The 112,247-nt window shown below is 74.5% G+C and carries 99 protein-coding genes and 1 pseudogene (1 of these 100 running past the window's edge); 42 read left to right on the top strand and 58 right to left on the bottom strand.

All coding sequences use genetic code 11. From position 1 onward, the window contains the following. Positions 1 to 100 (bottom strand): annotated as a pseudogene (locus IF01_RS46600) (electron transfer flavoprotein subunit beta); the annotation flags it as partial. Positions 101 to 481: 381 nt separating this feature from the next. Here IF01_RS46600 and IF01_RS0100010 point away from each other — a divergent pair. Both IF01_RS0100010 and IF01_RS0100015 read left to right on the top strand, forming a co-directional pair. Then, entirely contained in the window at positions 482 to 1,813 is a 1,332-nt protein-coding gene (locus IF01_RS0100010) for a hypothetical protein (RefSeq protein WP_244215386.1), read from the top strand. After that, positions 1,810 to 2,400: a hypothetical protein gene (locus tag IF01_RS0100015; RefSeq protein ID WP_157855125.1), complete on the top strand. Its 591-nt coding sequence runs from the start codon at positions 1,810 to 1,812 to the stop codon at positions 2,398 to 2,400. The genes IF01_RS0100010 and IF01_RS0100015 overlap by 4 nt, the downstream gene beginning before the upstream one ends. Before the next feature lie 119 nt (positions 2,401 to 2,519). Here IF01_RS0100015 and IF01_RS48010 read toward each other — a convergent pair whose 3' ends face one another. Then, a complete protein-coding gene (locus IF01_RS48010; protein WP_051754766.1) occupies positions 2,520 to 4,691 on the bottom strand; it encodes an ATP-binding protein in 2,172 nt (723 codons plus the stop codon). Between the two features lie 327 nt (positions 4,692 to 5,018). Here IF01_RS48010 and IF01_RS0100025 point away from each other — a divergent pair, with 327 nt between their 5' ends. After that, positions 5,019 to 8,105 carry an AfsR/SARP family transcriptional regulator gene (locus tag IF01_RS0100025; protein ID WP_167349712.1) on the top strand — a complete coding sequence of 1,029 codons (3,087 nt, stop codon included), beginning with the start codon at positions 5,019 to 5,021 and terminating at the stop codon, positions 8,103 to 8,105. Positions 8,106 to 8,399: 294 nt separating this feature from the next. On the opposite strand, the gene IF01_RS0100035 is transcribed toward IF01_RS0100025, so the two are convergent. The 3 genes from IF01_RS0100035 to IF01_RS0100045 form a co-directional block, all read right to left on the bottom strand. Continuing rightward, positions 8,400 to 9,200 carry a family 1 encapsulin nanocompartment shell protein gene (locus IF01_RS0100035; RefSeq protein ID WP_030391076.1) on the bottom strand — a complete coding sequence of 267 codons (801 nt, stop codon included), beginning with the start codon at positions 9,198 to 9,200 and terminating at the stop codon, positions 8,400 to 8,402. Further along, positions 9,197 to 10,315 carry a Dyp-type peroxidase gene (locus IF01_RS0100040; protein ID WP_051741862.1) on the bottom strand — a complete coding sequence of 373 codons (1,119 nt, stop codon included), beginning with the start codon at positions 10,313 to 10,315 and terminating at the stop codon, positions 9,197 to 9,199. The genes IF01_RS0100035 and IF01_RS0100040 overlap by 4 nt, the downstream gene beginning before the upstream one ends. 146 nt (positions 10,316 to 10,461) lie before the next feature. After that, positions 10,462 to 11,898, bottom strand: coding sequence for an MFS transporter (locus IF01_RS0100045; RefSeq protein WP_375340959.1), 1,437 nt, complete (start codon positions 11,896 to 11,898; stop codon positions 10,462 to 10,464). Between the two features lie 114 nt (positions 11,899 to 12,012). On the opposite strand from IF01_RS0100045, the gene IF01_RS0100050 reads away from it, so the two are divergent. Further along, positions 12,013 to 12,432 (top strand): winged helix-turn-helix transcriptional regulator, encoded by a 420-nt coding sequence (locus tag IF01_RS0100050; protein ID WP_030391079.1) that lies wholly within the window; start codon positions 12,013 to 12,015, stop codon positions 12,430 to 12,432. Between the two features lie 73 nt (positions 12,433 to 12,505). Here IF01_RS0100050 and IF01_RS0100055 read toward each other — a convergent pair whose 3' ends face one another. The 6 genes from IF01_RS0100055 to IF01_RS0100080 all read right to left on the bottom strand — a co-directional run bounded on the left by IF01_RS0100055 (position 12,506) and on the right by IF01_RS0100080 (position 19,924). After that, complete coding sequence (locus IF01_RS0100055) at positions 12,506 to 13,144, bottom strand: FMN reductase (RefSeq protein WP_030391080.1); 639 nt, start codon at positions 13,142 to 13,144, stop codon at positions 12,506 to 12,508. After that, positions 13,141 to 14,277: an LLM class flavin-dependent oxidoreductase gene (locus IF01_RS0100060; protein WP_030391081.1), complete on the bottom strand. Its 1,137-nt coding sequence runs from the start codon at positions 14,275 to 14,277 to the stop codon at positions 13,141 to 13,143. The genes IF01_RS0100055 and IF01_RS0100060 overlap by 4 nt, the downstream gene beginning before the upstream one ends. A gap of 43 nt (positions 14,278 to 14,320) precedes the next feature. Continuing rightward, entirely contained in the window at positions 14,321 to 15,547 is a 1,227-nt protein-coding gene (locus IF01_RS0100065) for an MFS transporter (protein WP_051754768.1), read from the bottom strand. A gap of 141 nt (positions 15,548 to 15,688) precedes the next feature. After that, the gene (locus tag IF01_RS0100070; protein ID WP_030391083.1) at positions 15,689 to 16,285 is read right to left on the bottom strand and encodes a TetR/AcrR family transcriptional regulator; all 597 of its coding nucleotides are present in this window, start codon (positions 16,283 to 16,285) and stop codon (positions 15,689 to 15,691) included. Between the two features lie 188 nt (positions 16,286 to 16,473). After that, complete coding sequence (locus tag IF01_RS0100075; protein ID WP_244215387.1) at positions 16,474 to 19,065, bottom strand: collagenase; 2,592 nt, start codon at positions 19,063 to 19,065, stop codon at positions 16,474 to 16,476. A 286-nt stretch (positions 19,066 to 19,351) separates the two neighbouring features. Then, on the bottom strand, positions 19,352 to 19,924 hold the full coding sequence (locus tag IF01_RS0100080; RefSeq protein ID WP_030391085.1) for a DoxX family protein: 573 nt from the start codon (positions 19,922 to 19,924) through the stop codon (positions 19,352 to 19,354). 195 nt (positions 19,925 to 20,119) lie between these two features. On the opposite strand from IF01_RS0100080, the gene IF01_RS0100085 reads away from it, so the two are divergent. Both IF01_RS0100085 and IF01_RS0100090 read left to right on the top strand, forming a co-directional pair. After that, on the top strand, positions 20,120 to 20,716 hold the full coding sequence (locus tag IF01_RS0100085) for a TIGR03086 family metal-binding protein (RefSeq protein WP_030391086.1): 597 nt from the start codon (positions 20,120 to 20,122) through the stop codon (positions 20,714 to 20,716). 200 nt (positions 20,717 to 20,916) lie between these two features. Next, positions 20,917 to 21,372: a hemerythrin domain-containing protein gene (locus tag IF01_RS0100090; RefSeq protein WP_030391087.1), complete on the top strand. Its 456-nt coding sequence runs from the start codon at positions 20,917 to 20,919 to the stop codon at positions 21,370 to 21,372. Between the two features lie 21 nt (positions 21,373 to 21,393). Here the strand turns inward: IF01_RS0100090 and IF01_RS0100095 are convergent, their stop codons facing one another. The 12 genes from IF01_RS0100095 to IF01_RS0100150 all read right to left on the bottom strand — a co-directional run bounded on the left by IF01_RS0100095 (position 21,394) and on the right by IF01_RS0100150 (position 34,098). After that, positions 21,394 to 22,200 carry a VOC family protein gene (locus tag IF01_RS0100095; protein WP_094745434.1) on the bottom strand — a complete coding sequence of 269 codons (807 nt, stop codon included), beginning with the start codon at positions 22,198 to 22,200 and terminating at the stop codon, positions 21,394 to 21,396. A 262-nt stretch (positions 22,201 to 22,462) separates the two neighbouring features. Then, complete coding sequence (locus IF01_RS0100100; protein WP_244215388.1) at positions 22,463 to 23,935, bottom strand: ABC transporter ATP-binding protein; 1,473 nt, start codon at positions 23,933 to 23,935, stop codon at positions 22,463 to 22,465. Then, positions 23,932 to 24,753 carry an ABC transporter permease subunit gene (locus IF01_RS0100105; RefSeq protein WP_037778587.1) on the bottom strand — a complete coding sequence of 274 codons (822 nt, stop codon included), beginning with the start codon at positions 24,751 to 24,753 and terminating at the stop codon, positions 23,932 to 23,934. Before IF01_RS0100105 ends, IF01_RS0100100 begins: the two co-directional genes overlap by 4 nt. After that, positions 24,750 to 24,950 carry a hypothetical protein gene (locus IF01_RS0100110; protein ID WP_030391091.1) on the bottom strand — a complete coding sequence of 67 codons (201 nt, stop codon included), beginning with the start codon at positions 24,948 to 24,950 and terminating at the stop codon, positions 24,750 to 24,752. The genes IF01_RS0100105 and IF01_RS0100110 overlap by 4 nt, the downstream gene beginning before the upstream one ends. Then, entirely contained in the window at positions 24,947 to 25,894 is a 948-nt protein-coding gene (locus IF01_RS0100115) for an ABC transporter permease (RefSeq protein WP_244215389.1), read from the bottom strand. The genes IF01_RS0100110 and IF01_RS0100115 overlap by 4 nt, the downstream gene beginning before the upstream one ends. Further along, positions 25,891 to 27,453, bottom strand: coding sequence for an ABC transporter substrate-binding protein (locus IF01_RS0100120; RefSeq protein ID WP_030391093.1), 1,563 nt, complete (start codon positions 27,451 to 27,453; stop codon positions 25,891 to 25,893). The genes IF01_RS0100115 and IF01_RS0100120 overlap by 4 nt, the downstream gene beginning before the upstream one ends. Before the next feature lie 5 nt (positions 27,454 to 27,458). Next, positions 27,459 to 28,331 (bottom strand): class I SAM-dependent methyltransferase, encoded by an 873-nt coding sequence (locus IF01_RS0100125; RefSeq protein ID WP_051754769.1) that lies wholly within the window; start codon positions 28,329 to 28,331, stop codon positions 27,459 to 27,461. Further along, positions 28,328 to 29,533 carry an MFS transporter gene (locus tag IF01_RS0100130; protein ID WP_030391095.1) on the bottom strand — a complete coding sequence of 402 codons (1,206 nt, stop codon included), beginning with the start codon at positions 29,531 to 29,533 and terminating at the stop codon, positions 28,328 to 28,330. Before IF01_RS0100130 ends, IF01_RS0100125 begins: the two co-directional genes overlap by 4 nt. Beyond that, positions 29,530 to 30,675 (bottom strand): dipeptide epimerase, encoded by a 1,146-nt coding sequence (locus tag IF01_RS0100135; RefSeq protein ID WP_063764103.1) that lies wholly within the window; start codon positions 30,673 to 30,675, stop codon positions 29,530 to 29,532. The genes IF01_RS0100130 and IF01_RS0100135 overlap by 4 nt, the downstream gene beginning before the upstream one ends. Continuing rightward, complete coding sequence (locus tag IF01_RS0100140) at positions 30,672 to 31,823, bottom strand: PLP-dependent cysteine synthase family protein (protein WP_369826257.1); 1,152 nt, start codon at positions 31,821 to 31,823, stop codon at positions 30,672 to 30,674. Before IF01_RS0100140 ends, IF01_RS0100135 begins: the two co-directional genes overlap by 4 nt. Positions 31,824 to 31,828: 5 nt before the next feature. Next, the gene (locus IF01_RS0100145) at positions 31,829 to 32,725 is read right to left on the bottom strand and encodes a Rossmann-like domain-containing protein (protein ID WP_078879532.1); all 897 of its coding nucleotides are present in this window, start codon (positions 32,723 to 32,725) and stop codon (positions 31,829 to 31,831) included. Beyond that, positions 32,722 to 34,098: an ATP-grasp domain-containing protein gene (locus IF01_RS0100150; protein WP_078879533.1), complete on the bottom strand. Its 1,377-nt coding sequence runs from the start codon at positions 34,096 to 34,098 to the stop codon at positions 32,722 to 32,724. The genes IF01_RS0100145 and IF01_RS0100150 overlap by 4 nt, the downstream gene beginning before the upstream one ends. A gap of 168 nt (positions 34,099 to 34,266) precedes the next feature. Between IF01_RS0100150 and IF01_RS0100155 the strand changes: the two genes are divergently transcribed. The 4 genes from IF01_RS0100155 to IF01_RS0100170 all read left to right on the top strand — a co-directional run bounded on the left by IF01_RS0100155 (position 34,267) and on the right by IF01_RS0100170 (position 38,323). Then, positions 34,267 to 34,857 carry a GNAT family N-acetyltransferase gene (locus IF01_RS0100155; RefSeq protein ID WP_051754770.1) on the top strand — a complete coding sequence of 197 codons (591 nt, stop codon included), beginning with the start codon at positions 34,267 to 34,269 and terminating at the stop codon, positions 34,855 to 34,857. A 198-nt stretch (positions 34,858 to 35,055) separates the two neighbouring features. Then, a complete protein-coding gene (locus IF01_RS0100160; RefSeq protein WP_030391101.1) occupies positions 35,056 to 35,721 on the top strand; it encodes a TetR/AcrR family transcriptional regulator in 666 nt (221 codons plus the stop codon). 99 nt (positions 35,722 to 35,820) lie between these two features. After that, on the top strand, positions 35,821 to 37,353 hold the full coding sequence (locus IF01_RS0100165) for an MFS transporter (RefSeq protein ID WP_030391102.1): 1,533 nt from the start codon (positions 35,821 to 35,823) through the stop codon (positions 37,351 to 37,353). A 529-nt stretch (positions 37,354 to 37,882) separates the two neighbouring features. After that, positions 37,883 to 38,323, top strand: coding sequence for a PPOX class F420-dependent oxidoreductase (locus tag IF01_RS0100170; RefSeq protein ID WP_051741869.1), 441 nt, complete (start codon positions 37,883 to 37,885; stop codon positions 38,321 to 38,323). 266 nt (positions 38,324 to 38,589) lie between these two features. On the opposite strand, the gene IF01_RS0100180 is transcribed toward IF01_RS0100170, so the two are convergent. Continuing rightward, entirely contained in the window at positions 38,590 to 38,859 is a 270-nt protein-coding gene (locus IF01_RS0100180) for a DUF1876 domain-containing protein (RefSeq protein WP_030391104.1), read from the bottom strand. Positions 38,860 to 39,050: 191 nt separating this feature from the next. Between IF01_RS0100180 and IF01_RS0100185 the strand changes: the two genes are divergently transcribed. Together IF01_RS0100185 and IF01_RS0100190 are read left to right on the top strand one after the other, a co-directional pair. After that, a complete protein-coding gene (locus tag IF01_RS0100185; RefSeq protein WP_078879534.1) occupies positions 39,051 to 39,968 on the top strand; it encodes a YndJ family protein in 918 nt (305 codons plus the stop codon). Next, positions 39,965 to 40,510 carry a DUF1990 domain-containing protein gene (locus IF01_RS0100190; RefSeq protein ID WP_030391106.1) on the top strand — a complete coding sequence of 182 codons (546 nt, stop codon included), beginning with the start codon at positions 39,965 to 39,967 and terminating at the stop codon, positions 40,508 to 40,510. Before IF01_RS0100185 ends, IF01_RS0100190 begins: the two co-directional genes overlap by 4 nt. Positions 40,511 to 41,294: 784 nt before the next feature. Here the strand turns inward: IF01_RS0100190 and IF01_RS50800 are convergent. From IF01_RS50800 to IF01_RS51315, 3 genes are read right to left on the bottom strand one after another with little or no spacing between them, the layout of a single operon-like run. Further along, positions 41,295 to 42,005: an anti-sigma factor family protein gene (locus tag IF01_RS50800; RefSeq protein WP_051754771.1), complete on the bottom strand. Its 711-nt coding sequence runs from the start codon at positions 42,003 to 42,005 to the stop codon at positions 41,295 to 41,297. Then, the gene (locus tag IF01_RS0100200; protein ID WP_051754844.1) at positions 42,002 to 42,562 is read right to left on the bottom strand and encodes a sigma-70 family RNA polymerase sigma factor; all 561 of its coding nucleotides are present in this window, start codon (positions 42,560 to 42,562) and stop codon (positions 42,002 to 42,004) included. Before IF01_RS0100200 ends, IF01_RS50800 begins: the two co-directional genes overlap by 4 nt. 55 nt (positions 42,563 to 42,617) lie before the next feature. Then, positions 42,618 to 43,211 carry a hypothetical protein gene (locus tag IF01_RS51315; RefSeq protein WP_051754772.1) on the bottom strand — a complete coding sequence of 198 codons (594 nt, stop codon included), beginning with the start codon at positions 43,209 to 43,211 and terminating at the stop codon, positions 42,618 to 42,620. Positions 43,212 to 43,406: 195 nt separating this feature from the next. Between IF01_RS51315 and trxA the strand changes: the two genes are divergently transcribed. Then, positions 43,407 to 43,832 (top strand): thioredoxin, encoded by a 426-nt coding sequence (trxA, locus tag IF01_RS0100210; protein WP_255360267.1) that lies wholly within the window; start codon positions 43,407 to 43,409, stop codon positions 43,830 to 43,832. A 98-nt stretch (positions 43,833 to 43,930) separates the two neighbouring features. Here trxA and IF01_RS0100215 read toward each other — a convergent pair whose 3' ends face one another. After that, entirely contained in the window at positions 43,931 to 44,908 is a 978-nt protein-coding gene (locus IF01_RS0100215; protein ID WP_030391111.1) for a helix-turn-helix transcriptional regulator, read from the bottom strand. A 221-nt stretch (positions 44,909 to 45,129) separates the two neighbouring features. Between IF01_RS0100215 and IF01_RS0100220 the strand changes: the two genes are divergently transcribed. The 3 genes from IF01_RS0100220 (at position 45,130) to IF01_RS0100230 (ending at position 48,956) form a co-directional block, all read left to right on the top strand. Continuing rightward, on the top strand, positions 45,130 to 45,873 hold the full coding sequence (locus IF01_RS0100220; protein WP_030391112.1) for an alpha/beta fold hydrolase: 744 nt from the start codon (positions 45,130 to 45,132) through the stop codon (positions 45,871 to 45,873). Positions 45,874 to 46,139: 266 nt separating this feature from the next. After that, complete coding sequence (locus IF01_RS0100225; RefSeq protein ID WP_030391113.1) at positions 46,140 to 47,654, top strand: dihydrolipoyl dehydrogenase family protein; 1,515 nt, start codon at positions 46,140 to 46,142, stop codon at positions 47,652 to 47,654. A 204-nt stretch (positions 47,655 to 47,858) separates the two neighbouring features. Then, a complete protein-coding gene (locus tag IF01_RS0100230; protein ID WP_030391114.1) occupies positions 47,859 to 48,956 on the top strand; it encodes a WD40/YVTN/BNR-like repeat-containing protein in 1,098 nt (365 codons plus the stop codon). Positions 48,957 to 48,973: 17 nt separating this feature from the next. On the opposite strand, the gene IF01_RS0100235 is transcribed toward IF01_RS0100230, so the two are convergent. Further along, entirely contained in the window at positions 48,974 to 49,426 is a 453-nt protein-coding gene (locus IF01_RS0100235) for a hypothetical protein (protein WP_030391115.1), read from the bottom strand. Positions 49,427 to 49,614: 188 nt separating this feature from the next. Here IF01_RS0100235 and IF01_RS0100240 point away from each other — a divergent pair, with 188 nt between their 5' ends. Then, positions 49,615 to 50,391 (top strand): GNAT family N-acetyltransferase, encoded by a 777-nt coding sequence (locus tag IF01_RS0100240; RefSeq protein ID WP_051754773.1) that lies wholly within the window; start codon positions 49,615 to 49,617, stop codon positions 50,389 to 50,391. Between the two features lie 37 nt (positions 50,392 to 50,428). On the opposite strand, the gene IF01_RS0100245 is transcribed toward IF01_RS0100240, so the two are convergent. Beyond that, complete coding sequence (locus tag IF01_RS0100245) at positions 50,429 to 51,280, bottom strand: EamA family transporter (protein WP_030391117.1); 852 nt, start codon at positions 51,278 to 51,280, stop codon at positions 50,429 to 50,431. Positions 51,281 to 51,387: 107 nt separating this feature from the next. On the opposite strand from IF01_RS0100245, the gene IF01_RS50805 reads away from it, so the two are divergent. Together IF01_RS50805 and IF01_RS0100255 are read left to right on the top strand one after the other, a co-directional pair. After that, the gene (locus IF01_RS50805; protein WP_030391118.1) at positions 51,388 to 52,251 is read left to right on the top strand and encodes a MurR/RpiR family transcriptional regulator; all 864 of its coding nucleotides are present in this window, start codon (positions 51,388 to 51,390) and stop codon (positions 52,249 to 52,251) included. Positions 52,252 to 52,372: 121 nt separating this feature from the next. Further along, positions 52,373 to 53,401 (top strand): LacI family DNA-binding transcriptional regulator, encoded by a 1,029-nt coding sequence (locus IF01_RS0100255; protein ID WP_030391119.1) that lies wholly within the window; start codon positions 52,373 to 52,375, stop codon positions 53,399 to 53,401. 33 nt (positions 53,402 to 53,434) lie between these two features. On the opposite strand, the gene IF01_RS0100260 is transcribed toward IF01_RS0100255, so the two are convergent. The 5 genes from IF01_RS0100260 to IF01_RS41075 form a co-directional block, all read right to left on the bottom strand. Further along, positions 53,435 to 54,796: an FAD-dependent oxidoreductase gene (locus IF01_RS0100260; RefSeq protein WP_051754774.1), complete on the bottom strand. Its 1,362-nt coding sequence runs from the start codon at positions 54,794 to 54,796 to the stop codon at positions 53,435 to 53,437. A gap of 178 nt (positions 54,797 to 54,974) precedes the next feature. Continuing rightward, positions 54,975 to 56,027 carry an ABC transporter permease gene (locus tag IF01_RS0100265; protein WP_030391121.1) on the bottom strand — a complete coding sequence of 351 codons (1,053 nt, stop codon included), beginning with the start codon at positions 56,025 to 56,027 and terminating at the stop codon, positions 54,975 to 54,977. After that, positions 56,024 to 56,950, bottom strand: coding sequence for an ABC transporter ATP-binding protein (locus tag IF01_RS0100270; RefSeq protein ID WP_030391122.1), 927 nt, complete (start codon positions 56,948 to 56,950; stop codon positions 56,024 to 56,026). Before IF01_RS0100270 ends, IF01_RS0100265 begins: the two co-directional genes overlap by 4 nt. A 29-nt stretch (positions 56,951 to 56,979) precedes the next feature. Continuing rightward, positions 56,980 to 57,438, bottom strand: coding sequence for a GntR family transcriptional regulator (locus IF01_RS0100275; protein WP_030391123.1), 459 nt, complete (start codon positions 57,436 to 57,438; stop codon positions 56,980 to 56,982). Positions 57,439 to 57,535: 97 nt separating this feature from the next. Further along, on the bottom strand, positions 57,536 to 59,140 hold the full coding sequence (locus IF01_RS41075; protein ID WP_244215390.1) for a DUF2079 domain-containing protein: 1,605 nt from the start codon (positions 59,138 to 59,140) through the stop codon (positions 57,536 to 57,538). A gap of 185 nt (positions 59,141 to 59,325) precedes the next feature. Between IF01_RS41075 and IF01_RS0100285 the strand changes: the two genes are divergently transcribed. Next, a complete protein-coding gene (locus IF01_RS0100285; protein WP_051754776.1) occupies positions 59,326 to 60,402 on the top strand; it encodes a fatty acid desaturase family protein in 1,077 nt (358 codons plus the stop codon). A 75-nt stretch (positions 60,403 to 60,477) separates the two neighbouring features. On the opposite strand, the gene IF01_RS0100290 is transcribed toward IF01_RS0100285, so the two are convergent. Continuing rightward, positions 60,478 to 60,990, bottom strand: coding sequence for a GNAT family N-acetyltransferase (locus IF01_RS0100290; RefSeq protein WP_030391126.1), 513 nt, complete (start codon positions 60,988 to 60,990; stop codon positions 60,478 to 60,480). Between the two features lie 87 nt (positions 60,991 to 61,077). Here IF01_RS0100290 and IF01_RS0100295 point away from each other — a divergent pair, with 87 nt between their 5' ends. Then, a complete protein-coding gene (locus IF01_RS0100295) occupies positions 61,078 to 62,208 on the top strand; it encodes a hypothetical protein (RefSeq protein WP_051754777.1) in 1,131 nt (376 codons plus the stop codon). A gap of 239 nt (positions 62,209 to 62,447) precedes the next feature. Then, positions 62,448 to 63,839, top strand: coding sequence for an erythromycin esterase family protein (locus tag IF01_RS0100300; protein WP_030391128.1), 1,392 nt, complete (start codon positions 62,448 to 62,450; stop codon positions 63,837 to 63,839). 72 nt (positions 63,840 to 63,911) lie between these two features. Here the strand turns inward: IF01_RS0100300 and IF01_RS0100305 are convergent, their stop codons facing one another. Together IF01_RS0100305 and IF01_RS0100310 are read right to left on the bottom strand one after the other, a co-directional pair. Beyond that, complete coding sequence (locus IF01_RS0100305; protein ID WP_030391129.1) at positions 63,912 to 65,585, bottom strand: FAD-binding dehydrogenase; 1,674 nt, start codon at positions 65,583 to 65,585, stop codon at positions 63,912 to 63,914. A 95-nt stretch (positions 65,586 to 65,680) separates the two neighbouring features. Continuing rightward, positions 65,681 to 66,316, bottom strand: a complete 636-nt coding sequence (locus IF01_RS0100310) for a TetR/AcrR family transcriptional regulator (RefSeq protein WP_051754778.1) — start codon at positions 66,314 to 66,316, stop codon at positions 65,681 to 65,683. 257 nt (positions 66,317 to 66,573) lie between these two features. Between IF01_RS0100310 and IF01_RS0100315 the strand changes: the two genes are divergently transcribed. Both IF01_RS0100315 and IF01_RS0100320 read left to right on the top strand, forming a co-directional pair. Next, positions 66,574 to 66,948 carry a YciI family protein gene (locus IF01_RS0100315; protein ID WP_030391131.1) on the top strand — a complete coding sequence of 125 codons (375 nt, stop codon included), beginning with the start codon at positions 66,574 to 66,576 and terminating at the stop codon, positions 66,946 to 66,948. A 240-nt stretch (positions 66,949 to 67,188) separates the two neighbouring features. Then, positions 67,189 to 68,394: an RNA polymerase sigma factor gene (locus tag IF01_RS0100320; protein ID WP_030391132.1), complete on the top strand. Its 1,206-nt coding sequence runs from the start codon at positions 67,189 to 67,191 to the stop codon at positions 68,392 to 68,394. A gap of 140 nt (positions 68,395 to 68,534) precedes the next feature. Here the strand turns inward: IF01_RS0100320 and IF01_RS0100325 are convergent, their stop codons facing one another. Continuing rightward, positions 68,535 to 69,050, bottom strand: coding sequence for a MarR family winged helix-turn-helix transcriptional regulator (locus IF01_RS0100325; protein ID WP_051741889.1), 516 nt, complete (start codon positions 69,048 to 69,050; stop codon positions 68,535 to 68,537). Positions 69,051 to 69,193: 143 nt separating this feature from the next. On the opposite strand from IF01_RS0100325, the gene IF01_RS0100330 reads away from it, so the two are divergent. Beyond that, positions 69,194 to 69,976: a dioxygenase family protein gene (locus IF01_RS0100330; RefSeq protein ID WP_030391134.1), complete on the top strand. Its 783-nt coding sequence runs from the start codon at positions 69,194 to 69,196 to the stop codon at positions 69,974 to 69,976. Between the two features lie 75 nt (positions 69,977 to 70,051). Further along, a complete protein-coding gene (locus tag IF01_RS0100335) occupies positions 70,052 to 70,645 on the top strand; it encodes a maleylpyruvate isomerase N-terminal domain-containing protein (RefSeq protein WP_244215391.1) in 594 nt (197 codons plus the stop codon). Between the two features lie 17 nt (positions 70,646 to 70,662). On the opposite strand, the gene IF01_RS0100340 is transcribed toward IF01_RS0100335, so the two are convergent. Continuing rightward, the gene (locus IF01_RS0100340; protein WP_030391136.1) at positions 70,663 to 71,049 is read right to left on the bottom strand and encodes a VOC family protein; all 387 of its coding nucleotides are present in this window, start codon (positions 71,047 to 71,049) and stop codon (positions 70,663 to 70,665) included. Between the two features lie 94 nt (positions 71,050 to 71,143). Next, positions 71,144 to 71,620: a group II truncated hemoglobin gene (locus IF01_RS0100345; RefSeq protein ID WP_051741891.1), complete on the bottom strand. Its 477-nt coding sequence runs from the start codon at positions 71,618 to 71,620 to the stop codon at positions 71,144 to 71,146. A 218-nt stretch (positions 71,621 to 71,838) separates the two neighbouring features. Here IF01_RS0100345 and IF01_RS0100350 point away from each other — a divergent pair, with 218 nt between their 5' ends. Genes IF01_RS0100350 through IF01_RS0100360 form a run of 3 tightly spaced genes read left to right on the top strand, consistent with a single transcriptional unit; the run spans position 71,839 to position 74,614 of the window. Continuing rightward, complete coding sequence (locus IF01_RS0100350; RefSeq protein WP_037778593.1) at positions 71,839 to 72,624, top strand: SDR family NAD(P)-dependent oxidoreductase; 786 nt, start codon at positions 71,839 to 71,841, stop codon at positions 72,622 to 72,624. A gap of 28 nt (positions 72,625 to 72,652) precedes the next feature. Then, complete coding sequence (locus tag IF01_RS0100355) at positions 72,653 to 73,030, top strand: MerR family transcriptional regulator (protein WP_030391139.1); 378 nt, start codon at positions 72,653 to 72,655, stop codon at positions 73,028 to 73,030. A 51-nt stretch (positions 73,031 to 73,081) separates the two neighbouring features. Further along, positions 73,082 to 74,614: an AMP-binding protein gene (locus IF01_RS0100360; RefSeq protein WP_030391140.1), complete on the top strand. Its 1,533-nt coding sequence runs from the start codon at positions 73,082 to 73,084 to the stop codon at positions 74,612 to 74,614. 18 nt (positions 74,615 to 74,632) lie between these two features. Here IF01_RS0100360 and IF01_RS0100365 read toward each other — a convergent pair whose 3' ends face one another. Next, entirely contained in the window at positions 74,633 to 75,493 is an 861-nt protein-coding gene (locus IF01_RS0100365) for a helix-turn-helix transcriptional regulator (protein ID WP_078879536.1), read from the bottom strand. 178 nt (positions 75,494 to 75,671) lie between these two features. Here IF01_RS0100365 and IF01_RS0100370 point away from each other — a divergent pair, with 178 nt between their 5' ends. Both IF01_RS0100370 and IF01_RS43380 read left to right on the top strand, forming a co-directional pair. Next, positions 75,672 to 76,502: a TIGR03084 family metal-binding protein gene (locus IF01_RS0100370; protein WP_030391142.1), complete on the top strand. Its 831-nt coding sequence runs from the start codon at positions 75,672 to 75,674 to the stop codon at positions 76,500 to 76,502. 89 nt (positions 76,503 to 76,591) lie between these two features. Next, complete coding sequence (locus tag IF01_RS43380; protein WP_051754779.1) at positions 76,592 to 77,080, top strand: hypothetical protein; 489 nt, start codon at positions 76,592 to 76,594, stop codon at positions 77,078 to 77,080. 147 nt (positions 77,081 to 77,227) lie between these two features. On the opposite strand, the gene IF01_RS0100380 is transcribed toward IF01_RS43380, so the two are convergent. The 5 genes from IF01_RS0100380 to imuA' form a co-directional block, all read right to left on the bottom strand. Beyond that, a complete protein-coding gene (locus tag IF01_RS0100380; RefSeq protein WP_030391144.1) occupies positions 77,228 to 77,854 on the bottom strand; it encodes a DUF7691 family protein in 627 nt (208 codons plus the stop codon). A gap of 54 nt (positions 77,855 to 77,908) precedes the next feature. Continuing rightward, positions 77,909 to 78,667, bottom strand: a complete 759-nt coding sequence (locus tag IF01_RS45115; RefSeq protein ID WP_157855127.1) for a DUF4232 domain-containing protein — start codon at positions 78,665 to 78,667, stop codon at positions 77,909 to 77,911. 55 nt (positions 78,668 to 78,722) lie between these two features. Continuing rightward, on the bottom strand, positions 78,723 to 82,010 hold the full coding sequence (locus tag IF01_RS0100390) for an error-prone DNA polymerase (RefSeq protein WP_030391146.1): 3,288 nt from the start codon (positions 82,008 to 82,010) through the stop codon (positions 78,723 to 78,725). 84 nt (positions 82,011 to 82,094) lie between these two features. Then, positions 82,095 to 84,143: a DNA polymerase Y family protein gene (locus IF01_RS49180; protein ID WP_051754781.1), complete on the bottom strand. Its 2,049-nt coding sequence runs from the start codon at positions 84,141 to 84,143 to the stop codon at positions 82,095 to 82,097. A 15-nt stretch (positions 84,144 to 84,158) separates the two neighbouring features. Beyond that, positions 84,159 to 84,902, bottom strand: coding sequence for a DnaE2-dependent mutagenesis accessory factor ImuA' (gene imuA' / locus IF01_RS41085; protein ID WP_157855128.1), 744 nt, complete (start codon positions 84,900 to 84,902; stop codon positions 84,159 to 84,161). A 301-nt stretch (positions 84,903 to 85,203) separates the two neighbouring features. On the opposite strand from imuA', the gene IF01_RS0100405 reads away from it, so the two are divergent. Beyond that, on the top strand, positions 85,204 to 86,190 hold the full coding sequence (locus IF01_RS0100405; protein WP_030391149.1) for an aldo/keto reductase: 987 nt from the start codon (positions 85,204 to 85,206) through the stop codon (positions 86,188 to 86,190). A 7-nt stretch (positions 86,191 to 86,197) separates the two neighbouring features. Here IF01_RS0100405 and IF01_RS0100410 read toward each other — a convergent pair whose 3' ends face one another. Next, positions 86,198 to 86,653, bottom strand: coding sequence for an NUDIX domain-containing protein (locus IF01_RS0100410; protein ID WP_030391150.1), 456 nt, complete (start codon positions 86,651 to 86,653; stop codon positions 86,198 to 86,200). 71 nt (positions 86,654 to 86,724) lie between these two features. After that, positions 86,725 to 87,417, bottom strand: coding sequence for an HAD family hydrolase (locus IF01_RS0100415; protein WP_030391151.1), 693 nt, complete (start codon positions 87,415 to 87,417; stop codon positions 86,725 to 86,727). 244 nt (positions 87,418 to 87,661) lie between these two features. Here IF01_RS0100415 and IF01_RS43390 point away from each other — a divergent pair, with 244 nt between their 5' ends. After that, entirely contained in the window at positions 87,662 to 89,962 is a 2,301-nt protein-coding gene (locus tag IF01_RS43390; RefSeq protein ID WP_051754782.1) for a serine/threonine protein kinase, read from the top strand. 52 nt (positions 89,963 to 90,014) lie between these two features. On the opposite strand, the gene IF01_RS0100425 is transcribed toward IF01_RS43390, so the two are convergent. Then, positions 90,015 to 93,149 (bottom strand): AfsR/SARP family transcriptional regulator, encoded by a 3,135-nt coding sequence (locus tag IF01_RS0100425; protein WP_051754783.1) that lies wholly within the window; start codon positions 93,147 to 93,149, stop codon positions 90,015 to 90,017. 185 nt (positions 93,150 to 93,334) lie between these two features. On the opposite strand from IF01_RS0100425, the gene IF01_RS41095 reads away from it, so the two are divergent. Both IF01_RS41095 and IF01_RS0100435 read left to right on the top strand, forming a co-directional pair. Next, the gene (locus IF01_RS41095) at positions 93,335 to 93,799 is read left to right on the top strand and encodes a carboxymuconolactone decarboxylase family protein (RefSeq protein ID WP_030391154.1); all 465 of its coding nucleotides are present in this window, start codon (positions 93,335 to 93,337) and stop codon (positions 93,797 to 93,799) included. Positions 93,800 to 93,866: 67 nt separating this feature from the next. Then, a complete protein-coding gene (locus IF01_RS0100435; protein ID WP_078879594.1) occupies positions 93,867 to 94,541 on the top strand; it encodes a DinB family protein in 675 nt (224 codons plus the stop codon). Positions 94,542 to 94,639: 98 nt separating this feature from the next. On the opposite strand, the gene IF01_RS0100440 is transcribed toward IF01_RS0100435, so the two are convergent. The 3 genes from IF01_RS0100440 to IF01_RS50810 all read right to left on the bottom strand — a co-directional run bounded on the left by IF01_RS0100440 (position 94,640) and on the right by IF01_RS50810 (position 96,766). Then, positions 94,640 to 95,032, bottom strand: a complete 393-nt coding sequence (locus IF01_RS0100440; protein WP_037778695.1) for a YciI family protein — start codon at positions 95,030 to 95,032, stop codon at positions 94,640 to 94,642. A gap of 346 nt (positions 95,033 to 95,378) precedes the next feature. Further along, complete coding sequence (locus IF01_RS0100445; protein WP_030391157.1) at positions 95,379 to 96,161, bottom strand: hypothetical protein; 783 nt, start codon at positions 96,159 to 96,161, stop codon at positions 95,379 to 95,381. 131 nt (positions 96,162 to 96,292) lie between these two features. Beyond that, positions 96,293 to 96,766 (bottom strand): MarR family winged helix-turn-helix transcriptional regulator, encoded by a 474-nt coding sequence (locus IF01_RS50810; protein ID WP_051741908.1) that lies wholly within the window; start codon positions 96,764 to 96,766, stop codon positions 96,293 to 96,295. Between the two features lie 108 nt (positions 96,767 to 96,874). On the opposite strand from IF01_RS50810, the gene IF01_RS0100455 reads away from it, so the two are divergent. From IF01_RS0100455 to IF01_RS0100465, 3 genes are all read left to right on the top strand, one after another. Continuing rightward, complete coding sequence (locus IF01_RS0100455; RefSeq protein ID WP_030391159.1) at positions 96,875 to 97,990, top strand: substrate-binding domain-containing protein; 1,116 nt, start codon at positions 96,875 to 96,877, stop codon at positions 97,988 to 97,990. A gap of 106 nt (positions 97,991 to 98,096) precedes the next feature. Then, positions 98,097 to 99,629, top strand: coding sequence for an APC family permease (locus IF01_RS0100460; protein ID WP_078879539.1), 1,533 nt, complete (start codon positions 98,097 to 98,099; stop codon positions 99,627 to 99,629). Then, the gene (locus IF01_RS0100465; protein ID WP_030391161.1) at positions 99,626 to 100,645 is read left to right on the top strand and encodes an acetamidase/formamidase family protein; all 1,020 of its coding nucleotides are present in this window, start codon (positions 99,626 to 99,628) and stop codon (positions 100,643 to 100,645) included. Before IF01_RS0100460 ends, IF01_RS0100465 begins: the two co-directional genes overlap by 4 nt. A gap of 3 nt (positions 100,646 to 100,648) precedes the next feature. Here IF01_RS0100465 and IF01_RS0100470 read toward each other — a convergent pair whose 3' ends face one another. Continuing rightward, complete coding sequence (locus IF01_RS0100470; protein WP_030391162.1) at positions 100,649 to 101,077, bottom strand: SgcJ/EcaC family oxidoreductase; 429 nt, start codon at positions 101,075 to 101,077, stop codon at positions 100,649 to 100,651. Positions 101,078 to 101,543: 466 nt separating this feature from the next. On the opposite strand from IF01_RS0100470, the gene IF01_RS0100480 reads away from it, so the two are divergent. From IF01_RS0100480 to IF01_RS0100490, 3 genes are all read left to right on the top strand, one after another. Beyond that, the gene (locus IF01_RS0100480; RefSeq protein ID WP_030391163.1) at positions 101,544 to 102,587 is read left to right on the top strand and encodes an isopenicillin N synthase family dioxygenase; all 1,044 of its coding nucleotides are present in this window, start codon (positions 101,544 to 101,546) and stop codon (positions 102,585 to 102,587) included. Positions 102,588 to 102,798: 211 nt separating this feature from the next. After that, a complete protein-coding gene (locus tag IF01_RS0100485) occupies positions 102,799 to 104,346 on the top strand; it encodes a hypothetical protein (protein ID WP_030391164.1) in 1,548 nt (515 codons plus the stop codon). A gap of 96 nt (positions 104,347 to 104,442) precedes the next feature. After that, positions 104,443 to 105,189 carry a MerR family transcriptional regulator gene (locus IF01_RS0100490; RefSeq protein ID WP_030391165.1) on the top strand — a complete coding sequence of 249 codons (747 nt, stop codon included), beginning with the start codon at positions 104,443 to 104,445 and terminating at the stop codon, positions 105,187 to 105,189. A gap of 12 nt (positions 105,190 to 105,201) precedes the next feature. Here the strand turns inward: IF01_RS0100490 and IF01_RS0100495 are convergent, their stop codons facing one another. From IF01_RS0100495 to IF01_RS0100510, 4 genes are all read right to left on the bottom strand, one after another. Beyond that, a complete protein-coding gene (locus IF01_RS0100495; protein WP_030391166.1) occupies positions 105,202 to 107,388 on the bottom strand; it encodes a 3-hydroxyacyl-CoA dehydrogenase NAD-binding domain-containing protein in 2,187 nt (728 codons plus the stop codon). A gap of 54 nt (positions 107,389 to 107,442) precedes the next feature. After that, complete coding sequence (locus tag IF01_RS0100500) at positions 107,443 to 108,657, bottom strand: acetyl-CoA C-acetyltransferase (protein ID WP_030391167.1); 1,215 nt, start codon at positions 108,655 to 108,657, stop codon at positions 107,443 to 107,445. Between the two features lie 91 nt (positions 108,658 to 108,748). Then, positions 108,749 to 109,891 (bottom strand): acyl-CoA dehydrogenase family protein, encoded by a 1,143-nt coding sequence (locus IF01_RS0100505; protein WP_030391168.1) that lies wholly within the window; start codon positions 109,889 to 109,891, stop codon positions 108,749 to 108,751. 27 nt (positions 109,892 to 109,918) lie between these two features. Then, a complete protein-coding gene (locus IF01_RS0100510; RefSeq protein WP_244215392.1) occupies positions 109,919 to 111,235 on the bottom strand; it encodes a CaiB/BaiF CoA transferase family protein in 1,317 nt (438 codons plus the stop codon). A gap of 205 nt (positions 111,236 to 111,440) precedes the next feature. On the opposite strand from IF01_RS0100510, the gene IF01_RS0100515 reads away from it, so the two are divergent. After that, positions 111,441 to 112,247 carry the 5' portion of a hypothetical protein gene (locus tag IF01_RS0100515; RefSeq protein ID WP_051754784.1) on the top strand. Its footprint extends 345 nt past the window's final position, so only the first 807 of its 1,152 coding nucleotides appear in the window; it begins with the start codon at positions 111,441 to 111,443; the stop codon falls past the right edge of the window.

Genomic DNA, 112,247 nt, shown 5'->3' on the forward strand with positions numbered 1-112,247 from the left:
CGTCCACGCCCTCCCGGTCGGTGGTGTGGTCGTCCGCGAAACGACGGTCACCCGTCGCGTCCGGCACGTACTTCACACAGACAACGATCCTCAAGCTCATGAGCGGTTCTCCTGGTACGGGTGCACTGGTCGGATGCACTGGTCCACGGCCTCGCAGCCCGCCGAGGGTACTGAGTGCCAGACCAGGCCCGACCGTGCCCCGCGAGCGGTGTCGCACCACCCGGACCGGCCTGCCCTGTCGGCTCTCGTCAACAGCGTCAGAGGCTCTCCGAAGAGGATACGGCACTCAGTACCCCTCGTAAAGGAACTCAGTACCCTTCCCTTCTCCCCGGGCCCCGCGCGACCGGGGGCAAGGACGCCGCAAGCTTTGCGCAAGCAGCGGCCAGGGACCGTCATGGAATCCGCCAGAACACCCGGGCACACCCCCGTCGGGGCCACCGGGACCCGGGGCCCCGGTCCGGGATCAAGGAGGGGGAACGACATGACCTTGGTGCACGGGGAAGTCGACCACGGGGAGATCGAGCGCAGGGAGGCCGGTCGCCAGGAGGCCGGCCACGGGAAGGCCGGGAGCGAGAAGGCCGGGAGCGGTCGCCGCTGGGCCACGCTCACCGGCTGCAAGGAGGTGCTGGTGGTCGTGCACTCGACGGTCTACGGCCAGCGGCTCCACGACATCTATCCGCTGCTCGGCGCCGACCTGCGGGTGCACGTCCAGTTCACGGTGGCACCGCACGCGTTCAACGCCGGAGCGGCCGCCCACGTCCGGAGTGTCGGCGGCACGGTGCTGCCCTGGGAGGAGGCCGCCCGGCGGGAGTTCGACCTGGTGCTCGCGGCCGGTTCGCAGGGACTGGAGCAGTTGCGCGGGCCGCTGGTCCGGCTGCCGCACGGCGCCGGGCACATCAAGCTGTCGCCGGCCGGGTCCGGAACCGGTGGCGGCACCGGGACGGGCAGCACGCGGACCGTGTCCGGCCTCGGTCCCGAGTACCTCGTCCGGAACGGCCGGGTGATGCCCGCCGCCTTCGCCCTCGCGCACGAGGAGGAGCGCGCCGAAGTGGGCCGCGGCTGCCCCGAGGCGCTGCCGATCACCGAGGTGGTGGGGGACGGCTGCTACGACCGGATCGCCGCCGCCCTCCCCGCCCGCGAACGCTACCGGGCCGCGCTCGGGCTGCGGCCGGGCGAACGCCTGGTGCTGGTCTGCTCCACCTGGGGCAGCGGTTCGCTGTTCACCCGGCTCGACGCCGTCCTGCCGCGGCTGGCCGGCGAACTGCCCAGGCGCGGTTACCGCACCGCGCTGCTGGTCCACCCCAATGTGGCGGCCGCCCACAGCCCGTGGGCCGTCCGCTCCTGGGCGACGGCCACCGCGCGCGGGGCGGTCACCGTGCTCGGGCCCGAGGAGGACTGGCGCCCGCTGCTGGTCGCCGCCGACTTCGTCATCGGGGACCACGGCTCCGTCACCCTCTACGGCACCATGACCGGTGCGCCGATCCTGCTCGCCGAATACCCGCACCGTGACGTCAACCCGCGCTCGCCCGGCGCCCTGCTCGCCCGGACCGCGCTCGCGCTCAGCCCGGCCCATCCCCTGACCTCCCAGCTCGACTACGCCGCCCGGCACTACCGGCGGTCCGAGTACGCGGCGATCGCCGCCCGGATCAGCTCCGAGCCCGGCCGGTTCGACCGCCGGATGCGGCGGCTGCTCTACCGCGTCCTCGGCCTCGGCGAACCCGCCCATGTGCCGGAGCCCCCGGTCCTGCCGCTGCCGGCGCCGCTGTGGCCGCGGAACGGCGCGACCGGCCGGTCCGGGCAGGGCCGGCGGTGACTCCGCCGCGCACCGGGCCGCACACCGCGTTCCGCACCGTGCTGCTCACTCCGGTCGACGGCCCGCCGTCGGCCGGGGTGCCCGGCACCGGCGTCGAGGCGCGGATCCACTCCCCGGCCGGGGTCCGGTCCTGGCTGCTCACCACCGTCCGCCCCGTCGGGCCTGCCGCGCGCCGCTCCTTCGTCGACGAGCACCTGGCGCTCGACCTCACCGCGCCGGGCGCCGCCCGCTGGCGTCGCCAGGCCGATGTGCTCCACCTCGGCCGCACCGGCCCGGGCCGGGCCCGGGACCGGCTCTCCGCCGTCCTCCGGGCCTACCCCGGCTGCGCGGTCGCCACGGCCGACGACACGGACGGCACCCTGTTCGCCCTCGCCCGGACCGGCGGTCGGCTGGCACTCCGGACCTCCCCGCCCGTCCCGGGGATCGTCCTCGGCTCGCTCGCCCACGCGTGGCTGGCCACCGGCGGCACGCTCACCGAGCTCGTCGCGCTGGCCGAGCTCGTCGCGCCGACCGGGTTTCGCGCGCCGCGCGGGTTCCTCGCACCCGCCGCCCCGGCCCCGCGTCCAGGAGCCCGGCGCGGCGCCTGACGGACCGCGGCCGCCCGGCCGCCCGCGCACCGGAGTGGGTGCCGGTGCGCGGGTCGGGCGAGCGGCCGCGGCGGGACAGGGAGCCGGGCCGCGGTGACACGGCGGGTGGGTACGGCCGCTCAGCCGGCGGCGGGAGGCGGGCCGGGCGGGGCCGCCAGGGCGGCGAGGGCCGCCTCGACCCGGGCGGCGTCGGGAGCGACCAGGTCCTGATAGCGGGCCAGGGACTCGCCGTAGCGGGCGGCCGCCCCGACCAGGTCGCCGCGGGCGCGAGCCAGGTCGCCGACGAGTTCGAGGACGCGGGCCTCCCAGCGGCGGGCCCGGCCCGCGCGGAACTCGGCGAGCGCCTCCGCGTAGCAGCGGTCGGCCTCGTCGTGGGCGCCGAGCGCGACGTGCGCCTGGCCGAGGAAGGCGAGCGCCCGCGCGGCCTCGTAGGGATCGGGGACGGCGGCAAGGGCCCGGTGGGCGTCCATGACGACGGGCAGGGCCTCGGCCGGGCTGCCGCCCACGAGCAGCACCTCGCCGAGCGCCAACCGGGCGAGTGCCGTGCCCCGGGCGTAGCCCCGGGCCTCCCTCAGGATGGCCGTCCCGCGAAGGCAGTCGGCCGCCTCGGCGAGCCGGCCCGCCGTCCGGTGGGTCTGGCTCAAGCCGTAGAGCGCGTCCGCCTCGACGAGCGGTTCGCCGGCCTCGCGGGCCAGGTGCAGCGCCTCGGTGAACCACTCCGAAGCCTCCTCCCCCGCACCCGCGTTGCGCAGACCGTTGCCGCCGGAGGTGAGCATCCGCAGCTCGCCCTCCCGGTCGCCGGCGGCCCGGGCGGCCTCCCGCCCGATCCGGTGCGCCTCGACCCACAGCCGGGCCGGGCGCAATCGCAGGAACAGCGGCCACATGGCATCGACCAGTTGCCAGGCGGTGGCCGCCCTGCCGATGGCGGCGGCCCAGCGGACGGTGTCGGCGAGCCGACCGGTCTCGGCGTCGAGCCAGCCGACGGCGGCCGTCTCGTCCGCGAACTCCCGTGCGCGGGGGCCCGGTTCGACCGTGTAGTCGCGACGCAGGGTGCGGTGGCTCGGGCTCAGCAGCGCCTCGGCCGCAGTGGTGCGGGCGAGGTACCAGTCGAGCACCCGGTCGACCGCGGCCGCGCCCTCGGCCAGCTCGCGCACCTCCTCGGCACGCGCCCGGGCATGCAGCTTGACCAGGTCGTGAAAGCGGAAGCCGCCCTCCATCTCCTCCAGCAGGTGGACGTCGATCAGCCCGTCCAGCAGCCGGTCGGCCTCGTCCGGGGTCAGGCCGCCGACGGCGCAGACGACATCCAGCGTGAACACGGGGAACGGCAGCAGACCGAGCAGCCCGTACAGCCGGACGGTGTCCGCCCCCAGGACTTCGAAGGACGCGTCCAGCGCGTGTCGCACAGCTTCTCCCTCTACATCGAGCGCGGCGAGCCCCTGGAACTCCTGTCCGAGGGCTTCGGCGGTGGCGGCCAGCGGCTGCACCGGACGGGCGGCGATCCGGGCCGCCGCCAGACAGACCGCGAGCGGGAGCCGGCCGCAGCGCTGCACCACCTGGGCGGCGGCGGTCCGCTCACGGGCCACCCGTTCCGCACCGACCCGCTGGGCCAGCAGTTGGAAGGACGCGTCGTCCGAGAGCAGTCCGACCGGCCGGAACACGGCACCGTCTATGCCCAGCCCGGTGAGCCGGCGGCGGCTGGTCACCACGACCACGGCGTGCTCCGAGCCGGGCAGCAGCGGCCGGACCTGGGCGGCGGTGGAGGCGTTGTCGAGCAGGACGGCGATCCGGCGTTCGGCGGCGAGGGAGCGCCAGAGCGCCGCGCCCTCGGCGAGGCTGCCCGGCACGGGCGCGATGCCGAAGGCGCGCAGGAACCCGCCGAGCGCCTCGGCGGGGTCGGCGGGCCCGCCCGGGGCGTGGCCGCGCAGGTCGGCGTAGAGCTGGCCGTCCGGGAACCGGCCCGACAGCCGGCGCAGCCACTGGGCGGCGAGCGCAGTCTTGCCCACCCCGGCGGGGCCCGTGACGACCACCGTGACATCGACGGCACCCGGCGGGTCGCCCAACTCGCGGTCCAGGGCGGCGAGGTCGGCTTCCCGTCCGACCAAACGGCGTGGTGTCGGCGGCAGTTGGCGCGGCACCGGGAGCGCCGGGGCGGCGGGCGCTTCGGCGGGACCGCCGTAGACCGTCAGATGGTGGATCGCCCCCGCCTGGACGACGGAGCCTTCGACCCTCCCGCCGGACAGGGAGTTCCGCGTCTCGAGGTGCGGTTCGCGCGCTCCGTCCGCCGAGCTCATCGGCGACTCCCGACCCGCGGCCGACCTCGGACCCCTGTTGCTCCGAACTCCTCCGGCTCCACTGGCTCCCCCTACCCGTAGAACGATGGACTGAAGTGAAGGGAGCGAATCGATGTGACCCGTGTGGATAGGCGATCGACAACTCCCGCATAGCACATGAGTCTCAGTCGGACGCCGAATTGTCAATAACGCCTGACCCGTACAGCGGAAGGCGGTATGGCCTCGCCCCTGCACACGTGGGATGCTCCGCTCCGACACAGCAGGCTGGTGGCCACCGGCGGGGGGCGTCGAATGGAGTTCCACCTTCTCGGTTCGGTTGAACTTTCGGTGAACGGCGAGTTGTCGGCAATTCGCTCGGACAAGGGGCGCCGACTGCTGGCCGCCCTGGCCCTGGACGTCGGGCGGCAGCTCAGCCATGAGCTGCTGGCCAGCCGGCTGTGGGACGAGGAACCCCCGCCCAGTGCGGTCGCCAGCATCTACAGCCATGTCTCCCGCATTCGGAGCCAGTTGCGATTGGCCGCCGCCGCCGAGAGCCCCGGTTCGCCGCGCGACATCCCCACCATCGAGAGCCGATCGCACACATATTCGCTGCGCGCCGACAGCCATTTGATCGACTGGCATCGTTTTGTCGACTTGTCCAAGAATGCTCGCCGACTCGCCGACAACGGCGACGACATCCAGGCCAGGACCGTTCTCGGCCGGGCCGAGGAAATCTGGCGCGGTGAACCGCTCGCCGGACTGCCCGGCGGCTGGGCCCAGTCCACCCGCGCCACCATGGCCGACCAGCGCCTCGCCACCACGCTGCTGCGGATCGAGATCGACCTTCGACTGGGCCGCTTCGGGGAACTCGTCCCCGAACTCACCGCCCTCCGCGAGGAACGCCCCACCGACGAACGGGTCGCCGCGCACCTCCTGGTCGCACTGCACGGCGCCGGCCGGCAGGCCGAGGCGCTCGCCGTCTACCCCGCCGTGGTCCGCCGACTGCACGCGGACCTCGGCACCGGCCCCGGCGAGGCCCTCACCCGCCTGCACGAGCGGATGCTCACCGGCGCCCCGCTGACCGGGCCCGCCGTCCGGACTCCAGCCGGCGGGAGTCCAGCGGGCCGGACTCCCGCGGGCCCGAGTCCGGCACCCGTCCCACGTGGTGGCGCCGTACCGTCCCCGCCGCCGGGGCGGCACATGATCGGCCGTCGGGACGACCTGCGCCGACTGCTCGGCGGCACCGGGGACGCGGTCGATCAGGGCGGAGTGGTGACGGTCTCGGCGATCCTGGGCATGGCGGGCGTCGGCAAGACCACCCTGGCGCTGCACGCCGCCCATCTGATGCGGCACCGGTTCCCCGAGGGGTACGCCCACCTCAACCTGGGGGCCCACATCGTCAATCGGCGCCCGCTCACACCCTCGGCGGTGGCCACCGCCCTGCTGCGGCGACTCGGCGTACCGGCCGCGACCATTCCGCTCGACAGCGAGGAACTGTTCGCCCAGTGCGCCGACCTGCTCGCCACCCGGCGCGCGGTGGTCGTACTCGACGACGCGGCGACCGCCGGCCAGATCAGGCCGCTCCTGCCCACCGCGCCCGCCGCGCTGGTCTTCGTCACCAGCCGCCGCCGGCTCGCGGAACTGCCCGGCTCCAGGCCGGTGTTCCTGGACATCCTGCCGGTGGACGACGCGGTCGCCCTGTTCACCTCGGTGGTGGGGCGGGAGCGCGCCGACGACCGCAGCCGGATCGTCGAGATCGTCGACCGCTGCGGGCTGCTCCCGCTGGCCATCGAGATCGCCGCCAGCCGGTTCAAGGCCCGGCCGTCCTGGACCCTCGGCCACCTCGCCCAGCGACTGTCCCGCAAGACCGGCCGGCTCGCCGAGATCCGGCACGACACGGAGAGCGTCGCCCGCGCCTTCGAGATGACGTACCGGTCGCTGCCCACCGAGCAGCAGGAGGCTTTCCGCCTGCTCGGCGTCCACCCGGGACCGGACATCGGCCTGCACGCGGCGGCGGCCCTGCTCGGCCGCCCGGTCGACGAGACGGACCACCTGCTGGAGGCGCTCCTGCACTGCCACCTGGTCCAGGAGAACACGCCCGAGCGATATCAACTCCATGATCTCATAAGGGAGTACGCACACGTCCTGACCCAGGACGAGGGGGGAACGGAGGAGGCCGCGACCGCACTCCGGCGGCTCCTCGGATTCACCCTCCACGCGGCCGACCGGGCCGACCGGCTGCTCTATCCGCGGCGATCACGACTGCCCCTCCCGACGCTCCGTCAATTACCGGGAGCGGAAGGACTGCTGTACGACCTTGACCTCGATTCGAATGATTCGGCACGGAAATGGCTGGACACCGAGCAGTCCGGCCTGATCGTCCTGGCGGGCCACGCCCGCAGCACCGGCCACCCGGAGGCCGCCGCCTGGCTCGCGCATGTCCTGGCCGGCCATCTGGACTCCCAGGCCTACTGGAGCGAGGCCCACGAGTTGCATCAGGCCTCGGCTGCGTACTGGCGTTCGGTGCCGAACGACCGGTGCGAGGCCCGCGCACTGATCGATCTCGGCGCCACCCTCGCCAACGCCTCCCGCTACCCGGCCGCCCAGGAGGCGCTCCAACGGAGCCTGGCGCTGGCCCGCGCCGACCAGGACGACGACGCCACAGCGGAGGCGCTGAGCCTGCTGGGCGGACTGCTCTGGCACCAGAGCTCCCTGGTCGAGGCGGTCGACCTCCTGGAGGAGTCCCTGCGGATCCGAAGAGAGGGCGGCGACCTCTGGAACACCGCGCGCTGCCTCGCCAACATCGGCACCATCGAAAATTCGCTCGGGAACCGGAAAAGCTCACTCGCCGCCTACGAAGCAGCCCTTCCATTGGCGCGGGAATTCCAGGACAGAACTCTGGAGTTCCGCATCCTGAACAATCTCGGGGATCTCTTCCTGGGAATGCACGACCACGCTTCGGCCCGCACGTCCTTCGAGCGCATCCTGGATATCGCGGGCGACGACATCTCTCATTTCGACCTCGCCGTGGCGCAGGCCAACCTGGCCGCGTCCCTGCCGGTCCCGGAGCAGTACGACCGGGCGGTCGGCCTGTACCGGTCCGCACTGTCCACCTTCCGGTCGACCGGGAGCGTCCGGCACGAGGCGAACGCCCTGAACGGCCTGGGTGGCACCCTTCTCGCCGCCGGGCGGTCCGCCGATGCGCGCGACCAGTACACACTGGCCCGCGAGTTGGCCCGATCGGTCGGCGCCGCCCGCGAGGAGGTGACGGCCCTGCGCGGCCTCGGCGAGTGCGAACTGACCCTCGGCGCCCGCGACCGCGCCGCCCTCCTCCTGACCGAGGCTGTCGCTCTCGCGGACCGCATCAAGGCGGCCGACGAACTCGCACTGGCCCGGGAATCCCTTGCCCGGGCCAGCGGCGAGCACGACGCCTGACGAAAATCCGCTCGAATACCACCCTCGGGCCGAGCGCTCAAGGACGATTTGGCCCAACACTCTCGGAATGATTAACTGACCGCACGTTTCAAACGACTTCGCGCCTGGCGCAGAAATGTGCGGTTCACTGTGTTCAAGATGATCATCGTGGGTGCCCTTTCGACCGTCTCCGCCCTCGGGTTCGACGTAACATCCATCGGGGGCATCGCCATTTGGTGCTGACGCCCGACACGGAAAGACCCCGGGCCGGTGCGCGTCGCACCGGCCCTTCGTACGTGGGTACGCCGTGCGGGCTCAGGAGGTCGTCAGGGGGACGGCGGCTTCGGGGGTGAGGAGGCGGGCGGTGAGGGATTCCTGGAGGTAGAGGGCGATGGTGTCGGCGGTGTGGGAGAGGTAGCCGACCGAGACGTCCTGGCCCAGGACGAGGGTGAAGTCGCCGCCGCGGGTGGAGAGGAGCAGGGCGCCCTCGATGGCGGGGGCCCAGATCAGTTCGCCGTCGAGGAGGCGGGCGATGTGGCTGGCGATGGGGTAGCCGTGGTCCGAGGTCTCGTTGACCGCCGTGTACGCGTCGGCGCCGAGGAGGAGGGCGTAGGGGCCGCCCACTCCGGCGAGGCGGAGGGTGGTGAGGGCGCGGCTCACGGCTTCCGGGTATTCGCGGACGTCGGCAGGGAGCGGGATGGCGGGGTTGGTGGCGGCGGCGCGGATGCCCTCGATGCCGGCGGCCGGGTAGCCGTCGAAGAGGGCGCGGTCCTCGGTGAGGGCGAGGGTGCGGGCCGCCGCCTGGACGGGCGTCCAGTCCGAGTCACCGGAGCCGCGTTCGACGTCGTCGACGGCGGCGCGGTCGACCGAGAAGGGGACCCGGAGTTCGATCAGCGGGCGGACCTCGCGGGCGTGGGCCTGGACGCCGGGGGTGGGCGGCTCGATGGTGGTGAGGTGGCCGGTGCCGACCGCGGCGAGGGTGGGGCCGTCCGGGCCGTCCAGGTCGACGACCCGGCGGCCGGCGAGGTGGAGTTTGAAGGTCTGCCTGGCCTCCTCCTCGATCTCCTCCCAGGCCGCGGCGGAGACGGGGGCGAGTTCGCGGTGCAGGTTGTTCATGGCGCGGGGGTGCCTTTCAGGCTGCCGATGGCGAGGGAGCCGTCGGTGAGGAGAGCAGCGGTGGGGAGAGCGGCGGTGGGGAGCGCGGCGGCCGGGGCCGGGGCCGCGAGCGTGCCGGGGGCGGCCGGGGCCGGTGGCGGGTCGGCGAGGAAGTCGGCAGTGGGGACGTGGAACAGCGTGCCGGTGACCGCGGTGGAGAAGTCGAGCAGGCGGTCGTGGGCGGCCGGGCCCCGACCGGTGAACATGTTGCGGATCATCTCCTCGGGCACCTCGGGATCGCGCGCGTAGCCGATGAAGTAGGTGCCGGCCTCGCCGCGCCCCGCCGGGCCCCCGTCGAGCCGGCCGAAGGGCATGTTGAACCGCAGGATCTGCCGTTCCTCGCCGTCCGGGCCGGTGACGGAGGTGAGCGCGACATGGGAGTCGGCCGGCTTGGCCGCGTCGTCGAACTCGATGTCGTCGGCCTTGGTGCGGCCGACCGCGCGTTCCTGCTGGTCGACGGTCAGATGCTCCCAGCCGGCCAGGTCGTGCAGGTACTTCTGCACGATGACGTAGCTGCCGCCGGTGAAGTCCTGGTCCTCGTCGCCGATCAGCACGGCCTCGGCGGCCTCCCGGCCCTCCGGGTTCTCGGTGCCGTCCACGAAGCCGAGCAGGTCGCGGGCGTCGTAGTAGGAGAAGCCGTTGGTCGCGTCGACGACGGTGGCGGCGCCGGAGAGCCGCCGGGTGATCCGGCCGGCGAGCTCCCAGCAGACGTCCATCCGGGCGGCCCGGATGTGCAGGAGCAGGTCGCCGGGGGTGGCCGGGGCGCGGTGGCGGGGGCCGGCCACCTCGGGGAACGGGTGCAGGGCGGCCGGGCGGGGGCCGTCGAAGAGCCGGTCCCAGGCGTCGGAGCCGATGCCGGTGACGCAGGTGAGGCCGACGTCGGGGGCGCGGAAGGCGATCGCGTGACGGAGGCCCGCGAGGTCGGGCAGCAGCGCGCGGACCGCGTCCTCACCGCCGGGGTCGACGGTGAGGACCAGGAAGATCGCGGCGGTGGTGAGCGGGGTGAGGACCGGCTGCGGGGCCGGTGGGTCGGCGGGCCGCGGCTGCGGCTGCGCCTGGGGGGACTGTGGCGGCATGGGCGGACTCCGGTCTCCGGGGCCTGATCATCCGTACGATTACACCCCGGAGCGGACATTTCGGCGCGGGCGGCGGGCCGGTCGGCCGTACGCCCCTCACCGCGCGGGAGCGGGAGGGGCGACGAGCGGGTGAGGGCGGGCGCGGGTCAGGCGCGGCTGCGGCGCAGGCCGAGGGCGGTGACCAGGGCGCCGAGCGCGACCGCCGCGACCGGCACCACCAGCGCGGCCCGCAGACCGTCCGAGGCGCCGACGGTGAGGCTCACGGTGGTGACCGCCGAGAGGCCGAGCGCCGCGCCGAACTGGAAGGCGGTGTTGAGCAGTCCGCCGGCCAGCCCCTGCTCCTCCTCGGCGACGCCGTCGGTGGCGGCGATGGTCAGCGGCCCGTAGGCGAGGGCGAAGGCCAGTCCGGTGAGGATCATGGTCGGGAACATCATCGGGTACGTCCAGTCCGGCCCGACGGGCAGGAACAGCGCGTAGGAGACCACCGCCAGGCAGAAGCCGCCGAGGATCACCCGGACGTTGCCGAAGCGCTCCACCAGCCGGGGGGTGAGGGTCGGCGCGAGCACCGCGTCCACCCCGACCGCGAGCAGGGCGAGGCCGGTCTGCAGCGGGGACCAGCCGCGCAGGTCCTGGAGGTAGAGGGTGACGGTGAACTGGAAGCCGAAGAACGAGGCCGCGAACAGCAGCGCGCCGATGTTCGCCCGCAGCAGCGGGCCGGAGCGCAGCAGGCCGAGGCGGAGCAGTGGGGCGGCCGAGCGCCGTTCGATCGCGACGAAGGCGGCCAGCAGGGCGGCGCCGCCGACGAACAGGGCGAGGGTCGGGCCGGCGCCGGCGCCGGGTTCGCCGAGCCGGACCACGGCCTGGACCAGCAGCAGCATGGCGCCGGTGACGGTGACGGCGCCGCCCAGGTCGAAGCGCTCGCCGGGGCGGCGGGCGGGTGCCTGGTCGCGCGGGAGCAGCGGCACGGCGGCGAGCAGCAGGCCGCCCGCGAGCAGCACCGGGGCGAAGAAGACCCAGCGCCAGCCGACGGCGGTGAGCAGTCCGCCGGCCACCAGGCCGAGGGAGAAGCCGGCCGCGGCGGTGCCCGCGTAGACGAGCAGCGCGCGGTTGCGGCGGGGGCCCTCGGCGAAGGCGGTGGTGATGATCGCGAGGCCGGCGGGGGTCATGAAGGCCGCCGAGAGGCCGGTGAGGAAGCGGGCCAGGATCAGTACCCAGGGGGCGCCGGCCAGGCCGCCGAGGCCGGAGCAGAGTACGAAGACGGTGAGCCAGAAGAGGAACGTCCGGCGCCGTCCGAGCAGGTCGGCGGTGCGGCCGCCGAGCAGCATGAAGCCGCCGTAGCCGAGCACGTAGGCGCTCAGCACCCAGCTCAGCGAGCCGGTGTCCATCCCGAGGTCGGCGCGGATCGAGGGGAGCGCCACGTTGAGCATGGCGACGTCGATGCCCTCCAGGAAGATCGCGCCGCAGAGGACGAGCAGGACGGCCGCCTCCCGGCCGGTGAAGCGGGTGGAGGGGTCAGCCGGTGGGGAGCCGGCCGGAGCGGCGGCCGGGCGACCGGTTTCGGGCACGGCTGAGGACGTGGACACAGTGGTCTCCTGTGGAGTGCGCGGGGGGGCGGGGACGCCGGACGGGGACGGTTCCCTTTCGTCCGGCCGGTTCCCTCTTGTAACCAGTGCCATCCTGAGGCAGCATCAGGGAGCATGGAAGAAGGCACTTTGAAGTCACCGACGCACTGCGCGGTTACCGGGGACGACTACGACGTGCTCCAGTGGGACACCCGGGAGGACTGCGAGGTGCGGCAGATCCTCGACCGGATCGCCGACAAGTGGTCGCTGCTGGTGATCGCGCTGCTGGACCGCGGCTCGCTGCGCTTCACCGAGCTGCGGCGGGAGATCGACGGGGTCAGCCAGCGGATGCTGACCGTCACCCTGCGGCAGCTGGAGCGGGACGGTCTGGTGGAGCGGACCGTGCACCCCGTGGTGCCGCCCCGGGTCGACTACGCGCTGACGCCGCTCGGGCGGACGCTGCACGAGACCGTCCGCTCGCTGGTCGCCTGGACCGAGACGCACCAGCGCGAGATCGCGACGGCCCGGGCCTCGTACGACGCGCGCGTGGGGTGAGGGCACGCCGAAGGGGCGGGTCCGAGGACTCCGGACCCGCCCCTTCATGTGCGCGTGCGCCCACCCCTCGGGCTCAGGCCCGCAGCGCCGCCAGCTGCTGCTCGAACGGCACCACGGCCTCCTCCTGGGCCGCGCCACCCCCGGCCGGACCGTTCGGGGCCCGGCCGGCGAGCAGTCCGGCGAGTTCTCCGGCCGCGCGGTCGATCCGGCCCGGGAGGCCGTCGGTGAGGCGGTCCCCGGTGGTGCCCCAGTCGTCGGTGGCGGCGTAGACCGAGGTCGGCACGACCACCGAGCGCAGGTAGGAGAACAGCGGGCGGACGGCGTGCTCCAGCGCGAGCGAGTGCCGGGCGGTGCCGCCGGTGGCGGCGATCAGCACCGGCTTGCCGGTGAGGGTGTCGGGGTCGATCACGTCGAAGAACGACTTGAACAGCCCGCTGTAGGAGGCGGCGAAGATCGGCGTCACCGCGATCAGGCCGTCCGCCCCGCCGACCGCCTCGATCGCCTCGCGCAGTGCGGGGCCGGGGAAGCCGGTGACGAAGTTGTGCGCGATGTCGGTGGCGAGGTCGCGCAGTTCGACCACCTGGACGTCCACATCCCGTCCCTCGGCGGTGAGTCGGCGGACCGTGGCCTCGGCGAGCCGGTCGGCGAGCAGCCGGGTCGAGGACGGCTTGCTCAGTCCGGCGCTGATCACCACCAGTCGGTACGCGGTCACTTGGCCACCTCCACGGTCTCCGCGGTCTGCCCCGCGTTGTCGGCGTCCTGCTCCTGACGGGCGCGCTCGGCCGCGAGCCTGCCGGCGTGGGTCGGCGCGTCCGGGACGCCGGCCGGGCGGCCCTTGGCGAACTCCTCGCGCAGCACCGGCACGACCTCCTCGCCGAGCAGGTCCAGCTGCTCCAGCACGGTCTTCAGCGGCAGGCCGGCGTGGTCCATCAGGAACAGCTGGCGCTGGTAGTCGCCGAAGGTGTCGCGGAAGGCCAGGGTCTTCTCGATGACCTCCTGCGGGCTGCCGACGGTGAGCGGGGTCTCCGCGGTGAACTCCTCCAGCGAGGGGCCGTGGCCGTACACCGGCGCGTTGTCGAAGTAGGGGCGGAACTCCCGCACCGCGTCCTGCGAGTTCTTGCGCATGAACACCTGGCCGCCGAGGCCGACGATCGCCTGCTCGGGCGTGCCGTGCCCGTAGTGGGCGTAGCGCTCCCGGTAGAGGTTGACCAGCTTCTGGAAGTGCTCCTTGGGCCAGAAGATGTTGTTCGCGAAGAAGCCGTCGCCGTAGTAGGCGGCCTGCTCGGCGATCTCCGGGCTGCGGATCGAACCGTGCCAGACGAACGGCGGGACGCCGTCCAGCGGGCGCGGGGTCGCGGTGAAGGACTGCAGCGGGGTGCGGAAGCGGCCCGACCAGTCGACCACGTCCTCGCGCCACAGCTGGTGCAGCAGCGCGTAGTTCTCGATCGCGAGCGGTATGCCCTGGCGGATGTCCTTGCCGAACCACGGGTAGACCGGCCCGGTGTTGCCCCGGCCCATCATGAGGTCAACCCGGCCGTCGGAGAGGTGCTGGAGCACCGCGTAGTCCTCGGCGATCTTCACCGGGTCGTTGGTGGTGATCAGCGTGGTCGAGGTGGAGAGGACGATGCGCTCGGTCTGCGCGGCGATGTAGCCGAGCAGTGTGGTCGGGGAGGACGGCACGAACGGTGGGTTGTGGTGCTCGCCGGTCGCGAAGACGTCCAGGCCGACCTCCTCCGCCTTGCGCGCGATGGCCACGGTCGCCTTGATCCGCTCGTGCTCGGTCGGGGTGCGGCCGGTGGTCGGGTCGGGGGTGACATCGCCGACGGTGAAGATTCCGAACTGCATGGTGCTCACCACACTCCTGGCTGATCCCGCCCCGGAAGCCGGTTCAGGATCCGATCGTCAAAGTTTCAACCACCTTAGCATCCACCCCCTCGGGGTTATTCCCCCGAGTGCCCGGCACCCGGTCCGGGAGCGCACGGCGACCGCGCGGCAGGTCCGGCAGCAGGCTGAGCAGCCCCGCGACGGCCATCGCGGCCCCGAGCCACAGCACGGCGCGCAGACCGAAGGCGTCGATGGCGAGGCCGCCGAGCAGTGAGCTGAGGATGACGCCCAGCGTGATGAACGAGTTGTGGACGGTGTTCACCAGCGGACGGGAGCCGCCGATCCGCTGGACCCGCGAGACCATCGCGGGGTTCATGGTGACCCCGACCAGGCCGACGCCCAGCAGCAGGCCGACGGCGGGCACCCGGAACTGGGCGAGGAGCGCGAGGCCGGCCAGGAACACGGTGTTCAGCGCCAGGCCGGTCGCCAGCACCGGCAGCGCGTACCGGTCGGCGAGCCGGCCGACCACGGTGTTGCCGACCACGGTCGCCGCGCCGTAGGCGACGAGCAGCAGCGGGACCGACCCGGCCGAGAAGCCGGTGAGCTCGGTCAGGATCGGGTTGACGTAGCTGAACAGCGTGAAGGTCGCGCCGATGATCAGGGTGCTGGTGACGAAGGCCAGCCACAGCCGCCGGTTGCGCAGCGCGCCCAGCTCGTCCCGCAGCGAGCCGGTGCCCTCGGCGTGGTCGGCGTCCGGGACCCCGGCGAGGGTGCACAGCGCCACCGCCGCGGTGAGGACGGCCACCGCCCAGAACGCCGCGCGCCAGCCGAGGTGCTCGCCGATCACGGTGGCGAGCGGCAGGCCGAGCAGCGTGCCGAGCATGAGGCCGTTCATCAGGACGGCGATCGCCCGGCCGCGGACCTCCGGACGGGCCAGCTGGGCGCAGAGCGAGATCGAGATGCCGAAGAAGGCCTGCGCGGCGACGCCCGATACCACCCGGGCCGCCAGCATCACCGGGTAGCCGGAGGCCGTCGCGGCGAGCAGGTTGCCGACCAGGAAGATCGCGAACAGGAGCATCAGCGCGGCCCGCTGGCGCATCCGGAGGAGGGCGACGGCGAGCAGCGGGCCGCCGAAGGACATCGCCACCGAGAAGGCGGTGATCAGGTAGCCGATCTGCGGGACGGTGGCGTCCAGGCCCTCCGCCAGCTGGGGCATCAGCCCGGCGACGGCGAACTCGCTGGTCACCATCGCGAAGACGCCGAGGGCGAGGACGTACACGGCACGTGGCATGGGAAGGGCTCCCCCGTTGGTTTTGGATAGATCAGTACAGAATGAGGGCAGGCGTGGGCACACCCCGGAGCGAGCCGCACGGAGCGAGCCGCGCGGAGCGAGCCGCGCGGGACAGGCCGGGACGGATCAGGCCGGGACGGATCAGGGAGTGAGGGCGTCCAGGGCGGTGGCGGCCACGGCCTCGACGGCGACCCGGTCGGCCCCGCCCTTGGCGGCGACCCGCATGCCGCCGATCACCGCGTTGACGAAACGGGCCAGCTCCTCCGGCGCCCGCCGGGCGGCGATCGCGCCCGCCAGCTGCCCGGCGGCGATCGCGGCCCGCAGCGCGGCGAGCCGCACCTCCTGGTCGCGGACCAGCATCGCGTCCGCCTCCGGGTCGCGGCCGGCCAGCTCCACCACGGTGTTCACGGTCAGACAGCCGATACTGCGACCCTCCGGGCGGTGCTCGAACTCCGTCTCGACGATCCGCGCGAGCAGGACCCGGATCCGCTCCAGCGGCGGCAGTTCCGGATCCTCCAGCAGCTCGATCTGCGGGACGGTCATCAGCTCGATGTAGCGGGCCAGGGACCGCTTGAACAGGTCGTGCTTGCTGCTGAACGTGTTGTAGATGCTGCTCCGCCCGAGACCGGTCGCCTCGCAGAGGTCCTGCGTGGAGGTGGCCTCGTAGCCGTTCGCCCAGAACGCGTGCATCGCCGCGTCGAGCGCCCGGCCCTCGTCGAAGGTGCGCGGTCTCGCCATGGCAGCACGTTAGCCTTTTTGGACCGGTCGGTGCAATACCGGTGCGGTCGCTCCGGGGCCGGACGCGGGGAGGCCCCCGACGGCGCGCCGCTCGCGCGCCGCCGGGGGCCTCCGGGTGTTTCCGGACGCTTCCGGGTGTGCCGGGTGCTTCCGAGTGCTTCCGTGCTTCCGGGATCGGAACTCCGGTGTCAGTACTCGGCCTTGATGTTCGCGCCGGAGAAGGCCTGCTGGCCGTAGAGGCTCAGGAAGACGTAGCCGGCCGGCGGGTTGGTGATGGTCAGGGTCTCGGTGTTGTTGCTCGCGTTGGTGGACTTGGCGGTGTACGAGTTGGTGTACGCCCAGTTGGTGGCGTTGTAGTAGAGGTCGGCGTTGCCGGTGCCGCCCGTGCTGGTGAGCTTCAGCTGCTTCACCCCGGCCGGGAGGTACAGGTAGAAGTGCGCGTAGTTGCCGGTGGCCGCCGAGAGGTTGCTGCGGCGGCAGTTCTTGTCCAGCTGCCGGGTGTCGGTGCCGGAGCACTCCGGCAGGCCCGCCACGGTGACGTTCTGCTTGGCGCTCGCGGTCGCGCCCTTGTCGTCGGTCACGGTGAGGGTGACGGTGTAGGTGCCGGCCTTGGTGTACCACTTGGTCGGGTTGGCGGTGGTCGCGGTGGTGCCGTCGCCGAAGTCCCAGGCGTAGGCGGCGATCTTGCCGTCCGAGTCGGTGGAGCGGTTGACGAAGGTGACGCCCAGCTCGCCGATCGAGGTGGTGAAGGCGGCGGTGGGCGGCTGGTTGCCGGGCGGGTTGGTGCTGCCGGAGCAGGCACCGGCCGCGCAGCGGGTCAGCCAGGCGTCGAAGTCGGCGTCGTAGCGGGTGCCGATGGTGGTCTTGAGGACGGTGCGGGCACCGTTCCAGTCACCGGCGCGGTACTTGGCGAGCACGGCGTCGAGGTCGGCGCGGTGCTGCTCCAGCATGTAGCGCACCGCGAGGTAGCCCCAGCGGTAGGTGCGCTCCGTGTTGGTGTTCTCGTAGGTGGTGTCGAACAGCGTGGAGAGCTTGTAGGTGTGCAGGCCAGCGGCGGAGATCGCCGCGTCGTAGTTCACCTTGCGGTACGAGTAGGAGACGTACTCCGCGAAGCCCTCGATCCACCAGATGGTCGGGGTCGTCACGCCGGCGTCGAAGTCGCCGTACATGTCGAACCGGCCGTCGAGGTAGTGGGTGTACTCGTGGTTGAGGTTCCAGACCTGGAAGTCCGGGCGCGCCCACTCGGCCTCGTAGGCGAGGAAGCGCGGCTGGTTGCCGACCTCGTTGGGCTTGCCCTCCAGGTACATGCCGCCGTTGTCGGTGTTGATGCCGTAGATGGAGGCGGCGAACACCCCGTAGTCGAAGGAGCTGTGGAAGACCACGACCTCGATGGTGGTGTTCCGGTCGTCCGCGACCGGGCCGTTGTCCTTGGCCACCCCGTGGAAGTACGCGTCCTGGCCGGTCAGGCTGGTGCAGGCGGTCGCCAGCTGGGTGGAGTCCAGCGCCTGGGCGAGGATCCGGATGCTCGGGCTGCAGGTGTAGTTGACCGTCAGGACAGCCGACTTGAGCCGGGCGGCGGCGTCACAGGTCCCGTAGTACGAGCAGTTGCCCTTGTCGTAGGCGTCGGACATCTCGGCGACGGCGGCCCACTGGTAGGCGGTGTTGCCGCTGGGCGAGGAGCGGTCGACCAGCCCCTTCAGCAGCGGGCGCACCTTGGACTGGAGCGCCGGGTACTGCACGAAGCGGCCCAGCTCGCGGGTGGCGTTGTAGACCAGGAAGGTGTAGTCGCCGCCGAGCAGGCCGCTGTTGGCGGACGCGAAGGAGTAGAGCGCGTCGAGCACGCTCGGGTCGGCCGCCACCGCGTCGACGAAACCGGTGGTCTGGTGGCCGCGCCACAACACGGTGAACACGCTGTTCAGCGCGTTGCCCATGTTGGTCGGGTTGTGGGTGGCGGCGTCGTAGGCGCCCAGCAGCCGCTTCACCACGGGGAGGTAGCGGACGTTCTCCTGCGCGCTGTCGATCAGGGTGATCGCCTCGCCGAGGGTGCCGGCGTTGGCGGAGGTGACGTCGCGGGAGTGCGCGCTGTTGAAGAAACTGTCCAGCGCGCCGCGGATCGAGCTCTGCAGGGCGGTGCCGTAGGTGCCGACGTCAGTGGCGTGGTACCACTGCACGAAGTAGCCGGCCCGCAGGAAGAGCACCAACTGGCCGGTGGAGGTGGAGTTGTCGCCCGGGTAGGCGGCGGCGTTGTCGCGCAGGGCGTCGGCCACCGAGACCATCTGGGCCTCGCGGAAGGCGCCGCGCGCGTCGGTGCCGACCAGGTTGAACAGGCTGTTGATGCAGCCGAGGTCGGCGGCCTTGACCGCCTGGACCAGGGCGCTGCCGGTGCGACCGGTGAAGTCCGGGATGTTGCAGGCCTGTTCGGCGAGGGCCTTGGGGGCGGCCGCGCCGAAGGTCTTGACGATCTCGGCCTGCCGGTGGGCCGCCGACGGGATGTCGGAGCGGTCCGGGGAGGCGGTCGAGAACGGGGCGCGGTCGCGGGCCGGGACCGGCTCGTTCCTGCCGCCCGAGTCGGGGGTGTCACCGACGGCGGGCCTCGGAGCGAGCCCGGCCGGGCCGGTCGAGGTGGCGGCGGGAGAGCCGCCGCCGAAGTCCGGACGGGTCTTGTCGGTGGTCGCCTGGGCGCGCGGGGCGAACAGGCCGACCGTCACGAACAGCGCCAGAATCAGCGCCAGGACCTTTGCGACGTGCGGTATTTGCGTTAAAGAACGTGCGCTTCTCACGTGGGGGCCTCCGGGCCTTCGTCGGTCGCGTGGGGGCGCGGCCGGTGCGGTAATGAGGGCCGTTGTGGCGCACCGTTGGGGCGGTGGCGCCGAACACCGTTGGGGAGTGTGACATGTACAATGGCATACATCACAAAGCCGGGGAACCCTCGGAACGGACAATCTCCGGCAACTGCCCCGCCTGCACAGGAAATTCACCGTTCGACCACGGAACGGCGAAGGCCGCCGGTCGGTGGACCGGCGGCCTTCGCGGGGAGTCACGGCCTCAACGGCCATTCACCGATGGTCAGTTGCGGGCCAGGAGCACGGCGCCCGCAGTGACGAGGGCGAGCACCACGGCGGCCGCCCCGTAGCTCAGCCGGTGCGCGCGCACCACCGGCAGGTAGCGGTCCGCGGCGTAGCGGCCGGGGCCGGTCAGGGCGAGCGCCGCCGCGGCGGCGATCAGCAGGAGTTCGTACTCGCTGCCGCCCTTGGCGGCGAAGAAGGCGCTGCTCCAGGTGACGGCCAGGGCGTTCAGCATGGTGCCGAGGATCGCGGCGGCGGCCAGCGGGGTCAGCAGGCCGACGGCGAGCGCCAGTCCGCCGCCGGCCTCGGTGAGGCCGGCCACGACGGCCATGAACTTCGGCGCGGGGTAGCCCTTCGCCTCGAAGAACTGTCCGGTGCCGTCGATGCCGCCGCCGCCGAACCAGCCGAACAGCTTCTGACTGCCGTGCGCGGCCATGGTCAGGCCGAGGGCCACCCGCAGCAGCAGGAGGCCGACGTCGTAGGCGTGCGGGGAGGTGGTCACCGATCCGGGGGCCGACCCGGATGCGGAAAGGGGGGTGGTGGCGGCGGTCGTGCTCGGGCTGCTGCTCGGCATGCGCGTCTCCATCAGAAAGGGGGGTTCGTCGATACCGGCCGAATCTGTTTGTTCAAATTCGAACCAGCTGGGGTGTGTCGACCGTACCTGGAAGTTTGAATTTGAACAACCGGCCGAACCGAGGATATTGGCGTGGCCGGGTCACAAGTGGTGTAGACCGGCGTACGGAAGTGCGCGACGGGGCACGCTCAGGACATGGCACATCGCAACGAACACCGGCGGCCGGCCGACCGGGGCACCCCGCACGCCGAGGCCCTCGCCGCCTTCACCGAACGGATCCGGCTGGTCACCCCCGACCAGTGGGACGCGCCCACCCCGTGCACCGACTGGAGCGTCCGCGACCTGGTCAACCACCTCACCGGCGAGCAGCTCTGGGTGCCCGAACTGCTGATGGGCGCGACGATCTCCGAGGTCGGCGGCCGCTTCGACGGCGACGTCCTCGGCGACGACCCGGTCGCCGCCTGGACGGCCGCCGCCGACGCCGCCCGCGAGGCCTTCGCCGTCCCCGGCGCCACCGAGCTCACCGTCCACCTCTCCTTCGGCGACGTCCCGGGCCAGTACTACCTGGACCAGCTCACCACCGACGCCGTGGTCCACAGCTGGGACCTCGCCGAGGGCATCGGGAGGCGCACCCGGCTCCCGGCGGAGCTCGTGGACTTCGCGCTCGCCGAGTTCTCCGGCTACGGGGACCTCTCCGGCAGCGGACTGTTCGATCCGCCGCTCCCGGTGGCCGGGGACGCCGGGCCGCAGACCCGGCTGCTGGCCCTCGCCGGGCGGCGGGACCACCCCTGAGCGGACAGCACCCCTGAGCGGACAGCGCCCCTGAGCGGACGGCGCCCCTGAGCGGGCAGCGCCGCGGGGGCCTCGGGCCGGTGGTGGCACGGGCCCGTCCTCGGACGGGTCCGGCGGAGGCCCCGGTTCGCCGGGCGGCGCCGGATACTGGAGGTGTCGGGGGGCGCACCGGACGTCGACGGAGAAGAGGCGGGCGCGCCATGAGCCGCAGGCCGGACATCCTGGGTGAGTTCACCGCGGAGCACCGCGCGGTGGAGGAACTGCTCGTCCGGATCGAGGCCGGCCGGGCCGAGGAACGGGCACCCGGAGTGCTGCTGGACCAGCTCACCGACCTGCTGCTCAGCCACTGCGCGGCCGAGGAGGAACACCTCTTCCCGGTCGTCCAGCACGATGTGCCGGACGGTGGCGCGGTGGTGTTCCGGTGCATCCACGACCACCTCGCGATCGGCCAGTACCTCGCCGACCTGCAGGCCCTCCCCGCCGGCGACCCCGCGCTGGGCATCCTGCTGAACGGACTCACCGAGCTGCTGCGGCGGCACCTGGCGACCGAGGAGAAGCAGCTCTTCACCGCCGCCCGCAAGGCCCTGCCGGCCGCCGAGCGGGCCGCGCTCGGCGAACGGCTGCGGGCCGATCGGGCGGAGATCGCCGGGGACTAGGGAGGTGTTCGACCGGCGCGGTCAGGGCTTGGCGCTGATCACCGCGAAGCGGCCGCCCTCCGGATCCTGCAGCCTGGCCACCCGCCCGTACGGCGAGTCGAAGGCCTGACCGAGCACGCTGCCGCCGAGCCGCTCCGCCCGGAGCAGCGCCTCGTCGGTGTCCGGCACCGAGAAGGAGACCTCCCAGTGCGGGGACAGCCCCGTCGGCCCGCCCGCCTGCTCCCGGGCCAGCGCGGCGACGCTGTGCCCCTCCGCCCGCAGCACCACCCGGTCGTGCTCCCAGCGGACCTCGAAGCGCTCGGGGTCGCGGCCGTCCCAGCGGAACACCTCGCCGTAGAAGAGCGCCGCCGCGAACGGGTCCGGGGTGCGCAGCTCGATCCAGACCGGGGCGCCCAGCAGGTCCAGCCGCCGGGCCCGGCCCGGCGGGCCCTCCCAGATGCCGAACACCGCACCCGCCGGGTCGGCCGCGAACGCCAGCCGGCCGGCGTCGAAGGACAGCGGACCGACCGCGAGGGTCGCCCCGCGCTCGCGCACCGCGTCGGCGGCCGCGTCGGCGCTCTCGGTGCCGAAGTAAGTGGTCCAGGCGACGGGCATGTCCCAGCCGCCGCCCGCCACGCCGACCCCGGCAACCGCCTCGCCGCCGACCACCGCGTGCACGTACGGGCCGAAGCGGTCCGGGCCCGGCTCGAACTCCCAGCCCAGCAGCGGCCCGTAGAAGGCACGGGCGGTGTCGAGGTCGCGGGCCATCAGGCTCACCCAGCAGGGGACGGCCGCCACGCAGCGCACCTCGGCCGTCGAACCGTCGCTCGTCGAACCGTCGCTGCCCATCGCGCACCACCTCCGAGATCCCGGCCGCCGGGCCCCTCCCGACTCCCACGGCCGTCCGGCCGTCCGGGCGGGTTCAGCCTAGGACGTGTCCGACAAATCGTGCTGCACCACGCGCGCGGGGGTGGGTGTGGGGCCGGTGCGGTGGTGGTGAGGAGGATGGGAGGACCGAGAGCTCCGGCCGGGGCTCACCCGGCCGGAGCGCTCGGCGACCTGGGCGTTCCCGACCCGGTCGACGCGCGGGTGCGGAGGGCGGCCGGCGGTGCTACCCGGGCGGGGCGGTGTCCTGTCGCCCGAACGGGTGAGCCGTGGAGGCGGGGTGCAGCCGGCCGTCGGCCAGGGTGGCCACCCGGTCGGCCAGGGCGTCGACGGCCGCCGGATCGTGGGAGACGAACAGGAGCGCCAGACCCGCCCGGTCCCGACGGTCGGCGAGGTGGGCCAGAATCGAGGCCCGGGTGTCCGCGTCCAGTCCTGCGGTGATCTCGTCGCACACCAGCACCGCCGGGCCGACGATCAACGCCCGCGCCAGTGAGGCCCGTTGAAGCTCGCCACCGGACAGGCCGGCGGGCGGGCGGGCGGCCTTCGCCGGATCAAGGCCGAGTGCGGCGAGCAGGGCGGCGGACTCCGCCCCGGCTTCCGACGGGGTGCGGCCGCGCAGCCGCACCGCCGCCCGGGCGACCTGGTCGATCACCGGGCGGTGGTCCGCGAACGCCGACCGGGCGTCCTGAAAGACGTACTGCACGGCCGCCAGCCGCCGCCGTCCGCGCTGCCGGACGCTGCGCGGCAGCGGCTCGCCGTCCAGCAGGACCGTGCCCTCGTGGCGCGGGTGCAGCCCCGCCAGGCAGCGGCCGAGGGTGGTCTTGCCGCTGCCCGTGCGGCCGGTGAGGGCCAGGCACTCCCCCGCCCGCAGGCTCAGCCCGACCTCGTGCAGCACCACCGCGCCGCCGGGGTGGCGGGCGGTGAGGCCCGTGACGTCGAGCCGGACCGGCGCGGCCGCACCCGAAGTCGGGGCCGGGACCGGTGCCGGGGCCGGTGCGGACCGGGCCGGGGGCACCACCGGGCGGGCGGGTACGCGCAGGACCTCGTCGGGCGGGCCCACCCGCACCGCGCGGCCGTCGGCGAGCAGCACCACCTCGTCGGCCGACTCCCGGACCAGGTCCAGGTCGTGGCTGAGCAGCAGCAGCCCGGTGCCGCGCGCGGCGAGTCGGCGGAACAGGGCGGCCAACCGGCGCGCGGCGGCCGGGTCCTGGCCGGTGGTGGGTTCGTCGGCGACGATCACCCGTGCTCCGGTGAGCAACGCCTGGGCGAGCACCAGCCGTTGCTGCTGGCCGCCGGAGAGCTGGTGCGGGTAGCGGCGCAGCAGGCCCTCCACCTCGGACAGTTCGGTGTCGTGGAGCGCGCGCCGGACCGCCTCCGGGCCGCCGCCGTGCACCCTGGCGAGGTCGCGGAGCAGGACGCCCGCCCGACGGACCGGGTTGAGCACCGTTCCGGGGTGCTGGGGCACATGGCCGACCGGGGCACCGCCCGCCCCGGCGAGGGAGACGGTGCCGGACACCCGGGCGCCCTCGGGGTACGCGCCCAGCAGGGCGAGCGCGGTCGTCGTCTTACCGCTGCCGGACGGACCCACCAGGGCCGTCACCCGGCCGGCGCGCACCCGCAGCGACACCCCGTCCACCAGGACCCGGGGGCCGATCCGCACCCGCAGGCCGTCCACGGCGGCCAGCTCCGGCCCACTCACGCGGCGGCCCCCGGTCCGCACCGGCCCGCTCCCGGACCGCGCCCGCGCGGCCGGGCCAGTGCCGTGTCGAACAGCAGATTGGTGCCGGTCGACAGCCCGGCCACCAGCAGTGCCGGGACGACCACCGCCCAGGGCTGCAGGAACAGCCCCGCCCGGTTGCGGTCCACCATCACCGCCCAGTCGGCGGTGTCCGGCCGCACCCCGACGCCGAGGAAGGCCGCCGTCGCCACCAGGTACAGGGCGCCCACCAGACGGGTGCCCGCGTCGGCGGCCAGGGTGCGGCGGATCGTCCGGGCGACCTGCCCGAAGGCGATCCGCCACCAGGACTCGCCGTGCAGCCGCAGCGCCTCGACCACCGGGCGGGACGCCGCCGCCACCGCCGCCGCGTGCGCGACCCGGGCGATGTCCGGTACCGCCGTCAACCCGACCAGCACGGCCAGTCCGACCGGTCCCGGCTCCGCGGCGGTGGCCACCAGCAGGACCAGGAGCAGCGCCGGTACGGCGATCAGCACGTCCAGGGGCCGCAGCAGCAGCTCCTCGACCCAGGTCCGCCCGGTCAGTGAGGCGGCCAGCGCGAGCGGCAGCGCCAGCGCGTAGCCGAGGACGGTCGCGGCGACCGCCACCAGCACCACCGGGCGCCCTCCGAGCAGGACCTGGCGCAGGACGTCGCGGCCGGCGAAGTCGGTGCCGAGCCAGTGTCCGGCGCCCGCCGTGAACGAGACCCCGCGCGGCCCCGGCCCGCCCGCCAGCAGCGGCCCGCCGAGGGCGAGCAGCAGCGGCACGGCGACCAGGCCGAGCCCGAGCGCGTAGCGCCTCACGGTGCCACCGAGGCCCTCGCCCGGCGGCGCCCGGCGGCGGACCCGCCGACCCGGCGGACCAGCCACCGGCAGCGCCGGGCGAGGGCCCGGCAGACGCCGCAGTCGCAGCGACGGGCGGTGAGGTGGTCGGCAGGTCCGCGGTCGGGCCGGCGGCCGACGGGACGGTGGAGCCGGGTGGCACGGGGCAGGGCGGTCATACGGCGACTTCCGTTCGGGGGGCGAGGCGGCGGGCGGCGAGGTCGGCGGCGAGGTTCAGCAGGACGGTCACGGTGCCGAACAGCACCGCCAGGCCCTGGACCACCGGCACGTCACGGGCCGCGACGGCGTCCAGCAGCACGGTGCCGAGCCCGGGGACCACGAACAGCGCCTCCGCCACGATCACCCCGCAGAGCAGCCACTCGGTGGTGCGGGCGAGGTGCTGCACCACCGGGGCGAGGGCGTTGGGCAGCGCGTGGCCGAGCCGGACCCGGTGCGGCGGGACTCCGCAGCGCAGCGCGTGGACGGCGTACGGGGCCGCCATGGCGTCGAGCAGCCCGGCCCGGACCAGCCGCGCGGTCGAGCAGACCGGGCGGGCCAGCAGCACCACGACCGGCAGCACCAGCACGGCGGGCTGCCGGCCGATCCCGCCGACGGCGGTCGGCGGGAGCCAGCCCAGCCACAGCGCGAAGACCCCCGTCAGCAGCACGCCCAGGGCGAACTCCGGTACCGCGTAGACCGCGAGGGTCACTGTGCTGACAGCGCGGTCCAGCGGTCCGCCCTCCCGCCGGGCGGCGAGCAGCCCGAGGCCGACCGCCGCCGGGACGAGCAGAGTCAGGGTGAGCGCGGCCAGCAGCAGGGTCGGGCCGAGGGCCTCGGCCAGGTGGTCGGCGACCGGGCGCCCGCCGACCAGGGAGCGGCCCAGGTCGCCGTGCGCCAGCTCCCCCGCCCAGTCGGCGAAGCGCTCCACCGCCGGGCGGTCCAGCCGCAGCGAGGCCCGCAGCGCGGCGATCCGCGCCGGGTCGGGGTCGTCCCCCGCGGCGACCACGGCGGCGTCGCCGGGGAGCGCCTCGGTGAGCACGAAGACCAGGACCGGGACGGCCGCGATCTGCCCGGCGCCGAGCAGCAGCCGGCGCCGCACCCAGCCGCGCGACGTGGCCGTCACGCCAGCCGGACCTTGTCGAACCTGGCCCAGTCGAGGGTGTTGGCCGGGGCGTCCGCCGCCACGCCGTGCAGCCGCGGGGCGTGGCCGACGATCCAGTCGGCGAAGCCCCACACCAGTAGTCCGCCCTCGTCGAACAGCCGGCGCTGCATCCGCTCGTAGAGGGCGGTGCGGGCCGCCGGATCGGCCGTGGACTGGGCCTGGGTGTAGAGGTCGTCGAAGTCGGGGCGGCGCCAGTGGGTGGCGTTGGTGGTGGAGCCGGAGAGCAGCCGCTGCGAGATGTGCGACTCGATCGGCATCGCGCCGGAACGGAAGGAGGCGAGCACCCCGCCGTCCAGGATGTCCTTCCAGTAGGTGTCCTTGTTGCCGACCCGCACGTCGATCGTGACTCCGGCCCGGGCCGCCTGGTCCTTGAGGATGCCCGCCGCCTCGACCAGCCCGGCCGCGACCGGCGAGGTGTCGAGGGTGACCCGCAGCCCCTCGGCGCCGGCCTCGCGCAGGAGCGCGCGGGCCCGGTCGAGGTCCCGGGTTCGCTGCGGCAGACCCGCCGGGTAGTACTGACTGCCCTTGCCGAACAGGTCGTTGCCGATCTCGCCGGCACCGGAGAGCGCGCCGTCGACCAGCTCCTGCCGGTCGACCAGGTGGAAGAACGCCTGTCGGACCCGGGGGTCGTCGAACGGCGGCCGGTCGGTCTTCATGACGAAGCCCTGCATGGCGCTGTTGCGCAGCCGGACGATGCCGATCCGCCCTCCGGACGCATGGGCGCGGGCGGTGGCCGGCGCCAACTCGTGGGCGTACTCGGCCTGCCCGGCCAGCAGGGCGTTGGCGCGGGCGGACTCCTCGGCGGCCGCGAGGATCTCCAGCTCGTCGATGTGCGGAGCGCCGTCCCAGTACCCGTCGAAGCGGCGCAGCAGCAGGGAGCGGCCGGGCTCGAAGGAGACGAAGGAGAAGGGCCCGGAGCCGACCGGCGCCCGGAAGTCCTCGGTGCCCTCCGGAACGATGTAGGCGCCGAACGCGGCCAGGACGTTGGGGAATTCGGCGCACGGGCGGTTCAGCCGGAACTCCACGGTGCGCGGGTCGGTGGCCCGGCTCGCGGCGAGGTCGATCGGTTCGAGCGAGGCCCGGGCCCGGAACGCCCGCCCGGGGTCGGCTATTCGGCGGTAGCTGTACAGGACGTCGGCGGCGGTGACCGGTCGGCCGTCGTGGAAGGCCGCCTCGCGCAGCCGGACGGTCCAGACGTCGAGGCCCGGGCCCGGCTCCCAGCCGCTGGCGAGCCGGGGGACGGCGGCGAGGTCGGGGCCCCAGTCGGCGAGCTTGTCGTGGAGCGCCTTGGCACGGGCGGCGTCGGCGAAGAGGTTGACCCGGTGCGGGTCGAGGGTCTCGTCGGCGCCGCCGCCGGCGAACAGGGCGCGCAGCCGGCCGCCGCGCCGGGGGGTGGCGGCGTCCGGTTCGCGGTCGGCGGCGGCCGTGCCGCCCGGGGCGGAACAGGCGGCGAGGGCGAGCGCCGCGCCGGAGGCGGCGGCGGCGGTGAGCAGGGTGCGGCGGGCGAGTGGGCGGGGCATCGGGGTCAACTTCCCTTTCGGGCAGGGGGTTCGAGCCGGGCGACCAGGTGCAGCCGGTCGCCGTCGGCGCTGTCGGGGGTGCCGGGGGTGCAGGGGGTGTCGCCGGTCCCGGCGGCCCCGACGTCGTCCGTCCACGGGGGGTCGGTGCGCGGGCCGGGCCGGTCGTGCAGGGCGAGGACGGTGAAGCCGTGGTGGGCGAGCAGATGGCGCAGCTCCTGCGGGAAGAGCAGCCGCCAGGCGGAGTGCTGCTCGACCGGCGGCGCGCCGTCGTCCCCGGCCCAGCTGCGGGTGCGGCGCAGGAGTTGGGCGGCGTGGTCGATCCAGAGCACGGTGCGCGAGGTGAGCGTGATGCCCTCGTGGGTGATGCTGTCCAGCCTCGGCGCGTCGAGGAGTTCGGTGCGCCCGAGGAAGAAGGCACCGTTGCGCATCTCGGCGACCAGCAGTCCGCCGGGGCGCAGATGGCGGCGGATCCGGCCGAAGAGGGCGTCGAGGTCCTCGTTGGTGTGGCAGTGGAGCAGTGCGCTGTCCAGGCAGAGCACCGCGTCGAACCGCCCGGGCAGCGTGAAGTCCCGCATGTCGCCGATGTGGTAGGCCGGTCCGGGGTGGCGGGCGCGGGCGTGGGCGATCATCTCCGGCGAGCTGTCCAGGCCGGTGACGGTGCGCCCGGCGACGCGGTGCAGCCATCCCGCGTCCCGCCCGGTGCCGCAGCCGAGGTCGAGCACCTCGGGCCCGGCGCCGTGGGCGCGGAGCATCGCCTCGGCCCATCGGGCGGCGGTGGACTCCGGGTCGGGGAACCGCAGTTCGTAGAGTTCCGGACGGTCGGTGAGCAGGTTCCGGTGGGTCCCGGCGGGGGGCGGCGGGGTCGGGCGGCGGTTCATCGGGCCTCGCTGGGGAGAGGGCGGGCGGGGGCGGGGAGCCGCCCGGTGCGGTGCAGCCGGGCGAGCGCGGTGGCGGAGGCGAGGCCGAGGCCGGCGCAGAGCAGCCAGGGTGCGGTGGCGGCGCTGTCCATGGCCCGGCCGACCAGGGTGTTGCCGAGCGCCGCGGCGAAGCCGGAGACCACGTAGTACAGGCCGTAGTAGGTGCCGGTCAGGCCGTCGCGCCCGAAGGCCGGGATCAGGGCGAGGACGAAGGGCTGCGCGATCATCAGCCCGAGCTGGAGCAGCAGGACACCGCCGAGGACGCCGGGCAGGCCCGGTGCGGCGAGCGGCAGCAGGAAGCCGGTGGCGGCGACGGCGAGGCCGAGCGGGATCCAGCGGGAGGGCTGGCCGTGCAGCTGCAGGCGGGTGGTGATGCGCAGTTGCAGGGTCAGGTTGGCGAGGGTCGCGGTCAGGAAGACCAGGCTGACGGCGCCCTCCCAGCCGGTGGCGCGGCGCGCCGCGTCGGGCAGCAGCAGGTAGAGCTGGCTCTCCATGCCGAACAGGCCGACCATGCCCAGGGAGAAGGCCAGGAACCGCCGGTCCGAGGCCACTTCGCGCCAGTCGGCGAGCACCCCGCGCGGGGCGGGCTCGGCGGCGCGCTCGGGCAGGGCGAAGGCCTGGGCGACGGTGAGGACGGCGAAGACGCCGGCCGCGGTGAGCGCGGCGGTCCGGAAGTCCACCAGCAGCAGGACGGTGCCGATCAGCGGGCCGGCCAGCGCGCCGGTGGTGGCGAACACCGAGAACAGCGCGAACGCCTCGGCCCTGCGGTCCGCCGCCTCGCGTGCGACGTAGGTGCGCACGGCCGGGTTGAACAGCGCACCTGCCAGCCCGCTGAGGGCGGAGGCGGCGAGCAGCACGCCGAGGGTGTCGCCGAGCGCGAACAGGCCGAAGCCGACGCTGCGCAGCGCGCACCCGGCGATGATGACGCGACGCGCGCCGAGCCGGTCGGCGGCCGAGCCGCCGAGGATGAACAGGCCCTGCTGGCTGAGGTTGCGCAGCCCGAGCACGGTGCCGACGGCGAGCGCGGACAGGCCGAGGTCGTGCCCGAGGTGCCCGGCCAGGTACGGGATCAGCAGGTAGAAACCGGTGTTGACGCCGAGCTGGTTGACCAGCAGCAGCCGTACGGGCAGGGGGAAGGTCCGTACGGCGCGCAGTATTCTCACCGGCCGGCCGCCGGACGGGCCTCGGCGAACGACCCGGCGCGGCCTTCGGGCGCGGGAGCCCCGGACCCGGGGGCCGGGACGTCGGGAACGGGAGCGGGAGCGTCGGGCGCGGGCAGCACGCCGAGGCCGGCCCGGTCCGGGGTGCGGACGGTTCCGTCGGCACCGCCGATGCCCTGCCAGGGGTCGTGGGCGAGCAGCAGGTGGCCGTCGAGGTCGAGCCAGCGGGCCCGGTCGGCGAGGTGGACGGCGGGCGCGATGCCCAGCGAACTCGCCACCAGGCAGCCGAGCATCAGCTCGGTGCCGCTGCCGCGCAGGGCCTCGGCGATGCGCAGCACCTGGTGGACGCCGCCGCACTTGGCGAGCTTGAGGTTGACGCCCTGGACCCGACCGGCGAGCCGGCACGCGTCCTCGTGGTCGACGGCGTCCTCGTCGGCGATCACCGGGATCGGCGAGCGCTCGGCGACGGCGGCGAGCGCGTCGGGGTCGCCCGGGGCGATCGGCTGCTCGACGGCCTCGACCCCGGTGGCGGCGAAGGCGGGCAGCAGCCGGAGGGCCTCGGCCGGGGTCCAGGCGCCGTTGGGGTCGAGCAGCAGCCGGGCCCCGGGCGCGGCCTCGTGGACGGCCCGGACCCGGACCAGGTCGAGGCCGGGGTCGGCGCTGCCGGCCTTGATCTTGATCACGGTGAAGCCCGCGTCGGCGAGCCGGGCCGCCTGGACGGCGGCGCGGGCGGGCGGCTCGATGCCGATGGTGCGGGCGGTGACGGCGGCGACCGGGTCGGCCCGGCCGAGGAGGCGGTGGACGGGTTCGCCGGCCCGCTTGCCGACCAGGTCCAGCAGGGCGGCCTCGACGGCGGCCAGCACGCCCGGCGGCAGCGCGGCGAACGGGGCCGCACCGGAGGACAGGTCGGCGAGGGCCTGCTCGGGGTCCTGATGGCGCTCCAGCACGGGCCGCAGCAAGGCGAGTTCATGGTGGATCCGGTGGGTGGGCAGGCCCAGGTGGAGGCTACTGACCACCTCGCCGTGGCCGGTCAGCCCGCCGTGGCCGAGGGCGAGCCGGACCGCGTCCCGCTCGGTGGTCACCGAGCGGGAGATGCGCAGCGGTGTGGCCAGGCGGAGCCGTCCGGTACGGATGTCGAGCCTCATCGGTCCTCCTCGGTGCGGGCGGGTCCGGCGGCGGCCGGGACTGTGACGACGGCGGAAGCGGGGGCGGGGGCGGTGACGACGGCGGAGGCGGTGACGGGTGCCGTCCGGCCGGTGCTGCAGCGGGCCCAGCCACTGACCTCGACGGCCGCCGGGTGCGGGATCTCGATCGGGCGCGGCGCGGCCCGCTCGGCGTCCAGACCGTGCCGCCGGCAGAACGCGTCGTCGTACACCGTGCCGAGGTAGCGGTGCGGGCCGTCGGGGAAGACGGTGGCCACGGCGGCGCCCGGATGGACCCGGGCGGCCCAGGCCGAGACCAGGGCGACCGCGCCGGTGGACCAGCCGCCGCTGACGAACGCACCCCGGGCCAGCCGCCGGCATGCGTCCACCGCTTCCGCCGGGCCGACCCAGTGCACCTCGTCGAAGGCCTGGTGGGCGACGTTGCGCGGGTGGATCGAGCTGCCCAGGCCGCGCATCAGCCGGGGCCGGGCGGGCTGGCCGAAGATGGTGGAGCCGACCGAGTCGACGCCGATGATCCGCAGCCGGGGCCAGCGGCGGCGCAGGGCCTCGGCGAGCCCCGCACTGTGCCCGCCGGTGCCGACACTGCACACCAGCACGTCGAGGTGGTCGAGCTCGGCGGTGATCTCCTGGGCCATCGCCCGGTAGCCGGCCGCGTTGTCGGGGTTGTTGTACTGGTCGGGCCAGTAGGCGTCGGGCAGCAGGTCGAGCACGGCGCGCAGCCGGGCGAGCCGGGCCGCCTGCCAGCCGCCGTGCCGGGCCGGCCGCTCGACCAGCTCCAGCCGGGCACCGTAGGCGTGCAGCAACTGCCGCATGGACGGTTCGAGTTCGCTGTCGCCGACCAGCACGACCGGGTGCCCGAGGGCCTGCCCGGCGAAGGCCAGACCGACCCCCATGGTGCCCGAGGTGGACTCCACCACCGTGGCGCCGGGGCGGAGTTCGCCGCGCGCGTGGGCACCGCGCAGCATGGCGACGGCCGAGCGGGCCTTCATGCCACCCGCGCCCAGCCCCTCCAGCTTGGCCCAGAAGCCGGGGTGCGGGTGCGGCAGCGGGGTGGTGATGCGGGTCAGCGGGGTGCCGCCGAGCAGCGGGAGCAGGTCCGGATTGCCCAGCGCGGCCCCCGGGTCGAGCAGGGCGGTCACCGGGCCGCACCCCCTCGGTCCGTCGAGCCGCCGTAGAGGTGGACCACGGTGGGGCCGCCGTCGAGCCAGAAGAAGGGGTAGGGCTCGGCGCTGACGGCAGTGACGCCGTCCCCCAGCAGTCGGGGCAGCACCGCGCTGCCGGTCTGGGCGAACAGCACCAAGGGCTTGCCGGTGGCGCGGGCGTGCGTGAGCAGTGGATCGAGCGAGCCATTGCCCAGGGTCATGCCGGAGGCGAGCACGGCGTCGCAGTCGTCGAGGTGGGCGAGGGCGTCGGTGCGCACCGGTTCGTCCCACTCGGTGGTACCGCCCTTGAGGTCACAGGGAACGTACTCCGTTCCGCGCGAACGGAGCTGCTCCAGGAGCGAGTTGACGACTCCGACAACCAGCACCCGGCGGACGCCGGCGAGCGGCAGCAGTCCCACCACGGCGGCGGCTCGGGCGCGGGACTTCGCCAGCGAGGAGCCTGCGGGCAACGGGTGCGGGCGGGCGCCCTCGGCCGGCCCGTGCGGGCGGCAGTGGCCGAGATAGGCGTCCAGCGCGGCGACCCGGACGGCGACGCGGGGGTGGTCGAGCAGTTCGTCGACGGTGGCGCCGACGCAGTCGGTGAGGGTGTCGGCGGAGAGGTCGCCCGGCTCGACGGCACAGGAGCCGACGGCGGCGCCGAGCCGCAGACTGAGCGCCTCGTTGCGGTAGCCGCGGGCGCGGCCGGCGTGCCGGACGGCCTGGGCGGTGGTGAAGGCGAGCGCGATCCGCAGGGAGGCCGGGTCGGGCCCGTACGCCCCCGTACGGGCCCGCCCGGTGATCAGGTCGAGCGCGGGGGTGTCCGCGCCCGGGGGGACACCGGCACCCGGAGGGGCGACGGCGGTGCCGGTGGTGGCGACGGCGACGCTCATGCGAGCACCCCTGCGGGTGCGGCCGCGACGGGTGCGATCCCTGCGGGTTCGACCGCGACGGGTGCGACCGCGTCGGCGTCGCCGGAGGCGTGCTCGACGGCCGCCTCGGCACCCGTCGCCGTGAGGCGCGGGGTGAGCCCGGCCAGCAGCCGCTCGGCCGCGCCGCGGGCCCCGGCCCCCACGCTGTCGGCGGTCATGACGTGCCCGAGGTACTCGTTGTTACTGGTCGCCGGCCGGACCTCGCGGCCCGCCCCGGCGAGCGCGAGCTCGACCACCGCCGGGTCGCGCCGCACCGCGTCCTCGCCGTCGAAGCCGTCCAGCAGTCCGGCCTGCCCGCCCTCGGGGACGAGGAAGGCGATCGCCGCACTGGTGACCCCGGTCGGGTGGACGGCCAGGTCGGGCCGGCGGCCGAGGGCCACGTCGACGGCGGCGGCCGCGAGGTCGACGCCGGTGACCCGCCGGACCAGCTCGGTGATCCGGTTCCCGGCCGGACGCGGGTTGACCTCGACCACGCGGGGCCCGCTCGGGGTCAGCTTGATCTCGGTGTGCGCGACGACCTGGTCCAGTCCGAGCGCGGCCAGCGCGGCGAGGGCCGTGTCGGCGGCGGCCCCGGCCTCGGCCGGCTCCAGGGCGGCCGGGAACATGTGCCCGGTCTCGACGAACGCGGGCGCCCCGGCGACGCTCTTGTCGGTGATCCCGACGACGTGCGCGGCGCCGCCCGCCGAGACCGTCTCGACGCTGACCTCGGGCCCGGTGAGCAGTTCCTCCAGCAGCACGACCGGCTCCCGGCGCTGGCCGCGCGCGTTGACCGGGAACCCCTCCAGGGCCCGGAGCGCGACCAGGAGCTCGGTCTCGTCGACGACCTCACGGACGAACATCCCGGCGCACAGGTCGACCGGCTTGACCACCAGCGGGTAGCCGATCGCCCGCGCGGCGGCCCGGGCCTGCTCGCGGTCGGTACAGAGCGCGTACGCGGGCCCGGGGACGCCGGCCTCGGCGAGCTTCCGCCGGGTGAGGTCCTTGCGGCAGGCGGCCTCGACCGCCTCGGGGGCGGCCCCGGGCAGGACGAGTCGGTGGGCCACCCGTGCGACCTGGGGGAGGTAGTAGTCGCAGGAGGAGAGCACCCCGTCGAAGCCCAGCAGCCCGTGCAGCCGCTCGGCGTACGGGAGCAGCACTGCCGCGTCGTTGGTGTCGACGGTGAGGATGTTGTCCGCCGCGAGCAGCGGGTGCGGGCCGTCAACGGGGGCGGCGCGCAGGTAGTGGTGCAGGTCGCGGGTGAGGAAGGTGAAGCGGTGGCCGCCCTCCCCCAGGGCCCTCGGCAGCAGCCTGCTCATGGAGCCGACCCAGCTCTCGATCACCAGCAGATGCGCCACGGTTCTCCCCTTCGACGGACACGACGATCGGTGGACAGGCAGGACGGTAACGGGATTCGTTTTCATTTTCAACACGCCGGACCGCACTTCCGCCGACGCATCAGATGAAAGTGGTTTTCATGTACGCTGACCATCACCCTCCCGCCCCACCTTCGGTCGGAGTTTCTGATGCAGCGTCAACTTCCTTATGCAATCCGCCATGCCGTGCCGGAGGACGTCCCCGGGGCGCGCCGACTGATCCTCGACACCTTCTACCGCGAGTTCGGCTACGGCTACGTGCCCGAGTGGCACGCCGATGTGGTCGACCTCCAGGGGTACTACCTGGACCACCCCCGGCACGCCCTGCTGGTCGCCGTCCACGCCGGGGAGGTGGTCGCCACCACCGCACTGCACTCCACCGGGCCGCTCCACCCGCCGCACCCGCGCGAGGTCGCCGAGCGCTACCCCTCGGGGACCACCGCCCAGCTGGTCCGGGTGTACGTCCGGGCGGAACACCGGCGGCAGGGCCTGGCCCGCGAACTCGTCGAGCGCGCCCGCGCGTTCGCCGCGGCGGAGGGCGGCTACCGGCGGCTTTACCTGCACACCAACACCGCGATCCCGGGCGCCGAGCCGTTCTGGCGCAGCCTCGCCGAGGAGGTCCACGACGCCCGTCCGACCGGCGAGCACGGCCCCGGTGTGGCCACCGTCCACTTCGAGATCCCGCTGCACCGGCCCGTCCGCACCGGGACGGACACCGGCTCCCGGATCGCGGTGGGGTGACCCCTCGGCCGCCGGTCCGCCCCGCGGTGGCGGCGCGGCCGGTCGTGACGATGGCGGATGCCGCCGGCACGGACCGTGATGTGACTCAGGTCACACGGAAGCGTGAAATTTCCGGGGAGCGATTCCCCGTTTAGCCCTTCGTAGGACTAAGCGGGGAGTTTCTCCCCGGAACTTGTATGCTTCGGGAGGAGCAGAGCCGTGAGCACCGCCGCCACCCGGCCGACCCCGACCACGGAACCGGCCCGCACGCCCCGACTGCGTGCGGACGCCAGCCGCAACCGTGAGCGGATCGTGCTGGCGGCCCGGGACGCGTTCGTCGAGCACGGCGCCGAGGCGCCGCTGGACGAAATTGCGAAGCGGGCTGGCGTCGGAAACGCTACGCTCTACCGGAACTTCCCCACCAGGGCGGCACTGATCCGCGAGGTGGCACTGCTCGTCAAGAACCGCATCGTGGCGATCGCCGAGCGGGCCGCCACCGAGGCCGCCGGCCCGTTCGACGCCCTGGAGCGGTTCGCCCACGAGACGGTCGACGAGAAGGTCGGCGCGCTCTGCCCGATGCTCACCAACCGGGTCGACCTGAACGATCCGGACCTGGCGGAGGCACGCGAGCGCCTGTTGGCGGTCGTCGGCGATCTGCTGGACCGGGCGAAGGCGGCGGGCGAGATCCGTCCGGACGTCGCCCACGGTGACCTGTTCATCGCGCTCAGCCAGCTGACCCGCCCGCTGCCGGGCACCTCGTGCCACATCCTGGAGGGATTCGTCCACCGGCACCTGCAACTGTTCCTGGACGGCATGCGGGCGCCCGCCCGTTCCACACTGCCCGGCCGGGCCGCGACCTTCGAGGACTTCCACGGCGACCACTGATCCGACGCGTCCGCCGACGTTCTTCTCCCCTTAACCCGTTGTCCCTTGCACCGCACCGCACGTCTTCCGCACACCTCGCACCGTGAAGTGAGTACCTCCATGTCAAAAACCGATGCCCTGCCCGCCGTTCAGCCTGATCCGAGGCGCTGGAAGGCCCTGATATTCATCGGCCTCGCGCAGCTGATGGTCGTCCTGGACGCCACCATCGTGAACATCGCGCTGCCGTCCGCCCAGAAGGACCTGGGCATCACCGACGGCAACCGCCAGTGGGTGATCACCGCGTACGCGCTGGCCTTCGGCGGGCTGCTGCTGTTCGGTGGCCGGGTGGCCGACCTGTGGGGGCGCAAGCGCACCTTCATCGTCGGTCTGACCGGCTTCGCACTGGCCTCCGCGCTCGGCGGCGCCGCCGCCAACACCGCGATGCTGCTCGGCGCCCGCGCCCTCCAGGGTGTCTTCGGCGCCCTGCTCGCCCCGGCCGCGCTCTCGCTGCTGGCGGTCATGTTCACCGAGGCCAAGGAGCGCGCCAAGGCGTTCGGCATCTACGGCGCCATCGCCGGTGGTGGCGGTGCGATCGGTCTGATCCTCGGCGGTCTGCTGACCGAGTACATGAACTGGCGCTGGACCTTCTTCGTCAACATCCCGTTCGCCGTGGTCGCCGCCGTCGGCGCCGTCATGGTGATCCGCGAGCCCGCCGAGGGCCGCAACCGCAACCGTCTCGACGTGCCCGGCGTGCTGCTGGTCACCACCGGTCTGGTCGCGCTGGTCTACGGCTTCACCCGGGCCGAGTCGGACGGCTGGAGCTCGGGCATGACGATCGGCCTGTTCGTCGCCGCCGCGCTGCTGCTGGCCGCGTTCGTCCTGGTCGAGAGCAAGGTCAAGGCGCCGCTGCTGCCGCTGCGCGTCGTGCTGGACCGCAACCGCGGCGGGGTCTACCTGTCGCTGGGCCTGGCCGTGATCGGCATGTTCGGTCTCTTCCTCTTCCTGACCTACTACCTGCAGATCGTGCTCGACTACAGCCCGGTGCTGACCGGCGTGGCCTTCCTGCCGATGGTGGCGGGCATGATCACCGGCTCCACCCAGATCGGCGCCCGCCTGATGACCCGCGTCCCGGCGCGGTACCTGATGGCGCCCGGCTTCCTGCTGGCCTCGGTCGGCATGCTGATCCTGACCCAGATCGACCTGGACACCTCCTACCCGGCGCTGATCCTGCCCGGTCTGGTCCTGATGGGCCTCGGCATGGGCACCGCGTTCATGCCGGCGATGAGCCTCGCCACGCACGGCGTCCAGCCGCGCGACGCGGGCGTGGCCTCCGCCATGGTCAACACCTCGCAGCAGGTCGGCGGCGCCATCGGCACCGCGCTGCTGAACACCATCGCAGCCAGCGCCACCACCACCTGGCTGGCGGCCCACGCCGGCGAGGCCACCAACCCGGCCGCCGCGAAGGCGGTGCAGTTCGGGGGCATGGTGCACGGCTTCTCGACCGCTATCTGGTGGTCCTTCGGGATCCTGGCCCTGGCGGCCGTGCTGGCCTTCGTCCTGATCAACGCCGGTCGCCCCGGGACCGGCGGCGCCGGCGAGGGCTCCGGCGAGGGTGCGGCGGACGCCAACCAGGTGCCGGTGCTGGTGCACTGACCCTGGTGGGGTAGTCGCGACGGTGCGAGGCGGCCCGTCCGGTGTCTTCAGGACACCGGACGGGCCGCTCGCCGTTTCCGGGGTCCTTCGGATTGCCCGGCGGTGTCGCCTGCGTCTGCGTCTGCGCTGGTGCCGTGCCTGCGCCGTTCGGGTGGGATTCCCCGTCGTCGGCGAGCGGCACCCGTTCCGGGTCCCGGGCGGCAGGAGGCGCGGTTCTGCAGTGGCGCACGCCCCGCTCGCGCCCGCGGAAGCACGCCGGTCCGCCGCTTCCGAACGGTCCAGAGCCCTCGAAACGGCGGCCGCCCTGGACGACAATGGAGTGGCCCACCCGGCCCGGGTCCTTGACCGGACCCGTGCCACGCTGTCCCGTGGGTCGTACGGCGGGGCACCCGGACCGCCGGGCCCACCGCGGAGCACCGCACCGCCTGCGAGCAGCACGCCCTGTGGAACGCCACGGGAGCACCGGACGCCCCGACCACCGGGGCCGCGCCGGACGCGACCGCCCGCCGGACCGGAGAGGGAGGACACCGTGCACGACCGTACCGACCAGCTCGCCGACAGCAGATACCTCCTGCTCACCTCCTACGGCGAGGACGGCCGCCAGGTCCACTCGCAGAGCTGGGTCGTCGCCGACGGCACGGCGCTCGGCATCTGGACCCCCGCTCACTCCGGCGAGGCCGAACGGATCCGCCGCCACCCCAAGGTGCTGGTCGGCCCCTGCGACGCGCACGGCCGCCCGACCGGGGCGCAGCTCCCGGCCCGGGCCGCCGTCTGCGACGAGGACGCCACCGCCCGCTATCGCGCGTCGCTGATCAACAAGTACGGCCTGTCGGCCTTCGTGGTCCTGGCCCGCAGCCGGATGCGGCTCGGGCTGGCCGGGACGGTCGGGATCCGGATCACGCTCAACGAGCTGGAGCGGCGGCTGATCGGGCCCGAGTGGCAGGTGCCGACCACGTACTGCCCGAACTGACGCCCCACGGGGGCGGCGGGGGGCGGGTGCGGGCCGGCGCGGGGCGGGGCGGCGGGCCGGCTCGGGCCGGGCTCAGGCCAGGCCGTTCTCCGGGGCGCGGGCGAGGTCGCCCGGCTCGCAGGCCTCCTGGCCGGTCCCGGTGTGCACAACCTTGACCGCACGGCCCGGCCCTCCCGGCACCACCCGCTGCTCCTTCCCGCACCTCGGGCAGATCAGCGGGATGCGCGACCGGTGGGCGGCCGGGCCCGCGGCACCTTCCGACGGCGTCACGACAGCGGGTGGGTCGGGATCGGGCTGACCTGCTGGATCTCACCGTGGGCCTTGGTGAGCAACTGCGAGGCGAGGTCGTTGAGCGCCCGTGCGGCGGCGATCTCCTCGCCGACCCTGAGCTGTTCCGGGTCGGACGGGTGGCGGCTGGTCCAGCCGTGCGCGCGCAGCTCCGATCCGTCGCCCAGCCGCAGCATGGCCGCGGCGGCCGTCCGTGCCCCCTCCTCGCGGAACTCCATCTCGATGTGCCAGCCGACAAGAGTCTGCATGGCCAATCACCTCCGGCAGTCGTTCCTGGTCCGGTCACCCCTCCTACCCCTCCAGGGTGCGCCGCGCCCCTCGCGAACACCAGGCCGGGCGGTGGAGGCTGCCCGGAAACCCGAACTTGAACGCGTTCAATGCCGAGCGTAGAGTCGGCGCGCAAGGGAAGTTTGAACGCGTTCAAGGAGGTCCGGCCGCCATGGGCAGAGGCACCGCGGAACTGGTGGACCTGCTGGTCCTGCTCGGCATGGGCGCGGTGGTCCCGCTCGGCCTCGCCCTCGTCGACGAACCGGGACTCGCCCGGCTGCGCCGCCTGTGGCCGCTCGCCGCCGTCCCCGGCGCACTGTCGCTGTGGCTGCCCCGAGGCCCGTTCGCCACCTGCACCGCCGCCTGCTACGCCCTCGGCACCCTCGCCGTCGCCGCCCACGCCCCGCTCCGGCTGGCCCGCACCCGCTCCCTCGCCCCGGCCGAGATCGCCGTCCTCACCGCGCTGGCCATGCCCTCGGTCGCCGGACTCGCCCTGGTCGCGGAGCGCGCCGGATACCGGCTGTTCGGCTTCGACCTCGACATCCTCGCCCTGACCGTCCCGCACTTCCACTACGCCGGATTCACCGCCGCCCTCGTCGCCGGACTCGTCTGCCGCGCCGTCCCCGACCGCCCCGCCGCCCGCTGGGCCGCGCTCAGCGTCCCGACCGGCACCCTGCTGGTGCTCGGCGGCTACTTCGTCGGGGACTGGGCCGAACTCGTCGGCGCCGCCGTCCTCACCGCCGGCATGTGGCTGGTCGGCCTGCTCACCTGGCGCGAGCTGCGGCCCCGGGCCGAGGACCGGGGCGGCGCCGCCCGGTTCACCGGCACACCCGTACTGCTCGGCGTCTCGGCGGCCGTCCTCGCCGCCACCATGCTGCTCGCCCTCTGGTGGGCCCTCGGCGAAGCCTCCGGCCTCCCCCACCCCACCCTCGGCTGGATGGCCGCCACCCACGGCGTCGGCAACGCCCTCGGCTTCGCGCTCTGCTCGCTGCTCGCCTGGCGCCGCCTCGCCCTCGCCCCGATCCCGCCGGTCCCGCCGATGCCGCCGATGCCGCCGATGCCGCCGATGCCGCAGGAGGCACTTCGATGAACGCCACCGCACCGCTGGACGACCTCAACTACCCCGAGGTCGGCGCCAGCACCCGCCTCGACGCCCCACTGCCGGCCGGCTACAACCACCTCCGCCACCGCGCCCTGCTCGGCCACGGCCGCGCCGCCCTCGACGCCGCCGGGACCGCCGTACTGGACTGGCGGATGCACCGGGCGGCCGGCGTCCGGATCACCACCGACGCCGACCGGGCCGCACCCGGGGTCGCGGTCCAGTGCGCCATCGGCATCGGCCCACTGCGGGCCGGCGCCCCGTGCCGGGTCGTCTGGAGCACCACCGAAGGGGAGCCCGACCGCTACGGCTTCACGTACGGCACCCGCCGGGGCCACCTCGCGGTGGGCGAGGAGACCTTCGTGGTGGAACTGGCGCCGGACGGGGGAGTCTGGTTCACCGTGAACGCCTTCAGCCGCCCCCAACGCTGGTACGCCCGCCTCGCCGGCCCCCTCCTCCCCCTCGCCCAACACCTCTTCGCCCGCCGCTGCGCCCGCGCCCTCACCCACCTCGCCACCCGGGCGACCCGGTAGGCCCCGGAGTGGGAAGTCGGCGACTCCGACTTCCCACGACGGACGGACCAAGGCGCCCGGCGGAGGCCAGGAATGGCGGAGGAGGTCGGCAGAGTCGACCCCCCGCGCCAACATCCCCGCAGCAACAACAGAAACCCCTCACACCAAGCGGAAAGTCAGCCAGGTCAGCTTCCCGCGCCACACCGGCCGCCGACTCCGGTCACACCCAGCGGGGCTGCGGCATCGCACGCCGTCGACGGTGAGCGGGAGTGGGAAGTCGGCGATGTCGGCTTCCCACGAAAGGCAGGCCACAACCCAAGGGGGTGAGGGCGGGGGGACAGGAAGTCGGCGACTTCGACCTCCCACGGCGGGCAGACCACGGCGCCCGGTGGAGGCCGGGTGTGGTGTGGGAAGTCGGCGGGGTCGACTTCCCGCGCCACACCGGCCACCGACTCCGGCCATGCCGAACTGCGCGGCGGCATCGCGCGGCGCCAACGAGGGGTGGGAGTGGGAAGTCGGCCGCATCGACCTCTCGCGGCGGGCAGGGACAGGTGACGCAGGAAGTCGACATCGCCGACTTCCTGCTCCGAGTGGGGTGCCGGGTACGGGGTGCAGGAGGTCGGCGGTATCGGCCTCCCGCGGCGGGGGGAGGCGCTCGGTGAGGGGCGGACGGCGCGGGGTCATCGCGCGCCGTCGACGAGGAGCAGGAGTGGGAAGTCGGTCTCATCGACTTCCCGCGTGGGTCGAGGGACGGGGTGGCGCAGGAAGTCGGCAAGGTCGACTTCTCGCGCCAGGTGGTGGGGGGTCAGGGGGTGTGGGTGGGGACGGTGAGGAGGAGGGTGTCGGTGTCGAGGGTGCGGATTTCGAAGTGGTCGATGGTGGTGGGCGGGAGGGCGGTTCCGCCGGTGGTACGGAGGGCGGCGGTGGTGTAGCCGGTGGCGGGGACGCTCCAGGTGGTCACCGTCTGGCGGTCGCCGGCGGCGGAGACGGCGACCAGGTCGCAGGTGAGCGGGCCGGGGACGCCGGAGAGTTCGAGGGTGACCCGGCTGCCCCAGGGCGCGGCGTCGACGCCGACGACGGCGTGGGCCCCGGTCGCGGGGTCCGTCCCGGTGAAGCGGTGGGCGGCGGCCGTGGCGACCACCGCGGGCGGGGAGTCGGCGGTGATGACGGCGGCGGTCACGGCCGGTCCGGCCAGTGCCACGGCGGCCGCCGCGACGACCAGTGCCAGCCGCCGGACCCGGCCCCGGCGGCGAACCGCCCCGGCCTCCGCCACCAGCCGGTCGAGCAGCGCCGGGTCCGGGCTCGGCAGGGGGTCGGCCGGGTCGCCGTCGGCCGCGTACTCGGCCAGCAGCGTTCCGACGGGGGCGAGTTCGGCCAGCTGCCGAGCGCACTGCGGGCAGCCGGTGGCCAGATGGGCGTCGAAGGCGGCGCGTTCGGCCGGGTCCAGCACGCCGAGGACGTAGCCGGCCACGTCGAGGTGCACGGACGGCTCCGGGCCGGGCTCGAACGGTGTCACGGTGTCACGCCCCGTTCCTCCAGAGCGAGCCTGAGCGCGCGCAGCGCGTAGTACAGCCGCGAGCGCACGGTGCCTGCGGGGATGCCGAGTTCGGCGGACGCCTCGGTGGCGGTCAGGCCCTTGAAGTAGGTCTCCACGACGACCTCCCGGTGCGCGGGCGACAGGTCGCCGAGAGCGTCGGCGACCGTCATCATCCGCAGTGCGCGGTCGAGTTCGTCCGCGGCGGGCAGCAACTCCAGCGGCGCCGCGTCCACTTCTCGCGGCCGGGCGAGCGCGGCGCGGTGGCCGTCGATGACGATCCGCCGCGCGACGGTGGCCAGCCAGGGGCGCAGCGACACGGCCGCCGGGTCGAGCCGGTGGAGGTTGCGCCAGGCCCGCAGCAGGGTCTCCTGCACGACGTCCTCGGCGCGTTGGCGGTCCCCCGCGACGAGGTGGAGCACGAAGCCCAGCAGGGGCCCGGCGTGCTCGCGGTAGAGGGCGCGCATCAGCTCCTCGTCCGGTGCCGACGCGCTCCGCGCGGCCGGGCGGCCGCCACCGGGAGGTTCCTCGGTCACCATCACATCCTTGCGCACCCGTGCCTCCGGGTCGAGTGTGGGCGGCGGCCCGTCGGGCTCAGTAACCGGAGCCGCCCGAACTGGCGGCGGCCCGGTCGCCGGTGGGGGTCACCGCGAACCAGACGCCCTGGACGCCCTGGCCCTTGGTGTCGCCGGGGTTGTGGTCGGGGGCGTAACGGTAGAGCGGCCAGCCGGCGACGGTGAGCTGCTTGCTGCCGTCGGCCCGGGTGACGGTGCCGACCAGTTTCGCGTCGATGCCGTTGACGGTGACCGCCGTGCCGGCGGCCGGGGCGGCGGCCGGGGGCCAGAGCGCGGCGCAGTCGCCGTTGCAGGTGGCGGTGGGCGGTGTGGCGCTGTCCTTGTCGAAGCGGTAGAGGGTGAAGCCCGCGCTGTCGGTGACGACGGTGCCGAGCCGGGCGTCGGTGGTGGTCCGCAGGGTGGCGGCGGACGTGCCCGGTACGGCGGGAGCGGAGGAGGACGCGGGCGGGTTCGCGGGCGGCGAGCCGCCGGAGGAGCCGGACGAGCCGGACGAGCCGCAGCCCGCGACGAGGGCGGCGGCGGCCAGCCCGGCGGCGGCGAGCACGGCGAGGCGCCCGGTCCCGCGAACGGAACCGGTCGGGCCTTCGGTACGGGTACGGCGGATGTTGCGCATGGTGACCGCTCCCCGGTCGGTGGGTGGGCACGTCGGTGCCTGACACCCTCCGGTACGGACGGGAGCCCCGTTCCGCTCGACGAATCGCGCGGTAGGGTCCGCGGAATAGCGCGCGGACAGCAGCCGTTGTCGGGGGCAGATGGCCCAGGGGTTGTCCGACAACTCGCACCGCGCGCGCGAGTTGTCGGACAACCCCTGGACCGCCACCACCGGAAGGGCAGGAATCGCGAGATGAGCAGCACGGTCGAGCTGACCAAGGAGAACTTCGACGAGATCGTCCCCGGTGAGGGCGGCAAGGATTTCGTCCTGATCGACTTCTGGGCGGCCTGGTGCGGCCCGTGCCGGCAGTTCGCGCCGGTCTTCGAGAAGGCCGCCGAGCGTCACCAGGACCTCGTGTTCGCCAAGGTCGACACCGAGGCGCAGCAGGAGCTCGCCGCGGCGTTCGGGATCCAGTCGATCCCGACGCTGGCGATCATCCGGGAGGGCGTGCTCGTCTTCTCCCAGGCCGGGGCGCTGCCCGAGCCGGTGTTCGAGGATCTGATCGGCCAGGCCAGGAAGCTGGACATGGACGAGGTCAAGCGGAAGGTGGCGGCGGAGCAGAACGGCGCTCCGCAGGCCTGACGGCCGTTCGCCCCTGCGGCGGGCTCCGGGGCGGTTCGTCCGTCCCGGGGCCCGCCGTCGCGTTTTTCGGCGGACCGGCGGGCGTTCGGAGGGGTGCCTCAGCCGTCGGCCGGTGCCGGTCCGTCCTCCGTCCAGTCGGTGAGGCGGGCGGCCAGCGCGCGGACCTCGTCGCGCAGGGCCGCGGGGCGGCGGACGGTGAAGGGCCAACCGAGGCCGGCGAGCATGACCGCCATGCCGTCGAGGCGCTCGGCCCGGGCGCGGAGCAGCACCCTGCCGTCCTCGGTCGCGGTGACCGTGCCGGCGGTGGGCGGGATGCGCCGGCGGGCCTCGTCCAGACCGGTGGTCAGGACGACCTCGATCTCGTGCTGCCACGGCACCGAGGCGAGCGATTCCAGGACCCGCCGCACCGGGTCGGCGTCCGCGGGCGGTTCGAAGCCGGCCTCGCCCGGGTGGACGGCGCGGATCCGGTCCAGCCGGAAGGTGCGCTGCTCGCCGCTGCGGTGGTCCAGCCCCGTGGTGTACCAGCGGCCGGAGTGGAAGACCAGCCCGTACGGGTCGAACTCGCGCTCGCTGGGCGTGCCGACGCGGTCCCGGTAGTCGAGCCGGACCCGGCGGCCGCGGCGCGCGGCCTCGGCGAGCGTGAACAGCGCCGAGGCGGCCGGGCTGGGGCCGGCGGCGGGCGCGGCGGTCAGTCCGAGGGTCTGCTCGACGGCCGCGACCTGCTCGCGCAGCGCCGGCGGCAGCACCCGCTGGATCTTGGCGAGGGCCGACTCCCCGGCCTGCTCCCCCACCGACAGCCCGGACCGGCGGCCGGCCAGCAGGCCGAGCACCACCGAGGCGGCCTCGTCCCCGGTGAGCATCAGCGGCGGCAGCCGGTAGCCGGGCAGCAGGCGGTAGCCGCCGTAGCGGCCGCGCTCGGCCCGGACGGGGATGCCGAGTTCGGCGAGCCGGGACGCGTAGCGGCGCACGGTGCGGACGTCGACCTCCAGCCGCTCGGCGAGTTCGGCGCCGGTGAGACCGGGGCGGGCCTGGAGCAGTTCGAGGAGGGCGAGGATGCGGCTGACCGGGTGCTCCACCGTGCTCCGCTCCTGTTCTCCCGTACGGCCGGACGGTCGGCCGGGCGGTCGGCCGGGCGGTCGGCCGGGCGGGGCCGACGACCGGGTGGTCGAACCGGCGGCAAATCCGGTCGAGTTCTGTCCGGTTGCCATTCTAGGGTCGGGTCACGGCGGGCGGCCCGGGTGACGGTCAGGACCGGATCCGGGCGCACCACAGGCATTCCAGAGAGGACCGTCCCATCATGAGCACCTTCGTACTCGTCCCCGGTTTCTGGCTCGGCGGCTGGGCTTGGGAGGCCGTGGCCGAACCCCTGCGCGCCGCGGGCCACACCGTGCACGCGGTGACCCTGCCCGGGCTCGCCGAGCGGGCCGGCGAGGCCACGGCGGAGACCGGCGCCGAGGCCCAGGTCGCCGACCTCGCCGAGCTGTTGGTCCGGGAGGACCTCCGGGACGTGGTCCTGGTGGCGCACAGCGGCGGCACCATCGCCGTGTCCGGCGCGGCCGACCGGGTGCCGGAGCGGATCCGGCGAGTGGTCTACCTCGACGCGGGCCCGCTCGCCGACGGTGTCGCGCTCGCGGACCTCTGGGAGCCGGACTACCGCGCCACGCTGGAGGCCACGCTGGTGGACGGCCGGTGGCTGCCGCTGCCGTCCTGGGAGGTGCTGGCCTCCGACGGCGCCTCGGTGGAGGGCATCGACGAGGCCGGGCTGGCGCGGTTCCGCGAGCGGGCGACGGCCCAGCCGGCCGGGACGCTCTACGAGCCGGTGCGGCTGACCGGCGGGGCGGACAAGCTGCCGAAGGCCCTGGTCTCCTGCTCGATGCCGCTGGCGCAGGTCCGGGAGCTGATCGCCGCCGGACACCCGTACTTCGCGGCGCTCGGCGGGGCGGAGTGGGAACTGCGCGAGGTGCCGACCGGGCACTGGCCGATGTTCTCCCGGCCGGCCGAAACGGCGGCGGCGCTCGCGGAGTTGGCGGCGCTCGGCTAGGTCGCTTCCTCGTACCCGGTGGCCGCAGCACCGTACCTCTGTGCGGTGCTGCGGCCACCGAGGTGTGAAGGGGTTGTCCGGACCGGCGCCTCGCCCGCGTGTTCGGCTGCGCCGGGCGGTCCGGTCGGCGCAGGATGGGCACGGCAGGACGCCGGGGCGGCGTGGCGGCACGACGGCGCACCGGCACCGGAGCACCACCGGCACGTCTGCGGCCCCGCGCCGTCCGCCCGAACAACAGCACCGATCCAGAGCAGCGAGGAGCACGTATGACCTCCCCCCAGTCCCCCGCCCCCGAGGAGTTCGACGTCATCGTGATCGGCGCGGGCCCCACCGGCGAGAACGTCGCCGACCGGACGGCCGCCGCCGGGCTGCGCACGGTGATCGTGGAGAGCGAACTGGTCGGCGGCGAGTGTTCGTACTGGGCCTGCATGCCGAGCAAGGCGCTGCTGCGCCCGGTGGCCGCGCTGGCCGACGCCCGCGCGGTGGCCGGTTCCCGGGAGGCGGTCGGCGGCCGGGCGCTGGACGCGGCAGCGGTGCTGGCGCGGCGTGACTCCTTCGCCTCGCACTGGCAGGACGACGGCCAGGTGCAGTGGCTCCGTGACACCGGCATCGAACTGGCCCGGGGCCACGGCCGGCTGGCCGGCGAACGGCAGGTGACGGTCGAGTCGGAGGACGGCGGCGAGCGGCTGCTGGTCGCCCGGCACGCCGTCGCGATCTGCACCGGGAGCCGCCCGGTGCTGCCGCGCGACGTGGCCGGACTGGCCGACGCCCGACCGTGGACCAACCGCGAGGCGACCGGCGCGCCCGCCGTCCCCCGGCGGCTTGCCGTGGTGGGCGGCGGGGTGGTCGGCGTGGAACTCGCCACCGCCTGGCGGGCACTCGGCTCGGAGGTGGTGCTGCTGGTCCGCGGCTCCGCGCTGCTGCCCCGGACGGAGCCGTTCGCCGGTGAGCTGGTCGCGGACGGTCTGCGGGACCTCGGGGTGGACCTGCGGTTCGGGACGGAGGTGACCGCGCTGGAGCGACGGTCGGTGGACGGCGCGGACAGGACGGACGGGGCGGACAGGACGGGCGGGGCGGACCCGGCGGACGGCCCGTCCGAGGTCACGCTCACCCTGGGCGACGGCGGGCGGCTGACCGTGGACGAGGTGCTGTACGCCACCGGGCGCGCCCCGCGCACGGCCGACGTCGGCCTGGAGCAGGTCGGTCTGCACCCCGGCAACTGGCTCGACGTGGACGACAGCTGCACCGTGCTCGGCGTCGACGGCACGTGGCTGTACGCCGCCGGGGACGTCAACCACCGGGCGCTGCTCACCCATCAGGGCAAGTACCAGGCGCGGATCACCGGCGCGGCGATCGTCGCCCGCGCCCAGGCGCGCCCGCTGGACACCGAGCGCTGGGGCGCGCACGCCGCGTCCGCCGACAGCGCCGGCGCGCCCCAGGTGGTCTTCACGCAGCCGGAGGTCGCCGCCGTCGGTCTGACCCTCGACGCCGCCGAACGGGCCGGACTGCGGGTCAAGGCGATCGACCACGACCTCGGCGCGGTCGCCGGGGCCTCGCTCTACGGCGACGACTACCGCGGCCGGGCCCGGGTCGTCTTCGACCTGGACCGGGAGGTGCTGGTCGGCGCGACCTTCGTCGGCCCCGGCGTCTCCGAGCTGCTGCACTCGGCGACGATCGCGGTGGTCGGCGAGGTGCCCATCGACCGGCTGTGGCACGCGGTGCCCGCCTACCCGACGATCAGCGAGGTCTGGCTGCGGCTGCTGGAGGGCTGCCGGGGCTGACGGTGGCAGGCGGCGCGGCCGCCCGGGCGGCCGCGCTGTCGGGTGCGCTGTCAGGTGCGCTGTCGGGTGCGCCCTCGCGTGCGGGCGGTGCCCGGCGGCGGTCCGCCCCGGCGCGGCGCGCTGGTGGCGGGCCGTCGACGGCGGGACACTGGCCCGGGAGGGGTGTCCGCGGGGGCCGTTTCGCCGACCGGGTGGTGTGTGGCAATGACCGAGGTGCTGTTGGCCGTCGGGACCGAGAAGGGCCTCTTTCTCGGACGCAGTCGTAACCGGGTGGACTGGGAGTTCAGCGGGCCGCACTTCCGGATGAACGCGATCTACTCCGTCGCCGTCGACCGCCGCGGCGGTCGGACCAGACTGCTGGTGGGCGCCGACAGCAGCCACTGGGGCCCGTCGGTGTGGCGCTCGGACGACCTCGGCGCGAGCTGGTCCGAGCCGTCCGCCCCGGCCGTCCGCTTCCCCGAGCACACGGGCGCCTCGCTGACCCGGGTCTGGCAGCTCCAGCCGGCCGGGCCCGAGGCCCCGGGCGTGGTCTACGCGGGCACCGAACCCGCCGCGCTGTTCCGCTCGGCGGACGGCGGCGAGACCTTCACCCTGGTCGAGTCGCTGTGGGACCACCCGCAGCGCACCGAGTGGGGCGCCGGCTACGGGGGCCAGGGCCTGCACACCGTCCTCTGCGACCCGCGCGACCCGGAACGGCTGCTGGTCGCCGTCTCCAGCGGCGGCGTCTACCGCAGCAAGGACGGCGGCGGCAGCTGGGAACCCTCCAACACCGGTCTGCGGGCCGAGTTCCTGCCGGAGGAGAACCAGTACCCCGAGTTCGGCCAGTGCGTGCACAAGATCGCCCGGGACGCCGTGAACCCGGACCGGCTCTACCTCCAGAACCACGGCGGCGTCTACCGCAGCGACGACGGCGGGGCGAGCTGGCGCTCGATCGCCGACGGCCTGCCCGCCGACTTCGGCTTCGCGATCGCCGCCCACCCGCACCGCGCCGACACCGCGTACGTGTTCCCGCTCGGCGGCGCCGACGACCGGATCCCGCCGGGCCGCCGCTGCCGGGTCTTCCGCACCGACGACGCCGGCGACAGCTGGCAGGCACTCGCCGAGGGCCTGCCCGGCGAGGACCACTACGGCGTCGTGCTGCGGGACGCGCTGCGCACCGACGACCTCGCACCGGCCGGCATCTACTTCGGCACCCGGACCGGCGAGGTCTACGCCAGCAACGACGAGGGCGCGCACTGGTCGCCGGTGCTCTCCCACCTGCCGGACGTCCTCTGCGTCCGCGCGGCGGTGATCGCGGACTGAGCGGCCGGGGGTCGGGCTCAGGTGTCGTACTCGCCGTCCCAGGGGGCGTGGAAGCCGAGGCCGTCGGGGTAGAGCTCGGCCCAGTCGTCCTCCGTCGCGTCCTCGCCGTGCCGCTCGACCACCAGGCCGAAGCGGCAGCCGTCGACCAGCACCGCGAAGGGCGCGACGGCGATGTCCCCGAACTCCCGCTCCGGCAGCGCGTCCAGCCACTCGCGCAGCAGTTCCTCGGCGGCCTTCGGCGCACCGGCGTCGCACTCCTCCGGCGCCGCCTCGATCCGTGAGCCGAGGTGCCGCCCGCCCTCGTCGAACCGGTGCAGCACCGCGTACCACGCCCCGTCGTCGACGTCGAACGACTCCTCGGGGCGGGCGTAGCAGACGGAGGCGAAGAACTGGCCGCCGCGGCAACGGCCGATGGTGTCGGTGCGGTAGCCGGGCTCGTGGAGGATCGGGACGACCTCGGGGACGCTCATACCCGGAACGCTAGGCGCCGCCACCGACAATCCGGCCACGTCCGATCCGGCCACGTCCTGACCGATTCGCCGCCCCGGTCGGCCGGTTGACCGACAGTCGGTTGATCCCGGGCGGATCGTTCACCGAGCATGGCGGACGACAGGGCGCACCGAGGGGTGTGCCGACGCGCGAGGATCGGACGAACGGCGTGGCGCAGGCGGGGAGCGACTGGCAGTACGGGTACGGGGCCGACGGGGTCGCCGTGGTGCGGTTCGAGCAGGGCGAACGGGAGGGCCGCCCCTGGGCGGACCGGCTGGAGGCGGTCGACCCGGGCGCCGATCCGGCGGCCCTGGCCGCCTTCGTGCGGAAGGAACTGGCAGGCTGGGTGGTCTCCGGACCGGTCCGGCTCGGGGAGGAGCTGGTGCGCCAGGGGGCCGCGGTGCTGCGCCACGGCCACACCATGCACCGGGACCTCGTCGACGCTCCCCCGCCCGGGGGTTGGGCGGCCTGGGCGGACACCCCGCTCCGGGACGGGTTCCGTGCCGTCCCCTGCGACCGCGGGCCCGAGGCGCTCGTGCCCGCCTCGCGGGCGGCCTTCGGCCCCGGCCACCCCGACCACCGCCCGGACGAGGGCCGGGACGACCGGTCCTCGGTGCTGAGGATCGCCGAACTGCTCTCCGGGCAGGTGATAGGACCCCTGTTGCCGGCCAGCACCCTGGTCGTGGACGGTACCGACCGGGTGGTGGCCGGTGCGGTGCTCACCGACTGGGACGGCCTGCCCTGGATCGCCCACGTGTTCCGCCACCCGTCGCACGGCTACCCCGGCCTCGGCCGCGACCTGCTGCGCCGGGTCCTCGCCGAGGTCGCCGCCGGCGGCACCACCCGGATCGGACTGGCCGTGACCGAGGGCAACCGGGCCCGGCAGCTGTACGAGGAGCTGGGTTTCACGACGACGCACAGCTCGCTGACGGTCGTCGTCCCCTGAATCGCGCGGAGTCGCCGCCGCCGTCCTGGAACCGGCCTCAGGGGCGGGCCAGTTCCAGGACGGCTATCCCGGCCAGCACGGCCGCGCTCGCCGCCATCCGCAGCCGCCCGAGGCGCTCCCGGAAGACCACGGCGGCGATCAGCGCGGCGATCACGATGCTGGTCTCGCGGAGCGCCGCGACGGTGGCGAGGTCCCCCCGGGACTGCGCCCACACCACCAGCCCGTAGGCGGTCAGCGACAGCACTCCGCCGAGCAGCCCGAACGGCACCGCCGGACCGGCCCCGACCAGCAGCCCCGGCCCGCGCCGCACCCGGGCGACCAGCGCCAGGACCGGCCCCTGGAGCAGGAACAGCCAGGCGATGTAGCCGCCGACCGTCCCCGCGTGCCGGACGCCGCCGCCGTCGGACACGGTGTACGCGGCGATCATCACCCCGGTGCCGAGCGCCGCCGCGAGCGCGGGCAGCTGGGCCCGGCCCGGGATCCCCTTGGCGAAGGCCAGCCCGACCAGCCCGCAGGAGATGACGGCCACCCCGAGCAGCTCCCCGACCCCGGGCGACTCGCCGAGGAGGGCCACCGACAGCACGGCCACCAGCAGCGGCGCCGAACCGCGCGCGATCGGGTACATCTGCCCGAAGTCCCCCAGCTGGTAGGCGCGCAGGAGCAGCAGCTGGGACGTCACCTGCATCCCCACGGAGGCCAGCAGGTACGGCCAGGCGGCCGCCGCCGGGAACGGGTTGAGCAGCACCAGGACCACCGCGCAGGCGGTGTACGCGAGGTTGATCAGGGTGAAGCCGACCAGCTTGTCCTCGATCCGGTGCGCCAGCCCGTTCCACACCGCGTGCAGGACGGCGGCGGTCAGAACGGCCACGGGAACGGCGGCGGCTGCCATGGCGGGGCTCCCCTCCTGAGGACGGAACGACGGAACGACGGATCGGCGGGCCGGCGGGCCGGTGGAGCACCGACCGCCGGAATCCGATTCCACGTTACACTGGATCCATGGAAGAACATTCCGAATTTTCTCCGCTGGAGTCCCAGCTGGCCGCTCACGTCCGCGCCCGGCTGGGCGAGCTGCGCGGCAGCGAGGAGCGGGTCGCCCAGGTGGTCCTCGCCCGGGGTGCCGATCTGGTCGGCCTCAGCGTGAGCGATGTCGCCGAGCTCGCCGGGACGGCGCCGTCCTCGGTGGTCCGCGCCTGCCAGCGGCTCGGATTCCGGGGCTACCAGGAGCTGAAGATCGCGGCCGTCCGCCAGGCCCCGGCGCTGGCACCGGACGCCTCCGACACCCGGGACCCGGCCGCCCGCGCCCTCGCCGACACCGTCCGCGCCGCCCGGGAGGCGCTGGAGGGGATCGCCACGACGCTCGCCGTCGACGAGCTGCGGGCGGCCGCCGGGGCGCTGAACGCCGCCGACCACGTCCTCGTCCTCGGCGAGGGGCTCTCCGGCGCGGTGGTCCTGGACGCGGCCTACCGGCTGCGTGCCCTGGGTCTGCACACCGACGCCCCCGCCGACCCGAGCACCGCGCAGCTGGCCGCCGCCCAGCTGACCTCCACTTCCGCCTGCCTGGCGGTCAGCCACACCGGGGCGACCCGCACCGTGGTCGACGCCGCCCGCCACGCGCGCGGCAACGGCGCCGCGGTGGTGGCGGTCACCAGCTACGCCCGCTCCCCGCTCGGCGAGGCCGCCACCCACACCCTGGTCGCCGGCGGCCAGGACCTGGTCTTCGGGCTGGAGACCACCGCCAGCCGGATCGCCCACCTGGCGGTGGTGGACGCGCTGACGCTCACCCTGCTCGCCCTGCGCGGCGAACCGGCCGAGCAGGCCCTGCGCCGCTCCGCGGACGTCACCGCCGACCAGATGTACTGACGGCGCGCTGCACGGTGTGCTGCACGGCGCCCCACCCGGTACCCCGCACGGCGTTCGACGCGGCGTCCGGCCGGTGGAACGACGGCCGGACCCGTCGGTGCCGGTGTGTAGGCTCGCGGGCATGGCAAGGGTGACGCGGGACGACGTGGCGAGGACGGCGGGGACGTCGACAGCGGTCGTGAGTTATGTGATCAACGACGGGCCCCGGCCGGTGGCGGCCGCGACCCGGGCCCGGGTGCTCGCCGCCGTCGAGGAGCTGGGGTACCGGCCGAACCGTGTCGCGCAGGCCATGGCGCGGCGGCGGTCCGACCTGATCGGCATGGTCGTCCCGGACGCCCGGCAGCCCTTCTTCGCCGAACTCGCGCACACCGTGGAGCGGGCCGCCGCCGAACGCGGCAAGCTGGTGCTGATCGGCAACTCCGACTACGCCGACGAGCGCGAGGCCCACTACATCCGCGCCTTCCTGGGCATGCAGGTGGACGGCCTGATCCTGGTCACCCAGGACCCGTCCGCCCCCGGCGTCGCCCGGGCGGACGCCCCGGACGGGACGCCGGTCGTGCTGCTGCACCACCGTGCCGAGACCGAGCACGGGATCGCGGTCGTCGCGGACGACGAGGGCGGGGCACGGGAGGTCGTCGGCCATCTGCTCGGGCACGGCCACGCGACCGTGCACTGCTTCGGCGGCACCTTCTCGCTCAGCCCGAGCGACCCGGTCACCGTCCGCACCGCCGGCTGGGCCGCCGCGCTCGCCGAGGCCGGGCTCGCCACCGAGGGCCGACTGGTCGGCGCGCCCTTCGACCGCGTCCGCGCCCACCGGGAGGCGCTCGCGCTGCTGGCGCGCGCCGACCGGCCGACGGCGGTGTTCTGCGCGACCGACGATCAGGCGATCGGCCTGCTGCGGGCCGCCGACGACCTCGGCCTGCGGGTGCCGGAGGACCTCGCGGTGGCCGGGTTCGACGACATCGCGGAGGCCGTGATCGCCGGCCCGCCGCTGACCAGCGTGGCCACCGCGCAGGAGGAGATGGCGCGCGCCGCCGTCGACCTGGTGCTCGGCGTGCGCGCCGACGGGGAGCCGACGCCCACTGCCGGGGCCCGGATGTTCCCGGCCCGGATGGTGGTCCGGCGGTCCTGCGGCTGCACCGGCGCCTGAGGCCGGGCCCGGCTTCGGACCCGGCCCCGGACCTTACGCGCCGCCCGGAGCACCGGCAGGAGCACCGGCAGGAGCACCACCCGGCGGACCGGGCGGACCGGGCGGACCGGGCGGACCGGCCATGAGGTGCAGGTTCTCGTGGCCGTCCGGGGCCAGCACCCGGTCGTGGTTGAACGCGGAGATTCCGGCCCAGAACGCGCCCCGTTCGAACATCGCCTTCTCGTAGCCCTCGACGGCGGCGTCGAGGGCCGCCGCGGTCGAGGCCTCCCAGCGGGCCGGTGGGACCAGCACGGGGGCCACCGCGAGCGCGAGTTCGGCGGCGTCCCACATCGCGAGGTTGACGCCCTGCCCGGCGAACGGGGACATCAGGTGCGCCGCGTCCCCGACCAGGGTGACCCCCGGGCGGCGTGGCCAGCGCAGGCCGACCGGCAGCATCTCCAGCGGCTGGGTGCGCAGGGTGTCGTCGCAGGCGGCCAGCGCGTCGCGGAACTCCGGCGCCCAGTCGGCGAAGTGCCGGGCGAGGGCGGCGCGGGTGCCCGCCGGGTCGTCCGCGGAGAGGCCGGCCACCCGCAGCCAGTCCTCGGGGCTGCGGAAGAAGGCGTAGACGCGGATCCGGCCGTCGCTGTTGCGCTGGAGGACCAGGCCCTTGTTGTCGTGGAACGCGAACAGGGTGCCGTTGCCCACCGCGGCGGCGGCACCGGGGGCGGTCCGGTCCGCGTCGGGGATGCCCAGCTCGACCAGGCTGACGCCGGTGTACTGCGGCTCCACCGGGGTGAGCAGCGGGCGGACCCGGGAGTGCGCGCCCTCGGCGCCGATCAGCAGGTCGCAGACGTCGACGGCGCCGTTGTCGAAGTGCAGCCGGTGCCGACCGTCGCCGAGCGGCTCGGCCCGGTCGAGGCGGTGGCCCCAGCGGACGGCGGTGGGGGCGAGCGAGTCCAGCAGCAGTCCGCGCAGGTCGCCCCGGTCGATCTCGGGGCTCGCCCCCGGGTCGGCCCCGCCGGGCGCACCGGACCCGTCCACGGCGCCGGAAGGGCCCGGCGGACCGGCGGCGTCCGGAACGGGCCCGGCGCCGAAGCCGCGGGGGGCGGCACCGTGCTTGTCGACGATGCGGAACTCCGCGCCCTCGGGCCTGGCCTTCGCCCAGAACTCCTCGGTCAGGCGCGCCTCCTGGAGGGCGCGCCGGCCGGTGTCGCCGTGCAGGTCGAGGGTCCCGCCCTGGCCGCGCACGTCCCGGTCGGGCTCGCGCTCGTACACGGTGGCGGCGATGCCGTGGACCTGGAGGATCCGGGCGAGGGTGAGGCCGGCGGGGCCGCCGCCGATGACGGCGATCCTCGCGGTCGTTCCGTCCGCGCCGGTATCACCGGTCGTTCCGGTCCTTGCTGTCGTTCCGGTCATGCTGCGCAGTTCTCCTTCTGAGACGGGGGAGACCGCAATCGGCCGTGACGCCGTCCCAGTGTGCTGGGCCGGGCGCGCGCGCAGAAGACCGCAATCGGACGGCGCCGGACCGTTCAGGCCCCGGGACCGTTCGGCCCCGGGACCGTTCGGATCCCGGACCGTTCGGACCCAGGGCCGTTCAGACCCCGGCGCGGGTGAGCCGGCGCAGGACGACGGTCACCACCACGGCGGTGAGCACCAGCAGCAGACCGGCCTCGACCAGCTGGATCGGCACGAAGTGCGAGGCCGGGTGGTACTGCCCCCAGGAGGTCGGCGCCTCGTCGCAGACACTGGCCGCTTCGAAGCACTGGTCGCGCATCAGCCGGGTGCCGTCCGCGCGCACCACGCCGTCCTCCACCAGCCAGGCGCCGGCGGGCTTGACGAAGCCGCCCATCATGTTGTTGTACGGCTGCTCCTCCTCGACCAGCGGCCAGAAGAACGGGCGCCAGGCGACCATCACGGCCTGGGCGAGCGCCACCACCACCCCGCTGACCAGCACCGCGGTGACGGTGCGCCGCAGCAGCTGCCCCACCAGAACACCCAGGGCCAGGCCGAACAGTGACCAGGCGACCGGGGCGAGGCCCAGCACCGGGTAGGTGAAGCCCTGGAACGGGGGGTCGAAGGCCACCGGACCCCGGTAGATGTCCGACCACCACACCCAGCTGGTCAGCGCGGACAGCACGGAGGTCGCCACCAGCACGGTCGCGCCGGGGACGGCGAGCCGGGTCAGCAGCCAGCGGCGCGGGGTGACGGACTGGGTCAGGACCAGCCGGACGGTGCCGCGTTCGTACTCCTGGGCGAGCAGCGGCCCGCCGAGGAACATGCCGATCAGCACCGGGGCGGCGGTGACGGCGGGCTGGAGGATGTCGGTGAACATCCGGGTCAGCATCTCGATCCGGCCGAGCTGCACCCGGCACTCGATCCGTTCCCAGGACGCCGGGGTGTAGCAGGAGGTCTGCTGCATGGTCCCGATCCGGTCCTGGATCAGGACGTGCATGGCGACCAGGACGGCGGAGACGAGGACGAGCAGGATCGCCACCGACCGGATCGCGGGCCGGTTCTGGTGCAGCACCAGCCACAGCACGCCGCTCGGCCCGCGCCTGCGGCGGGCCGGGGCGGAGACGCCGTTCGCGGCCGACGGGGCGGCCGGGCCGGACGGGGTCGCCGGGCCGGACAGGGTGCTGGTGCTCATGCGGCGGCCTCGCGATCGGGGGCGGTGGCGGTGGCGGACGGGGGCAGCGGAGTGCGGAGGTAGGCCAGCAGCAGTTCCTCCAGACTCGGCCGGACCGACTCCCACGGCCCGTCGACCGGTTCGCCGGTGCGCAGCAGCGCGGTGACCTGGCGGCCGCGGACCCTCCGCTCCACGGCGGTCCCGGCGGGGAGTTCCGCCCCTTCGGCGATGCCGGTGAGCAGCTGATGGCTGTCGAGGATCTCCTCCGGGTCGCCGGACAGCCGGATCCGGCCCGCCTGCACCAGCAGCAAGTGGTCCATGACGCCGTCGAGTTCGGGCAGGATGTGCGAGGAGACCAGGATCGTGGTGCCGCGTTCGGCGGCCTCGGCCATCAGGACGCCCATCAGTTCGTGGCGGGCGAGCGGGTCGAGGTCGGACATCGGCTCGTCGAGCAGCAGCAGGTCGGCGCGCTTGCCGAGGGCGAGCGCGAGCGCGACCCGGGTGCGCTGGCCCCCGGAGAGCGAGCCGACGCGGGCGTCGAGCCTCAACTCCCCCATGTCGACGACCCGCTGGGCCGCCTCCTCGTCCCAGCCCGGGTTGAGTTCGCGCCCCATGCGCAGGGTGCCCGCCACCGTGAAGGAGGGGTAGAGCGGCTTCTCCTGGGTGACGCAGGCGACCCTGGCCCGCGTCTCCGGGGTGCTCGACGCCTCGCCGAACACCCGCAACTCGCCCTCGGTGGGCTCGATCAGGCGCGCGGCCAGGGTGAGCAGGGTGCTCTTGCCGGCCCCGTTGGCTCCGACCACGCCGCAGATCCGGCCGGCCGGGACGGTGAACTCGCAGTCCCGCAGCGCCCACCGGTCGCCCCGGTAGCGCTTGCCGAGTCCTACGGCCTCGATGGCCGGCGGCCCGGATATCGCCTGCGTCGCCGCTGTCGCGTCTGTCATGCGGCCCCCACCCTCTCTGTTCTGCGCGTCTACGCGGCCGGATCCGCCGGCCCGGTGCTCCCGGCGGCACCGGTGTCCCCGGCACTACCGGTGCTCCCGGTGACGCCGGTCCGGAAGCGCTGCTCCAGCACGGAGGTCATCAGCGCGGAGATGTCCTCGCGGTCGAGTCCGGCCGTGCGGGCCTCGTCGACCCACTCCACCAGCCCCGCGCGCAGCGGTCCGTCGGCGGCCGCCTCGGGCCGGGCCAGCGAACGCCGGACGAAGGTGCCGAGGCCGGGCCGGGGCTCGACCAGCCCCTCGCGTTCGAGTTCGCGGTAGGCCTTCAGCACGGTGTTCGGGTTGATCGCGGTCTGTTCGACCACCTCCCGCGCGGTCGGCAGCTTGTCACCGGGCTGCAGCACACCGAGTCGCAGCGCCTGCTTGGTCTGCTGCACGATCTGCTGGTAGGTGGAGACTCCGCTGCGCCGCTCGATGCGGTACTCGATCACACCCGCATCACCCTTTCACTAGTTTATTGGTGGAATGGTGGCGGACCACTGCGCCGCGGTCAAGTCCGACCCACCCGGGGGAAGGTGCCGAAAGGTCCTACGGGCGGCCGAGCAGCCGCAGGTCACCGTCGTCCACGACCCGGCGGTAGCCGAGCCGCTCGTAGCGGTCGAGCATCCGGAGGGTGTCGGCGATCGCACAGGGTGCCTGCACGCTCGGGTCGGCCAGGTCGACGACCACCCACTCCGGACCGCCCTGCACCGCTCCGGCCCGCACCGCTCCGGCCCGCACCGCTCCGGCCGGCGGCGTCCCGGTCGAAAGCGTCCCGGTCGAAAGCGTCCCGGTCGGCGGCGAATCGGCCGGCGGCGAATCGGCCGGCGGCTCCACCAACGGCGGCGACGGCTCGCGGCACACCAGGCCGACCGTGGTCCGCCCGGCCAGCTGCGCGGCGAGACGGTTGGAGGCGGCGACGGTGGCGCCGTCGGGTATCCGGGCGAGCATCGTCCGGGCCCGCTCCAACCATGGCGAGGTCCCCCAGGCCCCGGGGGCGACGAGTTCGTGCAGCGGGTAGACCGGCAGCGTCACCAGGGCGACCAGGCCCGCCACCGCCAGCGCGCGGCGGGCCCGGCGGACGGCCGCCCGGTCCGCCCCGGCCTCCCGACCCCTCGCGAGCACCCGGGCCGGCACCGGGCCCGGCACCCGCCCCGGCCCCTCGAAGGCGCCGGTCCGCCGCACGGCGTCCACCAGGGCCGCCAGCAGCAGCGGCATCAGCACCGCGCTGTAGTGGTAACTCACACCCCAGTAGTGCGAGTTGTCGGCGGCCAGCCGCCAGCCGAGGGTGGGCAGGCAGAGCAGGACCAGCGGCGACCGCAACCCCAGGAAGCCCGCCGTCGCGGCGGCCAGTCCGAGCAGCAGCCACTTCAGCGGCGGCCAGACCAGTCGGCCCGCGAGCTCCCACGGCGCGCCCGCCGCCTCCCGCGTGCCCATCTGGCCCCAGTAGTCGAAGCCCCCGTCCGGGTTGAACGAGGGCAGCACCACCAGCACGGTCAGCGCGGTCGCGGCGAGCCCGAGGACCGCCACCCCGAAGCCCAGCGCCCTGGTCCCGCTGCCCTTCCCCGCCCGGGCGAAGACCAGTGCGCCGACCACGGCCACGGTGAGCCCGAGGTCCTCCTTGACCAGGACCAGCGGCAGGGCCCACAACACCGCGGCGACCGGCCGGCCCCGGCCGAGCGCGGTGGCGGAGAAGGCCAGCAGCGGCACCGCGAACGCGATCTCGTGGAAGTCGTCGGCCACCGCCTCGACGATCCCCCAGGAGACCCCGGTCAGTACGCCGACCAGCACCGCGAGCCTCGGGCCGCCCACCTCGAAGGCCCACCGGGCGAGCGGCACCACGGCCAGCGCCATCAGCACCGCCTGCGCGAGCAGCAGCGTGACGGCGCTCGGGAACAGCCGGTACAGCGGGGCGAGGGTGGCGAGCAGCGGGTGGAAGTGGTCGCCGAGCAGCTGGTAGCCGGGGCCCTTGAGCAGCACCACCGGCGCCTCGCCGTGGGCGTAGGCACGCACCGCCTGCTCGAAGATGCCCAGGTCGTAGGCCTGGGTCAGCATCCGCCGGTGCCGGTTGACGGCGACGCAGGCGTAGAGCGCGGCGAACAGCCCGGCCAACCCCCAGGACAGCGGCCGGGGCCGCCGGAGGGCATGGAGCATCCGCATGAGTAAACCACCCTTTCACTACTCAATTAGTGAAAGGGTGGTGGAACCCTGTGTCGACCGTCAACCCCGACCACCGCCGGCCGGGGGCATTCCCACCCCCGGCCCGGGGGTCAACCCCCCTATGGAAAAGGGGGATTGTCCGGTTCTCCGCGCCCGGGCCGGCCACCAGACTTCCTGTCATGAGCCCAGAGCCCACGACGCTTGCCCCGCCCGCACCAGTCACCAGGGTCACCACCGCCACCCCGGACGGGCGGGAGCGCGAGGGCAGCGACTTCGCCCAGCTGGCCCGCCGGATCACCGAGGAGGGACTGCTCGACCGGCGCCCCGGCTACTACACCGTGCGCATCGGCCTCACCCTCGCGGCGTTCGCCGGCGGCTGGTACGCCCTGTTCGCCCTGGGCGACACCTGGCTGCAACTCGCCCTGGCCGCCGGCATGTCCGTCGTCTTCACGCAACTCGGACTGCTCGCGCACGACCTGGCGCACCGTCAGGTCTTCGGTGGACGGCGGGCGAGCGAGACCGGCGGGCGGATCGTCGCCAACCTGCTGATGGGCATGAGCTACGGCTGGTGGATGAGCAAGCACACCCGCCACCACGCCAACCCCAACCACGAGGGCCGCGACCCGGACGTCTCCCCCGACATCGTGGTGTGGTCCCAGCAGCAGGCCCGGGAGGCGAGCGGGGCCGCCCGGTTCATCGGCCGCCGACTGGCCTACCTCTTCGTCCCGCTGTTGTGCCTGGAGGGCCTCAACCTCAGCTGGAACAGCTTCCGCGCACTGCGCGGCCCCGCCATGAAGCGCCCCCGACTGGAGGGCACGCTGCTGGTCCTCCACTTCGCGGCCTACTTCGGGATCGTCCTCGCCGCCCTCCCGGCCGGAAAGGCGATCGCCTTCCTCGCCGTCCACCAGGCACTGCTGGGCATCCTCCTGGGCTGCGTCTTCGCGCCCAACCACAAGGGCATGCTGATGGTGACCCCGGAGATGCGGCTGGACTTCCTCCGCCGCCAGGTGCTGACCTCGCGCAACGTCCGCGGCAACCCGGTGCTGGACACCCTGATGGGCGGCCTCAACTACCAGATCGAGCACCACCTCTTCCCCAGCATGCCGACGCCCGCACTCCCCCGGGCCGCCCGGATCACCCGCCGGTTCTGCGCGGAGAAGGGCATCCCGTACTACGAGACCGGGCTGCTCCGCTCCTACCGGGAGATCTTCGCCCACCTCCACCGCACCGGCGAGCCGCTGCGCGCGGACCACTGACCCACCCGACCGCCGACCCCACCCGACCGCCGACCCCACCGGTGGCGCTCCCCCGCCGGGGCGCGCCACCGCGGCTCAGACGAGTTCGGCGGCCAGCAGGTCCATCAGCAGATTGTCGTGCCAGGTGCCGTCGGAGCCGCGCTCGTACTGGCGCATCACCCCCACGGGGCGGAAGCCGACCTTCTCGTAGCAGCGGATCGCCGCCGTGTTGTCCGCCGCCGGATCGATGATCAACCGGTGGTAGTGGTGGTCGTCGACCAGGTGACGGGCCAGCGTGCGGACGGCGTCGGTGCCGTAGCCGCGCCCGTGGTGGGCCGGGTCGAGGTAGATGTCCATCCCGGCGTGCCGGTACTCGTCGTCGTTCTCGGCGTACCACTGGACCGCGCCGACGACCCGGCCGCCGACCTCGATCACGAAGGTCTCGGTGCCGGGCTCGCCGAGGTCGGTGGTGACGGCGTCGGTGAGGTCGTCACCACCGCGCCAGCGGGCGTAGACCTCGGGGGTACGGCGGATGGCGACCAGGGCCGGGATGTCCTCGGCCGAGGCCGGGCGGAGTGTGACGTGCGCGCCGTGCAGATTCGTCCCCATAACAGCGGATGCTTCCATGGAACGCCGCATTCGGCGAGCGGTTATCGCTTTGCACGCACACCGTCCCACCAGCCATGATTCGCCCTCGTGATACGTCTGCTGATCATCCTCCTGGCCTTCGTGGCCTACCTCGTCTACCGCTTCCTTCGGCGGCGCAACCATCTGAAGTGGGCCCGGGAGGGCTTCGACCCGGCGGCCTACGGCATGCCGCCGCGCGAGCGGCTCGACCCGACCCGGTCCGGCCCGCCGACCCCGCTGGAGCAGCGCGAGCGCTCGCAGGCGATCGCCGACGCCGCCTGGGCCGGGGACTGGCGCCCGGCGGCCGCGTACGTCGCCGAGGCCGGGGACCACTGGGACGAGCGCTGGTCCCGGCTGGGCCTGCTGGCGGCGGTCGCGGCCGAGGGCGACAGCTGGCTGACCGCCTGGCGCGCCGCCGAACCGGGCGACTGCGACGCCGCCACCCTGGAGGCCAAGCTGATGGTGCACCGCGCCTGGGAGGTGCGCGGCTCCGGCTACCGGGACGAGGTCGGTGACGAGGCGATCAAGAGCTTCGTCGAGCTGCTGCCGGCCGCGATCGAGGCCGCCCGCCGGGCCGCGCTGCTGGCCCCGGCGAACCCGGGCCCGTGGGTGGTGATCGTGACGGCGGCGCGCGGGGCGCAGTTCACCCCGGAGCAGTTCCAGGAGGCGTGGGACGAGCTGGTGAAGCGCGCCTGGTACCACTACGACGGCCACTGGCAGGCCATGCAGTACTGGTGCGCCAAGTGGTTCGGGTCCAACGACAAGATGATGGCCTTCGCCGAGCGCACCATGGACGCGGCGCCGCCCGGGAGCCCGCTGGGCGGGATCTACCTGCACGCGCTCGCCGAGCTGGAGGAGCGCCGCTCCATCGCCGGCACGCTGGCGGCGGACCGGACCAAGTGGCGGATCGACAACCTCGCCGCCCAGCTGCGGCAGGTCCGTCCGGACGACGAGCGGATGCCGCAGCTGCGGCACCTGCTGGCGCACTTCGCCGGCGAGGTGGAGTCGTACGAGGTGGCGCTGGAGCAGTTCCGGGCGATCGGCCCCTGGTGCGGTGCCGAGCCGTGGCGCAAGCAGGACGACCCGGTGGCGGCGTTCGACCTGGCCCGCGCGCTCGCGGTGAAGCGGGCGAAGGCCGAACCGCTGGCGGCCGAGCTGCGCCCGGAGAAGAACGCCGACGTGCGGCACGGCCGCCCGTAACGCGTCGCACCCGTCGCTCCGTCCGTTGCCCCCGCGCGCGGGTCCGTCCGTCGCCCGCGCGCGGTAACGGACGGAGGGGCCGCCGCCGGTCGGGGGCCCGCCACCGAATCCGGACGGGGGGTTTCCCCCAGCAAGGACGGCGGCCCTCCCCAGCGCGCCGCGGGGCCCGCCGCGGCGAAGATCAACTCATCGAACGCCGAGGTCATCGGCGGTCCGTCGGGTCGAGGAGTGATCACAAGATGGCAGGGAACAAGCGGTTCGGGCGGCGCGGGGTGCTGGCGGCGACGGCGGCACTGGCCGCCGCCGCGGTACTGGCCCCGGTGGCGGCGGTCGCCGCGCCGGTGACCCCCGCGACGGCCGGGTCCGCGGCCACGGCTGCGGCCGCGGACCCGACGCAGACGCAGCGCTCCGCCGTGGTGCGAGCGCTGGAGAGCGTCGCCCAACCGCTGCGGACGACCGAACCGGGCGGCCGCACCGCGGACCTGCGGGCGTTGGGCGCGATGATCGGCGACGCCCGGGTGGTCGGCCTCGGCGAGGCCACCCACGGTTCGCACGAGTTCTTCGCGATGAAGCAGCGGCTGTTCCGCTACCTGGTCGAGGAGAAGGGCTTCACCACCTTCGCCCTGGAGACCAGCTGGACCAGCGGCCTGCAGATCGAGGAGTACGTCCAGGGCGGCCCGGGCGACGCGCGGCAGGTGGTCAAGGAGGCCCTGGGCGGCAGCCCGTGGGACCGCGAGGAGTTCGCCGACCTGATCGCCTGGATGCGCTCCTACAACCGGAGCCACCCGCGGAACCCGGTCCACTTCCTGGGCGACGACATCGGCGCCCCGAGGCTCGGCGACCGGATCTTCGAACGGGTCGCCTCCTACCTGCGGGAGGCCCGGCCGGACGCGCTCCCCCAGCTCGACGGGCTCTACGCCGGGCTGCGGCCGTTCGACGACACCATGGCGTACCTCAAGAAGCCGGTCGCCGAGCGCCGGGAGAACGCCGCCAAGGCGCGGCAGGCCCTCGACCTGGTCAGCGCCAGCGGTGCCGACGGGGACGCCCGCGTGTGGGCCGTGCAGCACGCCCGGAACATCGCCGACACCTTCGAGTTCGCCGCCCTGGACCTCGCCGACCCGGCCTCCGTCTCCGCCGCGGAGCAGCTGCGCGACCGGGCGATGGCGGACAACACCGCCTGGTGGGAGCGCCGGACCGGCGGCAAGGTGCTGCTGTCGGCGCACAACGGGCACGCCGGCTACCTGGCCACCGACACCTTCCTGTACCCCGAGCCGCAGGGCTCCCACCTGCGGGACACCTACGGCAAGGACTACGTGGCCGTCGGCTTCACCTTCGACAGCGGTTCCTTCCTCACCAACGACGGGATCCTGACCGACGCCTGGAAGGCCGTCACCGTCCCGCCGGCCACGCCGGAGATGAACGAGCACACCCTCGACCGGGTCCGCTACCGGGACTACTACGTCGATCTGCGCACCGCGCCCCGGGCGGCCCGCGACTGGCTGAACGTCTCCCGCCCCACCTACGAGGCCGGATCGGTCTACCTCACCGACCCCCGGCCGGAGTTGGCGATCGGCCGGGCCTACGACGTGCTGATCCACCTGAACCGGGTCACCCAGGCCCGGATGTTCTGACCGCCCCGGGTGCGACGGCGGGGGCGGGCCCGACCACCGGGTCCGCCCCCGCCGTCACACCCCTCGGGTACCTCAGGCCACCGCTTCCGCCGCCGCCCGGCCCGCCGCGCGGCCGGAGAACAGGCAGCCGCCGAGGAAGGTGCCCTCCAGGGCGTTGTAGCCGTGCACGCCCCCGCCGCCGAACCCGGCCACCTCCCCCGCCGCGTACAGGCCGTCGACCGGCCGCCCGTCGAGCCCGAGGGCGCGGGAGTCGAGGTCGGTCTGGATGCCGCCGAGGGTCTTCCGGGTCAGGACGTGCAGCTTGACGCCGATCAGCGGGCCCGCCGCCGGGTCGAGCACGCGGTGCGGGGCGGAGGTGCGGCTGAGCCGGTCGCCCAGGTAGCGGCGGGAGTTGCGGATGCCCTGGATCTGGGCGTCCTTGCTGAAGGGGTTGGCGATCTGGAGGTCCCGGGACTCGATCTGGGCCCGCAGCACGGCCGGGTCCAGCAGCGGTTCCTCGGTCAGGCCGTTCATCTTCGCCACCAGTTCCTCCAGGGTGGCGGCGACGACGAAGTCCGCGCCGTTCCGCTTGAACGCCTCCACCGGCCGGGGTGCCCCGCTGCCGAGGAGGCGCTCGCGCAGGACGGCCTTGCGGTCGCCGCTGGTGAGGTCGGGGTTCTGCTCCGAGCCCGACAGCGCGAACTCCTTCTCGATCATCCGCTGGGTGAGGACGAACCACGAGTGGTCGTACCCCGCGATGTCCTCGGTGGTGCGCAGGTGCCGGAGCGTGCCCAGGGTGTCGTAGCCGGGCAGGCAGGGCTCCGGCAGACGACGTCCGAGGGCGTCGAACCACAGCGGCGACGGGCCCGGGAGGATGCGGATCGCGTGTCCGGGCCAGACCGGGTCCCAGTTCCGGATGCCCTCGGTGTAGTGCCACATGCGGTCGCGGTTGACCAGCCGCACCCCCGCGGCGGCGCTGATGTCGAGCATCCGCCCGTCCACGTACGCCGGGACGCCGGTGATCATGTTCTTCGGGGGCGTGCCCATGCGCTCCGGCCAGTGGCGGCGCACGAGTTCGTGGTCGCCGCCGATGCCGCCGGTGGTGACGATCACGGCCTGGGCGGTGAGTTCGAACTCCCCGGCCGGCTCCCGGTTGGAGGCGGCGCCGCGCGGTGCCGGGTCCGGCGCCAGCAGGGTGCCCCGCACGCCCGTCACCGCCCCGTCCCGGACCACCAACTCGTCGACCCGGTGGCGGTGGTGGAAGGTGAGCAGGCCGGCGGCCGCGGCCTGCCGGGCGTCCTGCACGAACGGGCCCACCACCCCGGTGCCGGTGCCCCAGGGGACGTGGAAGCGCGGTACGGAGTTGCCGTGGCCGTCCGCGCGCAGGTCGCCGCGCTCGGCCCAGCCCACCAGCGGTGTCAGCTTGATCCCGCGTTCCGTGATCCAGGCGCGCTTCTCGCCGGCGGCGAAGTCCACATAGGCGCGGGCCCAGCGCACCGCCCAGGAGTCCTCGTCGTCGAGGCGGTCGAAGCGGGCGCTGCCGCTCCAGTCGTTCCAGGCCAGCTCGACGGAGTCCTTCACGCCGAGCCGTCGCTGTTCCGGGGAGTCCACCAGGAAGAGCCCGCCGAAGGACCAGTGGGCCTGGCCGCCGAGGTTGGCGGCGCTCTCCTGGTCCAGCAGCGCGACCCGTCGGCCCCGCGCGGTGAGCTCGCGCGCCGCGACGAGCCCGGCGAGTCCGGCTCCGACCACGATGACATCGGCGTCCATGGGAACACTCCATCCTTCGGGCGACCGGCCGGTCCTGCTGGTCCGGCCGGGGACACAGGGGAAGACAGGAAAGACGGGGAGGAGCGGGGCACCCGTCAGCGGGGTCCGTCGGCGGAGAGCAGGGCGAGCAGCAGCTGCCGGAGCCAGGCCCGGGCGTGCTCGACGTCGCGGTCCAGCAGGAGCTGGGTGGTGACACCGTCGTAGGCGGCGATCACCGCGTGGGCCGCGCCCTCGGCGCCCCCCAGCACCTCGGGCAGCGGGCGCTCGGCGGCCACCTCGGCCAGCCGTTCGGCGATCAGCTCCCGCAGCCGCCGGCGGTGCTCCAGCAGCGTCCGCGCGGTCCGGGGGTCCCTGGCGGCGGCGACGAGGAAGTCCGTCTTGATCAGCAGCCAGTCGCGCTCCAGCAGCAGCACGCCGGTCACCCGCTCGACCAGCGAGGCCACGTCCGTGTCCCCGGCCCGCGCCGCGAGCGCCCCGGTGACCTGGGCGGCGATCAGCTCGGCCCGCTCCTCGTAGAGGACGAAGAACAGCTCCTCCAGGGTGTCGAAGTTCGAGTAGAACGCCCCCCGGCTGAACCCCGCGGCCTCGCAGACCTCCTCGATCGACACCCGGCCGAACCCCTTGGCCGCGAACACGCCGAACGCGGCCTCCAGCAGCCGGGCCCTCGTCCGCGCCCTGCGCGCGGTCACCCGGACGCCGCCGGGCCCGGGTGCCGCATCCGTCGCCGCCACAGCCCACCTCGATACATCAGCGCATCGGATACATCGGTGTATCCGCCGCCACCGTAGCGGAGACCCGGCCCGGTCCGATACACCCGTGCGGCGGCGCCTTCGCGCGTCGCCGCGCAGGCACGCCGGATGCTCCGGTGGCCGGGGGCGGAATCCGTCGGAAGAATTTTCCGGCCGGCTGTCGAAACGGACGCCCTCCGTTCGACGCAGGGGTGAGCGGCGGGGAGAAGCCCCGCCCGCACCGACGAGGAGTGAGTACCATGCCGCGCTTCATGAGCCTGATCCGCATCGACGAGCAGCAGTCCCAGAACTTCGAGATGGACCCCGCGTTCGAGGAGCGGATGGGAGCGCTGTTCGCGGAGATCACCAAGGCCGGGGTGATGCTGGACACCGCCGGACTGCTGCCCACCAAGGAGGGCACCCGGCTGCTCTGGGAGGGCGGCAAGGTGACCGCCACCGACGGGCCGTTCACCGAGACCAAGGAGGTCGTGGGCGGCTACGCGATCATCCAGTGCAAGGACATGGCCGAGGCCGTCGAGTGGACCCGGCGCTTCCTGGAGGTCCACCCGGGGAGCTGGACGGTCGGCGCCGAGCTGCGGCAGATCGACGAGGCCGCCACGCCGCCGGAGGCGTGACGGGGCGGACGGGGCAGGCCGGGCGGCGGCGCGACGGGCGGACCGCCGGGCGGGCGGACGGTTTGCCCGCCCGGGCCGCGACTGCTCTGATGGGTGATCGTGACGGAGCGCGACGCGGGTGCGACGGAAGCCGGTGGGCCGGAACCCGGTAGGACGGAAGCCGGTGGGCCGGAACCCGGTAGGACGGAAGCCGGTGCGACGGAAGCCGCCGGGGCGGACACGGCCAGGACGGTCGAGGCCGTGTTCAGGATCGAGTCCGCCCGGATCATCGCGGGGGTCACCCGCATCGTGCGCGATGTCGGCATCGCCGAGGAGCTGGCGCAGGACGCCCTGGTCGCCGCCCTGGAGCAGTGGCCCGGGTCGGGCGTCCCGGACCGTCCGGGTGCCTGGCTCATGGCCACCGCCAAGCACCGCGCGGTCGACCTGGTCCGCCGCCGGGAGACCTACGCCCGCAAGCTCGCCGAGGTCGGGCGGTCCCTGGAGGACGTCCCGCCGCCGGAACCGGCCGGGCCGGACGACATCGACGACGACCTGCTGCGGCTGATCTTCACCGTCTGCCACCCGGTGCTGTCCGCCGAGGCCCGGATCGCGCTGACGCTCCGGCTCCTCGGCGGGCTCACCACGGCGGAGATCGCCCGGGCCGTGCTCTCCTCGGAGCCCACGGTCGCCCAGCGGATCGTCCGCGCCAAGCGGACGCTGGCGCAGGCCGGGATACCGTTCGAGGTCCCGTACGGGGCGGAGCGGGCGGCCCGGCTCTCCTCCGTCCTGGAGGTCATCTATCTGATCTTCAACGAGGGGTACTCGGCCACCGCCGGGGACGACCTGCTGCGGCCGGCGCTCTGCGAGGACGCGCTGCGCCTCGCCCGGGTCCTGGCCGCGCTGATGCCCGGGGAGCCCGAGGCGCACGGGCTGGCGGCGCTGCTGGAGCTCCAGGCCTCCCGGACGGCGGCCCGCACCGGCCCGGACGGCCGGCCCGTGCTGCTCGCCGACCAGAACCGGGCCCGCTGGGACCGGCTGCTGATCCGGCGCGGGCTCGCCGCCCTGCTGCGGGCGGGCACCGGCCCGTACTCGGTGCAGGCGGCGATCGCGGCCTGCCACGCGCGGGCCGTGCGCTACGAGGACACCGACTGGCAGACCATCGCCGCCCTCTACGGGCGGCTGATGGCGCTGACGCCGTCCCCGGTGGTCGAGCTGAACCGGGCGGTGGCGCTGTCGATGGCCGAGGGTCCGGCGGTCGCGCTGGAGGTGGTGGACGCGCTGGCCGAGGAGCCGGCGCTGCGCGGGTACCACCTGCTGCCCAGCGTCCGGGGCGACCTGCTGGCCCGGCTGGGGCGGGGCGCGGAGGCGCGGGCGGAGTTCGAGCGGGCGGCGGGGCTGACCCGCAACGAGCGGGAGCGGGAGCTGCTGCTCGCCCGCGCGACGGAGGCGGCCCCGGCCGGGAGCTGAGGGCGCGACGGGATCGGGACAGCGTCGGGGCAGAGGCCGGACGGGCGGAAGCCGGGTACCGAGGACGACGGGGGTGTCCTCGGGACCCGGCGGCTCGAAGGGCGGACGACTCGCGGACGGTGCGGCGGGCGCGGCCCGGCTCAGAGGGCGTCGTCGAGGCGGAGGCGGGCGCTGACCTGGCCGAGGCCGTCGGCCAGCACGGCGAGCTGCTCCCGGCTGAGCACGTCGATCAGCAGTTCGCGGACCAGCGCGACATGGCCGGGGGCGGCCTCCCGCAGCAGCTCCCGGCCCTGGTCGGTGAGTTCGGCGAAGACGCCGCGCACATCGCTCGGGCAGGAGCGCCGGCCGACCAGCCCCATCTTCTCCAGCTGGGTGACCTGGTAGGTCAGGCCGCTCTTGGAGGTGACGAGCTTGTCCGCCAGTTCGGTCATGCGCAGCGAGCCGGCCGGGGCGGCGGAGAGGTGGACGAGGATCTCGTACTGGGTGTGGGAGAGACCGGAGTCCTCCTTGAGCTGGCGTTCCAGGCGGCGGTTGAGGAGGTTGCTCGCGGTGACGAAGCTCCGCCAGGCAGCCATCTCCTCCTCGTCGAGCCACCGGGGCTCGTACGGGGAGGCGGCGGAGGGGGGCGCCGAAGGTGCGGACGAGGTGGAGGGCATGAGGTGATCGTACTCCTATTGTTCAAATTCGAACGAAGGTGTACGGTCGAAATCAGTCGAGAGTTCAAATTTGAACTACTTGCCCGGACCGCCCTTCCGAGGACCACCCCGAGCACCCCGAGGGCCGGAGGAGAAGAACCGCCATGAGTACCGCCGCAACCGGCCGCATGCCCGCCCTCTACCTGTCGCACGGCGCGCCGCCGCTCGCCGACGACCCGGTCTGGCCCGGTCAGCTGGCCGCCTGGTCCGCCGACCTGCCCCGGCCCAGGGCGATCCTGATGGTGTCCGCGCACTGGGAGGAGGCCCCGCTCGCGCTCGGCGCCGTCACCACCGTGCCCCTCGTGTACGACTTCTGGGGCTTCCCCGAGCACTACTACCGTGTCCGGTACGCCGCCCCCGGCGCACCGGAGCTCGCCGAGCGCGTGCGGAAGCTGCTGCGCGCCCCCGGCACGCCGGTCCAGGACATCCCCGACCGGGGCCTCGACCACGGCGCCTACGTCCCGCTGGTGGAGATGTTCCCGGAGGCGGACATCCCCGTCCTCCAGGTCTCCATGCCGACCCTCGACCCGCAGCGGCTGCTGGAGATCGGCCGCCGGCTCGCCCCGCTGCGCGACGAGGGCGTGCTGATCGTCGGCAGCGGCTTCTTCACCCACAACCTGCGGGCACTCAGCAGCGACGGCCGGATCACCTCGGTGATGGCCGAGTTCGACGACTGGGGCCGGCGGGCGTTGGAGGCCCAGGACCTCGACGCGCTGCTCGACTTCGAGGAGAAGGCGCCGGCCGGCCGGCTGGCCCACCCCCGGACCGAGCACTTCGCCCCGCTGTTCGTCACCCTCGGTGCCGCCGAGGGCGAACTGGACCGCCAGCGCACCGTGATCGACGGCTTCTGGATGGGCCTGGCGAAGCGCTCGATCCAGGTCGGCTGACCGGGCCGGGCGCGGGCGGTCGATCCCGGGGCAGCGGCGTGCGCGAGACGGTGGCGTGCGTGAGACGGTGGGGCGATGACCGATCATCAGATGAACGGCGCCGATGTTCGGGCGGCACTCGACGCGGCGACCGCCGTGCTCGGGCCCGCCGCCGCAGCCGACGGCGCGGACTGGGCCGCCCCCGCCGGGCCGCTGGAGTGGAGCTGCCGGGAGACCGCCGCCCACATCGCCCACGACCTGCTCGCCTACGCCGGACAGCTCGCCGCCCGGCCCACCGACCGCTATCTGCCGCTGGACCTCACCGTGTCTCCGGACGCCGGGCCGGCCGAGGTGCTCACGGTGGTCACGGCCGCCGCGCACCTGCTGGCCACCGCCCTGGACGCGGCCCCGCCCGAGCTGCGGGCCTGGCACTACGGGCCGTGCGACCCGGCCGGTTTCGCCGCGATGGGGGTCGCCGAGACCCTGCTGCACACCCATGACATCGCCCTCGGGCTGGGCCTGGACTGGCGGCCCCCGGAGCGGCTCGCGGCGGCGGTGCTCGCCCGGCTCTTCCCCGACGCGCCCGCCGGGGAAGAGCCGGCGGAGGTGCTGCTCTGGTGCACCGGCCGGGGCGAACTCGACGGCCGCCCGCGCCGGACCTCGTGGACCTGGCGGGCGGCCGTCGGGTAGCCGTTGCGTGCGGCCGCTCAGGCGGTGCCGGTGGCGGCCCGCTCGGCGGCGCTGCGCACCACGCAGAACTCGTTGCCCTCGATGTCGGTGAGGGTCACCCAGCCCGCGCCGTCGGGCCGGCGGTGGTCCTCGAACTGCTTCGCGCCCAGGGCGACCAGGCGCTCGACCTCCTCGTCCCGGGTGCGGTCCTTCGGCACCAGGTCGAGGTGGACCCGGTTCTTGACCTCCTTGCCCTCCTCGACCCGGATGAAGAGCAGCGAGACGCCCTCCGAGTTGACCTCGATCTCCGGGTCACCGGGCACGTCGCCCTCGCCCAGGGCGCCGTCCACCACCTCCGCCCAGAACACCGCGAGGGAGTGGGGGTCGGCGCAGTCGAACGTCACATGTCGCACAAGAGAAGCCATGCGCCCACTGTGACCCGTCAGGCCCCTCTCGTCCAACCGGGTTTCGCGGCCGCCGGCGGTGCCCGGCGGCCGCTCCGGGGGCGGTTCCGGGGGCCTACTTGAGGCCCTCCCAGCCCCAGCGCGGGGTGGGGCCCGGGTCACCGAGGTCGGTGCCGGCCGGTGAGGCCGAGACGTCCTTGGCGATCCGGGTCCCCCAGTCGAAGTACTCCAGGACACGGCGGCGCAGCAGTTCACCCTCGGGGAGCTCCTTGTGCACGGCCTCGGCCATCAGCTCCATCCACCGGGTGCGCTGCTCCTCGGTGATGGCGAGGCCGAGGTGGGCGCGGAGCAGGGACTGGTGGCCTCCGAGGTCGGTGGTGAAGCGGTCCGGCCCGCCGAAGATCTCGGCCAGCCAGACGGCGACGTGCTCGACGTGGGTGGGCGTGAAGTCGGCGAAGACCGGCGCGAGCAGCGGGTCCGCGAGCACGCCCTGGTAGAAGGTGTCGCTCAGTCTCCGGAGGGCGTCGAGGCCCCCGATCGCCTCGTAGAGGCCGTCGGAGCCGGCGGAGCTGTCGGAACGGTGGTCGGTCATCGGTGTTTCTCCCCGTGCGGATGTCCTTGCGGTCCTGCCGCCCTTCCTAGCAGCGGAACGGAGGCCGCGCCTCCCCCGCGAGCCGTGTTCGCCGCCTGTTCGCCGCCGGCTCAGCAAGAGGAAGCCCCGGCTCCGGCTCACGACCACCGCCGGGGCCCCGCCGTTCACGGAACGGCGCTTGACCTTGACACCGGCGTCAGGGTCGCAGGCTTGCGGGCATGAACGGAACGACGGGAACGGACGGGGCCGTGGCGGAGCGGGTACGGGTGGTGGTGGTCACCGGCGCGGGGACCGGGATCGGGCGGGCGACGGCGTGGGCCTTCGCCGAGCAGGACCCGCGGGCGCGGGTGCTGGCGGTCGGACGGCGGGCCGAACCGCTGGCGGGGACGGCGGAGCGGGCGCCGGGGCGGATCGTGCCGCTGGTCGCCGACATCACGGCGCCGGACGGCCCGGCGGGGATCGTCGGGGCCGCGCTGGAACGCTTCGGCCGACTGGACGTCCTGGTCAACAACGCGGGCATCGCCCCGCACGCGACACTCGGCAGCTACACCCCGGAGGGCGTCGCCGCGCTGCTGGCCACCAATCTGACGGCGCCCGTGCTGCTGACCCAGGCCGCGCTGCCCGCGCTCACCGACAGCCGGGGCGTGGTCGTCAACGTCAGCACGGCCGTCGGCCTGCGCGGCTGGCCCGCCAACTCCGTCTACGCCGCGAGCAAGGCCGCCGTCGACACCCTGACCCGCAGCTGGGCGGTGGAACTGGCCCCGCGCGGCATCCGGGTGGTGGCCGTGGCACCGGGCGCGATCGAGACACCGATCGCCGAGCACGCCGGGATCGGCCCCGAACGGCGGGCGGAGCTGCGCGCCTGGCAGCTCGCGCACACCCCGCTGGGCCGGATCGGCGAGGCCGCCGAGGTGGCCTGGGCCGTCACGCAACTCGCCGCGCCGCAGGCCTCCTTCGTCACCGGCGTAGTCTTCCCGGTGGACGGGGGCGCCGTGGTCGGATGAGCGCCGGGGAAGGACGGGGGCCGCGCGGGTGCGGATCGGCGAGCTGGCACGGGCGACGGGGACCACCGCCCGGGCGCTGCGGCACTACGAGCAGGCCGGACTGATCGACTCCGGGCGGGCCGCCAACGGCTACCGGGTGTACGAGGAGTCGGCGGTGACCCGGGTGCGCAACATCCGCTCGCTGCTGGAGGCCGGGTTCACCCTGGAGGACGTCCGGCCGTTCCTCGGCTGCCTGGACCAGGAGGCGTTCGGGCCGCCGTCGGCCGGCGCGCTGCGGATCGCCCGGGACCGGCTGGCGGTGCTGGAACGCCGGATCGCCGCCCAGTCCGAGACCCGGGACCGGCTCGCCGCGGCGATCGCCGGCGCCGAGGCCGCTGCTGGCACGGCCCGGACCCCTTCCGGGTGACACCCCCGATCGGGGGTGTGCAGGGGGCGGTGGGCGGAGGACAGTGGGCGCATGCAGATTCCACTCTCCGTGATGGACTTCCTCGACCGGGCCGAGCTGGTCTACGGCGACCGGGTCGGCATCGTCGACGAATCGGCGCAACCGGCCGAATCCTGGGGCGATCTGACGTACCGACGGGTGGCCGAGCTGGCCCGGGCGCAGGCGGCCGGGCTGGACCGGCTCGGGGTCGGCCCCGGTGAGCGGGTGGCGGTCGTGTCGCACAACTCGGCGCGGCTGCTGACCTCGATGTTCGGTGTCAGCGGGCACGGCCGGGTGCTGGTGCCGGTGAACTTCCGCCTCAAGGCGGAGGAGGTGTCGTACATCGTCGAGCAGAGCGGCGCCTCGGTGCTGCTGGTCGATCCGGAGCTGGCCGAGCCGCTGGCCGGGGTGGTCGCCAAGCACAAGTTCGTGATCGGCGCCGACAGCGACCGGCTGCTGTACGACTTCGAGCACGCGCCCCGCCGGTACCCGGTCGACGAGAACGACACCGCCACCGTCAACTACACCAGCGGAACCACCGCGCGCCCCAAGGGCGTTCAGCTCACCCACCGCAACATCTGGCTGAACGCGAACCTGATGGCCCTGCACTTCGGGGCGAGCGACCGGGACGTCTACCTGCACACCCTGCCGATGTTCCACGCCAACGGCTGGGGCTTCCCGTTCTCGCTCACCGGACTGGGCGCGCGGCACGTGGTGCTGCGGAAGGTCGACGGCGCGGAGATCCTGCGCCGGGTCGAACGGCACGGCGTGACCTTCCTGTGCGGCGCGCCGGCCGTGGTGCAGATGGTGCTGGACGCGGCGGCCGAGTGGGAGGGGCCGGTCCCCGGCCGGGACCGGGTGCGGATGGTGGTCGCCGGCGCGCCGCCGCCCACCTCGGTGGTGCAGCGGATGGAGTCCGAACTCGGCTGGGAGTTCATGCAGATCTACGGCCTGACCGAGACCTCGCCGGTGGTGACGGTCAACCGCACCCGCGCCGAGTGGGACGAACTGCCCGCCGAGCGGCGGGCCGAGAAGCTGGTGCAGGCCGGCGCCCCGGCCCTCGGCAACCAGGTCCGGGTGGACGAGCAGGGCGAGGTACTGGTCCGCTCCAACGTCGTCCTGGCGGGCTACTGGCAGCAGCCGGAGGCCACCGCCGAGGCGGTCCGGGACGGCTGGTTCCACACCGGCGACGGCGGCACCCTGACCGACGGCTATCTGACCATCTCGGACCGGAAGAAGGACGTCATCATCAGCGGCGGGGAGAACGTCTCCTCGATCGAGGTGGAGGACTGCCTGTACGACCACCCGGCGGTGGCCGAGGCCGCGGTGATCGGCGTCCCGGACGCCAAGTGGGGCGAGACCGTCAAGGCCCTGGTGGTGCTGAAGCCGGGCACCGAGGTCGGCGAGGCGGACCTCATCGCGCACTGCAAGCAGCGGCTGGCCGGGTACAAGTCGCCGACCTCGGTGGAGTTCCGGGAGTCGCTGCCCCGGACGACCACCGGGAAGCTGCAGAAGTTCCGGCTCCGCGAGCCGTACTGGGCGGGGCGCGAGCGCCGCGTCAACTGAGCCTCCCCGGCGAGGTTTTCAGTTCAGAAGTCCGGACTCCCGGGCGGTGAGGGCGAGTTCGGTGCGATTGCGGACGCCGAGCTTGTGCATCGCGCTCTTCAGGTAGCCGGTCACCGTGTTGCAGGTGAGGCCGAGCTGGGCGGCGATCTCCGGGTTGGTCCGGCCGGTCGCCGCCCAGCGGAGCACCTCGTGCTCGCGCCGGGTGAGCGGCGGGGCGAACCTCGGGGCGGGCGGGGCGGACGGGGCGGACGGTCCCGGCCCTCGCGGCGCGGGGTCGGCGGCCGGCGCCCCGCACCAGGCCGCGGCCCCGGCCAGGGCGCGGGTGGCGGCCTCGGCGAGCCGGGTCACCGCGCCGATCCGAACGTCCCCGAACGGCACCACCGCGCGCAGCGAGGCGTACACCACGCCGTGCACCGCGCCGTGGTGGAGCAGCGGCACGGTGAGCATCGCGTAGAGGTCCTCGGCGGTGACGGCGGCGTCGTAGTGGTGCGAGATGGTGGTGGCCGCGCGGTAGTCGGGCACCCAGCTGGGCGCCCGTTCGGCCAGCGCCCGGCCGCCGAGGCCGGTCCCGGCCGGGACGGCGAGGCCGTGCAGCAGGTCCGCCCGGGTGCCGGCCCAGTGCCGCAGCACCATCCCCTCGGCGGCCGGTCCGGCCGGCTCCCGGTCCGGCACGCCGACCAGGCCGACGTCGGCGCCGCAGTCGGCGACCACCCGGCGGGCGAGGTCGCCGAGCACGGCGTCCCGGACCAGCGCGGCGGCCCGGGCGGCGAGGTCGTCCGGCGCGGCGGGGCCGTCCGGCGCGGGCGCGCCGCTCCTCGGCACGGCGCTCCTCGGCGGGCCGCTCGTCGGCGGGCCCGGGGCGGTCGGGGCGGTCGTCACCGCGCGATTGTCACACGGGCTCCCGCCCGTGGGGAGGGGTGCGGAGCGCGGGTTCGGTGGAGTTCCGGGTGCGGGGCCGCCGGGCGGCGTAGGGTGCGGGCGCGAGGTTACCGGCGGGTCACCAAGGGTGGCGCGCCGCGGTGTGTTCCAGGTTTCCGAGCTTGCGAGAGGGAGATCCATGACGGACCCGAACGTTCCCGGGGAGTCGTCCGTGCTGACCGGACTGCTGGCCGACCTGCGGGCCGAGAGCGAGGTGCTGGACGGGCTCGTCGCCGGCCTCGAACCGGACCACTGGGCCTTGGACACGCCCGCGGCGGGCTGGACCGTGGCCCATCAGATCGCCCACCTGGCCTGGACGGACGACTGGTCCGCGCTGGCCGCGCGCGACCCCGAGGCCTTCGTCGCGGACTCCCGCCGGATCTTCGGCGAACTGCTGGCGGCCGGCGCGGACCCGGTCGAGGACGGCGCCGCGCGCGGGGCCGCCGAGGAGCCGGCCGCGCTGCTGACCCGCTGGCGGGCCGGCCGGGAACGGCTCGCGACGGCCCTCGCGGCGGTGCCGGCCGACACCAGGCTGCCGTGGCTGGGGCCGCCGATGAAGGCCCCGTCGATGGCCACCGCCCGGTTGATGGAGACCTGGGCGCACGGGCAGGACGTCGCGGACGCGCTCGGCGCCGTCCGGGAGCCGAGCGCCCGGCTGCGGCACGTCGCGCACCTGGGCGTGCGGACCCTGGGCTTCGCGTTCACGGTGCACGGGCTGCCCGCTCCGCAGGCCCCGGTGCGGGTCGAACTGACGTCTCCGGAGGGCGGGTTGTGGACCTGGGGTCCGGAGGGGGCGGTGGACCGGGTGACCGGTCCGGCCCTGGACTTCTGCCTGCTGGTCACCCAGCGGCGGCACCGGGACGACCTCGCGCTGACCGCCGTCGGAGAGGTGGCGACGGCCTGGCTGCCGATCGCCCAGGCCTTCGCCGGCCCGCCCGGCAAGGGGCGACGGAGCGGATTCTCGCTTTAGCAGATCAGTCGTCAAATACCCTCGCCCGAAAGGTAAACCACACGTTCCAGCGATATACAGAGTTCGTCGGCGAATGATGGAATCCCGGCATGAAGCGAACGAACCCGAGGCGCACCGCCCTGGCCGGCTCCGTCGCCCTGCTCGCCGTCGGCGGCCTCCTGGCCGCCTCCGCCCCGGCCGCGTTCGCGCTGCCCCCGGGGCCGGCCGCGGCGGTCGTGTCGGCCCAGGTCCGGGCAGGGACGCCGGCCGCGCACCAGGTGGTCACCTTCTTCGAGGAGTACCGGCGGGCGGTGCTGGGCACCAGTGGCGAGCAGCCGTCCGAGGTGCGCAAGCGTTTCCTCGCCCCGGCGCTCGACCGTCGGCTGGACGCCTGGGCGCAGCAGCACGACGCCGATCCGGTGTTCCGCGCCCAGAACGTCCCGGTGGACTGGTCGGTCCAGCAGGTGAAGGAGGAGTACGGCTTCGCCTCCGTCCGGCTCACCGAGTTCTGGGGCGGGGGCGGCAGCCAGGAGGTCTGGTACACCGTGCGGGTGCGCGATCTGAAGATCGTCGAGCTCGGCGACCAGCCCGCCTTCTGACCAGGCGGCTGTCCGACCAGTCGGATCCGACCACCGGTCCCCCATGAACCCCGGTGCGGCGCAGGCACCCCCCACGACTGCGCCGCGCCGGTCATCCCCGCACGTTCGTCCGCGTGCGGTCATCCGCCCACCGGCACCCGCGCACGGTCATTTGCCGCCGTCGCGCAGGATCAGCAGCCCGAGCCCCCGCTCCCGGGCACCCGCCGTCCACTCCGGGAGCAGTTCGGCGACCAGCCACTCGACCTCCTCGGCCGCGTCCTCGTCCCCGCCCGGCAGGAGTTCCGGCTCCTCGTGGATCCGGTCGGTGTCGAAGCCGGCCAGTTCACCGTGGACGCGGTCGAGTTCGGACCCGGCCGCGAAGCAGGGGAAGGGCCACGGAGCGCCGTCCGACACCTCGGTGCGCGGCCACGGCCAGGGGCGCGCCCACAGTCCGGCGAGGGCCGGCAGCCCCCAGGCCCGGAAGGTGTCGGTGAGTTCGTGCCAGCCGCGCCCCGGCAGGATCGCCGCGCCGAGGGTGTCACCGGCCCCGGGCAGCAGGAGTTCCAGCAGCCAGCCGTAGCCGCCGGGGCGTGCGGGGTCGAGCCGGCCGTCGGCGATCTCCCGCAGGGCGGGCTCCACCTCGGCGGGATCGGTGGCCCGCAGCAGCCGGTGGGCCGCCGTCAGCGGTGCGATCCGGTCCAGCGCGGCCCGGACGAAGGCCTCCTCGCCGGAGCCGACCGTGCGCAGCAGGGCGTCGCCGTCGACCGCGAACGCCGAGAGGTACTGTTCGGACATGGGGCCATTGTCCCGGTGCCGCCATCTCGCCCGGCGGGCGGGGGTGTTGGGACCCTACCGCGCGGGCGCGGACCAGGGGGCGACGCCGAGCCGGCCGGTGGTGCCGAGGTCCAGGTCGGCCGGGACGGTCAGCCGGGGGCGGCCGGGGAGCGGGGCGACCTCCAGGTAGCGGCCGTTGTCGGAGGCCTTGTCGCCCGCGGTCACGGTGTTGCGCCAGACCAGCTGGAACTCGGCGTACTCGCGGGGCTGCAGGGTCAGCGACTTCGGCGCCGCGTCGAAGTTCGCCAGGGTGGCGATGCCGGCCGAGCCGCGCTTGACGGTGACGGCGAGCGGGGCGCGTTCGGCGTCCAGGACCCGGACGGCGGGGTGGCCGTTGAGGCTGTAGGGGCGGGTACCGCAGTTGGTCAGCCGGACCGGCAGCACCCGCAGGCCCATCGCGGCATCGGCCTCGCCGACGGTCAGGGCGACGCCTTCGGGGGAGCAGACGGGCGGCGGGGCCGGGGTGGCGCTCGGCGCGGAACCCGGCAGGGGCACCGCCCGGACGGGCCCCGGGGTGGACCCGGTACTCGCGGCGGGTGCGGGAGCAGACGTGACCGCAGGGGTCGGTGTGGGCGCAGGGGTCGGCGTGACCGCGAGGGGCGCGTCGCCGATGCTGCGCGCCGGTCCCGGCGCTCCCCCGCCCGCCCCGGTCGCCGGGGTGCTGCCGCATCCGGCCGTCGCGAGCACGCCCGCCGCGAGCAGCAGCCCCACCCGGACGGAGGTCCGGGAGACGACGGCGGACGGGGGTGGGGTCGGCGACGGCGTCGATTCCATGGGGACGATCATGGCACGAACCAATCCGGCGCCGTCACAGCCCGATCCGGCGCCCTCACAGCCCGATCCGCAGCGGGGCGAGCCGGGTGGCGACCAGATTGGTCGCGCCCCGGTCCCGTTCGATGTGCCCGTGCACCAGCAGTCCGGCCCGGTCGAGGGCGGTGCGGCGCTGGGACTCCCAGACCGGCCGGCTGCAGATCACATTGATCAGCCCGGTCTCGTCCTCCAGGCTGATGAAGAGCACCCCGCCCGCCGTCGGCGGCCGCTGCCGGTGGGTGACCAGGCCGCCGACCACCACCGCCGTCCCGTCCGGCACGTCCGGGAGCCGCTCCGCCGGGAGCGCGCCGCCGCGGTCCAGATGGGCGCGCAGGTGCTGGAGCGGATGGCTGCTCGCGGACGTCCCGGTGGCCCAGAGGTCGGCGATGGTCTCCTCGATCGGGGTCATCGCGGGCAGTTCCGGCGCCTCGGTGCCGGGCGTCGTGCCCGGGATGAGGTCCGCCGAGACGCCCGCGAACGCGCCCGCCGCCCAGAGCGCCTGCCGCCGCCCGAGCCCGAAGCAGCCGAACGCGCCCGCCGCCGCCAGCGCCTCCAGTCCCGGCGCCGGCAGGCCGGTCCGGCGGGCGAAGTCCTCCAGGTCCGCGTACGGGCGCCCGGCCGCGATCGCCTCGGCCTGCGCGGTGCCGATGCCGCGCACGGTGTCCAGGCCGAGCCGGATCGCGGGCTGCGGCAGGCCGGCGGTCAGCGGCGGCGCGGGCGTCGGCCCCCGGTACGGCTCCAGGGTGGGCGCAGGACCGCTGGCGTTGACGTCCACCCCGCGCACCCGCACGCCGTGCCGCCGGGCGTCCGAGATCAGGCTGAGCGGCGAGTAGAAGCCCATCGGCTGGTTGGCCAGCAGGGCGCAGGTGAAGGCCGCCGGATAGTGGTACTTGAGCCAGGCGCTGGCGTACACCAGATAGGCGAAGCTGATCGCGTGGCTCTCCGGGAAGCCGTAGTTGGAGAAGGCCTCGATCTTCACATAGACGTCCTCCGCCACCTGCTGCGGGATGCCGCGCTCGGCCATGCCGTCCAGCAGCCGTTCGCGCAGCCGGGCGACCCGTTCGTGGGAGCGCTTGGCGCCCATCGCCTGGCGCAGCCGGTCCGCCTCGGCGGGGGTGAACCCGGCGCAGTCGATGGCGAGTTGCATCATCTGCTCCTGGAACAGCGGCACCCCGAGGGTCTTGCCGAGCGCGTTCTCCATCAGCGGGTGCGGGCAGCCGGCCGGCTCCACCCCGGCCCGGCGGCGCAGGTAGGGGTGGACGGAGCCGCCCTGGATCGGGCCGGGCCGGATCAGCGCGACCTCCACCACCAGGTCGTAGAAGTGGTCCGGCTTGAGCCGGGGCAGGGTGGCCATCTGGGCGCGCGACTCGACCTGGAAGACCCCGACCGTGTCGGCCCGCCGCAGCATCGCGTACACGCCCTTGTCGTCGTCCGGGATGGTCGCCAGGTCGTAGTGCCGGCCGTGGTGGCGGGCGACCAGGTCACAGGTGTCGTGCAGCGCGGCGAGCATGCCGAGACCGAGCAGGTCGATCTTGACCAGCCCGGCGCCGGCCACCGACTCCTTGTCCCACTGCAGCACGGAACGCCCCGGCATCCGGGCCCACTCGGTCGGGCAGATCTCGGCGATCGGCTCCCGGGTGAGCACCATGCCGCCCGAGTGGATGCCCAGGTGGCGCGGCAGGCCGTGGAGCTGTCCGGCGAGCGAGAGCACGTCGGCGGGGATGACGGCGTCCTCGCCGGGCGGCGAGCGGAAGTCCGCCTGCCGGCTGAACGCGTCGACCTGCCCCTGCGGGTAGCCGAGCACCCGGGCGGCGTCGCGCAGTGCCAGCCGGGGCCGGTAGGTGATCACATTGGCCACCTGGGCGGCGTGCTCGCGCCCGTAGCGGCGGTAGACGTACTGGATGACCTCCTCGCGGCGGCGGTTCTCGATGTCGAGATCGATGTCCGGCGGCCCGTCCCGGGCGGTGGAGAGAAAGCGCTCGAAGAGCAGCTTGTAGTGCACCGGGTCGACGGCGGTGATCCCGAGCGCGAAGCAGACCGCCGAGTTCGCCGCCGAGCCGCGCCCCTGGCACCAGATGTCCTCGCGGCGGCAGAAGTCGACGATGTCGTGGACGATCAGGAAGTAGCCGGCCAGGTCGAGGTCCTCGATGACGTCCAGCTCGCGGGCGAGTTGGCGGCGGGCCGGACCGTTCGCCGGTCCGAACCGGGCCGGGCCGCCCTCGGCGACCAGTGCGCGGAGATGGCCGATCTCGGTGCGGCCGGGCGGGACGGGGTAGCCGGGCAGTTCCGGGTCCAGGCTCGCGAAGTCGAAGGCGCAGGCGCGGGCGAGGTCCACGGTCGCCTCCCGGACACCGGGGAAGCGGGCCAGCCGGGCCGCCATCTCACGGCCGGAGCGCAGATGGGCGGTGCCGGCGGCGGACGTCCAGCCCGCCGCACCGGCGAGGGTGCGGCGGTCGTGCAGGGCGGCCAGCCCCTGGGCGAGGCGGCCCTGGGCGGGGCTCGCGTGGTGGGCGTTGGTGGAGGCGACGGTGGCCAGGCCCAGTCGGGCCGCGAGCGCGGCGAGGGCGTCGTTGCGCAGGTCGTCGCCGGGGAGCCACTGGTCGATCAGCTCGACGTGGACGTTGTCCCGGCCGAACGCCTCGGCAAGGATGCGGAGTTGAAGCTCGGGGTCGGCGGTGGGAGCAGGAGTGCTGTCGGGCTCGGCCGCGCCGGCGGCGGCCAGGGCGGCCGGGACGCGGCCGAGGCGGCATCCGGTGAGCACCGCCCAGTGGCCGCCGTGCGCCTCGGCCAGGGCGGCGAAGTCGTAGACCGGCTTCCCCTTGGCCCCACCTGCCAGTTGGGCCGCCCCGATGACGGCGGAGAGGCGGCGGTAGCCCTCGGGGTCGCGGGCCAGCACGAGCAGGTGCTCGACACCGTCACCCATTTCCTGACGGAGCGTCAGTTCCGCCCCGAAGACGGTCGCCACGCCCGTGCCCCGGGCCGCCTCGGCGAACCTGACCACGCCGTAGAGGCCGTCGTGGTCGGTGAGCGCGAGCGCCTCGACCTCCAGTCGGGCGGCCTCGGCGACCAGCGCCTCGGGGTCGCTGGCGCCGTCCAGGAAGCTGAAGGCGGAGTGCACGTGCAGCTCGGCCCAGGCGGGCCCGGCGGCGGCCGGCTCGGCGGGGCGCGTGGCAGCGGCGGGGTCTGCGGGGTCGGCGGCCTTCGCCGTCGGGCCCGGGCGCAGCGGCACGACAGCGCCCCCGGCAGCGGCGGCCATGCGCCGGTGCAGCTCGCTCCAGGGGACGGAGGGATGACTGGTGAATCCCATCGGGGTGGTGCCTTCGATCTCTCGTTCGTTCTCCGGTCCCCCCGCTCGGTCCCCCCGCTCGGACGGCCCGCGTCGTCCGGGCCGTCAGTCGTACCCGGCCTCCACGAACCAGGCACCCCCCTCCACCGTGAGCAGCAGCGCCCGCCCGTCCGCCACCGTCACCTGGAACCGGGCCCGGCGGCGGGCCCGGGCCTGGTCCCACCAGTACTCGACGGCCGGCCAGGGCCCGGTCCAGCCCTCCACCGGCAGTTCCCGCCCGCGCACCGCCACGACGGCCGGCCGGGCCGACACCCCCGCCCGGCCGTCCACCGTCACCGCCCGCCCGGCCGCGTCCAGGACCGTCGCCGGTACCGGGACCCGGTGCACGACGGACGGCCAGACGTCCCGCAGCCCGCCGACCCGGCCCGGCCACGGCGCGTCGGCGGGCGCCGCCGGGTCGTACGGCTCGCCCCAGGGCACCCGGACCACCTGGTCGTCCGGCCCCCGTCCGCCGGCCGGCTCGATCCGGCGCAGTCCGGCGTGCCCGAGCACCGCCTGCACCCGGGCCACCGCGCGCTCCACCCGGTCGTCGGCCACCGCCTGTCCCCAGAGGGCGAGTTGGCGGCCCTGGTCGGGGGTGAGGTCGTCGGGGACGAGGCGCAGCGCGGTGAAGCCGCCCGGCTCGGGGCGGCTCTCACCGGGGTGGTCGTCCCCGGGGCGGCTCCCACCTGGGCTGATCCCACCTGGGCTGCTCTCGCCTGCCCGGTCGAACGTACCGGTGCTCTGCCAGGCCTGGAGCTGCCAGCGGACCCGTTCGGCGAGCGCCGTCGCCGAGAGCCGGCCCTCGTGCCGCCACAACCGGGCGACCGTCCGGCCGTCCGCACACACCACCTCGACGGCGACCCGCTGGCAGGTCAGCCCCGCCCCGGCGAGCCGCTGGTGCAGCCGCTCGGCCAGGGTCCGGGCGACGAACACCAGTGGCTCGGCGAGCGGCTCCGGCGGATCGAAGCGCTGCTCGACGGAGAGGTCCGGCCCTTCGGCACGCGGCACCAGCGGGCGCGGCTGCAGCCCCCGGGCCAGCCGGTGCGCCGTCGTACCGGTCGGGCCGAAGCGGTCGGCCACCGACTCGGCGGGCAGCGCGGCGAACGCCCCGACCGTGGGCAGACCCAGCCGGTCCAGCAGTTCGGCCAGCCCGGCGTCACCGAGCGCGGCCACCGGGTAGGGCGCGAGGAACTCCGCCGTCCGCCCGGCGGGGACCAGCACCCCGGCCCGGGCGGCGAGCACGGCGGCGAACAGGCCGTCGGCCACCCCGACCAGGCCCAGGGGCGGCGCGACCGCGGGGGGCGTGGGGGTTCCGGGCACTCCGGAGGTTCCGGGCGCTCCGGGTACCGGTTCCGACGGGGGCGCCGACGGATAGGCGGGCGGGCGCGCGAAACCGCCCCGGGCGCCGTCCCGGGCGGGCGGCGCGGCGGAGAACAGCTCCTCCACCCCGGCCGTCCGCCGCCGGACCCCGGCCCGCTCGGCATCGGCGGGGTGCGCGGGGGCGGCGGGGTGCGCGGGGGCGGCAGGACGCAGGGGGACGACCTCGGCCAGGCCGTCTCCGTCGCCGTGCCCTCTCTCCGTGCCCACCTCCCCGTCCGCCGGCTGCTCCTGGGGCCCGACCACCGCCGCCGTCACGGCCTCCGCGACCGCCGTCGCGACCACCGCCGTCGACACCGCCAGGGCAGCCGTGACCGCCGCCCGGACCTTCGCCGCCAGGGCCTCCTCCCCGCCGAAGTAGCGGGCCGGCCCCTTCACCGGGATCGCGCACAGCCCCGGGCGCAGCACCTCCACCCGAGGGGTGAACGCCTCCACCGCGGCGGCCACCGGTTCGAACCGCCGGGCCTCCGCCTCCGGGTCCCGGTCCCGCAGCTCCAGCGCCGGACAGAGCCGCTGGGCCAGCTTGAGCCGCTGCCCCTGCCGCACCCCGGCCGCCCGGGCCGCCGCCGAACAGGCCAGCACCCGGCCGCCCTCGACCACCGCCATCGGGGCGTCCCGGTCCTCCCCCGGACGTTCGACGGCCGCCACCGGCCAGTCCGGACACCACACCACCAGCACCCGGGGGGTGACCGCGCCACTCGCCCCGGTGGAGCCGGCGACCTCTTCGCCGGTCAACTCGCACCACTCATCTCACACCGCCGCCATGCGGTCGAGACCCGTTCCGGGCCCCGCCACCGCGTCCTCCCCCACCACGTCCGCCGTCCCGGCGCCGACCGTCTCCTCCACGGCCCGCACCGCACCGTGCGCGTCCGGCAGCCAGAGCCTGGCCGCCCGCCCGCGCACCGCCGAGCCGCGCCCCTCGGCCACCACCTCCACCTGCCGCCCGGTGAGCTGCCCGTGCCCGTCCCCCAGCCCGAACCAGCGCCCGGACCGCACCCCCAGCCGCAGCCCGGCCCCCGGCCACGGCCCGGCCACCAGCAGCACGCAGCCGCTGCGCCGAAGGACGGCGGCCAGGCGGGCGGCCAGGTTCGGCGGGACCGGGCCGTCCGGGCGCAGCATGATCAGTTCGACGGCGCCGGCCAGCACCGACACCACCTCGGCCCAGTGCGGGCCGGGATCGTCGGCCACCAGCAGCCGTCGCAGGTCCAGCCCGTACCCGGCGGCCGCGGCCAGCCCGAGGTCGGGCAGCCCGACCGCCGCCGCCCACCCGCCGTCGGTCTCCCGCACCCCGGCGGCCAGCGCCAGCAGCAGCCCGGCGTCCCCGCCGGCCACCGACACCGCCGTCCCCCGCCGAAGCCCGCCCTCCGGCAGCACCCCGCGCAGCGCGGGGACCACCGGCAGCAGCCCCCGCCCGGGGGCAGCGGACGACGCCACCGGCCGGAGCGCGGGCTGCCGCTCGGCGGCGGATTCGAAAACAGATTCGATAACGGGCACACCCCCAGGATCGAACATCTGTTCGCAAAGATTCAAGTCCGATTCCCCCACCCCACCCGTCACCCTCCGTGACCACCTCGGCCGGCAGGCGCCCCTCCGGGCCCCTGGGACCCCGGAAACCGCCCAGAAGGAAAAGCACGGGCCGCGCGGCGATCACTGCGACGGGTACGCAACCTCACCGAGCCCGTCGAGCTGCGGCGGGGCGACCCAGGGCTCCGCTTCCACTCCCGCATTGACTTCGAGCGCACTCGAACACCTAGCGTCCGGGGCAGACGAGGATTCGAGCTCAGGAGGCAGCAGCATGACCGACATCCCCACCCGGAACCTGGGCAGCCTGGCGGTCTCCGCACAGGGGCTGGGGTGCATGGGCATGAGCCACGGCTACGGCGCCTCGGACGACGCGCAGTCGGTCGCGACGCTGCACCGCGCCCTCGACCTCGGGGTGACCCTGCTGGACACCGCCGACTTCTACGGGGCCGGACACAACGAGGAACTGATCGGCCGGGCCGTCGCCGGGCGGCGCGACGAGGTGGTGATCGCCACCAAGTTCGGCTTCGCCAACCGGCTGGGCGAGCCCACCCTGATCCGCGGCGACGCCGCCTACGTGCGGCAGGCGTGCGAGGCGTCGCTGCGCCGGCTCGGAGTCGACCACATCGACCTCTACTACCAGCACCGGGTCGATCCGCAGGTGCCGATCGAGGAGACCGTCGGCGCCATGGCCGAGCTGGTGCGGGCCGGGAAGGTGCGCCACCTCGGGCTGTCGGAGGCGGCCGCGCACACCGTCCGGCGGGCGCACGCGGTGCACCCGATCACCGCGCTGCAGAGCGAGTGGTCACTGTGGACCCGCGACCTGGAGGCGGAGACCGCCCCGCTCTGCCGCGAGCTCGGCATCGGCCTGGTCCCGTTCTCCCCGCTCGGGCGCGGCTTCCTGACCGGCCGGTACAGCTCGATGGAGGGGCTGGCCGAGACCGACGTACGGCGCAGCCAGCCGCGCTTCACCGACGGCAACCTCGAACGGAACCTGGCGATCGTCGCGAAGCTGGAGGAACTGGCCTCGGCGAAGGGGGTCACCACCGGCCAGCTCGCGCTGGCCTGGGTGCAGCACCGGGGCGAGGACGTGGTGCCGATCCCCGGCACCCGGCGGCAGCGCTACCTGGAGGAGAACCTCGCGGCCCTGGGCGTCGAGCTGTCCCCCGAGGACCTCGCCGCCGTCGAGGCCGCCGCACCGGCCGGGCAGGTCGCGGGCACCCGCTACGACAAGACCAGCCTCACCTTCGTCGACAACTGACCTGCGGTCAGCGGGCCGCCGCGAAGTGGGCCAGGGTCTCGGCGAGTTGGGAGTGCCGGGGCTCGGGCAGGGCGTCCGGGGCGAACCAGTCGAGGGCGTCGAACTTGTGCGGCTCGCCGATGACGACCCGGGCGGGGTCCACCTCGACGGCGAACAGGACCGCGACCCAGTGCGAGACCGGGTCGCCGCGCAGGATGTTGCGCACGCCCAGGGTCTCGACGGCCAGGGCCTCGGTGCCGTACTCCTCCAGGACCTCGCGCCGCACGGCCGACTCGAAGGACTCGCCGTGCTCCAGGGCCCCCGCCCCGGTGTCCCAGGTGCCCGGCTCGTCCCGGGCGCCGGCGCTGCGCCGGGCCAGCAGGATGCGGCCGTTGCCGTCGTGGCAGACGAAGACGCAGGACACCGTGGGGGCGGTGAGCGCCCGTTCGGCGGGGCGTCCGGTCGGGGTCGGGGCGGGGTTCATGCGGTGGTTCCTCCGGAGGCGGAATCGGTCCGAAACGGTCGTGAACAGTCGGAAGAAGCGCTGAGAAGTGCTCAGAAGTGGTCGAGCAGCTCGCGGAAGGCGCGCAGGTGCAGCACCGCCTCGTCGGCCGGGTCCAGCTCGCTGTGTTCGAGCACCCAGGTGTGGTCGTTGGGGATGAAGACGGCGTTCATGCCCGCGGCCCGCGCCGGCAGGATGTCCGACTTCGGCGAGTTGCCGATCATCCAGCTGTCGGCGGGGGTGAGTCCGTGCGCCGCCACGAAGCCCCGGTAGGTCGCGACGTCCTTCTCCTCGACGATCTCGATCGCCCGGAAGTGGTGCGCCAGCCGGGAGGCGTCGATCTTGCGCCGCTGCTCCTCCGGATTGCCCTTGGTCAGCATCAGCAGGGTGTGCCGGCCGCCGAGGACGGCGAGGGTCTCGGCGACGTCCGGAATGAGCTCCACCCGGTGGTCGGCCAGGACGGCGGCCAGTTCCTCGATCTCGGCGAGCTCCTGGCCGGTGGCCGGCCTGCCGCGCAGCTTCTCCACGCAGTCGCCGAGACTGCGCAGCAGCATCCGGCTGCCGTACCCGTGGGTGACGGCGTTGGCCCGCTGGACGTCGTCGAGCACGGCCCGCAGCCGGACCCGGTCGAGCGTGGGGTGCCGGAGCCAGTCCAGGTAGTCGTGGATGACGCGCTCGAACAGCACGTTGTTCTCCCACAGCGTGTCGTCCGCGTCGAAGACGAGTACCTGTCCGTTGCGTTGCATCGAAGCCCCCGAGGGTCACCTGACCGGTCGTCCGCGACCCTAATCGGAACCGCATCCGCCCGCCTCGGATTTTCCGGCCGGGCGGAGGTACCGGCGAGCCGTCGGGGCAGCCCGAAAGGGAACTTTCGGTGACCACGCCAAGTCGGTGTTTATTCTCTGCTGACAGGGTCGGGTCGGCGCGACCGAGGCCCGACCCGGGCCCCCTGGCGGCGGACGCGACGACGGAACGAGGTCGAGGAGAATCATGCGTGGCACCACACTCGGTGACCGCTACCGACTGGTCGAATGGCTCGGCGGCGGCTCGATGGGCGATGTCTGGCTCGCCGAGGACCAGGTGCTCGACCGCCGGGTGGCTGTCAAGATCCTGAAGCCCGCGCTGCTGGACGAACCCGGCTTCGCGGAGCGGTTCCACGACGAGGCCCGGGTGATGGCCCGGTTGCGGCACCCCGGCATCGTCGGCGTGCACGACTTCGGCCCCGGCCGGACGGCCGAGGACGTGCCGTCCTGGGGCGCGCCGACGGCTCCCCCCACCCGCCCGGTCGCCTACCTGGTCATGGAACTGATCACCGGCGAGCCGCTGAGCACGGTGCTGGAGCGGCGCGGCCCGCTGACCGTCCTGGAGACCCTGGGCCTGGCCCTGGAGGTGCTGGCCGCGCTGCAGGCGGCGCACGAGGCCGGCATCGTCCACCGGGACATCAAGCCGGCCAACCTGATGGTCCGGGACGGCCACGTGGTCATCACCGACTTCGGCATCGCCCGCCCCGGCTGCGACGCCCGGCTCACCGTGCCCGGGATGGTGCTCGGCACCGCCGCCTACCAGGCCCCGGAGCAGGCCTCCACCGGCACGGTCACCGCCTCGGCGGACCTGTACGCACTCGGGGTCGTCCTCTACGAGTGCCTGACCGGGCGGCTGCCGTTCGAGGGCGAGACCGCCCTCGAACTGATCCTCAAGCACCTGACCGACCCGGTGCCGCCGCTGCCGGCGGAGGTCCCGGCCCCGGTCCGGGCCGTGGTCGAGGGGGCCATGGCGAAGGATCCGGCCCTGCGCTGGCCGGACGCCGCCGCGATGGCCTCGGCCGTCCGGGCGGCGCTGGCCGGGGAACCGGTCGCGGGTCCGCCGCCCACCGGAACCCTGGGCGGCGCGGCGGCCGGAGCGGCCGCGGTACTCGGATCGAGAGGAACGGGGACGGGGACAGGAACGGGGAGGGGGACGGGCGCCCGGGCCGGCGCGGGTACCGGCACGCGGACGCTCGGCCGGGTGGTGTTCGACCCGGCCGGGTCGATCGGCACCGGGTCGCTCCTGGCCGGCACCGGGCCGCATCCGCTCGGGACTGCGGCGCGCGAACTGCTCCTGGTGGAGACCGTCGCCCCACCGAAGCGTGCGACCGGATGGCGGGCGACGCTCTTCGGCAGCCGCCGCCGGACCCTGCTCGCGACGGGCGCGGCCGTGCTGTGCTGCGCCGTCACCGCCGGCACGGCCGTCGTACTGCACCAGGACGGGAAGCGGGCCGACGTCGTGGCGGGGGCGGCCGCCGCGGGAGCGCCGGGCGACCCCGTCCGGGCGGACCCGCTGTCGGCGGCCTCGGCCGGCCCGGCCTCCGACCCGGGCGCGGCCTCGCCCTCCCCCGCCGCCCCCTCGCCTTCCGCCTCCCTCCCGCCCGGCATACCGGGCGCCCAGCTCCCCGAGGCCGGTGTCGGCGCCGGAGCGGTGGGCGGGGCGGGTGCCGGAGCGGTCGGCGGAGCCGGGGGCCCGGTGGCCGGATCGACGGGCGGTCCCGCGAGCCGGGACACCGCGCCGAACGCCTCCGGCGCCACGGCCCCCGGAGCACCCGGCGGTCCCGCCGCTCCCCAGGCCCCGGGCTCGGCGGCGGGCGGACCGGGCACCCCCGGCACCGCCGCCACGAACCCGCCCGAGCGACCGTCGACACCCTCCGACCCCGTCTACACGGCCGCCCCGCCGCCGGGCGACCCGGCCTACACCACCGCGCCGCGCCGGACCGTCCCCCCGGCGTACACGACCTCCACGCTGCCGCCCGCCCCGGTGTACACGCCGCCGGCGCCGTACACACCCCCGGCGTACACCGCGGGCCCGCCCTACTCGACACCGCCGATCAAGCCGCCGACCCAGCAGCCCGGCCCGCTGCCCCCGCGCGCCCGGCTCTCCAACGCCGGGGCCGTGCTCTACAACCTGGCGTCCGTGGACCGGGACGGCAACCCGGTGGTCGTCGTTCGGGACGACGGCGGCCCCGGCGGCGTGTGGCAGCTGGCCGCGCGGGCCGGGGGCGGGTACTCCCTCCTCAACGGCTCCAGCCGGTTCGCCAAGGTCCTGGACCTGGAGGAGAGCCATGCCCTGACCAGGCTGTCCCAGCCGGTGCCCGACCGGACGAACCAGGCCTGGACGTTGGTCCCGGTGTCCGGCGGCTATCTGCTGGGCGTCCTGGGGGATGCGCTGCACTGCCTGTCCGCGGTCGGTCCGAACACGCCCGCCATGCTCCGTACCTGTGAGGCCTCCGCCGACCAGATCTGGACGGTCACCGCGGCCTGACCCCGCCCCCCGGCGGTGCCGGGCCCTCCCTCCCCGCACCCGGCCCGACGGCTCAGGCCGGGAGCCAGGAGGGCCAGCGCCGCCGGGGCAGCCCCGTCGGGTGGTCCTGGCCGAGCAGGGGCACCAGGCGTTCGGCCTCGGGCGAGCCGATCGGGGCCAGGATGTCGTGCGCCTCGGCCCAGCAGGCCCGGGCCCGCGCCCGGACCTCGGCCGACACCGGATCGTCGGCCGGCACCGGATCGTCGGCCGTACTCGGCAGCACTCCGGCGCCCGGGGAGCCGGCCGCCCCCGGGCCGTCGGCCAGGGCGTCGCCGAGTGCGGCCAGGGCCAGACCGCGGCCCCGGTGGTCGCCGTCGAGGGTCAGCGCCTCGACGGCGCGTTCCGCCGCCTCGACCGCCTCCGGGCCGCGCCCGGCCGCGCGCAGGGACTCGACCAGCCGCAGCAGGATCCGGCCGGTGCGCCGGTGGTCGGCCGGGTCGGTCAGGGCCAACGCGGCCCGCCGGTGGGAGACCGCCCCGTCGTGGCGGCCGAGGTCGTGGGCGATCGATCCCAGCGCCTCCCGGGCCCGGGCCTCCAAGGCGTGGTCGGCCAGTTCATGACTGACCAGCAACGACTGGTCGATCACCCGGCCCGCCGCGTCGTAGCGCCCCTGCCCGGCGAACGCCCCGGCCAGGTCGAGCAGTTCGGCGGCCAGCGCCCGCCGGTCCCCGGACCGCTCCCGGACCGCGATCGCCGCCGAGAAACCGGCCACCGCCTCCTCCGCCCGGCCGAGTTGGACGAAGCAGGCCGCGAGCGAGCCGTGCGCCAGGGCGAGCAACGGCTCCGGCAGCCCGTGCGCGGTGCACAGGTCGCGGGCCCGGAGCAGTTCGGAGAGCGCGGAGGACGCGGAGCCGACCTCGGTCAGCAGCCGGCCGAGCACCAGTCTGGCCCGGGCCTCGGCGGTGCGGTCGCCCTGCTCCAGGGCCGAGCGCAGCAGGGCGTTGGCGGCGTGCCCGAGCGGCCGGGCGGCACGGCCGGAGTCCACCGACAGGCAGACGCCCAGGAGGAGTTCGGCGAGGCGGTCGAGTGAGGGCGCCGCCCCGGCGGCCGGGCGCGGCAGCTTCGCGCACTGGCTCACCAGCGCGCCGACGGCCACGCAGTCCCCGGCTACGGCCGCCGGGATGCTGGGGCCGGCCGTCACCCTCGCGTGGTGGTGGTCCACCAACCGGGCCAGCACATCCAGTCGCTCCGCCTCCGCCTCCGCCTGCGCCTCTGCCCCTGCCTCTGCCCCTGCCGCCCCCTCCGCCTGCACCCCGGCGGCGTCGCCGCGACCGAGCCGCTGGGCGAACGCCCGCAGCAGATCGTGGTAGCGGTAGCGGTCCGGGTTCGCCGCGATCTCCAGCATCGAACAGTCCACCAGGGACTCGGCGAGCTCCTCGGCCGCGGCCGCCGGCCGGTCCAGCACCGCGGCCACCTCCCCGGGCGACAGGTCCGGCACCTCCGGAACCGCCAACAGCCGGAACGCGCGCGCCTGTTCGGCGTCCAGCTGGTCGAAGCCGAACCGGAACGAGGGCTCCACGGCGAGGTCCCCGGCCCGCAGCGCGTCCAAGCGGTAGCGGTCGCCGCCGAGTTGCTCCACCAGCCGGGCGATGCTCCAGCCCGGACGGCAGGCCAGCCGGGCCGCGAGGATCCGCACCGCCAGCGGCAACTGCCCGCAGAGGCGCACGAGTTCGCGGGCCGCGTCGGGCTCGGCCGTGACCCGCTCGCCGCCCACCGTCCGGCTCAGCAGGGTGACGGCCTCGTCGGCGGACAGCACCGCCAGTTCGGTGAAGCGGGCGTTGGGCAGCGCCCCGATCCGGGTCCGGCCGGTGATCAGGACGGCGCAGCCCGGGCTGCCCGGCAGCAGCGGCCGGACCTGTTCCGCGTCGCGCGCGTTGTCGAGCAGTACGAGAACCCGCCGTCCGGACAGCAACGAGCGGTAGCGGGCGGCACGTTCGGCCAGGCCCGTCGGGATCGCCCCGCCGACCACGCCGAACGAGCGCAGGAAGACCGCCAACGCGTCCTCGGGCCGGGTCGGACGGCCGTCGGTGCCGTGCAGGTCGAGATGGAGCCGGCCGTCCGGGAACTCCCCGGCGAGGTCGTGCGCGACCTGCACGGCGAGCGCGGTCTTGCCGACCCCGCCCATGCCCGCGACCGCCGCCACGGGCACGCAGCCAGGCTCCCGCAGGGCGGCTCGCAGCGCTTCGGCCTCCGCCTCCCGGCCGGTGAAATCGGCTACGGCGGCCGGGAGTTGGTCGGGAACGAGCAGAGCGGCCGGATCCGCCCCGGCCGGCCCGGCGGCCTCCCCCGGGAGCGTCGGCGCGACCTCCCCGGCGGCGATGTCCCGGACAGCGGGCACCGTAGGCGTCCGGACGACGGGCACCGTGAGCGTCCGGTCCGCCGCGAGGATCCGCCCGTGCAGCTCGCGCAGGCCCGGGCCGGGCGCGACGCCCAGTTCGGTGCGCAGCCGGCGGTCCGCCGCGCGGTACGCCTCCAGCGCGTCCGCCTGCCGTCCGGAGCGGTACAGCGCGAGCATCAGCAGTTCGGAGAGGCGCTCGCGCAGCGGGTGCTCCTCGACCAGGGCTGTCAGTTCGGCGACCGCCCCGGTCCACCGGCCGCCCACGGTCCCGCGCGCGGCCCCGGCCTCCGCCTCGGCCTCCAGGCGTGCTTCCAGGACGGCGAGCCGCCGTTCCTCCCACTCCCGGCGCCGGCGCTGCACATAGGGTCCGGGCACCCCCGACATCGGTTCGCCCCGCCAGAGCGCCAGCGCCGCCCGCAGTGCGGTGGCGGCCTCGGCGGGCCGCCCGTCGGAGCGCAGCATCCGCGCCCGGGCCACCAGGTTCTCGCACCGGGCGGTGTCGAGGCCGTCGTGGTCGGCCACCAGCAGGTAGCCGCCGCCGAGCGAGGTCAGCACGTCCGGACCGAGGACCCGGCGCAGCCGGTGCACATACGTCCGGATGACGCCGTGGGCGCTGGCCGGCGGCTCGTCGCCCCACAGGTCGTCGATCAGCTGGCCGCCCGACACCTGCCGGCCCGACCGGAACAGCAGGGACAGCAGCAGCCCCTGCTGCTGCGGCGAACCGAGCGGCAGTTCCTCCCCGTCCCGCAGCGCGCGCACCGGCCCGAGCACCTCGAACCCCAGCCCGCCGGACCCCCCGACCTGGCCCACCTACCGACTCCCCCCACACCGGAACGACTCCCCCGTCCGCATGATAACCATCGGCATCCGCCCTGCTCAGATCGGCGGAACCCGGCGACCCGCCGCGCCGGTGGGAAAGGTTGACCTTGAGTGCACTCCAAGTCGTACGGTCGGCGGCACCGCACACCGAGGACCACCAGGGAACGGAGACCCCCATGAGCACCGACAGCACCAACAGCAGCGAGAGCACCAGCACCGAGAGCACCGGCGCCGAGACCGCCAGCACCAGGCAGGAGCGGTTCGACCGGGGCCTGGCCGTCCTCACCGCCGTCGACGGCGAGGCCGGACAGCGGGTGATCGACGCGCTCGCCGACGTGCACCCCGAACTCGCCCACCAGATCGTCGCCTGGGGCTTCGGCGAGATCTACAGCCGCCCCGGGCTGCAGCCCCGCGACCGGCAGCTGGTGACCCTGGGCATGCTCACCGCGCTCGGCGGCTGCGAACCGCAGCTGGAGGTCCACCTCAACGCCGCCCTCAACGTCGGCCTCACGCCCGCCGAGATCACCGAGGTGCTGCTGCACTCCACCGGCTACTGCGGCTTCCCGAAGGCCCTGAACGCCACGTTCGTCGCCAAGAAGGTCTTCGGCGAGCGCGGGCTGCTGCCCGTCGGGGCGCAGTGAGGGCGGCCCGGCCCCGCCGCCGGAAAATCCGGTGAACGGACCGGGCGGCGGCGGAAGACTGGCCGCCATGACCGAAACCAGGACCGACGCCGAGACCAAGACCGACGCCGAGACCAGGACCGCGACCAGGACCGAGACCGCCCCTCCCGCGGAGGCGTTCAAGAAGGACCTGCGGACCTACCTCCAGGACGCCAGGGACGCCCTGCTGTGGAAGCTCGAAGGGCTGTCCGAGTACGACGTCCGCCGCCCGCTGACACCGACCGGGACCAATCTGCTGGGGCTGGTCAAGCACGCGACGGCGGCGGAGGCCCTCTACTTCGGGGAGACCTTCGGCCGGCCCGTCGAGGCTCCCCGGCCGTGGATCACCGGGGACGCCGAACCGAACGCGGACTTCTGGGCGACCCCCGAGGAGAGCCGGGAGCTGATCGTCGGCCAGTACCGCGCGGCCTGCGCGCACGCGGACGAGACCATCGCCGCGCTGCCGCTGGACGCCGTCGGGCGGGTGCCGTGGGGCGACCGCAGTGCGGTGACGCTGCACCACAGCCTGGTCCACATGACCGCCGAGACCCAGCGGCACGCCGGACACGCCGACATCGTGCGGGAGCTCGTCGACGGCACGACCGGGCAGCGCCGGGACGGCGAGAACACGGCTCCGGGCGACGAGGCCTGGTGGGCGGCCCACCGGGCCCGGGTCGAGCGGGCCGCCCGGACGGCGGCGGAGAGCGCGGCGGGGCGGTCCTGACACCCCGCGGACGGCGCGGCCGGGCCGCGCCGTCCGGACGGGGGGTCCGGACGGGCTGCCCCCAGGACCCGGCCGGACCGGCGTTCACACGTCGGCGCTCACACCTCGACCGGCGGCTCCGACATGATCCGGCGCACCTCGACCGGCATGTCGAGCGGCTTCCCCTCCGGCCCGGGGGCGGCCGAGACCTTGGCCGCGACCTCGATCGCCCGCTGCTGGGTGGCGCAGTCCACGATCCACCAGCCGGCCACCCACTCCTTGCTCTCCGCGAACGGCCCGTCGGTGACCACCGGCACGCCGCCGCCCTGGGCCCGGACGATCCGGGCGGTCTCCGGCATGTCCAGGCCCTGGGCGTCGACGAGTTCGCCGGTGCCGGCCAGCTCGGCGTTCAGGTCCCGCATGTACTGGACGTGGATCCGGACGTCCTCCAGCGGCCAGTCCTCGACCTTCGGGAAGTCGACGTCCTTCTTGCTGAACTGCATCAACAGCATGTACTTCACGGTTGCGCTCCTCGTTCGTGGTGGGCCTGCACCGAGGGGTCGGAGCCGGCCGCACGGTCTCGACATCGCCGGCCGGAATTCCGGGAAAAATCATTCCACCGCACCTGCGCGGTACCGGCATCGGCCGACCGCCGGCCGGGGAGCGGCCCTTCCGGCCTTCCGTGCAGCCACGTGCGCGTGCCGGTGACGGAGACGGGTCCGAGGGACAGCAGGTTCAGCGGGACGCGCTCTACGAGGGATGTCGACCCGGAACTGCAGGGTTCCGTTCTCGTTCTCCGGACGGGGAGGCGCAGCCGCCCGGCCGGCACACCCCCAGGCGCCCACCGGCCCGGGCAGGTCAGGCGGCGCCCTTCGCCGGGAGATCGCCGTCGACGACCGACCCCGCGGGCACGGCGGGCAGGACGACCGGCACGTCGTAGTCGGTGAAGTCGAGGGTCATCTTCTTCCCCGCGGACTCGCCCCACCCGTCCTCCATCCGCAGCGGCACCATGGCACCCTCCGCTGCAAGGTGGGCGGTGAAGGCACCCTCCTCAGTGGAGCTCAGCTGGACGCCCATGCTCGCCCGGCCGGCGACCGTACCGGGCTCGCCGGCCAGCGCCTGCCACGAACCGTTCGGATCGCCGAAGGCCGTCAGCCCGGCCAGGTCGCAGAGGTCGGCCATGGAGGAGTACTCCGACCCCGCGGGGATCTTGAACCAGCGGTCCCGGTAGCGCTCGGCGACCGCCGCGCCCCGCATCGCGGTGAGCGTCGCGGCGCTCGGCCGGAACAGCGTCGTCCCCTCGGTGCGCAGGATCTCGAACTGGCCCGCGCTCTCGACATCGGCCTTGAGCTGGCACTGGCCCGTCCGGTCGGCGACCATCTGGACGCCGGTCCTCCGGCCGCTGTCCTCGTCGACGACGAATCCTGTCACCCGCAGCGAGGACGCCTTGCCGTACGCCTCCCGCCCCTTGTCCAGCAGGCGCTTCCCGGTCATCGAGGCGACCCGCTCGGTCGGGCTGGGCGAGGCCGGGCTCGACGCGGCAGCGGCAGCGGTGGAGTCCTTGGCGTCGTCACAGGCCGTCGCGGTGAGGGCCAGACCCAGAGCGGCGAGAGCCGCGGCGACGGCACGGTTGGCAGGCATGAACGATTCTCCCGGGGCGCGGAAAGCTGATTCGACCCCGCACAATGCAGGCCGGGCCGCCGGTTCGTCAAACGCCGTCCCCGCAGGTCACGGTGGGGTCCGGGCCGGGCAGGCGCCCGGTCAGGCCCTGGTCAGGCGCCGGTGAGGTGGCGCAGGAGGGGGCCCGGGTCGGGGGTGCCGCAGGCGGTGCGGACGGCGGCGTCGTGGGCGGCGGCGAGGGCGTCGAGGCGTTCGAGGCGGATCAGGCCGCGCCGGGAGAGGTGAGCGGTGATCCGGCGGCGGTCCTGCTCGTCCTGGCGGCGGTAGGCGAGGCCGGCCTCGGTGAGGGCGTCGACGATGCGGCTGAGGCTGGCCTGCGGGATGAGCAGCGCCTGGGCGAGGTCGCCCATCGAGCGGCCGGCGTCGTCGGTGAGGCACCGCATGACCCGCCACTGGTCCAGGGTGCAGCCCTCGGCCTCCAGTCGGGCGGCCAGGTCGCGGGACAGCCGGCGCTGGGCGAGGGTGAGGAGTTCGATCAGCAGCGGCTCGTCGACGGCGGCGGGGGCCGGGGTACCGGGGGTGGAGGCGGCGGGGGCCGAGGTGTCGGGGGTGGCTGGTGGTGTCATGGCCGTCTCGCTCTCCCCGTCGCTCTTCCCGCGGCCGGTCCTGTCGTCCCGCCCGGCCTCGCCGGGCCCGCTTGGCCGGACCGGCTGCCATGACGATACTCGCAAGCCATGGGCGCCGACGTGAAGCTGCTGGAGCCACTCGACGCGCTGTACCTCCCCCGTGAGGCACCGGCGCTGAGGGTGGGCCTGGTCGTGCCGCAGTCCGGCCCGCTCGGCCTGACCGGGCCCTCGGCGCTGGACGGCGCGCTGCTGGCCGCGCACGAGGTGAACACCGGCGGCGGTGTGCGCGGCCGGCCGCTGGAACTGGTGCTGGTGGACGGCGGCGGCCCGCCGGAGGCGGTGGCCCGGGAGGTGGCGCAGCTGCTGGACGCCGGCGCGGTGGACACGGTGGCGGGCTGCCACTCCAGCGATGTGCACCGGGCCGTGGAGGCGGTGACCACCGGGCGGGCGGCGTACGTGTTCACCCCGCCGCACGAGGGCGGGACGCGGCTGCCGGGCGTCCTGTGCACCGGGGTGGAGCCGGCCCGCCAGCTGGCCGGGGTGGTCGAACGGCTCACCGGGCAGCACCGGCTGCGCCGTTGGGCGCTGGTCGGAAACGACTACATCTGGCCCCGCTCCGTGCACCGGACGGCCGGGTCGGCGGTGGCGCGGGCCGGGGCGCGGGTGGTGCTGGACCGGCATCTGCCGTTCGGGACCACCGAACGGGGACTGGAGCCGCTGCTGGACGCGCTGCGGACGCTGCGGGCAGACGCGCTGCTGCTGAGCCTGATCGGCGCCGACCTGGTGCGGTTCAACCGGGCGCTGCGCCGCACCGGCCTGGACCGGCGCCTGGTGCGGCTGTCCGGCGCGCTGGAGGAGAACAGCCTGCTCGCGTACGGCGGGGACACCACAGGCACGCTGTACGCCGCGATGCCGTCGTTCGTGAGCCTCGGGGAGGAGCGGCGGGTGCGGCTGGCCGAGCGGCACCGGGCGGTGTTCGGCCCGTACGCGCCGGTACTGGACGCGTACGCGGTGGGCCTCTACGACGGGCTGCACCTGGTGGCGGCACTGGCGGCACGCGGGGAGCTGGTCGCGGACGGGGGGCTCGCGCGGGCGGCGGCGCGCCTGCTGTGCGGGGAGGGCCCGGCGGTGCGGCGGGCGTGGGCGCGGGCCCCGCTGGGACCGGCCCGGGAGGGGGTGCACCTGGCGCGGGCGGAGGGCCTGGGGTTCACCGTCCTGCCGTGAACGGTGGAGTACCCGGGCGACCTCCCGCGAAAACCCTTCCATTTGGAAATAACTGGCTCTAGTGTCTCCCACCACCACCCCGGGTCGTCACGGAAGCGAGCCCCCCATGTCCGAAGCACCCGCCCCGCCCTCCGGCCCGTCCGGCCCCACCAGCCCGTCCGCGCCCACCAGCCCGTCAGCGCCCGCCGACCCCTCCACGCCGGCCGACCCCTCCGGACCCGCCGGCATCGAGGGCTACGGCTACCGGCAGGAGCTGCGCCGCTCCCTGCGCTTCACCGACCTGCTGGTCTACGGCCTGGTCTTCATGGTGCCGATCGCCCCCTTCGGCATCTTCGGCAGCGTCTTCCAGGGCTCGGGCGGCATGGTCGCCCTGGCGTACGGGCTCGGGATGGTGGCGATGATGTTCACCGCCCTCTCCTACGCCCAGATGTCGCGGGCCTTCCCGATGGCCGGCTCGGTGTACACCTACGCCGGGCGCGGCATCGCGGCCCCGGTCGGCTTCCTGGCCGGCTGGATGATCCTGCTGGACTACGTCCTCGTCCCCGGCCTGCTGTACCTGATCGCCGGTGTGGCGATGAACTCCCTGGTGCCGGCCGTCCCGGTCTGGCTGTGGCTGGTCGGCTTCGTGCTGCTCAACACCGCCGTCAACTACCTGGGCGTCGAGATGACCTCGAAGGTCAACAAGGTCATGCTGGTGGGCGAGTTGCTGGTGCTGCTGGTCTTCGTCGGCTTCGGCCTGGCGGCGCTGGCCGCCGGCAAGGGACGCGGCTTCGACTTCACGCCCGTCTACAACTCCCAGACGTTCTCCTGGAGTCTGGTGTTCGGCGCAGTCTCGGTGGCGGTGCTGAGCTTCCTCGGCTTCGACGGGATCTCCACCCTCTCCGAGGAGAACCGGGACTCCACCCGGGCCATCGGCCGCTCGATGATCGCCGCCCTGCTGCTCGCCGGTTCGCTGTTCATCGCCCAGACCTGGATCGCCTCCCTGCTCGTCCCGGACCCGAACGCGCTGATCACCGAGGGCGATCCGGACGGCACCGCCTTCTACGACGCGGCCCGGGTCGCCGCCGGCGGCTGGCTCGCCACCGTGACGGCCGCCGCCACCGCCGTCGCCTGGGGCTTCGCCAACTCCCTGGTGGCCCAGGCCGCCACCTCCCGGCTGCTGTACGCGATGGCGCGGGACCGGCAGTTGCCCGCCTTCCTCGCCAGGATCCACCCGACCCGCCGCGTCCCGGTGAACGCCACCCTGCTGACGGCGGGCGTCTCGCTCGTCCTCGGCCTCTGGACGGCCTCGCGCGAGGACGGCATCACCCTGCTGTCCACGCTGGTGAACTTCGGCGCGCTGACCACCTTCCTGGTCCTGCACGTGTCCGTGGTGGTGCACTACCTGGTGCGGCGGCGCAGCCGGGACTGGTGGCGCCATCTGCTCGCCCCGGCCGCCGGATTCGCCATCCTGGCGTACGTGGTCGTGAACGCGGACATCGCCGCCCAGCGGCTCGGCTTCGTCTGGCTGGCGATCGGCGGGCTGGTCCTGGCCGGACTGATGCTCTCCGGCCGCCGGCCGAACCTGACGGCGGTCGCCGACTCGCCCTCGCCCGATTTCCCGACCTCCGACTCGCCCCTCAGCAAGGAGAACCAGTGAGCCTCCCCGACGTCGTCACGCTCTCCCCGACCCCCGACGAGTACGCCTACACCTTCGGCGGACGCGCCCCCCTGGTGACCGTCCGACCGGGCACGATCGTCGAGTTGACCACCGAGGACTGCTTCGGCGGCCGGGTCCGGGGCTCCGGCGACCTGCCGAGCGAGGTCTGCGAGTTCCCCTACCTCAACCCGGTGACCGGACCGATCGCGGTGGCCGGCGCCGAGCCCGGCGACACCCTCGCGGTGCACTTCGTGGAGATCACCCCGGCCCGGGACTGGGGGATCTCCAGCACCTTCCCGCACTTCGGCGCGCTCACCGCGACCCACAGCACCGCGATGCTGCACGCCCCACTGGAGGAGCGGGTCTGGGTGTACGAGCTGGACCGGGCGGCCGGAACCTGCCGGTTCCGGGCCCGGGTCGGGGACTTCACCGTCGACCTGCCGCTCGATCCGATGCACGGCACGGTCGGTGTCGCCCCGGCCGGCGGCGAGACCCTGATGTCGATCACGCCCGGCGCGCACGGCGGCAACCTCGACACCCCCGAGATGCGGGCCGGGGCCACCGCCTACTTCCGGGTCAACGTGCCCGGCGGCCTGCTGGCCGTCGGCGACGGCCACGCCCGCCAGGGCGAGGGCGAGGTGTGCGGCACGGCGGTCGAGACGGCGATGCGCACCACGGTCGTGGTCGACCTGATCAAGGGCGGCGGGCCCGCCTGGCCCCGGCTGGAGGACGACCGCTATCTGATCTCCACCGGTTCGGCCCGCCCGCTGGAGGACGCCTTCCGGATCAGCCAGCACGATCTCGTCGGCTGGACCGGGGAGTTGCTCGGCCTGGACACCCTGGACGCCTACCAGCTGGTCAGCCAGGCCGGGCTGGCCCCGGCGGCCAATGTGTGCGACACCAACTACACCATGGCCGCCAAGCTGCCCAAGTCCCTGCTGGGCCGGAGCCGGGCGTACGACGGCCTGCACGACCGGCTCCGGGCGACCGCGGCCGCCCACCTCCGGCACCGGTAGCCCTTACTGCTCCGGGACCACCACGGTGTTCTGATTGGCCGTCAGCAGCCAGCGGCCGTCCTCCTTGGCCATCACGTACAGCGGGCTGCCCTCGTCGCCGACCTGCTCGCCGGCGGCGTCGAGGTACCGCTGGCGGACCTTGACGGCGGCGACGTCGGGGCGGAGGAAGAACACGTGCGCCACCTCGTAACTGGCGGTCCGGCCGGTGCCGGCGAAGGCCCCGGGGAGCACCTTGCGGGTGAACTCGGCGATCGCGTCCCGGCCCAGGAGGACCTTGCCGTGCCCGGTGGTCCAGATCGCGTCCTCGCGGAAGAGGTCGATGAACACCTCCGGGAGTTCGTTGATCTGCGCGTGCTGGACGGTGGCGACAACCTGCTGGATGGCGGCGATCTCGGCCTCGACGGAACCGGCGTTCATGAGTGCGTTGTTCATGGGGACAATCATGGAAGTTGAAGCCCGCTTGAGGTCAAGCCCCGCCCGGGGCGGCGCCCGGCCGGACGCCCGACCGGATGCACGGCCGGATGCACGGCCGGGAAATGTCCGAGGCGGCTCCGGCCGGGAACACCGCCGCCCGGCCCCTTGCCGGGACGGCGCGGTGGGAGCACTATCTCGGCATGCCCATGCCATAGAACCCCGCCCCCGGCGCCACCACCCGAACGGTTGATCTAGGCTGGTGACGTGCTCATACTCGTTCGCCGTCGCCACGTGGACCTGCTCCGCGTGACCAGCATGTCCTGTCGACGCTCCAGCTGAACCTCGCACCCCACCCTCAGCGCGGCCCCCACCGGCCGCGTCCCCCCTCCCCGGCCCCGGGCACATCCGCCGCACCAGGCGCGCGTCCCCGGCATTCCCGGTCACCACCGGAGCCGGCCGGGACGAGACCCAGCGGATGTCATCCATGTCGCAGCAGCACCCCACCACCTCCTCGGCCACCCTCCCGACCACCGAGGACGCCCTCCCGGTGATCGACCTCTCGCTCGCCCACGGCAGCCCGGCGGACCGCACCCGGCTGCACGACGCGCTCCGGGCCGCCGCCACCGGTGTCGGCTTCTTCCAGCTCGTCGGCCACGGGGTCACCCCGGCCGAGACGGACGCCCTCACCGACGCCATGCGGGCCTTCTTCACCCTCCCCGAGGCCGACCGCCTCGCCGTCGCCAACCTCAACTCGCCGCACTACCGCGGCTACACCCGCACCGGCGACGAGCGCACCGGCGGCAGCCAGGACTGGCGCGACCAGCTCGACATCGGCGCCGAACTGCCCCCGCACGTCCCCGCCCCGGGCGAGCCCGCCTACTGGTGGCTGGAGGGCCCCAACCAGTGGCCGACGGCCCTGCCGGAGCTGCGCGACGCCGCCCTGAACTGGATCGACCGGCTCGGCTCCGTCGCCCGCACGCTACTGCACGAGCTCCTCACCGCGATCGGCGCCCGCCCGGAGTTCTACGACTACGCCTTCGCCGGCCACCCGCACCTGCGGCTCAAGCTGGTCCGCTACCCGGGCACCGCCCCGGACGGCGCCGGCCAGGGCGTCGGCGCCCACAAGGACTACGGCTTCATCACCCTGCTCCTCCAGGACACCGTGGGCGGCCTGCAGGTGCAGCGCGCCGACGGCTCCTTCCTGGACGTCCCGCCGATGCCGGGCGCCTTCGTGGTCAACCTCGGCGAACTGCTGGAGGTCGCCACCGACGGCTACCTGAAGGCCACCAGCCACCGCGTGGTCAGCCCGCCCGGCGCCCGCGAGCGCTACTCCGTCCCGTTCTTCTACAACCCGCGCCTGGACGCCCACATCGAGCCGCTGGACTTCCCGCTCGCCCACCACGCCCCCGGCGCCACCCAGGACCCGGCCAACCCGCTCTACGCCGACTTCGGCTTCAACGAGTGGAAGGGCTACACCCGCGCCCACCCCGAGGTCACCCGCCGCCACCACCCCGACCTCGCCGCCTGAGGCCGGACCCGGTCCGCCCTGCTCCACCGCGTTCCACTCCGGCGCGCGCCCACTCCGACGGGCGCGCGCCGAAACATATCCAAATATCGTTGCAATAAATAATCTCAGTTGTTTTTTGAATTCATAAATCGCTGGCTTTTCGATCAGTAAGCTCCCTAGACTCCGTCCGACCGCCGAACCCGAGGAATTTCGGCGCAAAATGGGGGCTCACATGACCGAGAACGAACCGGGTTACGACTACTGGTTCCGCCTGGAGATCGAGGTGAGCGGCTCACCGGGCGGCCGGAGCCGGCTGAAGGAGCTTCTCGCCGCACGCGGCTGGATCGTCTCGGCCCCGTCCGGGACGGAGACTGCGGCCGAGGCCGGAAGCGCACCCGAGACCTGGATCGTCGAGGCCGGGGTCAATGGCTCCCGCTGGGGCGCGGCCCAGGTCGTCAAGACCGCGCTGGAGCGCGCCCGCCGCGGGACCCCGGTGTCGGTGGAGCTCAAGGTCCTGGAGCCGATCGTCCCCTCCGATCCGCCCCGCACCCGGTGGCTCGCCCACCTTCCGCTCCCCTCGGCCGTACGGCCGGACTGGCTCCGCCGCCCTCTGCTGCGGAGCGGCCTCTTCGACACCGGCCGGGAGATCTTCCTGCCCACCGGACCGGGCGTCCGGCAGGCCGCCGAGCTGGCGACCGTCCGCGCCCTGACCGAGAGCGCCGCACCCCCGCACAACGCCCTCCCCCGGCTGCTCGGCCCGTCCTCCCGGGTCGAGCAGCCGAGTCGACGTCGGCAGCACGTCGTACCGGAGCGGATCGGTCTGCCGATCGCCCTCACCGCGGCCGTCGTCCTGCTGAACCTCGGGACGTGGCTCAACGCGGCACAGCCCCATCCCCTGGCCACGGGGGCAGCCGCCCTCCTTCTCGCCCTGCTGCTCGGCGCCCCGGCGGGCCTGCTCCTGGCCCAGTACGGCACCCACCCCGAACACACCCGGCCGTTGCCGGCCTCGGCCGTCGGCTGGGCGGCGGGCCTGGTCGTGATCGGGACGGGGCTGGCCCTGCCCTTCGCGGCGCCCTCGCGACAGGGCGCCGCGGTACTCACAGCCGTCATGTCCGCCGCGTTCCTGGCCGGGAACGGCCTGCGCCTGCTGTTCCGCAATCTGTCGCGGAAGGCGATGGCAGCCTGGCTCGTCCCCGCACTCCTCCCGCTCGCGCTCCCCGTCCTGCCGGTCCCGGGGTTCTCCCTCCACACCTATTACCTCGACTATTTCGACGCCAGCCGCGAGGAGGTGTTCATCCCCGTCAGCTGGCAGCTCATCGCCGACACCAAGGGGATGGTGATCGTGGTGGGCCCGCTCGTCGCACTCGCGCTCCTGGGCTACGCACGACACTTCCACGCCATTCGCGGCGCCGAGGGAATCCCGCTCTGGGGTGGCCTGCTCTGCGTCGCTCTCATGGCCACCGTCGCGGTGTTCTGGGTACAGGTCCTCACCCCGGCGACCGAGGCAGCCGCCGCCGCGGCCACACAGGCCAGGGCCGGCAGTCAACCCGAGCAGTACTTCGGCATCGCACCGCAGCGGGTCTGCGTGCGCCCGGCCGCCGGCTCCACTGCGCCGCCGTTCCAGGGCAGCGCCGTCAGCCCCGACCACCCGTACCTCGCGTTCCCGTCCTCGGCGGACTGGATCAGGCTCTGGGACTTGACCGACCGCAGCTCGGTCGTCGTGAAGCGGGAGCACTGGCAGATCATCAAGTCGAGCGATCCGAGCTGCCCGGTGGGCTGAGCCGGCGGGGCTCCCGCGGCCCGGAGGCGTTCGCGGGCGTGGACCGGGTGGGACAGTGGTGTCACACTGGCGCTGTCACAGTGGTGGTGCTACGAAGTGGAGGCGGGGGTGGAGGTGCGGCTGACGGTGGACGAGTTGGCGGCGCGGGCGGGGGTGACGGTGCGGACGGTGCGGTTCTACGGGACGAAGGGGCTGCTGCCGCCGCCGGTGCTGGGGGCGCGGCGGGTGGGGTGGTACGGGGCCGAGCACCTGGACCGGCTGGGGCTGATCGAGGAGTTGCAGCGGCAGGGGCTGACGCTGGCCGCGATCGAGCGGTACCTGGCCCGGCTGCCGCAGGACTCCACCCCGCTGGACCTGGCGATCCACCGGGCTCTGGTGGCCTCGTGGACGCCGGAGGTGCCGGAGGAGGCGGGTCGCGAGGAGGTGGAGCGGCGGGCCGGGCGTCGGCTGTCGGAGGAACAGGTCGACCGGCTGGCCGCGATGGGGGCGGTGGAACGGACGGCGGACCCGGAGGTGTTCCGGGTGGACCCGGGGCTGCTCCCGCTGGGGGTGCGGATCCTGGACGTGCCGATCCCGTTGGAGACCCTGCTGGCCGCGCGCGCGGTGGTGGTGGAGCACAGCCGGGCGACCGCGCGGGAGCTGCACCGGCTGTTCCGGGAGACGGTGTGGAAGCCGTACCGGGAGAGCGAGCCGGCACCGGACGACGTGGAACGGATGAAGGCGCTCACCGACCACATCCAGCCGATGGTGGCGCAGGCGCTGGTCACGGCGTTCCAGCGGTCGTTGCGGGAGGAACTGGGCGAGGCGGCCGCCGAGGACAGGCGGACCGCCCCGCCCGGGTGAGGAGCCTGCGGGTCAGTCGGTGAAGGTGCGCCCCTCGGCGGCGATCCGCTCCAGCAGCGCGGGCGGCGCGAACCGCTCCCCGTACGCGGCGGCGAGTTCGCGGGCGCGCTCCGCGAAGCCGGCCGGGCCGCCCGGATAGCCGTTGATGTACTGGAGCACACCGCCGGTCCAGGCCGGGAAGCCGATGCCGAGGATGGAGCCGACGTTGGCGTCCGCGACCGAGGTGAGCACGCCCTCCTCCAGGCAGCGGACCGAGTCCAGGGCCTCGCTGAAGAGCATCCGCTCCTTGAGGTCCTCGAACGGGATGTCCACCTCCGCCCGGGTGAAGTGCTCGCGCAGGCCGGGCCAGAGCCGACCCCGGGTGCCGTTCTCGTCGTAGTCGTAGAAGCCGGCGCCGCCGCTGCGACCGGGGCGGCCGAACTCGTCCACCATCCGGTCCACCACCGCGTCCGCCGGGTGGGCGGTCCACTCGCCGCCGGCCGCCTCGACGGCGCGCCGGTACTCGTCGCGGATCCGGCGCGGCAGGGTCAGGGTCAGCTCGTCGAGCAGCGACAGCACCTTGGCCGGGTAGCCGGCCTGGGCGGCGGCCTGCTCGACGCTGGCCGGCTCGACGCCCTCGCCGATCATGGCGACGCCCTCGTTGATGAACTGGCCGATCACCCGCGAGGTGAAGAAGCCGCGCGAGTCGTTCACCACGATCGGGGTCCGGCCGATCTGCCGGACCAGGTCGAAGGCGCGCGCCAGCGCCTCGTCCCCGGTCTGCGGCCCCCGGATGATCTCCACCAGCCGCATCTTGTCGACCGGCGAGAAGAAGTGCAGCCCGATGAAGTCGGCGGTGCGCTGCACACCCTCGGCGAGCAGGCCGATCGGCAGGGTGGAGGTGTTGGAGCAGAGCAGTGCGTCGGGGGCGACGATCCCCTCGATCTCCTGGAACACCTTGTGCTTGAGCTCCGGGTTCTCGAAGACCGCCTCGATCACCGCGTCGCAGCCGGCCAGGTCGGCGGCGTCGGCGGTCGGGGTGATCCGGGCGAGCACCTCGTCGCGCTGCGCCTCGGTGCGCCGGCCCCGGGCCACCGCCTTCGCCAACAGGCCCTCGGAGTAGGCCTTCCCGCGCTCGGCGGCCTCGACGGTGACGTCCTTGAGCAGCACCTCGATACCGGCCTCGGCGCAGGTGTGGGCGATGCCGGCGCCCATCATCCCGGCGCCCAGCACGGCGACCCGGCGGACCGTCCGCTTCTCCACCGAAGCGGGCCGCCCGGCGCCGGAGTTGACCGCCTGGAGGTCGAAGAAGAGCGCCTGGATCATGTTCTTGCTGGTCTGCCCGCAGGCCAGCTCGGTGAAGTAGCGGGCCTCGATCGCCATTGCGGTGTCGACGTCCACCTGGGCGCTCTCGACGGCCGCGGCGAGCACATTGCGCGGCGCCGGGTAGGGGGCGCCGGCCAGCTGCTTGCGCAGGTTGGCGGGGAAGGCGGGCAGGTTGGCGGCGAAGGCCGGGGTGCTCGGGGTGCCGCCGGGGATCTTGTAGCCCTTGACGTCCCAGGGCTGGACGGGGGCCGGGTTCGCCTCGATCCAGGTGCGCGCCCGCTCGGCCAACTCCTCCGGGGTGGCGACCAGTTCGTGGACCAGGCCGTGCTGGAGAGCCTGCGCCGGGCGGTACTGGCGGCCCTGCAGCAGGAACTTCAGCAGGGCGTCGGTGATGCCGAACAGCCGCACCGTGCGGACGATCCCGCCGCCGCCGGGAAGCAGGCCGAGGGTGACCTCGGGCAGGCCGATCCGGCTGGCCGGGGTGTCCAGGGCGATCCGGTGGTGGCAGGCGAGGGCGAGTTCCAGGCCGCCGCCGAGCGCGCTGCCGTTGATCGCGGCGACGACCGGCAGTCCGAGGGTCTCCAGGGCGCGCAGGGCGCGCTTGATCCGCATCGACTTCTCGAAGACGGCGGCGGCGTCCTCCGGGCGGGCGGCGGAGAGCATCCTCAGGTCGCCGCCGGCGAAGAAGGTCTTCTTGGCGGAGGTGATCACCACGCCGCGCAGCCCGCCGGAGGCCCCGAGGTCGGCCAGCCGGGCGACGACGGTCTCGAAGTCGGCGGTGAACGCCTCGTTCATGGTGTTGACGGACTGGGTGGGGTCGTCGAGGACGAGCGTGACCACGCCGTCCTCGGCCTGCTCCCAGCGGATGGTGGTGGTGTCGCCGGTGTCGCTCATGGGGTTCTGGTCTCCTGATGGGGCCGGAAAGGGAGGAGGTCTCGGGGGCGCGGGTCAGACGCGCTCGACGACGGTGGCGATGCCCATGCCGCCGCCCACGCAGAGGGTGGCCAGGCCGTAGCGGAGGTCGCGCCGCTCCAGTTCGTCGATCAGGGTGCCGATGAGCATCGCCCCGGTGGCGCCCAGCGGGTGGCCGAGGGCGATCGCGCCGCCGTTGACGTTCACCTGCTCCGGGGAGAAGCCCATCTCCCGGACGAAGCGCAGCGCGACGGCGGCGAAGGCCTCGTTGATCTCGACCAGGTCGATGTCGGCGGCGGTCAGTCCGGCCTTGGCGAGCGCCTTGCGGGTGGCGGGGGCCGGGCCGGTGAGCATGATGGTCGGCTCGGAACCGGAGACGGCGGCGGAGACGATCCGGGCGCGCGGCCGCAGCCCGTAGCGCTCGCCGATCTCGCGGCTGCCGATGGCGACCAGGGCGGCGCCGTCCACGATGCCGGAGGAGTTGCCGGCGTGGTGGACGTGGTCGATGGCCTCCACCCAGTGGTACTTCTGCAGGGCGACGGCGTCGAACCCGCCGGCCTCGCCGATCGCGGCGAAGGAGGGCTTGAGCCCGGCCAGGGTCTCCACGGTGGTGCCGGGGCGGATGAACTCGTCCCGCTCCAGGACGACCAGGCCGTTGCGGTCGCGGACCGGGACCACCGAGCGGTCGAACAGCCCGTCGGCCTGGGCCTTGGCGGCGCGGGCCTGGGACTCGGCGGCGAAGGCGTCGACATCGGTGCGGGTGAAGCCCTCGATGGTGGCGATCAGGTCGGCGCCGATGCCCTGCGGGGCGAAGTTGGTCTCGTAGGCGGTCATCGGGTCGGCGAACCAGGCACCGCCGTCGGAGGCCATCTTCACCCGGGACATCGACTCGACGCCGCCGGCCAGGATCAGGTCCTCCCAGCCGGAACGAACCTTGGCGGCGGCCATGTTGACGGCTTCCAGACCGGAGGCGCAGAAGCGGTTCTCCTGGACGCCGGCCACCGTGTCGGGCAGGCCGGCCGCGACGGCGGCGATCCGGGCGATGTCGGAGCCCTGGTCGCCGACGGGGCTGACCACGCCGAGCACGATGTCGTCGATCGCCGCCGGGTCCAGCCCGGGGAAGCGGCGGCGGATCTCGTGGATCAGGCCGACGACGAGGTCGATCGGCTTGGTGCCGTGCAGCGAGCCGGTGGCCTTGCCCCGGCCGCGCGGGGTGCGGATCGCGTCGTAGACGTACGCTTCGGTGGTCACGGTGGGCAGCCTTTCGGGGCGGGGTACTGAGAACTTGGTTCCGGGAGAGGACAGTTGGAGGGCGAGGCAGCGGCCGGGGGCCGGCCGGTACTCAGCCGAGGACGGAGCGGCCCACGATCTCCTTCATGATCTCGGTGGTGCCGCCGTAGATGGTCTGGATGCGGCCGTCGGTGAACGCCCTGGCCACCGGGTACTCGCTCATGTAACCGTAGCCGCCGTGCAGTTGGAGGCACCGGTCGGCGGTGCGCTTCTGCAGTTCGGTGGCCCACCACTTGGCCATCGAGGCGTCGGCCGGGGTGAGCGCGTAGCGGTTGTGCTCGGTGATGCAGCGGTCCACGAAGGCACGGGTGACGGCGCACTCGGTGACCAGTTCGGCGATCTCGAAGCGGACGTGCTGGAGCTTCGCCAGCGGCCGGCCGAACGCCTCGCGCCCCTTGACGTACTCGGTGGTGATCTCGACCAGGTACTCCGCGCCGGCGATCGCGGCGGCCGCGATGGTGAGCCGCTCCTGCGCGAGGTTGCGCATCAGGTACAGGAAGCCCTGGTCGAGCTCGCCGAGCAGGTTCTCCTTCGGGACGCGGACGTCCTCGAAGAACAACTCGGCGGTGTCCTGGGCCTTCTGGCCGATCTTGTCGAGGTTGCGGCCGCGCTCGAAGCCGGGCATCCCCCGCTCCACGACCAGCAGGCCGAGACCGTGCGCGCCACCCTCGGCAGTGGTGCGGGCGACCACGATCACCAGGTCCGCGAGGATCCCGTTGGAGATGAAGGTCTTGGCGCCGTTGAGGAGGAAGTGGTCCCCCCGGTCCTCGGCGCGGGTGCGGATGCCCTGGAGGTCGGAGCCGGTCCCGGGCTCGGTCATCGCGATGGCCGTGACGAGTTCGCCGGAGCAGAAACCGGGCAGCCAGCGGCGCCGCTGCTCCTCGGTGGCGAGCGAGGTCAGGTAGGGGCCGATGATGTCGTTGTGCAGCCCGATCGCCAGTCCGGACGCCCCGGCCCGGGCGAACTCCTCGGCCAGCACGGCGGCATAGCGGAAGTCGGCGTTCCCTCCGCCGCCGTACTCCTCGTCGACGGCGAGGCCGAGCAGCCCCTGCCGGCCGGCCGCCAGCCAGGCTTCGCGGTCCACGATGCCGGCCTTCTCCCAGCGGTCGTAGTGCGGCAGCACCTCCTTGGCGAGGAAGGCCCGGACGGTGCCGCGGAAGTCCTCGTGCTCGTCGGTGAAGAGGTCGCGTTGCACGGCAAACTCCTTGGGAGGGTGGCGGGTTCAGGCGGTCGGCGGTGCGGGGGTGCGGGCGGCGGTGGTGGACGCGGCCGGACCGGCGGGCCCGGCAGGCCCGGCAGGCCCGGCAGGCCCGGCCGCGAGCGCGGGTACGCCCCAGTCGCGGGCGACCTCGGCGGTGTCGGCGCCCGGCCGGGCGGGCGGGCGGCGCAGCGCGCCGGGGGTGGCGGAGAACCTGGGCGCGGGGGCCGGCTGGGTGACGCCGTCCACCTCGACATAGGTGCCCCGGCCCACCAGGTGCTCGTGCGCGTGCGCTTGACGCATCGTCAGCACCGGTTCCACGCAGGCGTCCGACCCGGCGAAGACGGCCTCCCACTCGGCGCGGGTGCGGGTGGCGAAGCGCGCGGCGATCCGGGCCCGCAGCTCGGGCCAGCGGGCGGTGTCCCACTGTGCGGGCGCGTCCGGACCGAGCTCCAGCAGCCGGGCGAACTCGGCGTAGAACTGCGGCTCCAGCGCGCCGACCGCGAGGTGGGCGCCGTCGGCAGCCTGGTAGACGGCGTAGAACGGGGCCCCGCCGTCGAGGAGGTTGACGCCGCGCCGGTCCTGCCACCGGCCGCCGGCGAGCAGTCCCTGGAGGACGGCGGTGAGGTGGGCGGCGCCGTCGACGATGGCCGCGTCCACCACCTGGCCAGTGCCGGTTGCGCGGGCGTGGTGGAGGGCCGCGAGCAGGCCGACGACCAGGTAGAGCGAGCCCCCGGCGTAGTCGCCGAGCAGGTTGGCGGGGAGGGCTGGCGGCCCGTCGGGGGCGGCCGGGGAGGCGCCCGGAAGGGCGGCGGCCGTCGACGGCGGGACGGCAGTCGACGGCGCGGCGGCCGGCGGGGCGACGAGGCCGAGGACGCCGGCCACCGCCGTGTACCCGATGTCGTGCCCGGCCCTGGCGGCCAGCGGCCCGTGCTGCCCCCAGCCGGTCATCCGCCCGTAGACCAGCGCCGGATTGCGGGCCAGGCAGGCGTCCGGCCCGACCCCGAGCCGCTCGGCCACCCCCGGCCGGTACCCCTCGATCAGCAGATCGGCGCGGGCCACCAGGTCCAGCACCCGCCCCGGCCCCTCGGGGGCCTTGAGGTCGACGACCACCGAGCGCTTGTTGCGGTTGGCGAGGTCGTACGCCGGCTCGATGCCCAGCGGTGAGGGCTCGGGGCGGTCCACCCGGACCACGTCCGCGCCGAGGTCGCCCAGCAGCATCGCGGCGAACGGTCCGGGCCCGATCCCGGCGAGTTCGACCACCCGGACCCCGGCCAGCGGCCCACCCGGACCACCGCCCGCACCGACGCCACCACCGCCGCGCACACCGCTGTCACCCACGGGCGCCACGGCCCCTCCGAGGATCGACGAAGTCTGACAGTAAAGCTGTAACACTCGCGATGATAGGCAAGCGACTCGCCGGTAACAAGACCTCCGGCCTCGTCCGCCGGGACGGTCGCGGCCCGCCCGGATCCCCCCGGCGGGGGAGGCGGATCCGGTCTCCGGACGACGCGCGGGCCGCCGGGCCCGCGGGACCGTGGGGCACATGACCTCGATGCTCCCGCCCCGCACACCGGCCCCGGCCGCGCCGCCCGCCACAACGCCCGCTCCGGCCCCGAACGGCGTACCGGCCACCGCGCCCCACCCCGCCGGACCGGTCGGCCGGACCCACCCCGTCGCACCGGTCGGCCGAGTCCGGGCTGCGGCAACCTGGACGGCCGTCGCGGCGACCGTGCCCTACCTCGGCCTCAAGCTGCTCTGGCTCACCGGCCACCCGGTCGGGGCCGGCGACGCCGACGCCATGGACGACCTGTGGCTCGTCAACCTGCTGACCTTCGGCATGGACGCCGTCGCCGTCCTGCTCGCCCTCTCCTTCGTCCGGCCGTGGGGGCGCCGGGCGCCGGCCGGACTGGTGGCCTTCCCGATGTGGGTCGCGACCGGACTGCTCGGGACCGTCCTGGTCGCCCTGCCGCTGTTCCTGCTCTCCACCCTGCTGCTGGGCCCGGACCAGGCGCCGCCCGGTGCCGACGACGGGCCGAGCGGCTGGGTGTTCCCGGTGGTGTACGGCGGGTTCGCCGTCCAGGGGGTGGCGCTGATCACCGGCTTCCTGCTGTACGCGCGGGAACGCTGGGCCGGGCTGCTGCGCCAGGACCGGATCGGCGACCTGCCCCGCTCCCCCACCCTGACCACCCAGCGGGCCTTCGCCTGCGTCGCCGCTCCGCTCGCCGCCGGGGTCGCGGCGGCCCGGGTGTACTGGGCCTGCGGGGGGACGACCGGGCTGCCGCTGGAGTGGCAGGAGTACCGCGGCCGGGGCGTGGCGGTGATGGACGGGGTGACGGCAGTGATGGCGGTG

Origin of the sequence: Kitasatospora purpeofusca (assembly GCF_000718025.1) — a bacterium.
GTDB classification, from domain to species: Bacteria; Actinomycetota; Actinomycetes; order Streptomycetales; family Streptomycetaceae; genus Kitasatospora; species Kitasatospora purpeofusca.

Excerpts from the sequence above, each read along its gene's own strand:
- IF01_RS0100360 (WP_030391140.1), top strand. The coding sequence starts at position 73,082 with ATGCAGATTCCACTCTCCGTGATGGACTTCCTCGACCGGGCCGAGCTG.
- IF01_RS0100035 (WP_030391076.1), bottom strand. The coding sequence starts at position 9,200 with ATGAACAACCTGCACCGCGAACTCGCCCCCGTCTCCGCCGCGGCCTGG.
- IF01_RS0100230 (WP_030391114.1), top strand. The coding sequence starts at position 47,859 with ATGACCGAGGTGCTGTTGGCCGTCGGGACCGAGAAGGGCCTCTTTCTC.
- IF01_RS0100145 (WP_078879532.1), bottom strand. The coding sequence starts at position 32,725 with ATGAGCGTCGCCGTCGCCACCACCGGCACCGCCGTCGCCCCTCCGGGT.
- IF01_RS0100285 (WP_051754776.1), top strand. The coding sequence starts at position 59,326 with ATGAGCCCAGAGCCCACGACGCTTGCCCCGCCCGCACCAGTCACCAGG.
- IF01_RS0100325 (WP_051741889.1), bottom strand. The coding sequence starts at position 69,050 with ATGCCCTCCACCTCGTCCGCACCTTCGGCGCCCCCCTCCGCCGCCTCC.
- IF01_RS0100185 (WP_078879534.1), top strand. The coding sequence starts at position 39,051 with ATGGGCAGAGGCACCGCGGAACTGGTGGACCTGCTGGTCCTGCTCGGC.
- IF01_RS0100010 (WP_244215386.1), top strand. The coding sequence starts at position 482 with ATGACCTTGGTGCACGGGGAAGTCGACCACGGGGAGATCGAGCGCAGG.
- IF01_RS0100290 (WP_030391126.1), bottom strand. The coding sequence starts at position 60,990 with ATGGGGACGAATCTGCACGGCGCGCACGTCACACTCCGCCCGGCCTCG.
- IF01_RS41075 (WP_244215390.1), bottom strand. The coding sequence starts at position 59,140 with ATGCTCCATGCCCTCCGGCGGCCCCGGCCGCTGTCCTGGGGGTTGGCC.
- IF01_RS0100440 (WP_037778695.1), bottom strand. The coding sequence starts at position 95,032 with ATGCTGTTGATGCAGTTCAGCAAGAAGGACGTCGACTTCCCGAAGGTC.
- IF01_RS0100180 (WP_030391104.1), bottom strand. The coding sequence starts at position 38,859 with ATGCAGACTCTTGTCGGCTGGCACATCGAGATGGAGTTCCGCGAGGAG.
- IF01_RS0100390 (WP_030391146.1), bottom strand. The coding sequence starts at position 82,010 with ATGGGATTCACCAGTCATCCCTCCGTCCCCTGGAGCGAGCTGCACCGG.
- IF01_RS0100225 (WP_030391113.1), top strand. The coding sequence starts at position 46,140 with ATGACCTCCCCCCAGTCCCCCGCCCCCGAGGAGTTCGACGTCATCGTG.
- IF01_RS0100305 (WP_030391129.1), bottom strand. The coding sequence starts at position 65,585 with ATGGACGCCGATGTCATCGTGGTCGGAGCCGGACTCGCCGGGCTCGTC.
- IF01_RS0100330 (WP_030391134.1), top strand. The coding sequence starts at position 69,194 with ATGAGTACCGCCGCAACCGGCCGCATGCCCGCCCTCTACCTGTCGCAC.
- IF01_RS0100165 (WP_030391102.1), top strand. The coding sequence starts at position 35,821 with ATGTCAAAAACCGATGCCCTGCCCGCCGTTCAGCCTGATCCGAGGCGC.
- IF01_RS0100445 (WP_030391157.1), bottom strand. The coding sequence starts at position 96,161 with ATGCCTGCCAACCGTGCCGTCGCCGCGGCTCTCGCCGCTCTGGGTCTG.
- IF01_RS0100260 (WP_051754774.1), bottom strand. The coding sequence starts at position 54,796 with ATGACCGGAACGACAGCAAGGACCGGAACGACCGGTGATACCGGCGCG.
- IF01_RS0100080 (WP_030391085.1), bottom strand. The coding sequence starts at position 19,924 with ATGCCGAGCAGCAGCCCGAGCACGACCGCCGCCACCACCCCCCTTTCC.
- IF01_RS0100470 (WP_030391162.1), bottom strand. The coding sequence starts at position 101,077 with ATGAACAACGCACTCATGAACGCCGGTTCCGTCGAGGCCGAGATCGCC.
- IF01_RS0100235 (WP_030391115.1), bottom strand. The coding sequence starts at position 49,426 with ATGAGCGTCCCCGAGGTCGTCCCGATCCTCCACGAGCCCGGCTACCGC.
- IF01_RS0100410 (WP_030391150.1), bottom strand. The coding sequence starts at position 86,653 with ATGAACCCCGCCCCGACCCCGACCGGACGCCCCGCCGAACGGGCGCTC.
- IF01_RS0100345 (WP_051741891.1), bottom strand. The coding sequence starts at position 71,620 with ATGACCGACCACCGTTCCGACAGCTCCGCCGGCTCCGACGGCCTCTAC.
- IF01_RS51315 (WP_051754772.1), bottom strand. The coding sequence starts at position 43,211 with ATGCGCAACATCCGCCGTACCCGTACCGAAGGCCCGACCGGTTCCGTT.
- IF01_RS0100060 (WP_030391081.1), bottom strand. The coding sequence starts at position 14,277 with ATGCAGTTCGGAATCTTCACCGTCGGCGATGTCACCCCCGACCCGACC.
- IF01_RS0100485 (WP_030391164.1), top strand. The coding sequence starts at position 102,799 with ATGACCGAGAACGAACCGGGTTACGACTACTGGTTCCGCCTGGAGATC.
- IF01_RS0100040 (WP_051741862.1), bottom strand. The coding sequence starts at position 10,315 with ATGCCGCCACAGTCCCCCCAGGCGCAGCCGCAGCCGCGGCCCGCCGAC.
- IF01_RS0100120 (WP_030391093.1), bottom strand. The coding sequence starts at position 27,453 with ATGCCCCGCCCACTCGCCCGCCGCACCCTGCTCACCGCCGCCGCCGCC.
- IF01_RS0100155 (WP_051754770.1), top strand. The coding sequence starts at position 34,267 with ATGCAGCGTCAACTTCCTTATGCAATCCGCCATGCCGTGCCGGAGGAC.
- IF01_RS41095 (WP_030391154.1), top strand. The coding sequence starts at position 93,335 with ATGAGCACCGACAGCACCAACAGCAGCGAGAGCACCAGCACCGAGAGC.
- IF01_RS0100245 (WP_030391117.1), bottom strand. The coding sequence starts at position 51,280 with ATGGCAGCCGCCGCCGTTCCCGTGGCCGTTCTGACCGCCGCCGTCCTG.
- IF01_RS0100270 (WP_030391122.1), bottom strand. The coding sequence starts at position 56,950 with ATGACAGACGCGACAGCGGCGACGCAGGCGATATCCGGGCCGCCGGCC.
- IF01_RS0100370 (WP_030391142.1), top strand. The coding sequence starts at position 75,672 with ATGACGGACCCGAACGTTCCCGGGGAGTCGTCCGTGCTGACCGGACTG.
- IF01_RS0100085 (WP_030391086.1), top strand. The coding sequence starts at position 20,120 with ATGGCACATCGCAACGAACACCGGCGGCCGGCCGACCGGGGCACCCCG.
- IF01_RS0100405 (WP_030391149.1), top strand. The coding sequence starts at position 85,204 with ATGACCGACATCCCCACCCGGAACCTGGGCAGCCTGGCGGTCTCCGCA.
- IF01_RS0100335 (WP_244215391.1), top strand. The coding sequence starts at position 70,052 with ATGACCGATCATCAGATGAACGGCGCCGATGTTCGGGCGGCACTCGAC.
- IF01_RS0100125 (WP_051754769.1), bottom strand. The coding sequence starts at position 28,331 with ATGAACCGCCGCCCGACCCCGCCGCCCCCCGCCGGGACCCACCGGAAC.
- IF01_RS0100350 (WP_037778593.1), top strand. The coding sequence starts at position 71,839 with ATGAACGGAACGACGGGAACGGACGGGGCCGTGGCGGAGCGGGTACGG.
- IF01_RS50805 (WP_030391118.1), top strand. The coding sequence starts at position 51,388 with ATGGAAGAACATTCCGAATTTTCTCCGCTGGAGTCCCAGCTGGCCGCT.
- IF01_RS0100095 (WP_094745434.1), bottom strand. The coding sequence starts at position 22,200 with ATGGGCAGCGACGGTTCGACGAGCGACGGTTCGACGGCCGAGGTGCGC.
- IF01_RS0100455 (WP_030391159.1), top strand. The coding sequence starts at position 96,875 with ATGGGCGCCGACGTGAAGCTGCTGGAGCCACTCGACGCGCTGTACCTC.
- IF01_RS0100050 (WP_030391079.1), top strand. The coding sequence starts at position 12,013 with ATGGAAGAAGGCACTTTGAAGTCACCGACGCACTGCGCGGTTACCGGG.
- IF01_RS45115 (WP_157855127.1), bottom strand. The coding sequence starts at position 78,667 with ATGGAATCGACGCCGTCGCCGACCCCACCCCCGTCCGCCGTCGTCTCC.
- IF01_RS0100200 (WP_051754844.1), bottom strand. The coding sequence starts at position 42,562 with ATGGTGACCGAGGAACCTCCCGGTGGCGGCCGCCCGGCCGCGCGGAGC.
- IF01_RS0100495 (WP_030391166.1), bottom strand. The coding sequence starts at position 107,388 with ATGAGCGACACCGGCGACACCACCACCATCCGCTGGGAGCAGGCCGAG.
- IF01_RS0100415 (WP_030391151.1), bottom strand. The coding sequence starts at position 87,417 with ATGCAACGCAACGGACAGGTACTCGTCTTCGACGCGGACGACACGCTG.
- IF01_RS0100110 (WP_030391091.1), bottom strand. The coding sequence starts at position 24,950 with ATGACCGCCCTGCCCCGTGCCACCCGGCTCCACCGTCCCGTCGGCCGC.
- IF01_RS0100340 (WP_030391136.1), bottom strand. The coding sequence starts at position 71,049 with ATGGCTTCTCTTGTGCGACATGTGACGTTCGACTGCGCCGACCCCCAC.
- IF01_RS0100480 (WP_030391163.1), top strand. The coding sequence starts at position 101,544 with ATGTCGCAGCAGCACCCCACCACCTCCTCGGCCACCCTCCCGACCACC.
- IF01_RS0100255 (WP_030391119.1), top strand. The coding sequence starts at position 52,373 with ATGGCAAGGGTGACGCGGGACGACGTGGCGAGGACGGCGGGGACGTCG.
- IF01_RS0100380 (WP_030391144.1), bottom strand. The coding sequence starts at position 77,854 with ATGTCCGAACAGTACCTCTCGGCGTTCGCGGTCGACGGCGACGCCCTG.
- IF01_RS48010 (WP_051754766.1), bottom strand. The coding sequence starts at position 4,691 with ATGAGCTCGGCGGACGGAGCGCGCGAACCGCACCTCGAGACGCGGAAC.
- IF01_RS0100090 (WP_030391087.1), top strand. The coding sequence starts at position 20,917 with ATGAGCCGCAGGCCGGACATCCTGGGTGAGTTCACCGCGGAGCACCGC.
- IF01_RS0100435 (WP_078879594.1), top strand. The coding sequence starts at position 93,867 with ATGACCGAAACCAGGACCGACGCCGAGACCAAGACCGACGCCGAGACC.
- IF01_RS0100065 (WP_051754768.1), bottom strand. The coding sequence starts at position 15,547 with ATGCCACGTGCCGTGTACGTCCTCGCCCTCGGCGTCTTCGCGATGGTG.
- IF01_RS50810 (WP_051741908.1), bottom strand. The coding sequence starts at position 96,766 with ATGACACCACCAGCCACCCCCGACACCTCGGCCCCCGCCGCCTCCACC.
- IF01_RS0100190 (WP_030391106.1), top strand. The coding sequence starts at position 39,965 with ATGAACGCCACCGCACCGCTGGACGACCTCAACTACCCCGAGGTCGGC.
- IF01_RS0100460 (WP_078879539.1), top strand. The coding sequence starts at position 98,097 with ATGTCCGAAGCACCCGCCCCGCCCTCCGGCCCGTCCGGCCCCACCAGC.
- IF01_RS0100220 (WP_030391112.1), top strand. The coding sequence starts at position 45,130 with ATGAGCACCTTCGTACTCGTCCCCGGTTTCTGGCTCGGCGGCTGGGCT.
- IF01_RS43390 (WP_051754782.1), top strand. The coding sequence starts at position 87,662 with ATGCGTGGCACCACACTCGGTGACCGCTACCGACTGGTCGAATGGCTC.
- IF01_RS0100135 (WP_063764103.1), bottom strand. The coding sequence starts at position 30,675 with ATGAGGCTCGACATCCGTACCGGACGGCTCCGCCTGGCCACACCGCTG.
- IF01_RS0100315 (WP_030391131.1), top strand. The coding sequence starts at position 66,574 with ATGCCGCGCTTCATGAGCCTGATCCGCATCGACGAGCAGCAGTCCCAG.
- IF01_RS0100300 (WP_030391128.1), top strand. The coding sequence starts at position 62,448 with ATGGCAGGGAACAAGCGGTTCGGGCGGCGCGGGGTGCTGGCGGCGACG.
- IF01_RS43380 (WP_051754779.1), top strand. The coding sequence starts at position 76,592 with ATGAAGCGAACGAACCCGAGGCGCACCGCCCTGGCCGGCTCCGTCGCC.
- IF01_RS0100265 (WP_030391121.1), bottom strand. The coding sequence starts at position 56,027 with ATGAGCACCAGCACCCTGTCCGGCCCGGCGACCCCGTCCGGCCCGGCC.
- IF01_RS0100070 (WP_030391083.1), bottom strand. The coding sequence starts at position 16,285 with ATGGCGAGACCGCGCACCTTCGACGAGGGCCGGGCGCTCGACGCGGCG.